This is a genomic window from Novosphingobium olei, from assembly GCF_037076535.1.
Lineage (GTDB): Bacteria > Pseudomonadota > Alphaproteobacteria > Sphingomonadales > Sphingomonadaceae > Novosphingobium > Novosphingobium olei.
The window spans coordinates 2,661,490-2,773,175 of sequence record NZ_AP029021.1; the positions used below are offsets into that span (position 1 = coordinate 2,661,490).

Sequence of the window (111,686 nt, forward strand, 5' to 3'; positions counted from 1 at the left end):
GTGCTGCGCAACAATCAGCGCAGCGAACCGACGCTCTTGAGCACGCGCTGCATCAATTCGAATCCTTCGTGGGTAAGCCTGACGTAGCGTCGCCGCGCGTCGCCACGATCGGTCGCGCGATAGACCAGACCTTCGCGTTCCAGCCGCGCGATCCAGCGCAGGATGGTGGTGGAAGGAACCCCCGCCTCGATGCAGACGCTGGAAACCTGCAGTTCCTCGTTGCGATGGCGGGCGAGATACAAATCGAGCAGTATGTCCCAGCCGGGTTCACCGAACAGGCCCTTAATCGGATTGGCTGCATCACGACGGCGGCGAAGCTCGTAGAGTGCCTTGGCCAGTCGATAGCTTTCGGCATCGATTTCGACTTTGGCGTCCAAAAAATCCGACCTTCCCAGCGGGCGCATAAATTGCGCGATGTTGGACTTCCGTCGCTTCGCAATGACCTTTCCGGCTTAGACCGAAACCTTTTTTCTTGTGCGACCCGACCGTTACGTAATTACCGAAGGAACACTCTCCCAAGTGGAATACATGCGCTTCGATTAACGAGAGCGTAATCATATTATTCGAATGAAGTTTCAATCATTCCTATCCGGATCGGACTAAAAGCTCCGGGAACCGGATTCTCTCGCGACATGTTGTTACCTGTTCGCGAGCAAGTCGCATTTGCAACAACGATTGAATTGGGGCGAAGGCTTGCTCCCGCAACGTGCCTGCGCCATGGTGCGGGAACCACCATGTCAGCACCCCGCCGCGCGCCCGATCGCGATCCCGACACGCCCGTTCTCAAGCGCATCGGCGAACGCGTGCGCGCGCGCCTCGAAGCCGATCCTGCGGCGCATCGGCTCCCGGTTAACGGATTGGAAATATTCGGACTTTCCGAGTTTTTCAGCGCTGCCGAATGCACGCGCCTGATGGGCATCGTCGATGATGTGGCGCAGCCTTCGGCAACTTACGGCAACGACGAATTCGCCGGTCGCACCAGCTATTCGGGCGATGTCGATCCGAACGATCCGTTCATCCTCATGCTCCAGCGGCGGATCGACGATCTCATCGGTCTGGAACCGTCCTACGGCGAAACCATTCAGGGCCAACGCTACAGCGTCGGTCAGGAGTTCCGCGCTCATTTCGACTACTTTTCGCCCGAACAGGCCTTCTGGGAATCGGAACAGCAGCATGGCGGCCAGCGCAGCTGGACGGCAATGGCCTATCTCAACGCCGTCGAGGAAGGTGGATCGACCGACTTTCCCCGCCTGTCGCTGTCGATCCCGCCGCAGCCGGGCGCGCTGATCGTGTGGAACAACATGAAGCCCGATGGCACGCCCAATCCCCTCACGCTGCACGCCGGCACCCCGGTGCTCAAGGGTACCAAGTACGTCCTGACCAAGTGGTATCGGGCCCGCCCGTGGTGGTGATCGCACGGGCTGCGGCCCCGCGCCGGCGACGGCTCGTCATCGCCAGCCTGCCGCTGCTCGCGCTTGCGGGGTGCGCCACCGTGCCATCGCAAGCCGCCGCTCCGCAGACGCCGCGCGCGGTGGTCGATGCGCCCGTCGACGAAGGAGCCGCGCTCGACCGGCTGTTTGCCGACGATGCGCGCAACGAACAGGCGCTCGATCCGCTGGCCGGGCTGGAGCGCGGTGAACGCGTTTCGGCGGACCGCTTCCGCCTCCTGTTCACGCCAGCGCTCATCGACCAGCAGCGCGCGTCCAACGCTTCGGCGCTCGAACGTCTCGGCCGGATCGATCGCAAGGCGCTCGACGAAGCGCACCGGATCTCGTTCGACGTGTTCCGCGACAGTAAGCTTGAAGAAAAAATCGGGCTCTCGCCCCAGATCGTCGCGCTGACCGCGCCGCGGCCCTTCAATCACTTTGGCGGCTTCCATGTCGAATTTCCGGGGCTGGTCGCGGGCGAAAGCGCCATGCCGCTCGAAACCGTGGCAGATTTCGAAGCGCGCCTCGCGCTCGACCGCGCGCTGCCCGCCGTATTCGACACCGCGATCGCCCGCTTCCGCGAAGGCGAGGCAAGCGGCGTCACCGAACCGCGGCTTACCGTGCGCAACATGATCGCACAGATCGACAGCATCCTGGCAACGCCGCCCGCGCAATCCACTTTTACCTCTCCGATCAGGCAGTTCCCGCGCAGCATCAGCACGCGCGAGCGCCGGCGGCTCGCGCGCGAATTCCTCGATGTGACCACCAACTCGGTCTATCCCGCTTACCGTTCGCTGCGCAGCTTCCTCGCCGATGAATATCTTGCCAAGGCGCGCGAGGACGTCGGGCTTTCCGCCATGCCGGGGGGCGACAGGCTCTATCGCCTGCTGGTCCGCCTGCACACCACGCTCGATCTCGATCCGGCCGCCGTGCACCAGCTCGGCCTTGGCGAAGTGGCGCGCATCCAGACCGAGATGGAGCAGGTGAAGCGCGAGCTCGGCTTTGCGGGACCCTTGCGCGATTTCTTCGACAGCATTCGCGTCGATCCGCGCTTCCATCCGCGCAGCGCCGAAGAACTGGCGCGCGGGTTCGAAGCCGTGGGGCGCAAGGTCGATGCGCTTGCCCCGCGCTACTTCGTGCACCTACCCCGCACGCCGCTGCTGATCCAGGCCTACCCCGCCTACCGCGCGCAGTACGAAGCCGGCGGCAGCTACAGCCAGGGGGCGGCCGATGGCAGCCGCCCGGGGGTGTTCTATTTCAACACCTACGATCTCAAGAGCCGGTTCCTGTCGGGCATCACAACGCTCTACCTTCACGAAGGGGCGCCGGGGCACCACTTCCAGATCAGCCTGGCGCAGGAAAACACCGCCCTTCCCGACTTCCAGCGGTTCGGCGGGAATACCGCCTACGTCGAAGGCTGGGCGCTCTATGCCGAGACGCTTGGCTACGAGATGGGGTTCTACAAGGACCCGATGCAGCACTGGGGCACGCTCGACGACGAGATGCTGCGTGCGATGCGGCTGGTGGTCGATACCGGGCTGCACACGCAGGGGTGGAGCCGCGAGCAGGCGATCGACTACATGCTCGCCAATTCGGGCATGGGCCGGTCAGACGCCACCGCCGAAGTCGAACGCTATGTCGCCAATCCGGGGCAGGCGCTGGCCTACAAGATCGGCGCGCTGACCATCCAGCGGCTGCGGCGCAAGGCGGAAGGCGAACTTGGCCAACGCTTCGATATCCGCCGCTTCCACGACCAGGTGCTGATGAGCGGAGCGCTGCCGCTGCCGGTGCTCGAGGCCAAGATCGACCGCTGGATCGCGCAGGAAAAGGCTGCGCCGTCAGACTGATCGAGCGTCAGGCGGCAACCTGTTCGCGGACGGCCTCGGTCGTTTCGCCGACTTTGCCTTCCAGCTGGCCCAGCTTGTTGAACAGCTTATCCATCTTGCGGTGGAGCCGCACGATTTCGAGCTGGGTGCGCAAGTTCACCTCGTAATCGTGGTGGGCGGTCAGGCGGTCTTTCTGCGATTGGCGGTTCTGGCTCATCATGATTACCGGTGCCTGCAGCGCGGCCAAGGTGGAGAGCATCAGGTTGAGGAAGACGTAAGGGTATTCATCCCATTCGGGCACGAGGCCGTGGGCCAGCGGGCTGTTGACGAACATCCACGCGAACAGGACCAGCGAGAACAGGATAATGAAGCCCCACGATCCGCCGACGGCGGCGACGCGGTCGGCGAGGCGCTGGCCGAAGGTCATGTGGACGGCGGCGACTTCGTCGGCGTCGCAGTCCTCGATCTCTCCCGAGGCGACGCGTTCGAGGACGCGCTGTTCTTCGGCGCCCAGGTCCTCGAACTTGCGACCGAGGAGTTCCTCGGCAAGGCTTTCGGCGGAAGGCGACGCGGTCTGCATGATTGCCCCAACGGGCAATGGAACGATTGTTTCCTAACGTTTCCGCAAAGGAACCGCGACGGTGGCCGGATGACCGAGCGTTTCGGCCGCGATCTGCTGCAGCCGCACGACCGTGGCGGGGTTCAGGCCGAGATCGTCGGCAGCGCGTTCGCGGGGGCCCAGCGTGCGCGGGTCGATACCGGTGATCGCGCCGAATTCTACCAGCGCTTCGAGGTAATAGCCTTCTGTGCTGGCGTGGTAGTGGTCCCAGGTCCACAGGTCGATCTGGCCATAGGCGATGCCGTCATAGGGGTTGGGATCGGCAACGCCGTTCTCGAACGCGCGCAGCCAGGCGGCGCCGACCGGGATCGAGGGACCGAACCGGACCGGACCTTCGGCGGCGAGGCGGTTGGCCGAGGCGACGGTTTCGGCGAGCGCGGCGATGGGCTTGCCCGACCACGGACTGCCCGGCCGCCACGCGAGATCGGCGCGCGGCCAAGTCGAGACCAGCCGCACGGTGACTGCCGGATTGCGCTGCTGCATCATCTTGGCGAGCGCCTGCGCGGCTGAAACGTGGCGCGCGGGATCGCCGGGAAGCGCGGCGTTGAGCGTCGAAAAGCCCTGCAGCACGACCACGTCCCACGGCCGGTCGATGCGGGTTGCGCGCTTTTCGAGGTGGAAGGCGAGGTCCTGCCCGCCCGCGGTTTCAAGGCTGACGTGCCATTCCTGCCCCGCCTGTTCGGCAAAGGTCTTGAACAGCGCGGGCACGCCGCCGACGCCTTCGCCGTTGAGATCGGTCACGCGTTCGGGGTGATAGCGGCGCACCGGCGAGCCGTGGCCGAAGGTGAACGAGTTGCCGACGAACAGGATGGTCTTGGCAAAGGCCGCGCTGGCCCCCGCGCCTGCGCCGGTCAGCGCAAGCGTGGCGGCGATGAACGTGGCGGCAAGGCGGCGCTTCACCCTTCGAGCGCCTCTGCGATCAGGGCGCGGGTATTGGCGATGCCGTAGAGCGCGATGAAGCTGCCCATGCGCGGCCCCGCCGAGGAGCCGAGCAGCGTTTCGTAAAGCGCCTTGAACCAATCGCGCAGGGATTCGAAGCCGTAATGCGGATCCTTGCCGATTTCGTAGACGATGTTCTGGATGAGCTCGGCCGTCGCGTCGTCGCTCGTTGCCGCAAGTTCCTCGTCCAGGGCCGCGAGCGCGCGGGCCTCGTTCTCTTCGGGCTTGCGGCGCTGGAGCGTGGGGGCGACGAAATCGCGGTTGTAGGCGAGCGCGTTGGTGACGAGCCCGTCGAGCGCGGGATGCGCGGCGGGATCGGCGTTTTCGACATAGTTGGCGAGATAGGACCAGACCTGTTCGCGCGTCGCATTGGCGCCGAGCACGCCGACGAGGTTGAGCAGCAGGCCGTAGGTAACGGGCAGCGCTTCCCCTTCCCCACCAGCTTCGCCATTGGCGCGCAGCAGGTGCCAGACCGGGTTGCCGAGCTGTTGTTCGACCGGCTGGGCGGGAATCTTTTCGCGGAACTGCCAGTATTCGTCCACCGCGCGGGCGATTACGCCGGGGTGCAGGCTCTTGGCGCTCTTGGGTTCGCGGAACAGGTAGAAGCCGAGGCTTTCCTCGCTGCCATAGGTCAGCCACTGTTCGATGGTCAGGCCATTGCCCTTGGACTTCGAGATCTTCTCGCCGTTTTCATCGAGGAACAGCTCGTAGATCAGGCCTTCGGGTGGGCGGCCACCCAATGCGCGGGCGATCTTGCCGCTTTCGCGCACGCTGTCGGTCAGATCCTTGCCGCACATTTCGTAATCGACGCCCAGCGCCACCCAGCGCATGGCCCAGTCGACCTTCCACTGCAGCTTGGAATTGCCGCCAAGGATCGACTGTTCGACGATGGTGCCGTCGGCATCAGTGAAGCGGACGAGGCCGGCTTCGGCGTCGATCACCTCGATCGGCACCTGCAGCACTTCGCCGGTGCTGGGCGAAACCGGCAGGACGGGCGAATAGGTCCTGCGCCGTTCTTCGCGCAGGGTGGGCAGCATGATGCCCATGATGTCATCGAAATGGCGCAGGACATTGCGCAGCGCATCGTCGAATGCGCCCGAATTGTAGCGGTCCGACGCCGAGACGAATTCGTAATCGAAGCCGAAGCGGTCGAGGAAGTCGCGCAGCATCGCGTTGTTGTGGTGCGCGAAGCTTTCGTGCGTGCCGAACGGATCGGGGATGCGGCTCAATGGCTTGCCCAGATTGGCCGAGAGCACGTCCTTGTTGGGGACGTTGTCGGGCACCTTGCGCAAGCCGTCCATGTCGTCGGAGAAGGCGACGAGCCGGGTGGGATGGCCCTGCCCGGTTTCATCGGCGGTCAGCGCTTCGTAGGCGCGGCGCACGAGCGTGGTGCGCAGCACTTCCTGGAAAGTGCCGATGTGCGGCTGGCCCGACGGGCCGTAACCGGTTTCGAACAGCACGGGCACGAGATTGCCTTCGGCGTCTTTCTTGCCGCCCGGGAAGCGCTTGACGAGCTTGCGGGCTTCTTCGAACGGCCATGCCTTCGAAGTCTGGGCGGCGGTGAAAACGGCGTTGGTCATAGTGCCCGCCCTTTCCCCTTTTGCGGCTGCGAAGGCAAGTCCGAAGGCATGGTGTGCGACCGCCGCGCCGACACCCTGCCAGCCCCCAAGTTGACAAAGTTGACAGACCTAAAAGAGAAAGTGTCAACTTTCCCGTTCGCGCGCCATCCAGCGGCGGCAAGTCCGCGGGAATCAAGAGGAAACGAAGCTGACATGGGCGTCAGATATCACCGGCGCGCGCAGTAGGAAAATAGCCCCTTCCCGATAATCAACCAAATCGGTAGACAAATACCGATCCCGCTTCACGAAGAGGAATGCCTGCGATGACCGATCTTTCCAAGGCCCGTGCCGAAACGCTGGCGCTGCATGCCGGGTGGCGCGCCGATCCGACCACGGGTTCCGTGGCGGTGCCGATCCACCAGACGACGAGCTACCAGTTCCAGTCGACCGAGCACGCCGCCAACCTGTTTTCGCTGTCCGAGCTGGGCAACATCTACACCCGGCTGATGAACCCGACCACGGACGTGCTGGAACAGCGGCTGGCCGCACTGGAAGGCGGCGCGGCGGCGGTGGCGACGGCATCGGGCCAGGCGGCATCGACCTTTGCCGTGCTGAACCTTGCCCGCGCCGGCGACAACATCGTCAGCTCCACCAACCTGTATGGCGGCACGTGGAACCTGTTCGCCAACACGCTGAAGGATCTGGGCATCGAAGTGCGATTCGTCGATCCGGCCGATCCCGAAGGCTTTGCCCACGCCACCGACGATCGCACCCGCGCCTATTACGCCGAAAGCCTGCCCAATCCCAAGCTGGAGGTATTCCCGATTGCCGAAGTGGCCGCGATCGGCCGCGAATACGGCATTCCGCTGATCGTCGACAACACGGCGGCGCCGCTGCTGATCCGCCCGTTCGACCATGGCGCGGCCGTGGTCGTCTATTCCACGACCAAGTACATCGGCGGGCACGGCACCTCGATCGGCGGGGCGATCATCGATGGCGGCAATTTCGAATGGGATGCCATTCCCGAACGCCAGCCGCTGCTGAACACGCCCGACCCCAGCTATCACGGGGCGGTGTGGGCGCGCGACATCAAGCCACTGGGCCCCATCGCCTATGCCATCCGCGCCCGCGTGATCCTGCTGCGCGACATCGGCGCAGCGCTTTCGCCGTTCAACGCCTTCCAGCTGATCCAGGGACTGGAGACGCTGCCCCTGCGCATCGAGCGCCACAGCGAGAACGCGGCGAAGGTCGCAAGCTTCCTCGCCGCCCATCCCAAGGTGACCAAGGTGATCCACCCTTCGCAGGCCGAAGGCCGCGCGAAGCAGCTGGCGGACAAGTACCTGACGCGCGGAGCAGGCGGCCTGGTCGGGTTCGAGCTGGCAGGCGGGGCCGAAGCGGGCAAGCGGTTCATCAACGCGCTGGCGCTGTTCTACCACGTGGCCAACATCGGCGATGCGCGCAGCCTGGCAATCCATCCCGCATCGACCACGCATTCACAGCTTTCCGAACAGGAACAGGCGGCAACAGGGGTGAGCCCGGGCTATGTGCGCCTGTCGATCGGGATCGAGCACATCGACGATATCCTGGCCGACCTGGGCCAGGCGCTCGACGCGGCCTGAGCGCGCGGACGGACGCGCCCGCGGGCTGAATACCGAAAAGGCGGTCGCGCCCGAGCACGACCGCCTTCCCGTGGAGACGCTTTCCGAAGCAATGGAAGAAGGGGGGTATTACTTCAGAAGCGAAAGCACGTTCTGCTGGGCCTGGTTCGCCTGCGCGATCATCGCGGTCGAGGCCTGGCTCAGGATCTGCGACTTGGCCATCGCGGTGGTTTCCGCCGAATAGTCGGTATCGAGGATGCGGCTGCGGGCATCCGACAGGTTGGTGACGTTGTCGGTCAGGTTGCTGATCACCGATTCCAGCCGGTTCTGGCCGGCGCCGAACGAGGCGCGCGCCGCGCTGACTTCGGCAAGCGAGGTATCGACATCGCCCAGCGTGGTCGTGGCCGCCGTGGCGAGCGAGACGTCGAAGGTGACGGTGGCGATGCCCTTGCTGGTGATGTCGACCGTGTCGGTCGATTCACCGCCCACCTGGATGGTGAAGGTGCTGTCGGCGGTGCCGAACACGTTGTTGCCGTTGAACTTGGTGTTGGCGAGCACGTCGTTGATCTGGGTCGCCAGTTCCTGAACTTCGGCGTCCATGTAGCCGCGGTCGGTATCCTGGTAGGTGCCCGAGGCCGACTGCACGGCCAGTTCGCGGACGCGCTGGAGCATGTTGGTGACTTCGTTCAGCGCGCCGTCTGCGGTCTGGGCAAGCGAGATGCCGTCGTTGGCGTTGCGGATGCCCTGGCTCATGCCCTTGATCTGCGAGGTCATGGTGGTGGTGATCGCAAGGCCCGCGGCATCGTCCTTGGCGCCGTTGATGCGCTTGCCGGTCGACAGGCGTTCCATCGCGATGCCGGCCATCTTGCCAGCGGCGTTCGAAGCATTGGCCGCCTTGAGCGCGGCGATATTGGTGTTGATGACTGCCATTTCCCATTCTCCACTATGGGGCCGGAGTGACGCTCCGTTCCGTGTTCCGAAGCCAAGAACGGCGGGGGGCGCGAGGTGTTAAGGGGGGATATTCGACGGCGCGGGACTTGCCCGCTGTTCCGTTTCCGTTCACTGGAGAGCTGCCAACCGGAGCGATGATGAAACCGCTGCAGATCCCCGCCATTCACGCCTCCCACGGGGGATGCTGGCTGCGGCGCCCAGACCTTGTGGGCGACATGCTGGGCGCCACCACGCGCGGCGTGGGCAAGGGCGAGGCGATCATGGCGGTGTCGGACACGCCGCTGCTGATGCTCAATGCGCCGCTGGTGGCAAGCCGGCTGGGCTATCCCGATCTTTCAGGCCTCGACCTGCTCGAACTGTTCGCTTTCGTCCATCCGGCGCGGTTCGTGGTGCCGACGCCCAAGGGCATGGCCCACGCGCTGGGGCTCGAACCCCCGGCAGGCGATGCCGACGTGCCCGAACTGCTGCAGCGCGCGGCCGGTGCGCTGCTGGCGACGTGCGAGGCCGAGGACTGGCCCGAGCGCGAGGGCGCGTGGACCGCGCTGCAATCGCTGGTGCGGCTGCGCTGGCCCTGGGCGGGGCTGGTCACGCCGCATCTGCGCAAGCCGGAAAAGGCCGAGCGCTGGCTGTTCGCGCGGCTGCCGGAATGGGAGGAAGCGCCCGAACGCCCGCAGCCCGCGCAAGTGGTGCTCGGCGCGGCGGAGATCGGCCTGCGGCTGTCGGCCCTCACCGGCGAAGGCGCGGAGGAGCGGGCCAGCCAGCTCGCCTTTGCCGAAGCGGTGGGCGCGGCCTTTGCGCCAAGGCGGGGCACACGCGAACCGCACGTGGTGCTGGCGCAGGCGGGCACGGGCACGGGCAAGACGCTGGGCTATCTGGCGCCCGCCTCGCTATGGTCGGCCAAGAGCGGCGGGACGGTGTGGGTTTCGACCTACACGAAGGCGCTGCAACGCCAGCTGCGGCGCGAAAGCCGGCGCGCCTATGGCGAAGGTGCGGCGGGCGGCCAGCAGCCCGTGGTGGTGCGCAAGGGGCGCGAGAACTACCTCTGCCTGCTCAATCTGGAGGATGCGCTGCAGGGCGGCTTCCAGGGCCGCGCGGCGATCCTGGCGCAGCTGGTGGCGCGCTGGGCGGCTTATAGCCAGGACGGCGACATGATCGGCGGCGATCTGCCGGGCTGGCTCGGCACGCTGTTCCGCAAGCGCGGGGTGACGGCGCTGACCGACCAGCGCGGCGAATGCGTCTATGCCGGGTGCCCGCATTACCGGAAGTGCTTCATCGAACGCTCGGCACGGGCTTCGGCGGGGGCGGAACTGGTGATCGCCAACCACGCGCTGGTGATGGTCAACGCGGCGCGCGGGCGCGATATCGCCAACCGGCCGACGCGGGTGGTGTTCGACGAAGGCCATCACGTGTTCGAAGCGGCGGATTCGACCTTCTCCGCCGCGCTGACCGGGGCCGAGACGATCGAGCTGCGGCGCTGGGTGATCGGCCCCGAAGGCAAGTCGCGCGGGCGACGGCGGGGACTTTCGGCGCGGCTGGCCGATGTGGCGAGCTATGACGAACAGGGCGCGCTGGCGATTACCGAGGCGGTCGAGGCGGCGCAGGCCTTGCCCTCCGACGGCTGGCTGGGACGGATCGTGGAAGGCGCGCCGTTCGGCCCGGTCGAGGATCTGCTCGGCGCGGTGCGCGCGCTCGTCTACGCGCGCGACGAGAATGGCGGTAGCGAAGCGGGGTACGGCCTCGAAACCGAAGTCGCGCAGCTCGACGGGCCGTTTGTGGAAATCGCCGGCCGCGCGCAGGAGGCGCTGGAAGCGCTGCGCCAGCCGCTGGTCCGCCTGGGATTGCGGCTGGAGGCGCTGATCGAGGACGGGCCCGACTGGCTCGACGGCCCGGCGCGCGCGCGGATCGAAGGCGCGCGCGGGGCGATCGGCTGGCGCAGCGACCTGATCGGCGGGTGGATCGCGCTGCTGGCAAGGCTGGGCGGTCCCGCCGACCGCGATTTCGTCGACTGGCTGGCGGTCGACCGTTCGGACGGGCGCGAATGGGACATCGGCCTGCACCGCCACTACCTCGATCCGATGAAGCCGTTCGCCGAAACGGTGCTCGCCCCCGCGCACGGCGTGGTGCTGACCAGCGCGACGCTGTGCGACCGCAGCGGAGCGAGCGGGGGCGAGACCGGCGGCGACGACTGGGACAGCGCGGTCACCCGCAGCGGCGCGCAGCATCTGGAGGTGGCGCCCAAGCTGTTCAGCGCGGAAAGCCCGTTCGACTATGCCGCCCAGGCCGAAGTGCTGATCGTGACCGACGTTGCCAAGGGCGACATTGCCGCGCTCGCCGGCGCCTATGGCCGGCTGATCGAATCGGCTGGCGGCGGCGTGCTGGGCCTGTTCACCGCGATCCGGCGGCTGCGCGCGGTCTATGGCCGCATCGCCGACCGCCTCGCCCGCGCCGGGCTGCCGCTCTATGCCCAGCATGTCGATCCGATCGACACCGGCACGCTGGTCGACATCTTCCGCGACGATCCGCGCGCCAGCCTGCTCGGCACCGATGCCCTGCGCGATGGCGTGGATGTGCCGGGCGATTCGCTGCGGCTGGTGGTGATGGAACAGGTGCCCTGGCCCAAGCCATCGATCCTGCACCGCGCGCGGCGGCTGGCGGCCAAGGACAGCGGCGGTGGGCAGCGGCACGATGATCGCATCATCCGCGCGCGGCTGGCGCAGGCGTTCGGGCGGCTGATCCGTTCGGGCACCGACCGGGGGCATTTCGTGGTGCTGTCGGCGGCGTTCCCTTCGCGCCTGCTCAGCGCCTTCCCGCCGGGCACGCCGGTGCGCCGGGTCACGCTCGATGCGGCTTTACAATTGATCGCTGCCGGTGTTTCAGGGAGCGAACCGGCGGCTTCGCCCGCAGCCATCGACGGAAGGACCGCGTGAAGACCCTGGCCCTGTTCCGCCACGCCAAGTCCGACTGGAGCGATGCCCGCGCCCGCGACTTCGACCGCCCGCTGAACCTGCGCGGCCAGCGCGGCGCGCTGGCGATGGGGCAGCACATCCGTTCGACCGGGCGCCGCTTCGACCGCATGATCGCATCGCCCGCGGTGCGCGTGGCCGAAACCATCGAGACATCGAGCAAGGCCTGGGGCCGCAGCTTCCCGGTCGAATGGGACCGGCGCATCTACCTTGCCAGCAGCGCGGTGCTGATGGACCTGCTGCGCGAAATCGCGGGCGATCCGAAGAGCGTGCTGATGGTGGGCCACAATCCCGGCTTGGAAGACCTGATCTTCGACCTGGTGCCCGACGATGGCAGCAGCCCTTTGCGCGACGTGGTGGTCCAGAAATTCCCGACCGCGACCTATGCGGTGATGGAACTTGCGATCGACCGCTGGGCGGACCTTGAGGAAGGCTGCGCCAGGCTGGTCGAGCTGAAACGCCCGCGCGATCTCGACCCGGAGCTGGGGCCCGAATTGCCCGATTGAGCGATGGCTGGCGCGCCTGCCATCGCCACCAGCCGGTCAGTCGCGCCGGGTCGCCATGATGATGACGTGCTGTTCGCCTGGCTTGGCGGGGCACGAATCCGCGCCGCGGCCTGTCTCGATCACGGTGACCGAAAAACCGCTGCGGGCGAGCGTTCCGGCAAACCGGTCATCGTGCGTGGCGGACCAGATGCCGAGTATGCCGCCATCCTTCAGCGCAGAGCGCGCGGCGGCGAGGCCTGCGGCGGAATAGAGCCAGTCGTTCGCGCGGCGGGTCAGCCCTTCGGGTCCGTTGTCGACATCGAGCAGGATGCAATCATAGCCCTGCCGCGCGGATTCGATCAGCAGGGCGACGTCTTCCTGAACCAGCTGCACGCGCGGATCGTCGAGGCAGCCGAAGGTGATCGCCGCCATCGGACCTTTCGCCCATTCGACGATCTTGGGCACGATTTCGGCAACCGTCACTTCGGCATCGGGGCCGAGCGCACGCAGCGCGGCGCGCAGCGTGAAGCCCATGCCATACCCGCCGATCAGCATGTGGACGGGCGCGCGGTCAGCCAATTCTGCGCAGACCGCGCTCGCCAGCACGCCTTCCGAAGCCGAAAAGTCCGTGCTCATCAGTTCGTTGTCGTCGAGCAGGATCGCGAAATCGGTGCCGCTCTGGACAAGGCGGAGCCTGCTCCCGTCGGGCACGAAGGCCGTGTCGACAAGATGTTCGCCGGCATTGAGCGCGGACATGCCGCTGGCGGGGGCAGGATCGGGCAAGCGTTACTTCTTGCGCGCCTTGCGGGCCGCATACTTGGCGTCCCGGGCTGCCTTGCGCTCCGCTTCGGTCAGTGCAGGCGCCACCTTGGCGGCGCTTTCCGCCTTGGCGGCGCGCTCGGCCTTGTCGGCCAGTTCCTGCGCCTTCTTCGCCTTGAGCAAGGCGCGCTTTTCGGCCTGCGCCTTCTCGCGCGCTTCGGCCGCAGCGATGCGTTCGGCCTGCGCTATGGGATCGAGCGGCGCCCGTGCCTTGAGCTTTGCGAGAGCCGCTTCGCGCGCAGAGGCTGCTGCTGCGCGCCGGGCTTCGAGCCCGGGTTCCTTGTAACCTGCCATAAAACGGGGTCGTCTCCGAAGGAAGGCGCTTGCCGATCCGCGCGATGGGATAGCAGTCTGCCAGAATATGCCTGGTGGCGAGCAATGCCCGTTCTTTCGAGCTGAGCCTGCGTGGCGGCACCGACATCGGCAGCCCTACGCCCTATCGCACGCGATGTCACGGACTGTTGTCCTTTCCGGGGCGGCGGCGCCCTATGCTTTGGCCGCCCCCAGCCGTTCGGCCCAGGCGCTGACGCCGTCGCGCAGCTTGCGATTGCGGCTGGCAGGGGTCTCGTCGTCGCAATCGAAGCTCTCGACGATCTCCAGCGAGAAGGCGTCTTCGCCATGCTGGCGCCACGCCTCCTGCAGGGTGCGGTGCGGATTGGCGCCTTGGCGCAGCGTGAACCAGACGCGGTTGCGGATGGTGGTCACGTCCGGCGCAGCGCCGGTCCACACGCCATCCGACGCGCTGCAGCGGATGACATAGATCCCCGCCTCCACCTTGCGCTGGCGATAGGTGGCAACGGCCGCCTTGCGATCGGGACGCTCCATCGTGGCTCCATTTTCATACGGGTTAATTGACATTATTTAATCCGGGTATATTTATGCCGACATGAACGATGTGCTGTCAATCCCCTGCTCGGCCTTTGCCGGGTTCTCGCTCGTCGCCCAAGGCAGCGTGGTCGACGTGGCGCTGGCGCTGCGCGATCTGGTGATGCCAGTCGATGCGCCGCCGGTGCTGATCTTCGACGACCTGTCCGGCGGGCAGATCGACCTCAACCTGCGCGGATCGACCGCCGACGTGGTGCGGCGGCTGGGCGAGCATCCGGCGCTGCTGCGGCTTGTCGCCAGTACCGATGCTGCAGCGGTGGCGGATGGGGAGAGCGATGCGCCGCGCGGCCGGGGTCGGCCCAAGCTCGGCGTGGTGGCGCGCGAGGTGACGCTGCTGCCGCGGCACTGGGACTGGCTCGCCAGCCAGCCGGGCGGCGCTTCGCAAGCCCTGCGGCGGCTGGTGGACCAGGCGCGCAAGCGCGATGCCGGACGCACAGACGAGCGCGCGGCGCGCGAGCGGGCCTATCGCTTCATCTCCGCGCTGGCGGGTGATCTGCCCGATTTCGAGACGGCCTCGCGCGCGCTGTTTGCCGGCGACGCGACCGCGTTCGCAGCCAGCATCGCGGCGTGGCCGCCAGACGTGCGCCGACATGCGCTGCGGCTGGCGGAGATCAACGCCGCCTAGTCGGCGATGGCGAGGGCGAGCCGTTCGCGGATGGCGGAGAGGTGCCCGGCAAGGACGCGCAGCGCCTCGACCACCTCGTCCTCACCACCGTCGAGCGGTAGGGTGGGTTGTGGCGCGGCCGCTTGCGATGGGGCCGGGTGCGGCGGCGCGGCGGGTTCGACCCGCGCGGCCGCCGGCTTGCCTGCCGACAGCAGGGTCTGGCGCGCGCCCTTGATCGTGTAGCCTTCGCCGTGGAGCAACTGGTTGATCTGCTGCACCAGCGCCACGTCCTCGGGCCGGTAATAGCGCCGGCCACCGGCCCGCGTCAGCGGGCGCAGCATCGGGAACTGTTCTTCCCAATAGCGCAGGACGTGCTGCTTGAGCCCGAGCGCCTTGGCCACTTCGCCGATGGTGCGCAGCGCATCGGGCGCCTTGCCATCGTCGAATACGGGAGCCGAGGAAGCTGCGGGTGGCTTTGCGGTCATCTAGTTTCCGGTCAGGACCCGGTGCAGATGCGATCCTTGAGCATCTGGCTGGCGCGGAAGGTGAGCACGCGGCGCGGCGTGATCGGCACTTCGATCCCGGTCTTGGGATTGCGGCCGACGCGCTCTGCCTTGTCGCGCAGGAGGAAGGTGCCGAAGCCGGAGATCTTCACATTCTCGCCCTCGCCCAGCGCACCGCACATGTGGCCAAGGATCGCTTCGACCATTTCGAGCGAGTCCGCACGCGACAGACCGACGCGGCGATTGATGCTTTCCGCGAGATCGGCGCGGGTCAAGGTACCTACAGAACGCATTCTAGCTCATCCCCCCAGATGACAGAACAATCCGGGCCGTGATCATAACGCGAATTCTCGCCAGCGCAATCCAATGCCCTGTGATAAAAGGAAATGCGTACCGTAATGAAACCTTGTTGAACAAGGTGACAATTGAAACTTCCGCCGGTCAGAAGCGGGCGAGGCTGGCGCCCCAGGTGAAGCCGCCGCCCATCGCTTCGAACATCACCAGGTCCCCCTTGCCGATGCGCCCATCGCGCACGGCGGTGTCGAACGCGAGCGGGACCGAAGCCGCGCTGGTGTTGGCGTGCCTGTCGACGGTGACGATGACCTTCTCGATCGGCAGCGACAGCTTGCGCGCGGTGGCATCGAGAATGCGGAAATTGGCCTGATGCGGCACGACCCAGTCGATATCGGACGGGGCGTGGCCGGACGCTCCAAGCACTTCGGACAGCACGTTGGCGAGATTGGTCACCGCGTGGCGGAAGACTTCGCGGCCCTTCATGCGCAGCTTGCCGACGGTGCCGGTGGTCGAAGGCCCGCCATCGACGAATAGCAGTTCGTTGTGCGCGCCATCGGCGTGGAGCCGGCTGGCGATGATGCCCGGTGCGTTGGGGTCGTTCTCGTCGACCTCCTGCGCTTCGAGCACCAGTGCGCCCGCGCCATCGCCGAAGAGCACGCAGGTGGTGCGGTCTTCCCAATCGAGGATGCGGCTGAAGGTTTCCGCGCCGATCACCAGCGCGCGCCTGGCCATGCCGGTGCGCAGCAGCGAATCGGCGGTGGCGAGCGCGTAGAGGAAGCCCGAGCAGACCGCGGCCACGTCGAAGGCGATGCCGCCGTTGCAGCCTAGCCGGTCCTGCACGATGGTGGCGGTGGCGGGAAAGGTCTGGTCGGGCGTGGCCGTGGCAAGCACGATCAGGTCGATAGACCTCGCTTCGACGCCTGCAGCGTCGAGCGCGCGGCGCGCCGCTTCGGTGGCGAGCGAGGCGGTGGTTTCGCCCTCGCCCGCGATGTAGCGCTGGCGAATGCCGGTCCGCTCGACGATCCATTCGTCGGTGGTATCGACCATCTGCGCCATTTCGGCGTTGGTCACGAGACGCGCCGGCAGCGCGGAACCGCTGCCCAGGATAACCGAACGCACGCTCATGCCCCTTCCCCGGAAACCTCTTGTTCGGCGCCGGCGGCTTGCGGCTGCGCCTTGGTGTTGCGGCCCGAGGACCGGAAGGCTTCGGCCCCGACGCGCGTCAGGTCGGCCGCGATCCGTTCGGTGAGGTTTTCCTCAAGCAGGCGCGCGGCGACGGCAACGGCGTGGGCAACGCCCAGCGCGGACGCACCGCCGTGGCTTTTGACCACGAGCCCGTTCAGGCCGAGGAAGACCGCGCCGTTGTGATTGTTCGGATCGAGATGGTGCTTGAGCAGCTCGGTCGCGGGCTTCGAGATGAGGAAGCCGAACTTCGAGCGCAGCGACGAGGAGAAGCTGCGGCGCAGCAGGTCGGCCACGAAGCGAGCCGCGCCTTCCATCGCCTTCAGCGCGATGTTGCCGGAAAAGCCATCGGTGACCACGACATCGACGTTGCCGCGCGAGATCTTGTCCGCTTCGATGAAGCCGTCGAACGAGAAGGCGAGCTGTTCAGCCGCGGCCTTGAGCGCCGAGGCGGCATCGCGCAGGTTGTCGGTGCCCTTGGTCTCTTCGCTGCCGATGTTGAGCAGGCGCACGCTGGGCGCATCGAGTCCATGGACGATCCGCGCATAGGCCGCGCCCATGATCGCGAACTGGATCAGGTTGCGCGTGTCGCACTCGGTATTGGCACCGAGATCGAGCATGACGAGATCGTGTTCGCCGAGCGTTGGCAGCAGGGCGGCGAGCGCGGGGCGATCGATGCCGGGCATCGTGCGCAGCGCAAGCTTGGCCATGGCCATCAGTGCGCCGGTGTTGCCGGCGCTGACCGCGACTCCGGCCTGCCCGCGCTTCACCGCGTCGATGGCAAGACCCATCGACGTGGTCTTGGCACGGCGCAGGGCCTGCGTCGGCTTCTCGTCACCCGACACGACGTCGGGCGCGTGGAGAATTTCCGACGCGGCCTTGAGATTGGGGTGATTCTCGAGCGCCTGGGCGATGCGCGTTTCGTCCCCGACGAGCAGGAACTTGAAACGATCGTGGCGGCGACGGGCAAGCGCCGCGCCTTCGATCATCACGCGCACGCCTTCATCGCCGCCCATCGCATCGACAGCGATACGCGGCAGGCTCATTTTCTAGCGATCCCCCCGGAAACCGGTCAGCTTAGACGCCGACGGCGAGGACTTCGCGACCGTTGTAGTGACCGCAGGCCGTGCACAGGTTGTGCGGGCGCTTCAGTTCACCGCAGTTCGAGCATTCGTGGAAGGCTTCGACCTTCAGCGCATCATGGCTGCGACGCATGCCGCGACGGCTGGGGGAAGTCTTTCGCTTGGGGACGGCCATCTCGGCACCTGTTCCTGATCAAAGTATCGTTGTGTCACGGGCGCGATAGGGAAATCGTTCCCGTCGCACAACCCCTGCGCGACACGCGGCACGAGACGGGAAACGGGGATTCGCCAATCGCGGGCGAAGGCGCGCCTATACGGATTTTGGGATGCTTTGCAAGCACAGCCGCGCTAGCGTCGGCACCGGGACGAAAACAACAGGGGGAGTACGAGAGGCATGTTCCTGCCCATTACCCTGGCTTCGGCGGCTGCCGCGGCCTTCATCAACATCTGGCTGTCGGTGCGCATCGGCATGATCCGCACCGCCAAGAAGATTTCCGTCGGCGACGGCGGCGACGAGGACCTGGTGCGGCGGATGCGCGCGCAGGCGAACTTCATTGAGAACACGCCCATAGTATTGGTACTGATCGGGGTGATCGAGGCTGCGCGCGCCGGCAACCCGTGGCTGATGGGCGTGGCAGCAGTCTACGCCCTGGGGCGCGTGGCGCACGGCGTGGGGATGGACGGCGGACCGCTGGGCTTTGGCCGCACGGTCGGTACGCTGATCACCATGCTGACGCAGATCGGCCTTGCCGTCTGGGCCATCACCATCGCCCTGGACATGTAAGGTGCAAGCGGGGGCGCCCGTCCGGGTGCCCTCGCAAGCCTTCCGCCTTCAGCTCAGCATGTAGTCGCTGACGAAGGCATTCATCTTGCGCTCCTGGCCGAACGTGCTGGTGGGGCCATGCCCCGGCACGAAGCGCACTTCGCTGCCGAGCGGCCAGAGCTTCTGCGTGATCGAATCGATCAGTTGCTGGTGATTGCCGAGCGGGAAGTCGGTCCGCCCGATCGAGCCCTGGAAGATCACGTCGCCCACGATGGCGAAATTCGACGGGCCGTGATGGAACACCACGTGGCCCGGCGTGTGGCCGGGGCAATGGATCACATCGAGCACCAGATCGCCGATGGTGACGGTATCGCCATCGTGCAGCCAGCGGTCGGGTTCGAACGCTTCGCCATCGATGCCATACTTGGCGCCATCTTCGCCGAGCTTCGCAATCCAGTAGCGGTCCGCCTCTTCCGGTCCTTCGATCGGCACGCCCAATTCGCGGGCGAAGATCCCGGTCGATCCGCAGTGATCGATGTGGCCGTGGGTGACGAGCAGCTTTTCGATGGTGACGCCGGTCTTTTCGATCGCCATGCGCAGGCGGGCAAGATCGCCACCGGCATCGATGAAGGCCCCGCGCATCGTCTTGGTGCACCACACCAGCGTGCAGTTCTGCTGCAGCGGGGTGACGGGAATGATCGCCACCTTCATCGGCGGTTCGGCGGCGGGTGTCTGGGTCGCTTCGGTCATGGGCGGAAGATGGCGGCTCCGCCTCTCGCACGCAAGCCTTAGAGCCGCCCGCCCTTCCACACGACGCGGCCAACGATCTCCACCTCGGCCACGGGGCGTTCCATGCGCGGGTAGGCGGGGTTGTCGCTGATCACGCGGATCGTGCCGGCAGGCCCTGTCTCCAGCCGCTTGACGAGCAGCACATCGTCGAGGCGGATCACGTGAACCCCGGCGCGCATCGGGCGCGGGCTGCGATCAACGAGGATCTCGTCGCCATCGCGCAAGGTCGGCTCCATCGAATCGCCCTCGACCTCGATCACCGAGAGATTGGCGGGTTCGAGCCCCTGCCCCTTGAGCCAGCGGTTGTTGAAGCGCAGGCGGCCCGAGGGAATTTCTTCGCCCGCCATCGCGCCGGGCCCGGCCGAGGCGCCCAGCGGCAGGCGCGGAATGTCGGCCCATTCGGCCAGCGCTGCCGGAACCGTGCGCTCCGCAGTCCTGGCCACCTGACGTGCCGGCTGGAGCGGGGCAACGCCGGGCAGATCGACCACCACGACACCGCCGCGCGCCGGGGCGCCGAGCTCGCTTTCATCCACGCCGAAGAATTCGGCAAGCGTGCGCCGGTCGTTCTCCTCCAGCTTCCGCGGCGATCCCTTGCGCACGAACTGCTGCAGGTACGTGGTGTTGCGACCGATCAGCGCGGAAAGCGCAGAGAGGCTGACGCTGCGGGCATTGGCCAGCTCGAGCAGGCGGCCCCGCGGCCCGTCGATGGAATTTTCCGCAGCCAGATCAGGACTTTCGCCAAACCTTGCCATTTCCTCACTCCGATTTCGAAGGACTTTTCCTAGAAGAGTTGGATTTCACCGTCAACATAGGATTTATACAACGCCGAGTCTCAGTGAGGAAAAGGAATTCGCCGATGCTCCTGCAGAAGATCGAGAAGTTCATCGCGGTGACCGGGATGCCCGTCACCAAGTTCGGCCGCCTTGCCGCGCATGATCCGCGCCTGATCGGCGATCTGCGCAATGGCCGTGATCCGCGTCCCGCGATGGTGGAACGCGTGGAACATTTCATGAACGAATACGTGGGGACTGTCCATGCTGCTTGATCTGAACCTGCTCGAAAACGTCGAGCCCAAGGCGCCGCGAGTCCGCCCGACGATGGGCGAGCGCCTGGTCACCGCAGTCCGTCGTCTTGCTGGAGAGCGCGCCTGCATCGCCAGCCATGGCGAGACGCCCTGGGCCAGCGTGACCTTCTCCGGCTCTCGCCACAGCGTGGTGCTGCGCTTCGAGGGATGGGAAGCCTGCGACGACGGCGAAACCTTCATCGCGGAACTGCCCGAGCATGAATTCACCTTGCCGGGCGTGCTGGTGGCCGACGCAAGCGTTGTCCGCAACGAGCAGGTCCTGCTGCCCGAGCCGGTGCTGGAAGTCGAGGTGGAGCTGCTGCTGCTCAACACCAAGGAGTGAGGGCCTTGGCGAGGGCGAATGTGCCCTCGCCCGTCGCGGACCCACCCCTGCACGGCGCAGCCCCGCACCGCCGGGGCAGACGCGCCCTGCTCAGTCGATCCGCGCCTTGGCCATCAGTTGCGGTGCGGTCTTCGCCCCCACCCAGAGCTTCATGTCGACGCTGTTCGACACCTTGAACGGCTCGCCCCGGCTGTTGAGGAACAGCTCCTCCATTTCCTTGCGATTGAACGGCCGCGATCCGAGGCGGCCGAACACCGCGATCTGGCCGCCGGTCTCGTCCACCCCGCGATCGCGGTCGAGCCCCTTCGACATTGCCAGCGCCGGACTTGGCGTGCGGGCCCAGGCGATCAGCTCGGGCTTGGGCTCGGGCGCGAAGCCATAGAAGTTGGGTTGGCTCGCCGGGCTGGTCAGCTGCACCACCTTCATCCCGTTCCGCCCGTCCGCCACGTAGGCGAAGAGCGAGGCGTTGGTCGAGCCGACGATCACGTCCTCGGCATCGTTCAGCTGCCCGTCGGCGGTGAACTGCTGGTAGATGGCGGGCCTGGTCGGCGCGGTGACATCGACGATGACCAGACCCTGCGCCTTCGCCGCGACATAGGCGTAGGTGCGCGCCACATAGACGCGGCGCGCATCGGCCAGCGGCACGGTCGCCTGCGGCACCGGCTTCGGCTCGGCCAGGTTGGTCACGTCCATCAACTCGAGCCCGTTGGCCGTCGTCACCCACAGGTAGCGGAACTGCACCGCCGTGGCGCGCGGATCCTTGAGCGGCACGACCGAGGTGATGCTGGGGTTGAGGCAGGTGGTCTTGCCCGAAACCTCGCATGGGCGGTCGGGCGACCATGCAGCCGGCAGGTGCACGGTCACCAGCGCCTTGTCGGTGACGATGTAGGCGTAATCGCCCGCCAGCGTGATATGGCGCGCCCCCGTCAGCACGCCGCCCGGATTGAAGGTGAGCGCGCGGTCGAAGAAGTTGTTGCGGAATTCGCCGTCGGCCAGCGTGTCCACATTCACCGCGATCAGCCCTTCCACCGCATCGGTGACGAAGGCGTAGTGGTAGATCGGGCTGAACGGCTGTTCCTGGTTGACCGTGCGCAGCTCGACCGTGTTGCGGGTGGGCGCAATCGACTGGTTGGTCGGCAGCGCCATGCAGGTGGCGTTGCTGGTCTTCACATGGGTATCGTGCCCCAGCGGGGAGAACGGCGCGGTGGTGATCCTTTCGGAGAAGCCCTTGTTGGCGACCGAGGCGATGTCATAGGCGCGGAAACCGCCTGTCCCTTCGGCAACGTACATGTATTCGCCGCGCATCTGCAGGCAGCGCACGGCATCGACTGTGCCCTTGGTGACGTTGGTGAATTCCTCGCGCCCGGTGGTTTCGCCCGACAGCTTGCCATTCATGATGGCGCCGCGCGTCCAGTCCTTCAGCTCGCGGCCGTTCTTCTCGACATGCTGGCGGTAGAAGTCGGGATAGGCATAGCGGTGCAGGTAGGAACCGATCACCGCCTGCGGTTCGTCCCACTCGGTCACGCGCACCGCCTCGAACCCGCCGGACAGGCCGGTCCAGGCGTTCATCCCGACGAAGTTGACATAGTTGGTGCCGAGCAGCAGCAGCTGCGCCATGATGGCGTTGTTGTCGTCCTGGTCCGACAGGTGGCAGTCGGTGCACTGCTTGGTTTCCTGCCGGCGGACGGTGTGCGGGAAGTGCGGCGCGAAGGCCTGTGACGAATAGCCGATCGCCGAGATCGGCGGCTGCTGTACGTAGATGCGTTCGCGGTTGATGTTGGTCGACGACAGGATCAGCGCCGAGCTGGAGCGGATCGGTGCGGTGATCGCCTTGCCCGAAACCGGGTTGCCTTCGGCATCGAACTGCACCGGATCGCTGCCCGACGACTTGTTGCGTTGGTGCTTGCCGAGCTGGAACATGTCGTCGCGCGCCACCTGCGGGTTATAGGTCGCGTAGTTCCGGGTGTAGTCTTCCTCGTACTTGTGGACCGCGCTCTTCCAGTTGGCCTCGATCGGCAGGTGGCAGCCGGCGCAGCTGGTGGTCCAGCTGAGGTGGCAGGTGAAGCAGGCCATGTCGTCGTCGCGGTGGGCGCGCGCTTCCTTGGGGATGCCGAGGCCGAAGCGGTACATCCCGTCCTCCGCCGCCGACTTGCCCATCAGCTTGGCGCGCGCCGCCTTGGGGTTGAACACGGGGCGCCCGTCGGGCTCGACCACGTTCTGGTATTGCGGATCGACCGATTCCTTCACCAGGCTGACCCGCCAGGTGAGCTTGGGATCGATGATCGAGCGCTGCAGCAGCACGCGCCGCCCGTTCTCCTCGGTCCATTCGAAGCGGCGCTGGCCATCGGCATTGCGCAGCAGCGAAAGGTTGGTGCCGCCCTTGGGCGCGGCGAGGTTCGAGGTCAGCAGCGTGGGGAAGGCATCGGGCGTGCCGTGGCAATCCTTGCAGCCGATCTCCACCGCGTTGGCGACTTCGCCATAGATCATGCCGTTGCCGTGGCTGTCCTGCGCGAAGTGGCAATCGGCGCACTGCATCCCGACCTGCGCGTGGATGTCCATCATGTGGACCGACTTGCCGGGGTTGTCGTACGAAGGATCGACGAACTTGCCCTCGCTGCCTTTCCGCCACTTTTCGGGATCGTCGGGGCTGACGATGTGCGCCTTGTCGGTGCCGTAGCTCGCCATGTCGCCATCGGCATCAAGCAGGTTGCCGCGCCGGTCGCGCTTGAGGATGGCGCGGAAATTCCAGCCGTGGCCATGGTAATCGGCGAACTGGGTGTCCTTATTGCCGGCGTTCAGGTCATAGACGTTGCGCAGGAATTCGACGTCGCGCCACAGACCGTGGGTGCTGGCTGCTTCGGGATTGCGATCGAGCACTTCGCGCTGTTCGACCATGTTCGGGTGAAACTGCGTCCTGAATGCCTTCTGCCACTGCGCGTCGGTCAACCCTTCGGGCCGCGGCGCAGTGTTTTCAGGGCCGGGCCACATGCGGGGCGCATCGGATTCGTAGTCCCACATGATGTAGCCGAGGTAGGTGTTCAGGAAGATGTTCGGCTGGTGCATGTGGCAGTTCATGCACTGCGCCGTGGGAATGGCGCGGGTGAAGGCATGGACCAGCGGGTGGCCGCGCTCGCGCTCCTGCATCGGCACATAGCCGCCGGCGGCGGGGCCATGCATGCCGCCTGCCCCATTGGTCCCATCCTTTGCATGACCTTGGGCATCGAGACCGGCGACGGCGTGCGCCTCGGCCTGGCTCATGCGGTGATCGTCCATCGAGCCGTGTGGAGCGACGCCTTGCGCGGGCGAGAAAGTCAGCTGTTCGGCCGAGGCAATGGCGCGTGCACAATCGCCCGCCATGTCGGCGCTCTGTTCGGGGTCGGTGGCATCGCCGCCAAGGTACTTGCCCCTGCCGCCGAGCACGGTGCCGCGCACGCGCTCTTCATGATGCTCCTTCGCGGCATCGAAGCTGCCATAGGCACCGACGCGGTGTCCGCCTTCGCGCAAGGTGTTGATCGTGGGATCGACGGTGATCGACTGCCCGTCGCGGCCGCACTTGCCATAGAGCGAGGAATGGCGCGGTTCGCGATCGTTGGCGTAGATCACGTGGCACGCGGCGCAGCCCGAGGAGCGATAGTCGCCCGGCTGGTCGTTGGTGCCCATCTGGAACAGGAACGGGTCGTTGAGGCGCGTCTTGTGGATGTTGAGCACCGGGATCGCGACGCGCAGGCCCGTGGCGGGACCACGGTTGGACTGCTTGAGATCGGGACGGCCCGGCTCATCGAGCTTCTGGATCGAGCCGGTCGAATTGGGCAGGCCGATTTCGGGGAACTGCGGGTTGATCGTGCGCCCGCCATCCTCGAACACGCGGAACACGTCGCCGGGAGGGATCGAGTTCCAGCGCGGCATCGGATAAAGCACGGGCAGCGCGCCGCGCGCCTTCTCCGCCGGGGTGACCGTGCCCCACATCGGCTTGCCATCGGGCCCGATGCGGGTGGAGGCAGACTTGAGCAGCGCCGGTTCGCCCTTGCGGGTAAAGCTTTCACCGAAGATGTAGTTTTTGAACGGGACGATGCCGTTGTTGTAGGCCGCCCCGCCCCACAGCATCGCGCCCGTGCTCATCAGCGAGCGTTCCGACGCTTCGATCATCTGCATGTGGCAGGCGCCGCAGGCTTCACGCGCAACGCGATAGTCCGACGGGTTGACGAAGCGGATGAATTCGGGCGCTTCCTTGGCAAGCAGCGCGTAGGATCGCTTGGGGTTCGCCGAACTCGGCCAGCCCCAGCCGCCGGGGAAGCGCGGCAGGACGTGCGCGTCCTTCATCGCCGCGAGATAGTCGATCGAGCCGCGGTTCCAGGACCGGTCCGCCACGATCTTCGTATTGCCGCCATGGCAATCGGCGCAGGACAGCACGACCGCAGGGCTGGCGTGCATGGTCTTGTGATCGCTCGCGGTGTGGCACGAAACGCACCCCGCGTTGGCGCGATCGACGTTGGCCCACTGTTCCTCGACCGTGTCGCCCGGCTGGATGCGGGGTGCGGGCGGCGCGCGGGTATAGGTGATCTTCTGTGCGACTTCTTCGCCGGAAGCCCACAGCGCGCTGGGCGCGAGAGCCATGGCGAGCAGCAGCGTGAGCGCGGCGGCAAGGCGGCGGAACGGGGCGGAAGACATCGTCGCGCGCTCCATCAGAAAGCCAGCGTCGCGTTGGCGAGCACCGAGTAGAACTGGCGCCCGTGGTTCCTCTGGTCGAACAGGTCACGGAAGCCCGCGCCCGCCGCAAGAATCGCGCCCGACAGGCGGAACACGACGTTCTGCGCCGCCTTGGGCCGCCAGATCGAGGAGACCGAAAGGTCCCAGCCGATGGACTTGGGGATCGAGCCTTCGTTGCGCAGGACCTGCATGACCTTCGTGTTCTGGAACCAGAGATGATTGGCGTTGGCCGAGACGCGCAAGTTGGGCGTCAGGTCGAAATCTCCGCCGACCCCGGCCAGCACCGTGCCGGGATTGGTGAAGTTCGATTGCCCTTCATCCTTGGCCGAGCGCAGCGAATTGAGGATGCCGTTGCGGCCATTAACCGAGATCGCGCGGCCACCGCCGGCGAACGGGATCGACTGGCGGATCCAGTAGGACGTATCGGCCCCGGCGAACTGCGGATTTTCAAGGATGGCGTCGAACCCGCCTTCAACCTTGTCATAGGGATCGCTGTCACCGCTGGCCCACAGGCCGGAAGCGCGGAACCGCATCCAGTCCTTGTCGTAGCTGATCTCGGCTGCGGCCATGAACGCCTTGATCGTGGCGGGGCGGCTGGTGAGGAAGTTGTTCCTGTCCTCTCCCAGCGCGCCATAGACCTGGCCGGTCAGGTTGATGCGGCCAACGTGACCATCCAGCGCGTAGCCTAGGTAGACCACATCGTACTGGCGCGGGCGCAGATCGCCGAGCAGCGCGGGACGGACGGGGAAGCCGTTTTCGTCGCTGTAATAGCGATCTTCGCGGTTCATGTCGTACGTCACCGAAACCTGGCTGGTGAGGCCGACCACCGGGAAATCCTGGCGGTAGAGGTTGCCGGTGAAGATCCAGTTGCGCCGCAGCGGCTTGGTGAAGTCGTTGAGACCCGAATTGGTGTCCTTTTCGATCCGCCAGAAGGCGGCGAGGTTGAACTGCCAGCGATTGTTGTCGCGATTGCCGAACAGGCGCACGCCCAGCTGGTTGTCCTGAAACAGGAAGCCACGGAAATCGGACTGGAACGGCTGGACGCCGGCGCGCAGGCTGACGAAGTCGAAGCGCTTCGTGTCGAAACGACCGATGTGGTAATCGACGAAGGCTTCCTGAACGCCGATGAAGCCGTCGGTGCGCTTGGTGCCCTTGGAAGGTTCGACGAACAGAACGCGGCGCGCCGGCACTTCGACGTGGTTGATGTTGCCGGCCAGCACGATGCGATATTCGACCACCGGCGGCTTGAACGCGGTCAGGCCCTTGAGCAGCGAGGCGCCGACGATGAACGTCTGCGACAGCACGAGGCTGTTGGAACGGCCGAAGGTGTCGATCTCGTTCGGATTGGAGGTCGTCTGATTACCGACGGGGATCGGGAAGCTGCGCGGCTCGACCACCGTGTCGGAAATGCCGTTGAGGACGAGGAACCAGTCATCGCCCTTGAGGAAGCCCGGCCGCTTGCCGCGCGCCAGCGGCTGGTCGCCCTTGAGCAGGTTGTGGTGGAACGGATCGAGCTGCGAATGGCAGGCGGCGGCAAGGTTCGGGTAGAGCGTGAAGATCGCGCGATCGGTGACCCCGGTCTTGGCGTCCTTCTTGGGGCAGAGCGAGGAGACGATGCGCCAGCGATCGGGCACGGCGACGTCGAGGCTCAAGGAATCGAGCGGGCCTTCGCCGTCGTACTTGTCGTAGAAGGCCTCGGGCTCGGGCGCGTTGACGGCGCCGGGATTGTCCTGTTCGACCTTGTCGGGAAGCTTCTTCTCGAAGCCCGGACGGCGCCGTCCGTCGAGCAGCACGTCATCGGCGGTGGCATTGCCGGGGGCAGCGCTCGCCCCTTCCGGGGCTGGCGCCGGATCGGCCTGCGCCACCGGTGCCGACAGCACCAGCGCCGGAGCGAGAAGGAGCGAAGCCGCGATCACAGGCCCTCGCAGACGTTCTGGTCGCTGGTATCGAGGAACGGCGCGAACGGGCAATTGACGTAGCGCAGCCGCACGCCATTGCCCACGTTCACCACGATCGTATCGGCGCGTATGTCCTTGGGCGCGTTGCCGATGCTGCCCACCTTGACCCCGCCGTTGTTGGTGCCGAGGAAGGCGATCATGTCGTCCTGGTCGATGCCGTCGCCCGAAATGCCGATCGCGCCCACGAGTTGCGTGCCGCGATAGATCGGCACAGAGCCGGGGAAGATCTGGATGCCGTTGGCCAGCCGCTTCTTGCCGTTGGGCGCATCGGGCACGTTCGAACACTGCTGCTTGACGTCGCGCGCGTTGAGCGAGCCTTCGACGAAAACCGCGTGCTGCACGACGTCGGCCTTGATCAGCGCCGTCTGCAGGCCGGTTGCGAACGGGCTCCACTGGTCGATGGGCAGCGACAGGGGACCGTTCGGCCGGCCCACCTCGCCATCGGGGAAATAGGGCCGCGACAGGTTACCGCCCGAACGGTCGGCAAAGGCCTTGGTCCCGGTCAGCGCCTGCGGATCGCCAAGGAAGGTGCGCACCGCATCGACGAAGGCAGGCACGCCCGCATCGAGATCGCCCTGCAATTGCGCGGCGGCGACCTTGTTCGAGAAGAACGCCGCGGTGCGCGCCTTCTGCAGCGAAACGTCGGTGCCGAAGATCGGCGCATCTGGCCCGCGGACCACCCCGAGCGGGGTGCCATAGGTATCGACCACCGAGAGCGAGACTTCGGCGCGGCTGTCGAGCGGGCGGCGGATCTGGGCGCGGGCGCGGCTCATCACCTTGAACGCCTCTTCCAGCACCGCGCGCACTTCGGCGGCGGTCAGCGGCTGGGCGACGTCGGCGGCATCGGTCCCGCCCCGGATGGGGTAGCGATTGTTGCCAGATCCGTCGGTCAGCACGAAGGCATCCGGGTTCGAGAATTCGCTGCTGGTGGCGTAGCGGAATCCGCTTGCCTCGGTGCCGTAGGCCGTGCCCGGCAGGATCGCCTTGCCATCGAAGTAGCCGTTTACGGGGACGAGCGTGCCCGCCGTACCGGCGATCGCGGCATAGTCGCTCTTGAGCGTGTGCAGCCCTTCGACGCGGGCATCGGAGAAACGCAGCGTGGTGCCATCGACCGGGATCTTGTCGGCGCGGATCGCATCGTCGGGCGCAAAGCCTTGGATCCCGGCCAGCGCTTCGTATTCCTCGACATCGCCGTCGACGTTGCTGACGTCGCGATCGAAGGCATAGTCGCCGTCGGCCATCACCCCGATGCCGCCGACCACCACGCCGTTCTTGTAGAGCGGCAAGCCGCCGGGGTCCGCCGAAAGGCCGATGGGCGAGCGTTTGGGCCCGATGAATGCGCCCGATCCTGCGTTGCCGGCGGCATAGCGGGTGTTGAGGTCGGAACAGGGCAGCTGGCTGAACTGCACCCCGAACAGCGGTCCGCTTTCGAGCCCCGGCGTGTTGGGCGCGGGCGGAAAGTGCTGCTGCACGATCATGCTGGCGGTGCGGGTGGAAAAGGCGTTGCCGCTCGACGAGAGATAGGCCGCGGTGACGGCCTTGGCGATCGCGCCCATCGAGGCTTCGACGTTGACACCCTGGAAACCGGTCGGCGTGGCGTTCTCGGTGCCGGCGCCGGTGATCTTGCTGAAGATCATCCGCGTCGGCGCGCCGTTCATGCGATAGACCGCGAGCACGTTGCCGACCCGGTCCACCACCGCGATCACGGCGGGGTAGTTCAGCGCCTGCGCTTCGCCCACCGCCTGCGCGATGACCTTCTGCACGTCACCAACGGTGAGCGCTTCGGAGGCAAGTGTCGGGTAGACCCGCGCGCTCCCCGGGGGGGACGTGGGCGTGGGCGTGGGCGTGGGGGCGACGGATCCGGAAGAATCCCCGCCGCCGCAGCCGGCAAGCGCAAGCGACAGGGCCGCAACGATCCCGGTCACGGGCTGGCGGAACGCGGCAAGGCCCATCAGCGAAGGCTCCGGATCGAACGGATGGCGCCGCCCAGCGCCTGTCGGAAGGCGATCGGGCGGTAGCTGTTGGGCTCCTTCACCGCGGCATAGGCCTGGTTGATCTGCACCCTGAGGCCAGAGGCCGCGCCGGTGCTGACCATGCCGGAGTTGACCATGCCGTTGAGCAGGGTGTCGATCGCCATGACCGACTGGACCGAGCCTTCGTAGTCGGTGAAGCGGTCCGAGATTGCGTCGCTGGCGATGGCATCCATGATCGCGAACGTGCGCTCGCGGCCGAATTCGGCGCCGGCCATGCGGGTCGACAGGGCCTGCGCGCTCTGGCGCAGGGCCTGCGCGGCGCTGACCGTTTCGGCACGGCCCACGCCCATCGCGCGATGGAAGGCCTTGGCCCGCGCGTCGAATTCGCCCGCCAGATCGGGCGCGACGACCCGCGCGGCGGCGAGCAGCATGATCATGTTCTCGTCGTTGAACGGCGGCATGCCCTGCGCGATCGGCCGGCCCGGGTTGGGAACGGCGGTCACGTGCGCGTCCTCGCCATCGATGATCCGGCGGTGGCACGAATGGCAATCGTAGAAGGTGAATTCGGGGAAGATCCCGTTGCTGGCCTTGGCCGGCTGGCTGAACAGTTCGAGGCTACGGGTCACGGCCTGGGCCTGGCCCACGGCCCACATCCGCATCGAATTGGTGCGGCCACCCTTGCGCTGGACGTAGTCGGCATCTTCGTCGTGGTGCATCTGCAGCGTCGAGAACAGGTCGAGCTCGAACGAGATGCGCGGGTGGCCGGCGGCCATGATGCGGTGCGCGATGAACTGGCCCCGCCCGTCGCCCGAAAGGTGGCAATCGAGGCAGACGCTGGCGCGCGTTGCCGGATTGACCAGATCGGTCATCCCTTGCGCCACGTTGCGGCGATGGCTCGCCCCGACGGCGTAGTGCGTCGAGAGCCAGCCGCCCGCGGGGCCGTGGCAGGCTTCGCAGTCGACCCCGTCGGACAGGCGCCCACGCCCCGTGGCAGCGGCGGGCGATGCGTGGCAGCCGGCGCATTCGCGCTGCACGCCCGCGGCATCGAGGCCGAGGTGGCGGGCAATCTCGCGCCCGCGCGGACCTTCGACCACGCGCCAGGCGCGGCTGTGCGCGCCGGCGGGCGAACTGTCTTCCTGCCAGCGGGCGATCTCGTCCTGACGCACGGGCGTGCCGCTCGGCACCGAGCGGCCGTGGCAGGTCGACCCGGCACAGGATGCGACACCCATGTGCGCGCGCAGCGATGCGGCCGTGCTCTCTGCCTTCAGCGGGGCGGGTGCGAACAGCGCGGCGCAAAGGGCAGCGACAGCCATGGCAAGGCACAGCAGGCCGGCCGCGAAAGCGGACCGCGGCGTGTCCCGCCAGGCAGCGCTAAGCTGCCGCAACAACGTGGAAATGCCCTGCATTGCCCCTCGTTCCCACCGCGATCACGGGCCCGCCGACGCTGTTGCGCCTGGCGACCGGTTTTCACGGAAGTTTTAGCAATGCGACCCCTTTCGCCCAGCCTAGGCTGGACACACCGCCGGTTCAAGAGCCGAATTGGCCCGTTGTCCCCGGTGAAATCGGCATTCCGAACAAGCCCTTGCCCCGCCCCGCCGTGCACCAGACCGCCACGGCGCGGGCGAAGGCCGATTCAGGCGCGACGGATCACGAGGTTGCGGATCTCGGTCATGTCTTCCATCGCGAAGCGCACGCCTTCGCGGCCAAGGCCCGAATCCTTGACCCCGCCATAGGGCATGTTGTCGACGCGGTAGGACGAAACGTCGTTGACCACCACGCCGCCGACCTCGAGTTCGTCCCACGCGTCGAGCACCTTGTGCAGATCGCGCGTGAACAGGCCGGCCTGCAGGCCGAACTTCGAATCGTTCACCTCGGCCAGCGCTTCTTCCCAGGTGCGGAACTTCGACAGCGTGACGACCGGACCGAATGCCTCCTCGACATAGAGATCCGACGTGCGATCGACGTTCTCGAGCAGGGCGGCCTCCAGCATGGCGCCTTCGCAACCGCCGCCTGCCAGAAGGCGAGCGCCGCCCGCAACCGCGGTATCGATCCAGCCCTTCAGCCGGCTGGCCTCCTTCTGCGAGATCATCGGGCCGATGAACGTATCGCGGTTCTTGGGGTCGCCGGCGACGAGCGTCCGGACCTTGGCCGTGAGCATGTCGCGGAAAGTGTCGTAGATGTCCTCGTGGATGATCACCCGCTGGACGTGGATGCAGCTCTGGCCCGACTGGTAGTATCCGCCGAAGATGATCCGGGCGAGCGCGTGATCAAGATCAGCATCCTTGTCGACGACGACGGCCGCATTGCCGCCCAGTTCGAGGACGACCTTCTTCTTGCCCGCCTTTGCCTTCAGGTCCCAGCCGACGCCCGGTGAACCGGTGAAGGACAGAAGCTTGAGCCGCTCGTCGGTGGTGAACAGGTCGGCACCGTCGCGGCTGGCGGGCAGGATCGAGAACGCGCCTTCGGGCAGCACGTCGCATTCGGCCAGCACTTCGCCCATGATGATCGCGCCGAGCGGGGTGAGGCTGGCAGGCTTCATCACGAAGGGGCAGCCGACCGCGATGGCGGGCGCGATCTTGTGCGCGGCAAGGTTCAGCGGAAAGTTGAACGGGCTGATGAAGCTGCACGGGCCGATCGGCACGCGCTTCCACATGCCCATGTAGCCCTTGGCGCGCGGGGATATGTCGAGTGGCTGGACTTCGCCGTAGTTGCGCGTGGCTTCTTCCGCCGCGATGCGGAAGGTATCGATCAGGCGCCCGACCTCGCCTTCGGAATCGGCGATGGGCTTGCCCGCCTCGACGCACAGGGCATAGGCCAGCTCGTCCTTGCGCTCGGTAAAGCGGCTGACGCAGTGATCGAGCACGTCGCGCTTTTCGTAGGAAGCGAGCCTGGCCATGGCAGGCGCGGCGCGCACGGCTCCGGCGATCGCTTCATCGATCACATCGGGCGTCGCAAGCGCGGTGCGAAACGCGACCTCCCCGGTGAACTTGTCGGTCACCGCAAGATCGGTGTTCGGCTGCACCGCCTTGTTGTTGAGATAGAGCGGGTAGACGTCCTTGAGCTTCATGAGGGCCTTCCAATCTCCGTCATCCCGGGCCTGACCCGGGATCCCGCTTTCTTCCTTCCCGCCGCGAGAACAAGCGGGACCCCGGCTCAAGGCCGGGGTGACGACATTGTTCCCGCCGCGATCCCTACAGCGCCTTCGAAAGTTCCTTGATGTCCTTGTTCAGGATCTGGTCGTTCTGCGAATAATCGACCGGACAGTCGATCAGGTGCACGCCCGGCGTATCGCGGCAATGCGCCAGCAACTCCTTGAGGTGGGTGGCACTTTCGACACGGTAGCCCTTGGCCCCGTAGCTTTCGGCATACTTCACGAAGTCGGGGTTGTTGTAGGTCAGGCCGAAGTCCTCGAAACCCATGTTGGCCTGCTTCCAGCGGATCATGCCATAGGCGCTGTCGTTGAGGATCAGCACGGTGAGGTTGAGCCCCAGGCGCACTGCGGTCTCCATCTCCTGGCTGTTCATCATGAACCCGCCGTCGCCGCAGATCGCCATCACCTTGCGATCCGGATAGAGCATCGCGCTCATCATCGCCGAGGGCAGCCCCGCCCCCATCGTCGCCAGCGCGTTGTCGAGCAGCACGGTGTTGGGCTGGTAGGCGGTGTAGCCGCGCGCGAACCAGATCTTGTAGACCCCGTTGTCGAGGCAGATGATCCCGTCTTCCGGCATCGTATCGCGCACCGATTGCACCAGGTGCGGCGGAAACACCGGGAAGCGGGCATCGGCGGCAAGTGGCGCGGTGTGGGCAACTTCCGCCGCGCGATAGGACAGCATCTTGTCGAAATTCCACGCAGGATTCGGCGTGATCGCTTCCTTCATCTGCCAGATGGCGTTGGCGATATCACCGATCACCTCGATGCTGGGGAAATAGACCGGATCGACTTCGGCCGTCTTGGTCGACACGTGGATGACGGGCGTTCCCCCTTCGCGCATGAAGAACGGCGGCTTTTCGATCACGTCGTGGCCGACGTTGATGATCAGGTCCGCATCCTCCACCGCGCGGTGCACGAAATCGCCCGCCGACAGCGCCGCGCAGCCGAGGAAGCGCGGGTGACGTTCGTCGATCACGCCCTTGCCCAGCTGCGTGGTGAGGAAGGGGATGCCGGTCTTCTCGACGAATTCGCGCAGCATCTTGCCGGTCATCTTGCGGTTCGCGCCCGCGCCGATCACCAGCACCGGCGCATTGGCACCTTCCAATGCGGCGACGGCCTGCTGGATCGATTTCACGTCGGCGGTCGGCCGGCGCACCTGGCTGCGCTTCAGCGGCACCGAGGTGGTGTGCTCGTCGGCGATGTCCTCGGGCAGTTCGATGTGGGTCGCGCCGGGCTTTTCCTCTTCCGCAAGGCGATAGGCTTCGCGCACGCGGCTGGGGATGTTGTCCGAGCTTGCCATCTGGTGGGTGAACTTGGTGATCGGCTGCATCATCGAGACGACGTCGAGGATCTGGAAGCGGCCCTGCTTGGACTTCTTGATCGGCTTCTGCCCGGTGATCATCAGCATCGGCATGCCGCCGAGCGTGGCATAGGCCGCAGCGGTGACGAAGTTGGTCGCCCCCGGCCCCAGCGTCGCGATGCACACCCCGGTCTTGCCGGTGTGCCGCCCATACGTTGCCGCCATGAAGCCCGCACCCTGTTCGTGGCGGGTAAGGATCAGCTTGATCTGCTTCGAGCGCGAAAGCGAATCGAGAAAGTCGAGGTTCTCCTCGCCCGGAACGCCGAAGATGTATTCGCAGCCCTCTTCTTCCAGGCACTGCACGAAGAGGTCGGACGCCTTGGTCCCTGCACCGTTTTCCGCCATTCGGATCGCTCCCGCACTTCAGGAAAACGCGCGGGGCCACCGGCGCTCCTTCTCCCCAACGTCGCGACCCACGGGGCGGTCCGGTCGTTCAAAGGCCCATGCCTGGCCTGCCCCCTGAGGCAAGGCGTATCAAAGCCGGGCCCCCGCGTCACCCCATCCGATCGACGACAGGAAAAGAGTCAGTAGCCAAGCGCGAGGTCGACCTGCGGTGACAGCGGCTCACCCCGACGATAGCGTTCGAGGTTTTCGAGGAAACGCGCCGCCGAGCGCTGGAACATCTTGTCCTGCGCCCGGCCCGAAAGGTGCATCGTGACGTGCGCATTGGGCAGCGCCCACAGCGGATGATCGGCGGGCAGCGGCTCGGGCGTGGTCACGTCGAGGAACGCCGCGCCGATGCGCATCGCCTCAAGCGCTTCGACCAGCGCCGCCTGATCGACCACGGTGCCGCGCGCGACGTTGACCAGCACCGCGCCGGACTTCATCGCGGCAAGCTCGGCCGCGCCGATCATGCCGTCGGTTTCGGCCGTTGCGGGCACGGCAAGGATAACCCAGTCAAACGTGCCAAGCTGCGCGCGCCATGCGTCGGGGCCGAGCGCGCCCTCCCCGCCCGAACGGCGCACCTTCACCACCTCGACATCCATCGCCGAAAGGATGCGGTCGACCCGCTGCCCGATCGCGCCATAGCCCAGCAGCAGCGCGCGGCTGCCGGCAAGTTCGACCTTGCCGGGCGAATCCATGAGCCACTCATGCCGATCCTGCGCGCGCACCACCTCGCGATAGCCCTTGGCCACGGTCAGCATGCCCATCACCACATATTCGGCGATGGTCACCGCGTTGATGCCGACGCCGTTGGTGTAGATCACGCCACGCTCCGCCATGACATCGAGCGGCATGCCATCGACCCCGGCGTAGATCGAGTTCAGCCAGCGCAGCTTCGTCGCGCGCCGCACCGCCTCGGCCATCGGGGCCTTCTTGTCGAGATCGAACCAGCCGATCTCCGCTTCGGGCGCGAGGTCGAACAGTTCCTCGGTATGGCGAAACGTCCGCAGATCGACCCAGTCGGGCAAGCGCGACGCAATCAGCGGCGCAACCATGGCATTGGCGACGAGGATGGTTCGACCGGCTGTCATTGACTTCGCTCTCCTGCTCGCGTTCTTTTGCAACTACGCTAGCGGGGAGAGCACAGAGGTGAAGGCAGTTTTTTCGTTGGCACTGACTGCCACCATGCTTTTGTCGACAACCACCGCTCTCGCCCAAGCAGAAATGAGCGAGATCATAGTGACCGCGCAACGGCGCGAAGCCGATGATTTCGATATAAACCGCCCCGCCGTCGGCCTTCGCCGCACTGCCGATTTCGCCGTCCAGGAAGTGACCATCACCGGAGATACCCGCGATCCGGAAAAGCGGGCCAGTGAGATCTATGCCATGCTCGCTTCCGCCATCGAGGCTGCACCCAAGGCTGGCGTCGCGTTGGCGTTCGGCGAAACCACGATCCAGGCGGTCACTCTCAAGAACTACCGCGACTTGTCGCTCGCTCGGGACAATCGTCCGGATTCCCAGAAGATCGTCTTCCTGGTGAAAGCGCCTTTGCAGTCTGGCGGCGATGCAAGGGGCGCACAAGGCAGGATCAATACCTTCGTGAAATCAGTCCAGCCTGCCGGGCGTGCGCTGATGGAAACGACTGGCGACCTCAGCCTCTCGATTGTCGGGCCCGACCAGTACCGTCCGGCCATTGCCGATATCGTTGCCGCCGACGCCAAGACAATGGCTGCCAAGTTGGGACCAGATTATGGAGTAGAGATCGAAGGTCTGAATCGTCCAGTAGAATGGGCGCGCGCGGGGCTGTCGGAGGTTCTGCTGTACATACCGTACAAGCTGACGATCGTCCCGAAGCGGTAGCCTCAGCCCACCTTCCATTCCCAGCCGAGCGGATCGCCGTCCATCACCTCGACGCCCTTGGCGGCAAGTTCATCGCGCAGAGCATCGGAGCGGGCGAAATCCTTTTCGGCGCGCGCCGCCTTGCGTTCCGCAAGCACCGCCTCGATCTCGGCTTCGTCGATCTCGACACCCTTGGGGCGCAGGCGCAGCGCAGCGCGATCGAGATCGAGCAGGTCCAGCCCGAGCACCGCATCGACCGCCGCGATTGCCGCGAGCTTTTCTGCCGGATCGACCTTCTTCACCGCCACGATCTCGTCGAGCACGGTCAGCGCCACCGACGTATTGAGATCGTCTGAAATCGCGGCGTCGAACTTGTCGAGCAGGGGCGCGAACTTCGGCCCCGGCGCGGTTTGGGCGGCATCACCTGCCCGCTCTTTCAGTTGCGCCACGGCCAGCACTAGCCGCTTGAGCCGGGTCAGCGCGGCGCCCAGCCCATCCCAGCTGAATTCCAGCTCGCTGCGATAGTGCGCCTGCAGGCACAGCATTCGGTAGGCGAGCGGGTGGTAGCCCTTGTCGATCAGCAGTTGCAGCCGCAGGAATTCCCCCGACGACTTGCTCATCTTGCCGCTGCGTTCGACCAGGAAGTTGTTGTGCATCCACACTTTCGCGCCGCTGTTGCTCGGCACCGAAAGCCCGTTGGTGCAGCAGAACGCCTGGTTCTGCGCGATCTCGTTGGGGTGGTGGATTTCGCGGTGGTCGATGCCGCCGGTGTGGATATCGAAGGGGAAGCCGAGAACTTCGCCCGACATGACCGAGCATTCGAGATGCCAGCCCGGCGCGCCGCGACCCCAGGGGCTGTCCCATTCCATCTGCCGCGTCTCGCCCGCCGGAGTCTTGCGCCAGATCGCGAAGTCGGCGGCGTTGCGCTTGCCTTCTACCGCCTCGATGCGCCCCTCCCCTTCCTCGGTCTGCGCGCGCGCCAGCCGGCCATAGTCGGCCACGGTCGAAACGTCGAAGTAGAGCCCGCTGTCCAGCTCGTAGCAGTGCTGCGGTGCGATCTTCTTCGCAAAGTCGATCATCGCAGGCACATAGTCGGTGGCGATCGTCCAGCGCGCCGGCTGGCGGATGTTGAGCGCGCGCACATCGGCCCAGTAGGCCTGCTTGTAATGCTCGGCGATGTCCCAGATCGACTGCTTCTGAGCCGCCGCCATCCGCTCCATCTTGTCCTCGCCATCGTCCGCATCGTCGATCAGGTGGCCGACGTCGGTGATGTTGATGACGTGGGCGAGCTTGTAGCCCTTGAAGCTCAGCGTCCGCCCCAGAACGTCGGCAAAGACATAGGCGCGCATGTTGCCGATGTGGGGATAGTTGTAGACCGTCGGCCCGCACGAATAGACGCGCGCCTCCCCCTCGTGCACCGGCACGAAGGGTTCAAGGGCGCGGGTCAGGCTGTTGAACAGCGTCAGCGGGCGGGCAGCGTTTTCCATGGCCAAGCGCCTTGCCCGCTCCGGGCGCTTTCGGTCAAGCGCGGCGGTTCAGCCGCCGACGGCGCTGTTGGCCATCACATCGAGCTGCGCGGTGCAGCCGCTGTCGGCCAGCAGGCTCGCCATGCCGAGCCCGTCAGTCGGCACTTGCGCCAGCAGCTTGATCTTGATCGCCACGGTGCGGCCAACCGGGTTGCGGAAGCCATAGGACTGCCCATCGATGATCGGCAGCGTGTCGCTGGGCCACAGCTTGAGCGGATTGCCCGCATTCCACGTGACATCGGCGCTGGTGCCATCAGCGCCCGTCAGCTTGCCCATGCCGGTTTCGACTGCATCGGGGCGCCACAGCACCACCTGGCGCGGATCGGCGACGCAGAAGGTGCCGCCCTTGGTCACGTCCAGGTACCAGATCGAATCCGGCCCGCTCGCCGGCTCGGCGGCAGGAACGGGCGCGCCGCGTACCGCCCCGGTGCGCACGCGGGCGCCGCCCGGAACCGTCGCCATCTGCGCCACGGCCAGCGCGCCAGCCTGATCGCGGCTGACCGCAGCAGTCACCGGGAACGCGCCAGGGCCGTTGAGCACGCGGGTGCCCGACTTGTCGATCACGGTGACATGGTCGCCCGCCTTGAGCGCCAGCGTCCCGCTGGCCGGCAGCTTCTTGCCCATCGGGTACTGCGCGGCCGAAGGTCCGGTCGAGCGCACCACGACGGCCTGCGCCATCGCCGCATGGCCCGCCACGAGCGCGAGCGCGCCGGCGGCGAGGGCAAGGGGCTTGCGGAGCTTGGCGGCATCAACCCAGGGCATGACTTTCTCCTTCGTGCGCTTGTGCAAGGCGGGCGGCAAGATTCGCCAGCGCCCGATCATCCTTAGCGGCTTGCGTGATTCGTTCTGTGACGTTGCGCACCGCCACGCCATCGCCGTTACGGTGAGCCGCGACCAGCTCTTCGGCCAGCACAGCTTCGCGCGCATCACCGGGCGGCAGCGGCTCGAACACCTCGACCGGGGTGGAGCGGCCGCGCAGCGTGACCGTGCCCATCGGGCGGAAACGCGGCTGGCCGGCACGATCGCTCGCCTGGCCCACGTGCTCCAGCGCCTCGCGGCTGACCAGCACGGTGGTGTCGAGCGTCTTGTTCGCGCCTTCCAGCCGCGCGGCGGTGTTCATCGCATCGCCCAGCGCGGTATACTGGATCCGCCCCTCGCCGCCGAAATTGCCGACGATCGCCTCGCCATAATGAACGCCCACGCGGGTGCGACCAATCGGCGGCACGCCTTCGGGCACGGCACGGCGGAACTCCTCGCCCGCCTGGTACATCGCGATGGCGGCGGCGATCGCGCGCTCGCCATCGTCGGGCTTGGCGAGCGGCGCGCCCCAGAACGCAACAACGGCATCGCCCACGAACTTGTCGAGCGTGCCGCCGTACTGCAGCACCACCGCCGAAAGCCGGTCGAGATAATCGTTGAGCAGGCGCGCGATCATCTCCGGCTCGACCGCATGGGTCAGCTTGGTGAACCCTTCGAGATCGGAGAACAGGCAGAAGATCGCGCGCTTTTCACCATGCAACTGCAACCGTTCGGGGTTGCGCATGATCTCGTTGGCGATCGAGGCGGGCAGGTACTTGCCCAGCGCCCCCTGTGCGAATTCGCGCTGCGCGGCGTTGAGTGCGCGCAAGGCCGAACTGACCGCCAGGTAGCCGAGCAGCCAGCCCACGAACCAGCCGAACGCCGGCAGGTTCAACGTGTCGAACCCGGCGCGCTGCATCACGAAGGGCAGCAGCAGCACGACGCCAAGCTGCACCACCACGAACAGCGAAAGCAGCCATGTGCGCGCCCGGGCGAGCGCGGTCAGCGCGCCCAGCCCCACGGCCAGCAACGCAAAGCCGAGCTTGGCGACCATCGGCACATCGCGCGGCCGCGCATGGTCGAGCACTTGCGCCAGCATCGCGGCATGGATGGCAACGCCGATCGTCTGGGTTTCGCCCATGATGCGCGTGTTGGTGCGGGTGAACGGCGTGTCGAACTTGTCGAAATCGGAAAAGTGCGCGCCGATCAGCACATAGCGGCCCTTGATCTGCTCCTGCGCGAAGGCGGCCGTTTCGGGATCGGCGACGAAGTCGATCGGCAGCTCGTCAAACACCGGGCGGTCGCTCGAAGCGGGGCGTCGGAAGCGGATCGGGCCGGTATAGCCGGTAAAGCGGGAATCGCTCTCTCCGGTCGCCTCGGTCATCGCCATCGACAGCAGCAGCGGCATCCCCGGCTTGCGCGCCGGCCAGCGCCGCGAGACGTTGTCGTAATCGTTGTCGAGCAGGATGGACGCCGGGCGTACGGTAGGCCCGCGCACTGCTGCGATGGTGCGGCGCAGGTCCTGTTCCTGCTCCCAGGTGATGTTCTCGGGGCTCGCCTTGTTGGTGGTGAAGGCGAGGAATACCGGCACCTTCACTTGCGCCAGCGCGGCATGGAGCACAGGATCGTCGGCCTGCGGACTGTCGAGCAGCACGTCGACGCCCACCGCCTTGGCGCCCAGCTTGTCGATATTGGCGATCGCCTGCGCCATCATCGTGCGGTCCACGGGCGAGATCTTGCCCGTCTTGCGGTTGGTATCGGGGGTATAGACCACCAGCGTGATGCGCTTGTCGGTATCGACCGCCCGCGCCAGCGTCGCCACGCGCAAGTCGTAGAGCGCGGATTCGGCGTCGCGCAGCAGCGGCAGCCGCCAGCTGACCAGCGCCACCAGCACACCGATCGCCAGCAGCAGCAGCAGGACCGCCACGCGCTGCAGGCCGAGCTGGCGCGTGCCACCGGCAAGGCGCTGGCCGATCGGCTGGTCCTGGCTGTCCGGCATCGTCGGCTTCCCCCTTCCCCAACGCGCGCTTCCCCGGCACGCGTCCCCGCAGCCGGTTATGGACGCGTGCGCGCCCCACGCAAGCGCCATTGGCGCAATGGCGGAGCTAGCGCATTGGCGTCCAAGCGAATTGTACGAACCCGACGTCCGCGGGCGCAGCGTCCCGGCGGCGCCGGGGCCGCCTGCGGGTCAGAAGCCTTCGAACCGCACCGCTTCGGACAGCGGCGCGCGCGGCACCGGGAAGGCGTTGATCGGATCGCTTTCGTCGCGCTTGCCGATCGACAGGCCACAGAAGAACACGTGGTCTTCGGGAATATCGACGCAGGCGCGGATCTGCTTCTGGTAGATCGCCCAGGCTTCCTGAGCGCAGGAATCGAGCCCCTCCTCGCGCAGCAACAGCATGACCGTCTGCAACCACATGCCGATGTCCGACCATTGCGGCGGGCCCATGTAGCGCGGCGTGTGGACCAGCATCAGGACCGGCGCGTCAAAGGCGCGGAAGTTGGCCATGAAGCGCGACAGGCGGCCCTTCTTGTCCTCGCGCGGGATGTTCAGCGCAGCATACATCGCCTCGCCCACGCCAAACCGGCGCTCGGCATAGGCGCCGTCCAGCTCGGGCGGATAGATGTTGTATTCGGGCGCGTGCGCCTTGGTGCCTTCCGGGATCACCTTGGCCGTCTCTTCCACCAAACGCTTCAGCGGCTCGCCCGCGATCACCACCGCATGCCACGGCTGGGTGTTGCCGCCCGACGGCGAACGCTGCGCCTTTTCGAGCACGCGCTCGATCACGGTGCGATCGATCGCATCGGGCAGGAAGGCGCGGATCGAGCGCCGCGTCTCGACAGCTTGGGAAACGTCCATGGTGTTGTTCCGGTGATTGAAGGTCAGAAGCCCAGGAAGCGGACGTTGCCGTCGACCGGCTCGCGCTCGCGGGGGAAATTGTTCACCGCCTCGTCCTCTTCGCGATAGCCGATGGCGATGCCGCAGAACAGGATGTGGCTCTCGTCCGATACGCCGATGTGCTCCTTGATGAGCCGGGCGTAGAGCGACAGGAACTCCTGCGGGCACGTGTCGAGCCCTTCCTCGCGTGCCAGCAGCATGATCGTCTGCAGCCACATGCCGGTGTCCGACCACTGCGGCGCGCTGTTGCGGCGATCCATGTAGCACACCAGCAGCGCCGGCGCGCCGAACGAGGTGGCATTCTTCTGCATGAACTCCAGGCGGGCGTCCTTGTCGCCGCGGCCGATGTTCATCGCCGTGTACATCGCCGCGCCGACGGCCTGCAAACGGGCCTTGCATTCGGGGATCACTTCGGGATCGGAAAAGCTGTATTCGATCGGGTCCTGCGGCGGGCTCTGCAGGATCTTGGCCTGCAGCGCCTTCAGCGGCTCCCCGGTCAGAATCGTCGCTTCCCACGGCTGGAAATTGCAGCCCGACGGCGCCCAGCGCGCCTTGTCCATGATCCGGCGCAGCACCTCCAGCGGCACCGGCGTATCCTTGAACGCACGGATCGAACGGCGCGAAAGGACCGCATCGGAAACGGACATCTGCGTGGCCGCGGCGGCAGGCGCCGCTTCGAGCGTGGCGGTGGACATGACAGGACTCTCCCCCGAAAGGTTGCTTGCGATTTAATTGATCGGTTAAGCGCTTTCGGTCAAGCTCATTCGTCCTCGAACAACCCGGCGAGTTGTTCGACCATCGTGCCGCCCAATTGCTCGACATCCATGATCGTCACGGCGCGGCGGTAGTAGCGCGTCACGTCGTGGCCGATGCCGATGGCGACCAGCTGGACCGGGCTCTGCTTCTCGATCCAGTCGATCACGCGGCGCAGGTGCAGTTCGAGATAGCCCGCGCTGTTCACGCTGAGCGTCGAATCGTCGACCGGCGCGCCGTCGGAAATGACCATCAGGATGCGGCGGTCTTCCTGGCGGGCGAGCAGGCGGTTGTGCGCCCACAGCAGCGCCTCGCCGTCGATGTTTTCCTTGAGCAGGCCCTCGCGCATCATCAGGCCAAGGTTCTTGCGCGCCCGGCGCCAGGGCTCGTCCGCCTTCTTGTAGACAATGTGACGCAAGTCGTTGAGGCGGCCCGGCTGCGCGGGCTTGCCGCCTGCGAGCCACTGTTCGCGGCTCTGCCCGCCCTTCCACGCGCGGGTGGTGAAGCCGAGGATCTCGGTCTTCACCCCGCAGCGCTCCAGCGTGCGCGCCATGATGTCGGCGCTGATCGCCGCGATCGAGATCGGCCGTCCGCGCATCGAGCCCGAATTGTCGATCAGCAGCGTGACGACGGTATCCTTGAACTCGACGTCGCGCTCGATCTTGTACGACAGCGAATGGCCGGGCGAGATCACCACGCGGGCCAGCCGCGCGGCATCGAGCATGCCTTCTTCCTGGTCGAAGTCCCACGACCGGTTCTGCTGCGCCATCAGCCGGCGCTGCAACCGGTTGGCAAGCTTGGAGACGATGCTCTGCAGCCCCTTGAGCTGCGCGTCGAGATAGGCGCGCAGCCGCGTCAGCTCTTCCTCGTCGCACAGGTCGGTGGCGGCGATGACTTCGTCGAACTGCTCGGTATAGGCCTTGTAGTCGAAGGTATCGGGGATGTCGGTCCACTGCCGGTTCGGGCGGGTGGGAAGCATGCCCTCCTCGCCATCGTCGGCCATGTCGGCCTCGGCATCGTCCTCGGCATCCTCGAGCTGCTGCTCGGTCTCGCTGTCCTCGTCGCCTTCCGAGGTATCGCCGGCGACTTCGCTCGGCTGCTGCTCCTGGTTGTCCTCGCCGCCCTCGGGCTCTTCCTCGCCCTCCTGCTCCTCGTCCTCGCCTTCGTCCTCGTCGGCCTCGGGCTGGTCGATTTCGTCCGAGCGCGTCATCTCGAGATGGCCGAGCATGTCGAGCGCCAGCTTCTGGAACGCCTTCTGGTCTTGCAAGGAATCCGCCAGTGCCGCGAAATCGTCGCCCGCGCGCGCCTCGATCCAGCTGCGCACCATTGCGGTGCCGAGCTGCGCGGCTTCCGGCACCGGTTCGCCCGTCAGCTTTTCGCGCAGCAGCAGCGCCAGCGCGGTCGGCAGGGGCACGTCCTCGGGCTTGCCCGCTCGGGCAATCGGATCCGAAGCGACGCGAACGTCGGTTGCCGCGCCGATGTTGCCGCGAATCCCGGCATAGCCCTCCGAGCCGAGCGCTTCGTAGCGGACCTGTTCGATCGCGTCATAGGCGGCGCGCGCCACCGGTTCGGCCGGTGCCCCGGCGCGGTGCACGGCTTCGTTGTGCAGGCGCAGGCGCAACGCCATCGAATCGGCAAAACCGCGCGCTTCGGCCACCTGTTCCGCAGGCAGCGAGCGGCCGGGCATCGGAACGCGCATGTTTCCGCCGGACTGGCTGGCGCCATCGGCGGTCCAGGCAACCTCGATTTCCGGCTCGTCGGCAAGCGCCCGCGCCGTTCCGGCAAGAACGGAGCGGAACTGGTCGAGAGGAGTTTCGTCGCGCATCGCTTTACCCTGTGGGTCCGTGCAAGGACGCCAACCCACAGCGGTAACGCGCCTCGCCGAACGAGGCCCCCGCCTGCGCGGGGACGCCCTTCAAGTCAATCAACCAATTGATTGCCCGGTCTTGGCCCAGTCCGCAAGGAAGCCTTCGATGCCCTTTTCGGTCAGGACATGCTTGAACAGCCCCTTGATCACGGCGGGCGGCGCGGTGATCACGTCGGCACCGATCTTGGCGCTTTCCAGCACGTGGACGCCGTGGCGGATCGAGGCGACCAGGATTTCGGTCTCGAAGGCGTAGTTGTCATAGATCAGGCGGATGTCGCGGATCAGGTCCATGCCGTCGAAGCCGTTGTCGTCGTGACGGCCAACGAAGGGCGAAACGAACGTCGCGCCGGCCTTGGCGGCGAGCAGCGCCTGGTTGGCCGAGAAGCACAGCGTGACGTTGACCATGGTGCCATCGCCGGTCAGCTTCTTGCAGGTCTTGAGCCCGTCGATCGTCAGCGGCACCTTGATGCACACGTTGTCGGCGATCTTGCGCAGCACTTCGGCCTCACGCATCATCCCGGCGTGGTCCAGAGCGACCACTTCGGCCGAGACCGGACCGTGGGTGATCTTGCAGATCTCCTTGGTCACTTCGATGAAGTCCTTGCCCGACTTGGCGATCAGCGAAGGGTTGGTGGTCACCCCGTCGAGCAGGCCGGTGGCGGCGAGGTCTGCGATTTCGGCGGTATCGGCGGTGTCGACGAAGAACTTCATGGAAACTGGTCCTGCTGGGATGGTGCGATTCCCTGCCCCATAGACGCCTTGCGGTGAATTGGGAACGCAAGGCAGCTAAGCAATGCCCGCCAACCTTGCCCTTGCGGCGACTTGGAGGCATAGGGCCGCGCGAGTCCTCCGCACTTGCAGTCCGAAAGGCCCGTTGCCCATGAAAGTCCGCGTTCACGTCAGCCTCAAGAACGGCGTGCTCGATCCCCAGGGCCGCGCCATCCACCATGCGCTGGAAGGGCTGGGCTTCGATGGCGTCAACGATGTGCGCGCCGGCCGCCTGATCGAGCTGGACGTGGCCGACACCATCGCCGACGAGGCGCTTGACGAAATGTGCCGCAAGCTGCTCGCCAACATGGTCATCGAAAACTACCGCATCGAAAAGGTTGCCGCCTGATGCCCTTTACCGCGGCCGTCATCACCTTCCCCGGATCGAATTGCGACCGCGACATGGCGGTGGCGATCGAGGAGATCAGCGGCGGCACCGTGCACCGCGTGTGGCACGGCGATGCCGCCCTGCCCGATGGGCTTGACCTGATCGCTCTGCCCGGCGGCTTCTCCTATGGGGATTACCTGCGCTCGGGCGCGATGGCCGCGCGTTCGCCGGTGATGCAGGCGGTGGTCGAACAGGCCGGCCGCGGCGTGCCGGTGCTCGGCGTGTGCAACGGCTTCCAGGTGTTGACCGAAGCCGGGCTGCTGCCCGGCGCGCTGATGCGCAATGCCGGCATCCGCTTCGTCTGCCGCGACGTGAAGCTGAAGGTCGAAAACGCCAGCTCGCTGTTCACCTCGGCCTACCTGCCGGGGCAGACGATCACGATTCCCGTGGCGCACCATGACGGCAACTACTACGCCGATGCCGAAACGCTGGACCGGCTCGAAGGCGAAGGCCGCGTCGCGTTCCGCTATCTCGAAGCCTGCAACGGCTCGCAGCGCGACATCGCCGGCGTGCTCAACGAAAAGGGTAACGTGCTCGGCATGATGCCGCATCCCGAGCGGATGATCGAGCCTGCGCACGGCGGCAGCGACGGTCGCAAGCTGTTCGAAAGCGTGCTGCACGGCCTCAACACGCTGGCCTGAACCCGGCGCGCCCGCTTTTGCGGGCGCCCCACCGCAACGCTCAGGCCGCGCCGCGTTCGCGGATCGCTACCTGGTTGAACAGGGCCAGTGCGTCCTTCGCGGCCATCGGGCGGCCGAAGAAGAAGCCCTGCACCTTCTTGCAGCCGAGACGGCGGATCGTCTCCAGCTCCTTCTCGGTCTCGACGCCTTCGGCCGTCGTCGACATTTCCAGGCTATCGGCCATCGCGACGACCGCGCGCACGATGGCCAGGCTTTCGGCATTGTTCACCGCCGCGCCCTGCACGAAGCTGCGATCGACCTTGATCGTCGAGAAGCGCATCTTGCGCAGGTAGCCGAGCGAGGAATAGCCCGTCCCGAAATCGTCGAGTGCCACCCCGCAGCCAAGCGACATGATCCGCTCGAGCGTGGACTGCGCCGCGGTGCCATCGCGCACGAAAACGCTCTCGGTCACCTCGATCTCCAACCGATGGGGCGCGAGCCCGCTCTGCGCCAGCGCGCTCACCACCACTTCGGCGAAATACGGATCGAGCAATTGTTCGCCCGACACGTTGACGGCAACCTTCACGTGGGACGGCCAGTTGCACGCCTCGATGCAGGCCGTGCGCAAGACCCATTCGCCGATCGGCACGATCAGGCGGGTATCCTCGGCAAGCGGGATGAACTTGGCCGGGCTGACGAATCCGTGTTCGGCGCTGTTCCAGCGCAGCAGGGCCTCGAAGCTCACCACCTGCTCGCTCGCGGCATCGACCACCGGCTGGTAGTGCAGCGCGAATTCGCCGCGTTCGAGCGCGCGCCGCATCGAGAATTCGAGCTGGCGCCTTTCCTCGGCGTGGGCGTGGAGCGAAGGCTCGTAGGTGCAGTGTTGCCCGCCGCCTTCGTCCTTGGCGCGATAGAGCGCCAGGTCGGCGTTGCGCATCAGCGTCTCGACCGTGGCGCCGTCGCGCGGGCCGATCGCCGATCCGACGCTGGCGCCGACATAAAGCGTGTGGTGATCGATCTCATAGGGTTGCGACAGGGTGTAGATCACTGCCTGCGCCACCGCATGCAGGCGCTCTGTATCCGATGCATCGCGGATCACGATGGCGAACTCGTCGCCGCCAAGCCGCCCGCAAAGCTCGTTCTCGGTCATCAGCGCCTTCAGCCGCTCAGAAACGCGCGCCAGCAGCTGGTCACCCACGAGGTGGCCCAGCGTATCGTTGACGGCCTTGAACCGGTCGAGGTCGATCATCAGGAAGGCGCAGCGCGTGCGCCACTGAGCCGCCGCCGTCATGGCTGCGCCCAGCGTCTCGGTGAGCATCATGCGATTGGGCAAGGCGGTCAGCGTATCGTAGCGCGCCAGGTAGGCGATCTTCTCGCTGCTTTCGCGTTGCTCGGTCACGTCCGAGCCCACGCCCCGGAAACCGGCGAAAGTGCCGTTGTCGTCCACCTTGGGCGATGCGGACAGCTCCCACCAGCGGTGCTGGCCATGCAGCGTCACCCGCACCAGCAGGTTGGAAAAGCTTTCCCGCCGCTTGAGCTTTTCGGCCAGGTCGTGGAGCGAGGAATCGAAGTGGCCGCTTTCCCACGATGGCCCGGCGACGAGCTGGATCAGCGGCTTGCCTTCCAGGTCCTCGGGATCCTGTCCCAGCGCGAAGGCGAAGCGCGGCGATACCGATCGCACCCGGCGCGCACCATCCACCTGCCACAGCCAGTCGGCCTCGCCTTCCTCGAACTCGCGCAGCAGCAGCGAAACGACCTCGCTCTTCTCGGCGATGTTCGCCTCGGCCACCTTGCCCCCCAGGAACGTGCGCGCCGCTTCCAAGCTGCCGACCGCAACGATGATCGAGAAGGTCAGCGCGACGAACGCGGCGACGAGGTTGCCGCTCAGGGCAAACGTGGCAAGCCCGGCAATTCCCAAGATTGCACAGAACAGGACCGCTCCCAGCGGCGCGGCGGCAAAGGCGACCGAGGTGCCGGCCATCAGCAGCGCCATGATCGCCCACATCGTCATGCGCTGCGTTTCGCTGCAGAACGGTCCGAACCCGGCCATCGGCACGATCCACACCAGCGCCAGCGCCACCGTGCTGACCGTCTGCTGGTGCACTTCGCGCCGGGCCATGCGGCGGCGGTCGGCATCTTCCAGGCTGCGGTCGAAGCGCACGCCATAGATCAGCGTCGCGATCACCAGCGCAACCCAGCCGATCAGCAGCGCGAGATGGATCGTCCCGGCGAGCGCCTGCACGGTCAGCAGCGCGGCAAGGACATGGGCAACGAGCCGCGCCGGAGTCAGCCGCGCCAGGCTGGAATACTGCAGCCCGCGCAGCCTTCCCCAGTCGCCGTCGCCGGGTTCGGTAACGCCAAGGACGGCCAGCGCCGGCAGCTTTTGCGGCAGCGCCGCGGGGCTCGTGTCGAGAATCCTGCTCACTCTGCCCGACTAGGCGAAAACCCTTTCGCAATCGTTGCAGTTGCAGCACCGCTCGGACCGGCATCGTAACCGATCCGGCGGAAAACAAACGGCTTTCCAGCCGCTTGCCGTTCCTTGCTGGCTCGCCGGCTCAGGCGTTGGCGACGGCAGCCGCCTTGGCGGCACACGCAGCCACGATCGGCGCGGGATCGTAATAGTAGGGCTTGATCTCGCAGACCTTGCCGTCGCGGAAGCGGAACAGTTCGCACAGTTCGGCCGGAGCGAGCGACGGGTCGGCAAACTGGAACGACAGGATCGTCACCGCATGGTCCTTGCCCGCGCAGGTTTCGACGATTTCCAGCCCGGCAACGTCCATCATGCCCATCACCGTGGTGAACAGCTCGCGCAGCGCGTTCTTGCCGCGATAGACGCCCTTCATCGGCAGCGTGTCGGCTTCGCTGACGAAGAAATCGTCGGTCAGCATCGTCGCCACCTTGTCCCAGTCGCCCGCTCCGCTGGCGGCATAGAGATCGACGACGAACTGCTTGATGTCTTCCGGGGTCATGGCCCTCACCTCTCCTGCGCGCCGCCGGTGCGGCTCCCGTCTTGCACCATCGCCGATTTGCGCGCGTGCCCGAACCTAGCCCAATGGCTAGCGCCCCCCACGTGCGCCATGCTCTATGCCGCATGCCCATGGGAGATATACGCCAGATCGTGCTGACCCGCCGCCCCACCGGCGTGCCGGTCCCCGAAGACTTTGCGCTTGCCAGCGCACCGATGCCGCAGCCCGGTCCCGGCGAGATTCTCGTGCGGATGCGCGTGTGCTCGTGCGATCCGGCCATTCGCGGCTTCCTCGATGACCGGCCAAGCTACCTGCCGCCGGTTGCGCTGGGTGCGCCGATCAACGGCATGTCGTTGGGCGAAGTCGTCGAATCGAACGATCCGGCATGGCCCGTCGGCACCCTGCTGCGCACGATGGCCACGTGGTCGGAATACTATGTCATCCGCGGCGATGCGCTCGGGCTGGAAAAGGTCGACGCAGCGCCAGGCGTTCCGCTGCAGCACTACATGGGCGCGCTTGGCCCGGTGGGCCTTACCGCCTGGGTCGGCCTGTTCGAAATCGGCAAGGCAAAGCTCGGCGAAACCGTTCTGGTCAGCGCCGCTGCGGGCGCTACCGGCAGCACCGTGGTCCAGCTGGCGAAGGCCGCCGGTTGCCGCGTCATCGGTCTTGCCGGCGGCCCGGCCAAGGCGCAGGTCGTGCGCGATCTCGGCGCCGATGTCGCCATCGATTACCGCGCGGTCGATGATCTCGCCGCCGCGATCGGCGAAGCCGCGCCCGATGGCATCGATGTCTATTTCGACAACGTGGGCGGTGAAACGCTCGACGCCGTGCTGCCGCTGATGCGCCTGCACGGCCGCATCGCGGTGTGCGGCATGGTGTCGCAGTACAACGACGCCGATCATCCCCACGGCAACCGCAATCTGTGGCAGCTGGTGGTCAATCGCCTGACCATGCGCGGCTTCATCACCTACGACCATCCCGAAGTGCTGGGCGAAGCGCAGGCCACGCTCGACAGCCTGTTTGCCAGCGGAAAACTGACACCGCTTGAAAATTTGCGCTCGGGCATCGAAAAGCTTCCCGAAGCCTTCATCGATCTGATGAGCGGCCGGACGACGGGCAAGACGCTGGTCCTGATCTGAACGTCCCGATCTTGAGCAGGAGAGCACGATGGCGCGGCTTGCAGGCAAACTAGCGTTCGTAACCGGCGCCGCTTCGGGCCTTGGCGCGGCCATTGCGCGCGCCTATGCGGCAGAGGGCGCGCAGGTTGTCGTGGCAGACATCGACGAGCCGGCCGGAACCGCGCTCGCGACCGAGCTCGGCAATGCCCAGTTCGTGCGGCTGGACGTCACCTCGGAAGAGTCGTGGGCCGAAGCGGTCGCGCCGTTTGCGCGGATCGATGTGCTGGTCAACAACGCCGGCATCACCACGCTCGGCTCGATCGAGGAATGCACCGTGGCGCAGTTCCGCCACGAACTGGACATCGACGTGATCGGCGTGTTCATGGGCATCCAGGCCGCCCTGCCGAAAATGAAGCAGCACGGCGGCTCGATCATCAACATGTCCTCGCTCGCGGGGGTGAGCGCTTCGGCCAATCTCGTGGTCTACAACGCGGCGAAGGCGGCGGTCACGCTGATGACCAAGTCGTGCGCCCTGCACTTTGCGCAAAGCGGTTATCCGATCCGCTGCAACTCGATCCACCCGGGCGCGATCCACACCCCGATCATCGACAAGGTGCTGGCCCAGTCCGACGATCCCGACGCGTTGTACGCAAGCTTCGTTGCCACCCACCCGATCGGCCGCCTGGGCAAGCCGGAGGAAATCGCCGCGATCGCGGTCTATCTCGCCAGCGATGAAAGCGCCTTTGCCACCGGCGCCGAATTCCGCATCGATGGCGGCGCCTCGATCTGATGAAGGTCGGCTGATGCAGCAGGCGCACAGGCGGCCGATCCGGCAGGTCGCGTACTTCTGCGAAGACGTGCGCGCAGCGGCGCGTGCGCACCATGCGGCGTTCGGATCGGGTCCGTTCTTCGTCGCCGACAACATCCCGCTGGCCCGCGCCGTCCATCGCGGCACCGAACGGCTGCTCGATCATTCGAGCGCCTATGGCCAGTGGGGCGATGTCATGGTCGAATTCGTCCAGCAGAACAATTCCGGTCCCTCACCCTTCCATGACCTGTTCCCGGAAGGGTCTGGCCGCCATGGCCTGCACCACGTGGCGCTGTGGGTCGACGATGTCGATGCCGAAATCGCCCGCTTCGCTGCGGCGGGCGCGCCTTGCGCGTTGCGCGCCGAAATGAACGACGGCTTCGTCTTCGCCTTTGCCGACACCACCGCCATGCTCGGCCACATGACCGAGCTTTACGCCCCCGTCCCCAGCCTGACCGGCTTCTACGCCATGGTCGCGGAGGCTGCGGCAAGCTATGACGGCGGCGAACTCATCACCACCATCGCCTTTTCCTAGTCAAGGACCGCAGACCCGTGAGCGAAAGCTGGCATCCCGTCATTGCCGAGACCGAATTCCCCGCCGAAGGCAAGCTCGCCACCAGGATTGCCGGCTGGTACGTCCTCATCGGCAAGACCGACGATGGCCTTCATGCCGTCAACGATCGCTGCACCCACCAGGCGGCGCTGCTGTCGACCGGGCGCATCCGGCGTGGCGCGATCATGTGCCCGCTGCACGGCGCGCGCTTCGAAATGGCCACGGGCAAGTGCATCGGCAGCGCCTATCGCGATCTTCGGCCCTTCCCCTTGCGCATCACCGACGGCACGATCGAGGTCTGCCTGCCCGATGAAGCGCCGACGATGGACGAACTGCCGGTCGTCACCGGCTGACCGTTGCTTCGCGCACCTGATCTAACCCACAGTAGGCCGTGGCTGCGGGCACGCTAGTCTCCTGCGCAAACCATCTGCGGGAGAGTACCTGATGCCCTTTACCGGCCCTGCCGAAGACCGCCTCGCCATCCGCGAGCTGCTCGAAACCTACGCCGACGCGGTCACCCGCTGCGATGCCGATGCCTGGTCGGCCACGTGGGCGGAAGACGCCGAATGGTCGCTGCCGGATTATCCCGAGCTTGGCACCACACGGGGCCGTGCCGCGATCCGGGCGATGTGGGTCGAAGCGATGAAGGGCTACCCCGGGATCATGTTCGAAGCCTGGCCGGGCTCGATCGAGGTCGATGGCGATAAGGCCACGATGCGCAGCTACACCAGCGAAGTCTACGACCAGGACGGCGTGACCAAGCGCGATCGCGGCGTTTACGAAGATACGTGCGTCAAGATTGACGGGACGTGGCTGTTCAAGTCGCGCTCGTTCCGCAACATCCACCGCCAGCACGCGCCGAAAGGCTGTTAACGCTTTCGGCCGATTTACTCAGGGGAAGTCCAGGGTTGCAGGTAGGCGGGTTCTAAGTCCCGACCGTTATTGGATCATCGTCGAACCAGAACGCAGGTTGCAGCGCGCCGCGCTTGCTGCCGGGAGGGCGACAGATCCATGCACAAATCCGGACTTCTTCTTTTCGCCGCGCAGTTGGCGCTCGTATCGCCCGCGTTTGCCGAAGCGAACGATGACCAGTCCGATGCGGCGAGCACGCGGCCCCAGGCAAAGCCGCCGGTCGAAGTGTTCTCGACCGGCGTCGCCAAGGGTCGCGATCGCCTCGACAGTGCAACTTCGACCAGCGCCCTGCGCGGTGAGGACATCCAGAAATTCGGCCCCCGTCCCTTGGGCGATGTGCTGCGCACAATGGCGGGCCTGCGGGTTGAATCGGGTATCGGCGAAGGCAACAACAACTACACCGTGCGCGGCCTTCCGCTGGCTGCCGGTGGCTCCAAGTACATGCAGTTTCAGGAAGACGGGCTTCCCGTTCTCGAGTTCGGCGATCTCTTCAACATCGGCACCGATGTCTACCTCCGCAACGACCTGTCGATCGCGCAGATCGAAACGATCCGTGGCGGTTCGGCCTCTACCTTTGCCTCCAATTCGCCCGGCGGCCTGATCAACATCATCAGCCGCACCGGCGACGTCGAAGGCGGATCGCTGCAGCTTTCGAGCGGGCTCGATTTCGACCAGAAGCGCGCCGACTTCAGCTATGGGGCAAAGCTGGGTGAAAACACCCGCTTCCACCTTGGCGGCTTCTATCGGCAAGGCGAAGGGCCCCGCCCCATCGGGTTCGACGGCTGGCGCGGCGGCCAGATCAAGTTCAACGTCACGCGCAATCTGGCTGGCGGCGGGTATATCCGGCTCTATCTGAAGCTGCTGGACGATCGCTCGCCGACCTACGCACCTTACTTCGTCAACATAACCGGCACGAATTCCAATCCGGTCTTCCGCAGCTACCCCGGCTTCAAGCTGAACCGCGATTCGGTGCTCTCGCCCTATCTCGGTCCGGTCGTGACGCTCGATGAAAACAACCGCCTGGCGGCCTTTCCGATCTCGACCGGACAGCATGCCGTGTCGAAGTCGATCGGGCTGGAAACGCAGTTCGATGTCGCCGATTGGACGATCACCGAACGCATGCGCTATTCCGCCAACAGCGGGGATTTCAACCGGGCTTTCCCATCGAGCGCCAACACCGTGTCCGCCTTTGCAGCATCGCAGGGGGGCGCCGGGGCCAGCGCCGTCTACGCAAGCGGACCGCTTGCCGGCCAGGCGATCCCCAACGGCAGCATGGTCAACGGCAATGGCCTGCTCGCATTGTATTACGTGTCCTACGTTCGCGCGCACGCGCTCGACGATTTTACCAACGATCTGCGCGCGACGCGGGTCTGGAAGGTGTCCGGCGGCAACCTCACGACGACCTTGGGGGCCTATTACGCATCCCAGAAGCTCAAGACGACCTGGCTGCACACCGCGATGGATATCGACGTCAACGGCGGGAAGACCGCAATGGTCGACATCATCAGCGCCAACGGGACTGCGCAAACGCAGGACGGCTATTATGCCTTTGCGCGTGGCACCAGCCTGTTTCGGCGCGCCTTCGATGTCGATTACCGGGTCTTCGCGCCCTATGGCTCGATCAACTACCACTTCGGCAAGATCGCGATCGGCGGCAGCTTGCGCTATGATATCGGGCGGGTCCGGGGATCGCTGATCGGTGCCGATCTGGGAGGCGGTCGCAAGGGTCTGACGTCCTACGACATCAACGGTGATGGTGTGATCAGCGCCGCCGAAAAACGGGTTGCCTACCTGCCGCTGACCGAGCCGGCCCCCGTGAACTACAACTACGGCTATCTCAGCTATTCGGCGGGCGTGAATTACCGCGTGGCCGAACCCTTCTCCCTGTTCGCGCGCTACAGCCTCGGGGCCCGCGCAAATGCCGACAAGATCCTGTTCACGCCAGTCGTCAGCACGACCGACGGCAGTGTGGCCAGCTCGCGTGACAAGGCGGACAAGGTGCGCCAGCTCGAAGGCGGCTTCAAGTTCCGCAAGAACGGGATCACGCTCAACGCAACGGCCTTCCGCGTAACCGCGGACGACCACAACGTCCTGAACGGATCGGCCAACCGCACCGACCGCTCGTACCGGGCCACCGGTGTCGAGCTCGAAGGCGGCGTGCAGCGCGGCCGCTTCAGCCTGATGCTGGGCGCAACCTACACCAAGGCCAAGATCACGGCGGACCGGCTCGACCCCACCCTGGCCGGAAAGGAACCACGCCACCAGCCCGACTGGACGTTCACGGCAACGCCGCAAGTGGATTTCGGCCGTGCGGCGATCGGTGCCAGCATCGTCACGATCACCAAGAGCTATGCGCAGGATTCGAACCTGCTGGTGATGCCGGGCTTCACCACCGTTGGCGCCTTTGCCACGGTGTCGCCGATGGATCGGATACACCTGTCGGTCACCGCGCAGAACCTGTTCGATACAGTCGGGATCTTCGAGGTCAATCAATCCACCGTCCCGGCCAATGGCATTGGCTTCGCGCGTTCGGTCAACGGGCGCACCGTGCAGGCATCGTTGCGCTTCGATTTCTGATAGCGCCATCACGCGTACCATCGTGAAGGAGGGCGGGCCCCGACTGTGCCGCCCTCCTTCAATGGGTTTACGCGGCCCTCCGGCCCAAGTTGACACCGGGCTTGCATACGCAAGATCAACTTGGCGAACGGCAACCATGTCCTACATGGGAAAATGCCGGTAAAAGACGCCCTGCCCGCTCCTTGAAAACGTCTAAGATCATAGGCTTGCGCGTGTTCGGCGCATAACCTGGCAACGAGTGTCCCGTGGCTTCGGCAAAGTTCCCTGAACACTGTCAACTTTGTCAACTTGGGCTTGCCCGGCGTCGCGCAAAGGCTCTCTTTCGGCTGGCGACGAGGGCGCTCGAATCGGCGCGACTGACCCAGTTTGAACTGGGTCGTGCACTGCACCTTTGAAACCGCAAAACCGCAACCCGTTTGTCCGTCTGAGCGCTCCCCGGATCGGAAATCCATCCAGCTGGCCTTTTTTACAGGCAGAGCCTTGGTGATGTTTCTGTAGGATTGTCGGCGGGAGAAGAGCCGAAAACACGCTGTGCCGCGATCAAGCCGAATGGGGCGGGATCGCACGGAAGGATCAGACCTGCATCGCGCTGGGCGACGCGGGCCATCCGACCCCATGGCGCTTTCCATCCGATCCCATCCGACTGTCACGCCCCGGCGCTGCGCATTTCGCACCGCCCGGCAGATGACCAGCTTTGGGGGGAATATGAGCAACGACCGAGCAGTACCTGCCACCTGCGCGCGCAGCGCCTTCAAGGCCGCCGCGCTCGCCGCGACTATCCTGGCCGCAGCACCCGCTTTCGCCGCAGAGGACCAGGCCGCGGCCCAGGCCACAGCCGCCACCGACAACGGCGGCATCGAACAGATCACCGTGACCGCGCGCAAGCGCGTCGAGGACGTGCAGAGCGTTCCCCTCGCCGTTTCGGCCATCGGCGGCAAGACGCTCGAAGCCCGCTTCGTGCCCGACGTCCGCGCCGTTGCCCGCTATATCCCGAACGTCCAGCTGGGCCAGGTGCAGTACTCGGGCGCAACGCTGTCCGCCTCGATCCGCGGCATCAGCTTCGCCGACATCGAACGCTCGTTCGAACCTGCCGTCGCCACCTCGATCGACGGCATCTTCCTTGCCTCGAACACCGGCGCGCTGGTCGACATGTTCGACGTGGAATCGATCGAAGTGCTGCGCGGTCCGCAAGGCACGCTGTTCGGCCGCAACACCGTTGGCGGCATCATCAACATCAAGCGCACCCGCCCTACCGGGGAGCTGGGCGTGAAGCTTCAGGCGACCGTCGGCTCCTACGGCCGCAACGATTACAAGGCGATCTTCAACGCGCCGCTCATCAAGGACGTGCTGGCGGTCAAGCTCGGCCTGTTCTCGATCAGCAGCAACAGCTTCACCTACGATGCCACCACCCGCAAGGCCGAGCCCGGCCTCGACCGGTTCGACGTCACCGGCAGCCTGCTGTTCACGCCCAGCGCCGAATTCGAGGCGCTGCTGACCTACGAGCACCTCAAGGACCGCTCGCACTATCCCAACCCGGTCAACCAGTCGGTCGGCGCGCAGAGCAACGGGTATGGCGGCGAGCTTGCCTGCACCGTCTTCGGCCTGTGCGGCCACGCCGCCGAGTACGAAAAGAGCGGTTACCGCGCGTCCTACGGCGGCCTGCCGTTCTACGCGCCGCTCGATGCGGACAACGTCACGCTCAACATGAAGTACAAGGCGGACAACTTCTCCATCGTGTCGGTCACCGGCTACATGAAGAACAAGGATTCGCTCGACATCGACAACATCGGCGATGCCTTCGCTCCCGGCACGCCGCTGTTCCACCCGGTTCGCAAGCTCCATGGCGATCAGTTCAGCCAGGAACTGCGCGTCGACACCGACTTCGACGGCCTGTTCAACATGGTTGCCGGCGTCTATTACTTCCAGTCGACCTACTCGCTCGACAACCAGAGCGTGTACATCCTCGACGGTACGGCAAACCCCGCCAACCGCGTCGACACGTTCAGCGCTGGCCAGACGGTCAAGTCCTATGCCGCCTTTGCCGAAACCTACTGGAAGGTGACGCCGACCACCCGGATCACCATCGGTGGCCGCTTCACGCACGAAACCAAGGACTTCCACGTCGAAAAGCCCGCCGTCACCGCGGCCGAGGGCGGCCCGTACAAGTGCCCCGACGTGAATTCGACTTACGCGCCCTGCCGCAATCCGTCGCTGAAGTTCAGCCGCTTCACCCCGCGCGTGTCGATCGACCAGGAACTGGCCGACGGCATCATGACCTACGCTTCGTGGGCGCGCGGGTTCCGGTCGGGCGGCTGGAACGGTCGCCCCGGTTCGACGCCGGATTCGATCGGGCCGTACCAGCCCGAAATCGTCGACAGCTACGAGCTGGGCCTGCGCACCAAGTTCTGGGACAACAAGGCGATCTTCAACGTCACGCTGTTCCAGACCGAGTACAAGAACAAGCAGGAGGACCAGATCCGGTCCAACCCGGTGCTGCCGACCTCGACCGTCACCTTCGTCGAAAATGCCGGCAAGGCTCGGTTCCAGGGTGTCGAGCTGGAAGGGCAGCTGCGCCCGATCCCCGAACTGCACCTGTTCGGCTCGGCCGGCTACCTCAAGGCCAAGTACCTCAAGTTCCTCGACGGCACCGGCGCCGATGTCAGCGCGACCAAGCAGCTGCGCTATGCGCCCAAGTGGAACGCCAGCATCGGCGGCGACTACACCTTCGACGTTGGTGGCAGCGACACGGTCGTGTTCGCCTCCAACCTCAAGTACGTCGACAAGTACGTGACCGAATCGAGCGTCGATCCGGCCGGCCTTGGCCGCGAGATCATCCCGTCGCACACCGCGGTGGACTTCTCGCTGACCTACACCGGGCATCTCGCCTCGCTGAAGGAATTCAAGCTTTCGGCCTTCGTCAACGATGCCTTCCACAGCGGCGGCCGCATCGTGCGGTCGAGCTACGCCGGGCCATTCTGGTTCAGCGACCGCATCCCGAACCGCACTTGGGGCCTCGAAGCGATGGTCGAATTCTGACCGGCGCCATCGTCGCTGACCGCAAAGCGCCCGTCCTTCCTTCGGGAAGGCGGGCGTTTTCGCGTCTGACCCTAGGGGATGAGCCAGTTGCCTGCGATGCAAGGCGTTGCGATCCCGGCATGATAACAAGAGGATGACGATGACCGGCAACCGCTTCTGGCAGCTCGACCACCACCCCAAGGGCAACGATTTCGCCGCCGCCCTGTCTCTGCGCGAGGAGAACCTTGCACCGCTTGCCGAGGGCGAAGTGCGGGTGCGCGCCGGATGGCTGTCTATGGACGCCGGCACCCGCATGTGGATGAGCCCGCGCACCGATGGCTACCAGCCGCCGCTGCCGCTCGGTTCGAAGATGGTGGGCCTTGTCCTCGGCCGCGTGAGCGAGAGCCGCGACCCCACCTTCCCGGTCGGCACGCTGGTGCGCGGCTTTGGCCAGTGGGCCGACTATTCGACGATGGTGCCCGCGCTTTCGGGGCTTGTCGCGCTGGACGATAGCGTGGCGGACGTTCGCCAGCACTTCGGCGCGCTCGGCATGAACGCCTGGACGGCTTACGTCGGCGTCAAGGAAGTGGCTGCGGTCAAACCCGGCGAATGGCTGGTGGTGAGCGCGGCGGCCGGCGCAACCGGGATCATGGCCTGCCAGGTGGGCAAGGCGCTGGGCGCGCGGGTGGTGGGCATTGCTGGCGGCCCTGCCAAGTGCCGCTTCCTGACCGAAACCCTGGGCGCCGATCTGGCGATCGATTACAAGGGCGAGGACGTGGCCGCGCGGCTGGCGCAGATCGAGGGCGGCGTCCATGCCTATTTCGACAATGTCGGCGGCCCGCTGCTCGATGCGGTGCTGCCCAACATGGCGCACTATGGCCGCGTCGCCGTCTGCGGCATGGTGGCGGCGTACGACAACGACGCGCCCCTGCCCGGCCCGGCACGCTTCGACCAGGTGCTGATGCGCCGCCTGCGCATCGAAGGCTTCTTCATTCCCGACTTCCTGGAGCGCGGCGCCGAATTCCTGCCGCTGCTGCGCCAATGGTACGAAGAAGGCCGCCTTGGCGTACCGTTCGACGAAAGCGTGGGACTGGAGAATACGCTCGTCGCCTATGACCGCATGCTCAGCGGCAAGGCGATCGGCAAGGCCATCGTGAGGGTCGCCGGCGACGCCTGAGCATACCCCGAACGCAAGGCAAAGGGCCGGTCCGATCTGTTCGGGCCGGCCCTTTGTGTTTGTGCGGCAAGGTTAGCGGGCCGGATCGTCGCCAGCGCCCCACTCCACTCGTTTGATCTGCCGGAGCGCGGGGATGCCCGTTCTGCGGCACAAAAAAAGGGAGGCGAAGCCGCAAGGCCCCGCCCCCCATAGGGTGGATTTGAATGCGTTATCGAACCGGCGTCAGAACTTCACGCCGATGGTGCCGCCATAAGTGCGCGGTTCGAGCGCCATGCCGAACGACCAGAGGCCCGCGACGGTGAACGCGTGGGTGGTGGTCTTTTCGTTCAGCAGGTTGCGACCGAAGACGCGGAAGTAGGCTTCCTTGTCACCCAGATCGAAGTTGAAGGTCATGCTCGCGTCGAGCAGATCCTGTGTGGTGGTGCGCACGCGCGGATCGTTGCCGCCGATGTTGTTCACGCCAGTGGTCGAAGTCGGAAGAATCCGCTGCGAGATCTGCTCGTCGTACGGGCTGATATGGCGCAGGCCGACCGAGGTCATGATCTTGCCGAAGCTGGTCGGCAAGGTGTGCTCGACATTGAGCGAGCCGGTGAACTTCGGCGCGTAGATCAGGTTGTTGTTCGAATAGTCGCAGGTCCCGATCACGGCACCAACCACGCAGCCCACGACGAAGTTGCGGAAGTGGGACTCCATGTACGCTGCGGAACCGGTAAGGCGCAGGTTGTCGGTCACGCGCAGGGTGAAATCGCCCTCGATGCCCTTGATCAGCGCGCCACCCGGCACGTTGCCCGTGATGGTCTGGTTGCCGGTCGGCCCACCAGGCACCGTGAGGTTCTGCTGCATGTTCTTGTAGTCGGAAACGTAACCGGCGACGTTCAGTTCAAGCTTGCGATTGAACAGGGCCAGCTTGGCGCCCAGTTCGTAGGCGTCGACCGTTTCCGGCTGGAACGGGGTGCTGGCGGTTGCGGCCGTCGCTGCGCGCGGGCTGAAGCCGCCCGAACGATACCCGCGCGACCACGAGGCATAGAGCATCACGTCGCTGTTGGGGCGGTAGTCGAGACCGATCTTGGGCGTGAACTTGTTGAAGCTTGCATTGCCCGAGCCGACCGCGGCGAACTGGGTGGTCGACACGTTGTCCGGATCGACGAGCACGCCAGGTGCGAAGCCGTTGTAGAGCTTCTTGTTGTCGTGGCTGAAGCGGCCGCCGAACGAGAGGCGGAACTTGTCGGCAAAGGCCCAGTTGAAGTCACCGAAAGCGGCAAAGCTCTCGGTCTTGCCTTCGACGTGCTGCGCGTTCTTGTCGAACAGGGTCGGCGGGGTGTTGGGCGAGAAACCGAACACGCGCGACCACTGGGTCAGATCATACTTGGATCCGAAGAAGTAGCCACCGATAACATAGTCGAACCCGTCGAACAGCTTGCCCGAAGCGCGCAGTTCCTGGCTCCACTGGGTGTAGTGCTGGCGACGATCGACGTAGTACAGGTCGGTCGACGAGCCGTCGAAGTCCTGCGTCTGTTCTTCGCGGCTGTGGCGCCAGCCGGTGATCGCGGTCAGCTTCACGGCGCCCAGGTCGTAATTCATTTCCAGCGTCGCGTCGGGCGCGTGGTAGTGGCTGTCTGCTGCCTGGCCGAACGTCGTGTACAGATCGGTGGTGGTGTTGCGATTGCATTCCTGCGCCGGAATGAACGCGCAGAACACTTCGCTGCTGTTGGTGATGTTGCTCACCACCGGGTTGAAGCTCTGCACCACGTTTTCGACGGTCAGCTGGGCTTCAAGCCCCGAGTCGCGCGGCTTGAACAGCAGGCTTGCGCCGTAGCTGTCGCCCTTGCTCCAGCCATCCGAAGTGTTGCGCGTGACGTTGTGGTAGAAACCGTCGGTCTGGTTGTGGAAGTAGAACGCCTTCACGCCCCAGGTTTCGCCGTCGCCGTAGTTGACGATCGCCTTGCCCGACCAAGTGTTCCAGCGCCCATAGGTGAATTCGGCCTTGCCGCCGGGCTCCATGGTCGGCTTGGACCGGGTGATGTTGATGACGCCGCCGATCGTGTTGGCGCCGAACAGCGTGCCCTGAGGTCCGCGCAGCACTTCGATCTGCGCAACGTCGAACGCATCCTGCAACTGGCCGGTGTTGGTGCCGATGGTGACGCCATCGACGACGACGCCCACGGTGGGGGTCTGCGACTTTTCGATGTCGGCATAGGTCAGGCCGCGGATCGAGATGTTCGCCGCCTGTGCGCCCGAGTTCTGCTGCGTGATAAGCAGGCCGGGAGCTGCGCCCTGCAGGTCACCGATGTTCACGGCAGCCTTGGCTTCGAGCATGGCGGTGTTGACCGCGCTGATGGCGACCGGCGTCGATTGCAGCGTTTCATCGCGACGACGGGCGGTCACGATGATGGCGCCGGTGTCTTCGGCAGCGGCGGCATCGGCCTGCGCAGCCTGCGGCTGTTCATCCGCGGCAAAGGCGGGCGCAGAAATTCCGATGAGCGAGGTACCAGTAAGAGCGGCCAGAACGGCCGTCCGTGCGAACGCGTTACGCATGTTTTCCTCCCAAGGCGGGTACGGGGCGTCTGAAGCGCCGTTCCGAAGCGCTTAATCCTGCAGGACCCCCTCCCGAACCAACTGCAACTTGTTACAGGTGTGTCCGGAGCGCCTCAGGGCATGCTGCAAACAACATATGGGAGAATGCCTAGTCATGTCCGCGAATCGCCGATTCCTGCTCGTTCGCCGCCCCCACGGCGAGCCTGTCCCCGAAGATTTCAGCCTGGTCACGGAACCGGTCCCGCAAGCGCCCGAAGGCGGTTTCGTGGTGCGCAACTGCTATGCCTCGCTCGATCCGGCCCAGCGCGGCTGGATGGATGATGCGCCCAGCTACATGCCGCCGATCCCGCTTGGCGACCCGGTGCGCGCGACCACCGTCGGTATCGTTTCATCCTCGAACACCGACGAGTTCCAGGTTGGCGACTGGGTGATGGGCCTGAACGGGCTGGAAGACTATTCGGTCAACCAGGCGGGCGGGTTCACTATGAAGGTCGATCCGTCACTGGTCGATTCCCCGTCGAAGTTCCTCTCCGCCATGGGCGCCGTGGGGCTGACCGCCTATTTCGGCCTCATCGACGTTGCCAAGCCCCAGCCGGGCGAAACGCTGCTGGTATCGGGCGCTGCCGGCGCGGTCGGCTCGGCCGTGGGGCAGATCGGCAAGATCCTGGGCGCGCGGGTGATCGGGATTGCCGGCGGTGCCGCCAAGTGCCGTCGCCTGATCGATGACTACGGCTTCGACGTGGCGATCGACTACAAGGGCAAGTCGGTCGACGCCCTTGCCGCGGAGATCCGCGCAGCGGCCCCCGAAGGTGCCAATGTGGTTTTCGAGAATGTCGGCGGCGATGTCATGGACGCCGAACTGATGAACCTTGCGAAGCACGCGCGCATCGTGCTGTGCGGGCTGATCAGCGAATACAATTCCCCCGAGAAGGTGGGCGTGCGCAACCTGTGGCAAGTGCTGGCGCAGCAGGCGACGCTCTATGGCTACCTGATCATGGACTATGCGCCCCGGTTTGCGGAAGGCGGCGCGGCAATGGCCGAATGGATGGCGCAAGGGCGCCTGCGCATCGACGAGGATGTGCAGGAAGGGCTCGAGAACGCGCATGCGGCGTTCATGCGGCTGTTCACCGGCGCCAACACCGGCAAGCTGGTGCTGAAGATCGCCGATGGCCTCTGACCGTCTCGCAGGCCGCAAGGCCATCGTCACCGGCGCAGGATCGGGCATCGGCGCGGCCGTTGCCGCGCAGCTGCGAGCCGATGGCGCGCACGTGTTCACCAGCGACCTGAAGGGCGACGTCGACCTCGTCGGCGACGTTACCGCTGAAGGCGCAAGTGCCGAGCTGGTGGCCCGCGCCGTCGCGGCGATGGGCGGGCTCGACACGGTGGTGCCGTGCGCCGGGATCAGCGCGTTCGCGCCGCTGGAAGGGCACGAGGACGCTTATTTCGAGCGCGTCTTTGCGGTGAACGTCTTCGCGGTGTTCCGGCTGGTGCGCGATGCCGTGCCGCACCTCAAGGCCAGCGGCAATGGGCGCGTGGTTACGATCGGATCGACAACGTCGAGCTTCGGCGACGAGGGCCTTGCCGCCTATGCCTCATCCAAGCATGCGGTACTCGGCTTCACCAAATCGGTTGCAGCAGAGTTGGGACCGTTCGGCGTGACGGCCAATTGCGTGCAGCCGGGCGCGATCGAGACGCCGATGACCGCACCGGCCTTCACGCAGATGCCCGAATACAAGACGTTCTGGGAAAACAAGGCCTCGCTGCGCCGGCTCGGCCAGCCGCAGGACATTGCCGACGTCGTCGCGTTCCTGTGCAGCGACGACGCGCGGTTCATGACGGGTCACGGCCTGTGGGTCGACGGCGGCGCAATGGCGCGGCACTGACCGATGCCGATCCTCCCCGCGCCGGGAGGATCGGCGACAGTCCGCTACTCCTTCATGACCGGCCGGGGCGTGTTCCCGCTCTCGTCGAGGTAGTAGGCGACCCACTTGTGGAAGAACTGGTTGCCCGGTTCGTTGCGGCCGAACGTCTGGTGGGTCATCGCGCCTGATTCCAGCCCGTTCTGCACCTTGAGTCCCAGGAAATAGTCCTCCTCTTCCACCACGTCGAAGAAGAAGTCGCACATCTTGTCCAAGGCTTCGAGCCCCTCGGGCGTCTCGGGCCGGGTGGGGAAGATGTAGTTCATCACGGTGCTGTTCTGGTTCGCCTTCGGCCCGGGGAAAAGCTGCGCCAGCTGCCCCATTTCGGGTGCAAGGAAGAAGCTCATGTTCGGAAACAGCATGCGGATGAAATCGTAGCCGTTGTTCTCCTGCCGGCCCCATTCCTCGCGCGGGAGGTCACGCAGCCGGGTGATCGAATTCTGCGGAAAGCCCAGCCTGATGTGCGGTCCGAAGCCTTCGTAGGTCGCCCGGTTCGATGGGCTGCGCGTCGCGACCGTGTTGGTGTGCGCCGCCTGGAAATGGTAGCCTTCGAGATAGCCGTCGTAGGCGACTTTCCAGTTGGCGCCCTTCATGACGCGGCTCTTGTGGAAGTACCAGGTTTCCAGTTTCAGCGCCGCAAAGTCCTCGTACATGCCATCCATCCATTCGATGGCGTTGATCGGCAACCCGGGCGTCAGGATCACGAAGATCAGCCCCGCCGCCTCGTCGCACGGCAGTTCGGTCATGTTGAGCGTGGAGCGTTCGACCTCGCCGAACGTGCTCGCCTCGGCAATGCCGATCAGCTTGCCGTCGTTGGCATAGGTCCAGCCGTGGTACTGGCAGGCAAAGGCCTTGCAGTTGCCCCTGCCCTGCGGCGCCAAGTGCATCGCGCGGTGCTTGCACACGTTGAGGAAAGCGCGCGCCTTGCCATCCTTGCCGCGGGCGATCAGGACCGGCAGGCCCATCACCTCCATCGCCTTGTAGTCGTTGATCTGCGGCAGCTCGATCGTGAGCGCCAGCATCAGCGGAAGGCGCTTGAAGATGCGCGCGATTTCCGCGTTCCAGCGATCCTCGTCGAGGTAGTCGGCAACGGGCACGCGCATCGTGCCGCTCGCCTGGTCGGTGGTGCGGCTTTCGACGAAGTGCAGCATCCGTTCGGCCGCATCGCCGTACTTTTCGTAGAGCTCGGTCATTGCGCAGCCTTTCCGGCGTTCAGGTAGTGGTCGAGCGTCTGGTGGATGTGGCGGATGCGTACTTCCTGATAGTCGGCCAGTTCGACGGCCTGGTTCTTCGACACCTTCAGCCCTTCGTGGCACAGCGCCATGTTCTCGCTGTCCTGATCGAGCACGCCGCCCAGCACGCCGAGTTCGGGCGCATCGGCCCAGAGCTGATCGTCGCCAAGAAGATGCATCGGCACACCGGCCGGACGCGGTTGGCCCAGCGGAACGCGCGCGATCACGCGCACTTCCATGAGGCACTTGTCCTGATCGGGCCAGGGCCGCCAGCGATAGACGATGTTGGGCATGAAGCCCCCCCACGGCGCGAAGTTGGGGAACACGTTGTAGACCAGCGCATCGAGCAGTTCGCTTTCCGAAACGCCGCTGTAATCGCCGCCGAACTGCTTTTCCGAAACCTCGCGCATCTTTGCGCCGAGTGCGGTTCGGGCGGTTTCGCCGGCAGGAACCTCGATCGCGTAGCTGTCCTTTTCGGCGTCATAGTTGTCGGCGCTGCGCCCGTTGTACTTGCGGAATTCGTCGATGATGCGCTGCTGCGGCCAGTGCTCGGCTTCGGCCTGCGCCTCAATATGCGGGCTGATCACGCCGAAGGGCGTGTAGTTCACGTTCACATGGCGACCCAGCACGTGATACGCCGCGTTCGCATCGCCCGTGAACGGCATGAGCTGCGGATGCGTGACATAGGCGTGGTAGCTTTCCATGAAGGCTTCCATCGTGATCTTCCAGTTTGCCGGGATCACCTTGGCCACCCAGGCTACCGTCACGCAGTCCTCATGCCGCCAGCGCTGGAAGAATTCGGGCAAGGGATCGAGGAATTCCTCGATCGTGGGCCCCTCCGGGTTTTCGCGCACGAAGATGTAGCCGCCCCATTGCGCCACGCTTGCTTCCGGCAGCTTCATCCTGGCATCGGTCAGGTGGCCGAAATCCCAGCGGCAGGGAATGTTGCGCAAGCTGCCGTCGGGGTTCCACGAAAAGCCATGGAACGGGCAGAGGAACTGTTCGGCGCTGCCACTGTCGGTCTTGAGCTTGCGCCCGCGGTGCAGGCAGACGTTGTGAAAGGCCTTCACGCTGCCATCGTCCTGCCGCACGATCAGGAAAGACCTGCCAGCGTTGTCGTAGGTCACGTAGTCGCCGGGCTCGGGCATGTCCTCTTCGCGGGCAGCGAACTGCCAGACGTTGGGCCACAACTTCTCGCATTCGGCGCGGAAAAATTCCGGGCTGTAGTACCGAGCCGCATCGATCGGTTCGGAGCCGAGATAGGCCGAACGGTCCTCTTCCATGAAGGCAGGCGGCTTGACCCTGTCTGCGGCCAGAATGTCTTCCCAGCTGGTGCCGGGACAGCGTGCACGCCCGAAGGCGCCGGGATCGCGATCAGCCATTGTACCTCTCCATCTTGCGATGGCAGGCAATGTCCCACGCGCCGGCAGGTCATGGCTTGATTCAGGTCAACAACCTGGGCCGCAAGCCCCTCTGATTTTGGCTAGGAAGCACCGTCTGCAAGTAGCAGAATCCGCGAAAGCCGCAGCGTCGAAGCAAGATAAAAGGCCGACTGGCCGGTTTTGCGAATCGCGCGTTCAGCTGGCCGCGATAACGCCCTCGCCCGCGCGCCAGACCGGGCGGATCTGTTCGTCGGAATAGATTTCCATGATCTCGAACACATTGCCGAAGAAGTCCCGGCAATAGGTCGCCGCATATCCCCGCTTGCGGCCCTGCGCATCGACCGTGATCCCATCCATCGACGGCGGCGTGTGGACGCGGATCCCGGCGTCCAGCAGGCGCTGGTAACAGCTCTGGATATCCTCCACCTGCACCGCGAAATGGGTATAACCGTAGCGGTTGACGCCCTGGTCCGGGTCTTGTGGAGCCGAACGCGGGGCAAGGTATTCGAACACCTCGATATAGGCATTGCCCAGGCGACACATGAACTGCCGCGCGGCGCTGTCCTTCAAGCCGACAACCGCATCGATGAACGGATTGGCGCTCCATTCCAGCGGCGGGCCGACCTCCTCTGCGCCAAGGAGGTCGAGATAGAATTCCCGCGCCTTGTCGAGATCGGGCACGGACACCCCGATGTGCTGGATGCCGCGTGCCCCGATGCTCATGGCGCCGCGCTCCTCAGAACTGGACGCGCTTGGTGAAGCCGCCGTCGATCACCACATTGGTGCCGGTGGTGTAGGACGAGGCCGGGCTGGCCAGGAACACGACCGTCTTGGCCACTTCCTCGGGCCCGCCCCAGCGACCGAGCGCGAACTGCGCCTGCGTCGCGTTGTGCAGATCGGGCACGGCGGTTTCGATCACTTCCCAGTTGCCGCCCTTGAACTTGATCGGGCCGGGCGAGACGGTGTTGACGCGGATGCCCTTGGGGCCGAGCGCCTGGCTCAGCTGGCCGGCGAACACGATCAGCGCGCCCTTCAGCGCGTTGTAGCCCTGCGGCACGATGAAGGTTTCGAGGCCCGCGGTCGATGCCGTGATGACGATCGAGCCTTCACCGCTCTTGCTCAGCGCTTCGTCGAGCACTTCGGCGCCGATCACCGCACCCATGATGTCGAAATCGAGCGTCTTGTGCCAATCGCCGGTGGCGCCAGCGCCCGAGGTGGAGATCATCGGCACGAAGATGTCGCAGCCGCCGATCGCAGCCTCGGCCTGCTTCAGCCATTCGCGATATGCGTCGTGCCCGGCTTCCATGTCGAAGGCCGAACCGTGGACCTTCACGCCGAATTTTTCGAGCGCGGCCACGGTTTCGGCGACCTGCTCGGGATTGCGCGAGCAGAACGCAACGTCCGCGCCTTCGGCCGCGAACAGTTCGACGGTGGCGCGACCGATGCCGCGGCTGCCGCCGGTGAGAATGACTTTCTTGCCCTTGAGGCCCAGATCCATGACGTGCTCCCTCGATCCCGTAAGGTTCGTGTTGATAGGCTTGGCCGGACGATGCCCCGCGCAAGCGCAAGGGGGCACTACCCTTTTTGTCAGGACGCGCCTTCTTTCGGAGCGCGTGTTGCGCAGCATGTGCGGCCTGCGCATAACGCGTAGGCATGACCGGATTGCTCATTCTCGACGGCGGCACGGGCCGCGAACTCGCCCGCAGCGGCGCCCCCTTCCGCCAGCCCGAATGGTCGGCGCTCGCGCTGATCGAGGCGCCCGGATACGTGACCAAAGTGCACGAGGCCTACATTGCCGCGGGCGCCGACGTGATCACCACCAATTCCTACGCCGTAGTTCCCTTCCACATCTCGGACGAACGCTTCGCCAGCGACGGCGCGCGCTTGGCAGCGCTTTCTGGCAAGCTCGCGCGCGATGCGGCAGACGCTGCCGGCCGCCCGGTCCGCGTGGCGGGGTCGCTGCCCCCGGTCTGCGGCTCGTACCGCCCGGACCTCGTCGATCTCGATCGCGCGCGCCCGGTGCTGAAAGTTCTGGTCGGCGCGCTCGCTCCTTATGTCGATCATTGGCAGGCGGAGACGCTGTCGGCGCTGGCCGAGGCCGAACTGGTGGCCGAACTGGTTGCGGAAACCGGCAAGCCGCTTTGGCTGAGCTTCACGCTGCAGGATGAAGATCCGGCAGCGCCGCCGGCGTTGCGCTCGGGCGAAAGCGTGGCCGAGGCGGCCCTGCTTGCCGGCCGCGTGGGTGCACACGCGCTTCTGTTCAATTGTTCGCAGCCCGAGATGATGCAGGCGGCGGTGGAGCAGGCGCGGTCGGTCGTGGGCGATGCCGCATCACCGCTGATCGGCGTCTACGCCAACGCCTTTCCGCCCATGAACGCGGACTCCGAGGCCAATTCCGGGCTCGATCCGATCCGCGCCGACCTGACGCCCGAAGGCTACGCTGCCTTCGCGATCGCCTGGGCGCAGGCAGGCGCCCGCATCATCGGCGGCTGTTGCGGCATCGGGCCCGAACACATCGCCGAACTGGCCCGCCTGCGCGCCACCAGCTGAACGGTCAGGCTGGTGTCGAAAGCTTGGCCTTGATCTGGGCCCGGAGCATGTCCTTGCGCACTTTCCCGCTGGCCGTGCGGGGGAAGTCTTCGACAAATTCGAAGCGTTCGGGGATCTTCTGCTTGGCAAGGCCGCTGGACCCGACGTGCGCAGCCAGAGCGGCTGCATCGGCCTCGCCGGACAGGATGACATAGGCGCACACGCCCTCGCCCAGCCGAGCGTGCGGCATGGCGACGACGCTCGCCTCCTTCACCGCCGGGTGGGTGTGGAGCACGTCCTCGATCTCCTTGGCGGAGATGTTCTCGCCCCCGCGGATGATCAGGTCCTTCTTGCGCCCGGTGATCGTGATGGCGCCGTCGGCCGACAGCACGCCGAGATCGCCGGTGCGGAAATAGCCATCGCTGGTGATCGCCTCGGCCGTCTGCTGCGCATCGGCATAGCCGAGCATCATCGCGGGTCCGCGCGCCAGGATCTCACCCTCATGCCCTGCCGGAACATCGCGGTCGTCGCCGTCGACGATGCGGACGACGTAGTCGACCACTTCGCCATCGGTCGTGGCGGCGCGGTGCTGGTCATGCGGCCAGCCAAAGCTCACCAGCGGCACTTCTGAAGCGCCGAACACGCGGAAGGCGTGCGCGTTGTCGAACGCGGCGTCGGCAGCCGGGATCAGGTCGTTGGGCACCGCCGCCCCGCCGCAGGCGAAGAAGCGGAAGCTTGGCAAGCCGGTACCGGCAGCGCGTGCTGCGGCGGCCAGCTCAACCAGGAAGGGCGTCGCCGCGACCGTGCCGACAAGATCGTGCTGCGCGATCAGCGCCAGTGCCTCGGCCGCGTCCCACGCCTCCATCAGCACCGAACGGATACCGCAGACGAGCGGCGCTTCGAGCCCGTTGGCATAGCCCGAAACGTGGGTGACGGGGGATGGCATCAGCGTCGCCTCTCCCGCCTGCAAGCCCCAGTGCTCGCCGCTCCTGGCGACGATGCGCTGCAACGTCACGTGGCTGTGCAACACGCCCTTCGGACGTCCCGTCGTGCCGGAGGTGTAGAGCACCATCTTGACGCCGAAGGGATCGACGGCTGGCGTCTCGAACGAAAGGGTGCGACCTTGCGCAACCAGAGTGGCGAAATCGTCCGCTCCTTGCCCGCGCACCGTGAACACATGCGCCAGATCAGGAAGTGACTCCTGGCAGCGCTTGGCCATTGCGGCGTAATCGACCTTGCGGAAGACCTCGGGCACGAAGATCGCGCGGGCCCGGCAATCGGCCAGCATCATCGTCACTTCGGCATCGCGATAGATCGGCACGATCGGGTTGATGACCCAGCCCCCCAGCGCGGCGGCCAGGTTGATCGCCGCCGCCTCGCGCCAGTTGGGCACCTGGAAGGCGATGACTTCGCCCGGCCGCAGCCCGCGCGCCTGCAGCGCGGCGGCCAGCGCCTTCGCGTCGGTCAGCAGCGTCGCATAAGTATAGGCGCCCTGCCCGTCGATCACGCAGACGAAATCCGGATCGCGCGCCGCCCGTGCCGTCGCAAGATCGGCGATCGTCGTCGGTTCATAGGCTCCGGCGGCGACGAACGCCGCGTGATGGGCCGGAGGAATTGCAAGCCACTCCCAGGGCGGCGTCGTTGTCTCGCGCATGGGCATGCCATCGCGTGCACGACAGGTGCACTCAATTGATCAAAGGGACAGGCCCCACCTGCCAAGTGTCACAGCTTGGCCGCTCTTCGCGGAATGGGCAGAGTCATGTTTGCGAGGCCGAACGACATGGGCCTCCCCGGGAGAAAGAACAGCCATGGACCGCATCGAACGCATTGGCGAAGTGGCCGCCATCATGCGCGACTACGTCGAGAACAAGCAGACCTTCCTGACCGAGAAGACGATGCGCGTTCCAACCGAGAGCTACACCGATCCCGACCAGTGGAAGGCGGAGATGGAGCTCGTGTTCAAGCGCGTGCCGCTGATGCTCGCCTTCACCGCCGAAATGCCGAACCCCGGCGATTACAAGGCGATGGAAGCCGTCGGTCTGCCGGTGCTGATCAATCGCGACAAGCAGGGCCAGGTTCGCGCGTTCCTCAACGTCTGCTCGCATCGCGGCGCGCCGGTGGCCAGCGAAGGCCACGGCAACTGCCCACGCTTCATCTGCAAGTACCACGGCTGGACGTTCGGACAGGACGGCCGCCTGATCGGCGTTTCCGAAGCCAGCAAGTTCGGCGAAGTCGACAAGCCGGGCATGGGCCTGCGCGAACTGCCGTGCCAGGAAAAGGCGGGCATGATCTTCGTCGTGCTCACGCCCAATGCACCGATCGACGTCGACAAGTTCTATCGCGGCTTCCTCGATGATTTCGAGGCGCTGGACTTCGGTTCGTGGACCTACATGGGCAGCCGCGTGATCGAGGGTGCCAACTGGAAGATCGCCTACGACGGCTATCTCGAAGGCTATCACTTCGCCTCGCTCCACCCCGAGACGATCTTCCCGCGCACGCCGTCGAACTGCATGCACTACGAAGGCTTCGGCCCGCACCAGCGCATCGGCTTCCCCCATCACAAGATCGCCGATGCGCTCAAGGACGTGCCGCGCGAAGAATGGGGGCACCAGGAAAACAACGGCTTCGACTTCGTGCGGATCATGTTCCCGAACGTGTCCGCCTTCATCGCGCCGGAAATCACGCAGGTGGCCCAGCTCTTCCCCGGACCGACGCCGGGCGAGAACCGCACCGTGCTCAACTACCTGCGCCGCGAGCCGCTCCGCGACGAGGAAGACCGCGCGAACGTCGAAGCCGCGATGAACTTCTTCCGCGACGTGACTTATACCGAGGACTACCTGATCGGGCTCGAGATCCAGAAGGGCCTGGAATCCGGCGCGCACGATGAGCTGACGTTCGGCCGCAACGAACGCGGCAACCAGTACTTCCACGAATGGCTGAACTGGTACCTTCAGGACGATCCCGACCTGCCCGAACCGGAAATGTAAGGCGCCGCGCGGGAGGATTGGCGAAGCGGTCGCTACCGACTTTGACAGTCCCCCGGCGCGCACCAACAAGGCAGGATCGCGTGATGAACCCGCTCAGCTTCGCCTCAGGCATCGTTCCCGAATTCGGGCCCGTCGACACGATAGAAGCCGCCGCCGCCGGTGGCTTCGACATGGTCGGCCTGTGGGTCGAACCGGCGGACTGGACGGCGCAAACCACGCGCGAGGCGCGCGTAGCACTGGCAGCGAGCGGCCTTCCGCTGCTCGATGTCGAAGTGGTCTGGCTCAAGCCCGACAGCCTCGACGACGATCATCGCAAGGTCATCGACGTTGGCGCCGAACTCGGCGCGCGCAATGTCCTGTGCGTCTCGTCCGATCCTGACCACAGCCGCACGGCCGCGCGGCTCGCCATGCTGTGCGAGCACGCGGCGCCGGCCGGCATCCGCGTCGCGCTGGAGTTCGGCGTCTTCACGCAGGTGAAGTCGCTGGCGCGGGCGCTCTCGATCCTCGACGCCGTAGCTCACCCTGCCCGCGCCTTGCTGCTCGATCCGATTCACCTCGACCGCTCCGGCACCACGCTGGCGCAAGTCGCGGCGATCGATCCGGCGCTGTTGCCCTATGCGCAGTTCTGCGACGCTCCGGCCGAACGGCCCGACCCGGACGACTTTGCCGCCGTGATCGAAGACGCGATCGACTTGCGCGAACAATGCGGCGAAGGCGCCTTGCCGCTCGCCGCATTGTACCATGCGCTGCCGCCCGGCATCCCGCTGTCGATCGAGCTGCGCAGCAAGGCCTTGCGCGAAGCTTTCCCTCATCCCGCGCTGCGCGCCGCGCAGGTCGCCGCCGCCACCCGCGCCTGGCTGGAGCAGCTTGCATGACCATCACCGTGCTCACCCTGCTCAAGCGCCGCGAAGGCATGAGCAAGGCCGACTTCATCGCCTACTACGAAACGAAGCACCGGCTGATCGGCGAAAAGGTTCTGGCCGGCTGGGCCAGCCGCTACGAGCGGCTCCACCTCCACCCGCTCGATGGCCAGACGCTCGACCACGATTTCGACGTCGTGCTCGAGATCGACTTTCCGGATCAGGCAACCTGCGATGCCTGCTTCGCCGCGATGGCCGATCCTGCAACGATGGACGAAATCGTCGAGGACGAACTGCAGCTGTTCGACCGCAGCCGGATGCGCACCTACGCGGTGGAGCGCCACCGCTCGTCGCTCTGACCGATCAGGCGACCAAATTCGCTTCCATCGCGCGCACCGCGTCCGGCCCCGCGCCGAGCAGCTGCTCGGCATAGGCTTCGACCGAACCGTACTGCTGGCGGATCGCGGCGAACGCCGTTTCGAGGAACTCGGGCCGCACGCCCATCAGCACGCGCACCGCGCCGTCTTCCATCCTTGCGCCGAAGCCCGACCGGACGGCCGTGGCACCCGCCGCGATCCGCGCCTCGGCATCGCCCGCCGTGTTGGTCAGGACATAGTCTGCGACGATGTCGTCGTGATGCACGCCCAGCAGCGTGTGCACGAGCGCCGCGGCCACCCCGGTGCGGTCCTTCCCGGCAAGGCAGTGCAACAGCGTGGGATGATCGTTCTCGGCCAGCGTGCGCAGATAGAGCCGATAGGTGCCGGCAAGCACTGGGCGAAACGGCAGGCGTTCGTAAAGCGCGGTCATCGCGTTGACCGCATCGCGTTCGCTGACCACTTCCCGCGCCATTTCCTCGTGCACCGCCGCGCCCTTCAGGCTGGCCGTCTCGCCCGGTTCGAACACCACGGCCGCGCCGAATTCGGGATGGCGCAGGCAGGGATAGGCCGCGCGTTCGCTGTCGCCGCGCAGATCGATCACCGTGCCGATACCAAGGCCCTGCACCGTCTCGAGATCGGCCTCGGTCGCTCCGACATGCTGGCCCGAACGCCACAGCACGCCCTTGCGCAGCGTGCCGCCGCGCGCCTGATAACCACCGTAATCGCGGAAATTGTGGATTCCTTCGAGGGGAAGCACCCTATCCTGCATCGTCTCGAATCCCCGTGCCGGTTTCTGTTCGCAACTGATCGCATTGCCCTTGGCTCGACAAGCGACCCTCGTGCAAGCACAAAGCGACAGGACAAGAACAAGCCGAGGTTGGAGAGGAAATATGACAGAACAGCGCGATACCATCCATCTCGTCGATCCCGAGACGCTGCCGCTGCTCGATGCGCTCGGCCGCGCCGTGCCGTTCACGCGTGAACTGCTGCCGGCCATGCGGGAGGCTGCAGCAGCGAGCTACGCCGCGCTCGGCACGCCGCAGGTCGAACCCGAGATCAAGCGCATTGAAGGTCCCGGTGGCGATCTGGACATCTACTGGTACGATCCCGATCCGGGCGCGCGCGATCGCCCTGCGCTGCTTCACATCCACGGCGGCGGAATGATCATGGGCTCTGCCAAGGCGATGATGGCTGGCCCGTCGGGCATGGCGAAGGCGCTCGGCATTCCGGTGGCCTCGGTCGAATACCGGCTGGCGCCCGAAACGCCGTTTCCGGGGCCGCAGGAGGATTGCTTTGCCGCGCTCAAGTGGCTCGCGGCGGAAGCCGACGCGTTGGGTGTCGATGCCAGCCGTCTCGGCGTGGTGGGTGAAAGCGCGGGCGGCGGGCTCGCCGCGAGTGTCGCGCAGATGACGCGGGACCTGGGCGGGCCGGCGCTGGCCGCGCAGATCCTTGTCTATCCGATGATCGACCACCGCACCGGCAGTGACGATTGCCGCTGGAGCAACCGTACCACGGGCGAATTCATCTGGACCCGGCAGTCCAACCGCTTCGGCTGGGAAGCGCTGCGCGGCGACTACGCGGTCGATGACGATCGCAAGGGCTGGTTCTCGCCGAGCCTGGGCGAGGACCTGTCGGGCCTTGCGCCAACCTGGATCGGCACCGGCAGTCTCGACCTGTTCTTCGACGAAAACCTCGATTACGCGCGGCGGCTGGTCGATGCGGGCGTGCCGGTCGAACTGCACAGCTACCCGGGCGCGATCCATGCCTTCAACGTCATCGCCGAAGCACGGATCGCCAAGGCCTTTTCACGCGATATGCTGGGCGCAATCGCGGCGATGCTGAAGCTGCCTGCTCGCCCCTAACCGGCGCGGCGCTGTTGCGCGATCAGACCCTGCAGCGCGCGTGACACCACGACCGCTGCAGGCGTCGGCTTGGGCACAAGCACGCCGCCCAGTTCGCGCACGGCCTCGTCCATCCGGTCGAGGTCGCCGGTGTGCAGGACATATGGGATGCCCATCGCGGCCAGCGCCCGGGCAACAGGCTCGCAGGTACGTCCCTGGCCAAGCGAGACGTCAAGGATCGCGGCGGAAATCTCCTCGGCCGCGACGATCTCCAGCGCCTCGTCCGCTTCGAGTGCTGTCAGCGGCACGCACCCTGCATCTTCAACCGCGAATTCGAGATCGAGAAGGATCAACGGCTCGTCGTCCAGCACCAGAACCTGACACGGCAAGTCGCTCATCCCACCTCCTCGCGCAGCGGCAATCGCAGCGTCGCGCGCAGCCCCTGCGGCCGCCACTCACGCTCGATGTTGCCGCGTGCCATGCCCAGCATGCGATCGACGATGCTCCCGGCCTTCGGGCTCATCGTCACGCCCGCGATGTCCACGTTGGGCCCGCCCTCCTCGATCCAGTCGATCACGATCGTGGGGTGCTCCGCGCCGCCATTGCGGGTCCAGCGCACGGTGACGTTGCCGGCAGGAACACTCAGCGCGCCATGCTTCACCGCATTGGCGGCAAGCTCGTGAAGCGACAGCCCCAGCACCGATACCGCGGAAAAATCGCTGCGAAGCCCGTTGCCTTCGAAGCGGATGCGCTGGCCTTCGGGATCATAGGGTCCCAGTACCGAACGGATCGCCTGGCCCACCTCGATCGACCCGGACGAAGCTTCGTCCAGCGTCGTCTCGTAGGCGCGGCCCAGCGCCTGGATGCGGTCGTTGATCTCGCGCGCTTCGGTCTCGATTCCGCGCGCGCGGCCAGTGAAATTGACGATGCCGCCGATGACCGCGAACATGTTCTTCATCCGGTGCGACAGTTCGCGCGCCAGTTCACGGGCATGGCGCTCGTCCGCACGGGCGGCGCGCACGTCCGATACGTCCCACTGGCTGCCGAAAAAGTAGAGCAGCCGCCCTTGGTGATCGTAGATCGGCCCAAGATGCAGCGCGTTCCAGAACGCCTCGCCGTTCTTGCGGTAATTCAGGATCTCGACGACGACGACGTCCTCCTGCGCCAGAGCCGCACGGATGCGCGCTACGGCCGCGGGGTCGGTGCCGGGTCCTTGCAGGAAGCGGCAGTTACGCCCGACCGTTTCGCTTTCGTCGTAGCCAGTCAGATCGCGGAAGGCACGGTTGGCGAAAACGATCGGCTGATCCTCGGTGTAAGGATCGCAAAGGCAGATGGCCATGCGGGTCTGCGCCATGGCCTGTTCGAACAGCACACCAGACGCGCCGGAGAAGGAATCTCCGGGATGACTGGCGCGAAAGCGGTCGGGGCTGTCGTCATACGCCCGATGCGCCTGATCTTCCCGATGTGTTGGCAATGAAGGTTCCTGGTCTTTCGTCTAAGATGCACGCGGCAAGCCCCTTGCGCGTCAATGTCCATGGCGCGCGTCAGGTTCCCTCATCCTGATTAAAAACATCGAAATTCGCACCGGGTGCCCCGAAGGGCAGAGATTTCATCACTTTCGATCGATCGGGATCACCGCAACCGTCAACCGCGAGACGCAGACCAACCGCTCTGCTTCATCGGTGATGCGGATGGACCAGACGTGCGTGGTTCGGCCGATCGCCTCCGCGCTGGCCCTTGCATAGACGAACCCGTCACGCACCGGACGGATGTGGTTGGCGTTGATCTCCATGCCGACGCAGGCGAATTGCGACGGATCGACACAGAACGCCGCAGCAACCGAGCCGGCCGTCTCGGCCAGCACCACCGAAGCACCGCCATGCAGCCTTCCGAACGGCTGGTGGACCTTCTCGTTGACCGGCATGCGGATCGTCAGCGCGCCTTCGTCGACGGAGACGAACTCCACATCCAGAAAGCCGGGCATGCCCCGGCCAAAGCTGTCACGAAGATACGCCTCATCGGGCAACTGCCCACCAAACCAGATCATGAAAACCCCTTTTCCAGAAAGCGGACCGCGCAACCTGCCAGCAGCGCGGTACCCAGCGGCATGACGCTCTCATCCACCATCATCCGGGTCGAATGAATGCCGCAGCATTGGCGCCAGTCGTCGCCTTCGTGGCTGACGCCCAGGAAGAACATCGCCCCCGGCGCCTTTTCCAGCACGTAGGAGAAGTCCTCGGCCCCCATGATCGGATGCGCGAGGCGGACGAACCGGCCCTCCCCGACAAGATCTTGCGTCACCGCTTCGCCCAGCGCCACCGCGCGCTCGTCGCAGACCGTCACGGGGAAGCCGCGCTCGATCCGCACGCTTGCCGTCATGTCGTGGGCTGCGGCGATGTGCGTGGCCAGCCGCTCGAGTTCGGCTGGCAGGCGGTCGCGGTTGCCGGGTGACAGGGTGCGCATCGTGCCGGTCAGCACCGCGCGGTTGGCGATGACGTTGTGTGCCGTGCCCGCCTCGATCCTGGCGACGGTCACCACCACCGGGTCGGAGACGGCGAACTTGCGCGTGACCATCGCCTGGATCGCGCCGACGATCTCGCAGGCGACCGGCACGGGATCGCGCGTCTGGTGCGGCATCGAGGCGTGGCCGCCGCGTCCTTCGACCGTGATGGCGAACTGATCGGCCGAGGCGAGCAGGGCTCCGGTCCGCCCGGCGACGAGCCCGTGCGGGCTGTCGGGCATGATGTGCAGGGCAAAGGCGGCATCCGGCAGCGGATCGATCAGCCCGTCGTCGAGCATGAAGCGCGCGCCATGATGGCCTTCCTCGCCCGGCTGGAACATGAACTGCACCCGCCCGGCGATCTTTTCGCGCATCGCGCAGAGCACCTCGGCGGCGCCCGCCAGCATGGCGGTGTGCGTGTCGTGCCCGCAGGCGTGCATCCGCCCGGCGATGGTGGAGGCAAACGGCAGCCCCGTCTCCTCGGGCATCGGCAGCGCGTCCATGTCGCCGCGCAGCAACACCGTGCGGCCCGGCCCCGCCCCACCTTCCAGCGTTGCCACAAGCCCGGTGGTCGAAGGCCCTTCCCGCCAAGTCAGCGGCAGGTGCGCCAGCGCCGCCCGCACCTTGTCGCGCGTCAGCGGTGTGTGCAGCCCCAGTTCCGGCTCGGCATGGATCGCGCGGCGCAGCGCCACGATCTTGTCGGACAGGGCATGGGCCTTATCGAGCAGGGCTGCATCGGACATCGCGCAATTCCTTCGTATGGCGGCCGGTTTTCATAAGGGCAGCAAAGGCCTGCTGTCGAGTGCGCCGGGCGTGCAGCTTTACCCTTGCGTAAGGCGGGTCCACCCTTTAATCGCTCGTTTAAACAACCGGGACTCAGAGCCGGACCCCAGAGGGGGGTCTCGCCGGACTGTTGAGGAGAGAACCATGGCCGAAGCCTATATCATCGACGCCGTGCGCACCCCGCGCGGCATCGGCAAGCCCGGCAAGGGCGCGCTGTCGCACCTTCACCCGCAGCATCTTGCCGCGACCTGCCTCAAGGCGATCAAGGACCGCAACAACCTCGACACCTCGACCGTCGACGACATCATCTGGTCGACTTCGTCGCAGGTCGGCAAGCAGGGTGGCGACCTCGGCCGCATGTCCGCGCTGGCCGCCGGTTACGACATCACCGCCTCGGGCACCACGCTCGACCGCTTTTGCGGCGGCGGCATCACCTCGGTGAACCTGGCCGCGGCGGCCGTCATGTCGGGCATGGAAGACTGCGTCATCGCCGGCGGCACCGAAATGATGAGCTTCACTGCCGCCTACGGCGCGGAGCAGGCCAACGCCGGCATCCGTCCGCTCGGCATGGGCTCGGGCAACCCCGAGCTCGACGCGATCCACCCGCAGTCGCACCAGGGCGTCTGCGGCGACGCGATCGCTGCGCTCGAAGGCATCACCCGTGAAGAACTCGACGCGCTCGCCCTCGTCAGCCAGGAACGCGCCGATCGCGCCATCCGCGAAGGCCGCTTCGACAAGTCGCTGGTCACCGTCTACAATCCCGACGGCACCGTGGCACTCGACAAGGAAGAGTTCCCCCGCCCCGAAACCACCGCCGAAGGCCTCGCCTCGCTCAAGGCCAGCTTCGACGGTATCGCCGATTTCGATCAGGGCAACGGCTTCACCTTCCGCAAGCAGATCCAGCGTCGCTACCCCGACCTCAACTGGAAGGGCGTGCACCACGCCGGCAACAGCTCGGGCGTCGTCGATGGCGCCGCCGCGCTGCTGATCACGTCGCCGGAATACGCCGAAAAGCACGGTCTCAAGGCGCGCGGCCGCATCGTTGCCTACGCCAACCAGGGCGATGATCCGACGCTGATGCTCAACGCGCCGGTCCCTGCTGCCAAGAAGGTGCTCGAAAAGGCCGGTCTCAAGGTCGAGGACATCGACCACTGGGAAATCAACGAGGCTTTCGCCGTCGTAGCCGAAAAGTTCATTCGCGACCTCAAGCTCGACCGCACCAAGGTCAACCCGAACGGCGGCGCGATGGCGTTGGGCCACCCGATCGGCGCGACCGGCTCGATGCTGATCGGCACGGCGCTCGACGAACTGGAGCGGACCGGCGGCCGTTACGGCCTGATCACGATGTGCGCGGCGGGCGGCATGGCGCCGGCGCTGATCATCGAACGGATCTGATCGTAGCGCACCACGCGATTGCGCAAAACGACAAGGCCCGGACGGCGGAAGCGCGCGCTACCGCCGGACCGGGCCTTGCCGCAGTTGCAAAGGCAACAATTCACGGGCAGGTTGCCAAGCAACATGTCCATTCTGCCGCGCCAGTTGTTCCAGCCCATTCGCGGCACGGTTCCCCGATATGCTGCCGGGATCGCGCTTTTCATCGCCGGCTCTGCCGTGCGCTTTGCAGCCGACCATCTGCTTCCGCCGGGATTTCCGTTCCTGACGTTCTTCCCCGCGGTGATCCTTGCCACGTTCCTTGCCGGACGTGGTCCGGGCATCGTCTGCGGAGTGCTCAGCGGCCTCGCTGCTTGGTACTTCTTCGTCCCCCCGCTCTACAGCTTCGGGGTCAATTCGGGCGTGGCCACGGCCATGCTGTTCTACGCCTTTGTCGTTGCCGTCGACATCATGCTGATCGACGGCCTGGTCCACCGTCAGCGCCAGCTTGAAGACAACGAGATCCGCCTGACGCTGGCTGCCGAGCGCGAACGTCTACTGTTCAAGGAACTGCAGCACCGCGTGGCCAACAATCTGGCCACCGTGGCGGCCATGCTGCGGTTGCAACGCCGCCAGATCGCCGCCGATCCGCACACCGCGCTCGATGCGATCGACCGGGCCAATGCCCGGATCGAACTGATGGGCGAGATCCACCGCCAACTGTACGATCCGGTCTCGCTCAACCTGCCGCTGTCCCAACAGATCCGCCGCGCTGCCGAACATGCCCGCGTCGTCGGCTCGGCCGATCACGTGCAGCTCTATATCGATGTTGCCGATGCACGGCTGGAAGTCGGCCGGCTTATGACGCTGGTCCTGCTCATCACCGAACTGCTCGGCAACAGCTTCAAGCATGCGTTCGATGGCCATTCCGCCCCGGCGGTTCGCGTCACGATCGAGCGCGCCGGCGAAGGCCGCCTGCGCCTGATCGTTGCCGACAATGGCGTTGGCCTGCCCGAAGCGACGCAGCCGCCGCAGCCGCGCCGCGGGCTCGGCACCGCGATCATCCAGGGCTTCGTCACCCAGCTGGGCGGCAAGATGCAGGTGGAAAACCTCGGCGGGGTCACCACCGTGGTGGAATTCGCCGAGGCCTGATCGGTCCGTCCTGCGTGCCCTTGTAAAGGTCCCGGCTATTCGGGCGGGTTGGCACTGGCGATCGCCGGCGCATTGGCCACGATCCCCAGCACTTGCGTCCATGCAGCGACGTTCTGCTCCAGCGCGGCAGGATCGATCTTGTCGAGCGTATCGTCGGGCGTGTGGTGCAGATCGAAGTAGTGGGTGCCATCCTGGCCCATGTCGACCACCGCCAGCTTCTGCGCCGCGATCACCGGCTCCACGTCCGTCCCGCCGCCCGCCGTGCCGCGCCCTGCGACGATGCCCATCGTGCCGAGCGCGGCGACGATGCTGTCGGCCAGCGGCTTGTCAGCGGGTGCGAAGCGCGTCTGCACGCGCCAGACCCGGTCGGCACCGAAGTCGCTCTCCATCGCCAGTGCGTGCGGCTCGGCATGCGCCTTGGCATAGGCTTCCCCGCCAAAGCCGCCCAGCTCCTCGCTGCCCGCCCACAGCACGCGGATCGTGCGCAATGTCTGCCCCGCCGCTTGTGCGCGCAGGGCCGCGGCGGTGACGATGGCGCAGCCTGATGCGTCGTCGATCGCCCCGGTGCCAAGATCCCAGCTGTCGAGATGGCAGCCCACCAGCACCGGCGGCAGCGAAGGATCGCGGCCCGGCAAGTCGGCCACCACATTGCCCGAAGGCAGCCCCTCGACCGTCTTGCCGGTCAGGGTCAGCGCGATGGTCACCGGCTTGCCCAGCTTCGCCAGCCTGCCGATCAGGTCGGCGTCGGGGTTGGACACCGCGCCCGCCGGGATCGGCTTCACGCCTGCGCCCCAGCTCGTCACGCCGGTATGGGGATTGCGATGGCTGTCGGTGCCGACCGAACGGATGACCACTGCCAACGCTCCCTTCTGCGCAGCGACGGTCGGCCCTTCGCGACGAACCTGGCCGTAGGGCCCGTAGCCCGATCCGTCCTGTGCCGCGCGCATGGCATGGTCGATGAACGCGATCTTGCCGGCGAGCGATCCCGCCGGAGCCGCCTTCAGCGCGGCAAGCGTCGGAAAATAGACCAGCTCGCCCTCGATCCCCTTGTCGGGTGTCGCGCCGCTGTACCCCAACGCCGTCACCGCCAGCATCTGCGGCACGGGGCTGGTGATCCGCGCCTTGTCCACCCCGCGCTGATAGCCGCGGATGGTGAACGGCTCGACCTTCACGTTGCGAAAGCCCAGTGCCTGCAGCTTCTGCGATCCCCACGCCCGTGCGCGGGCTTCGGCCTCGCTACCGGCCAGCCGCTGGCCGATCTCGGTGGTCAGCCCCGAAACGATGTCCCAGGCGACCGTATCGGCGGGTGCTGCGGGCGCCACGGGCATGGCCGGCGCGGCCATCGCGGAAGCGGACAGGACAGCGGGCGCTGCGGCGAAAACGGCGAGAGCCGGACGAACAATGTTACGCATGCAACCGGGTTTAGGCACAAGGTGCTGAATTGCAAACCTCTTGTGTGGAGCAATCCCTCGATTGCCAGACAGGTGCGAACGCGTCACAGTCGCGGCCGGATGCGGGGGGGAAGATCATGCAGAATCCCGAGGCTTTCGCAGGCTACGACGCCTTTGATTTCACCGATGGTCCATGGACCCGCCGCGTCTGGCGCAAGGGCACCGGCCCCGCCGTCATCGTCATGCACGAAATGCCCAACCTGCACCCGCAGGTGCTGCGTTTCGCCAATCGCGTGGCGGATCAGGGCATGACCGTCTATTGCCCAAGCCTGTTCGGCGAAGATGGCCGCACCCCTTCGCGGCGCTACACGATGGGCCAGATGCTATGGTCGATCTGCGTGCGGCGCGAATTCAACGTCTGGGCCAACGGCAGGTCCAGCCCGATCGTCGACTGGCTGCGCGCGCTGGCCCGCAAGGCGCACGGCGAATGCGGCGGACGCGGCGTCGGCGCGGTCGGCATGTGCTTCACCGGTGGATTTGCGCTTGCCATGATGACCGAGCCGTCGGTCGTCGCCCCCGTGCTGTCGCAGCCCTCGCTGCCGCTGGGCCGCAAGGGCGCCGCGCGGATCGACGCCAGCGCCGAAGAGATCGCCTGCGCCAAGCGGCGACTCAAGGAAGAAGACCTCACCATGATGGCACTGCGCTTTCCGAGCGACGGCTATGTCCCCGATGCACGCTTTGCGATGCTCAAGGAAACCTTCGGCGATCGCTGCGTCACCGTTGAATTGCCCGACACCGACGCCAACCCGAATGCGCCCATTGCACCGCACTCGGTGCTGACCTGGCATCTGGTCGATGAACCGGGCAGCGCCACGCGCCAGGTGGAGCAGGACGTAATCGCCTTCTTCAAGCGACGCACCGCCGCCTGACACTTGGGGGCTGGCCTTTGGGTAACGGCGCACGCGCCCGCTGCCCGTCAGGTCGCGCTGTCGCTGCTCCTACGCTGGACCTCGGCGCGCGCGCGCGCCCAGCGACGCTTGCGAATGCGCCGGACCGGAATTTCGCAATGACGGCAATGGCTGACAAAGTCCCGGCCGTCCCATTCGACGGCATTGCGCTGCGGCGCATGACGGTTAAGCAGGCATTGCAGCCTTGCAAACATGTTTCAGCCCCCCGAACCGGAGCCGATGGCTCCATAATCGGGCGGCTTACTCAACCAAAATGGAGAGAAATGGAACCGCCTTGTTGGCGCGAACACATTTCGGTCATCGAGCCTCAAGCAAGGCCGCAGCCGTCACGATAAGGTCGTCCAGCGCCTTGTCCGAACGCCAGCGCCGCCGTTCTGCGAGGCCTTCGGCAAGAACCGCCTCGCGCTCTGCCAGCAACGCAGAAATGTAGCTGCCGAAGAAGCCGAAGCGCCGGCTCTGCGTTTCGCGCGGCAGGTGCGCCAGCAGGCGACGCAAGTGCGTCAGGCAGCGCTGGTATCCGGCGTTGTAGCGCCCAGCCAGCGTGCGGTCGATCAGCCCCGGATCATAGAGCGCCAGCCGCATCAGGAAGCGGTTGAAGTACGATCCGTGCTCCTCGTCCTCGTCGGCGAAGGCTACCGATGGCACGATCACCGCCGCAACCGCCTCGCGCACCGTGCGCGGGCCACCGGCCGCTTCCAGCTCCGTCAGGAACGCATGGCGTCGCGCTTCGATTCGCTGCGCCCCGTCCACGAGGATACGTTCGACCAGCGCGTCCTTGGTGCCGAAGTGATAGGCGACCGCGCCCTGGTTGCGTTGCCCCGCCTCGCGCGCGATCTCGCGCACCGTCACCGCCCGGATTCCGCGCTCTGCGAACAACTTGCGCGCCGTCCTGAGCAGCAGGCGCGAAGTATCGCTCTCGCCTTCGTCGACCGCCTGAACCGAATTGACTTGCACTGCGCCGGCCTGTAGTTAATCGTGCAATTAAGTCACATGACTTAGAGGATGGGACGACCGCTAGACCAAAACGCGGCGCCGGGAAAGGATGACCATGAGCAAGCTGTTCGAACCCTTCGAGGCGAAGGGTCTGACGTTCAAGAACCGCCTGATCCACGTTCCGACCACGCTCAACATGTCCGATCCGCAAGGCTACGCCACGCGCCGCCTCGCCGCGGCCTATGGCTCGCTGGCCAAGGGCGGCTATGCCGCGACGATCGTCGGAGCGACCTGCGTGCGGCGCGATGGCCTCATCAACGAACGCATGCTCGGCCTCTATGACGAAGACTATGTCATCGAATTCCGCGACACCGTCGCGGAGATCAAGAACAACGGCTCGCTCGCCGGCATCCAGCTGTTCTACGGCGGGCTCATCCCCGGCCTTGGCACCACCGTGCCGCTCGAAGCGGGCAAGGGCTGGATCCCGGGCACCGTCGCCTGGGGCCCCAGCAACAAGTACGTGATCGGCAACCCGGAAAGCGGCGTCGTGCCGACCGAAGTCTACGACGATATCGTGGAAAGCTTCGCACAGGCAGGCCGTCGCGCCAAGGAAGCCGGGTTCGACTTCCTGTCGTTCCACTTCTGCCACGGCTCGCTGCCGCACACCAACCTGTCGCTGCTCGCCAATCAGGGCCGCACCGACAAGTATGCCGACCGCTTCTACATGTGCGAGGCGATCATCGAGCGCACGCAGGAGCTGTGCGGCAAGGACTTCCCGCTGATCCCGCGCCTGTGCTGCGACGAAAACCTCGAAGGCGGATACGACATCGAATACTTCGCCGAACATTATGCCCCGCGCCTCCATGCGCTCGGGATTTCAGTGCTCGACTGCACCTTCGGCTCGATGCTCGGCGCGCCCAGCCGGCGGGCGGACATCCATTCGACCGAGTTCATCGGCCCGTCGTTCTACACGCCCAAGGTCGTCAACAAGGACAACATCCAGAAGCTGCGAGCCGAACTGCAGAAGCGCGGCATCGACATGCCGCTGATCGGCTCGGCCAACCTCATCACGCCGGATCACCTGCGCACGATGGTCGACGAAGCCGGGGCCGATTTCGCCGGCGTCTGCCGCCTCTCGCTCGACGATCCCGATTTCCCCAACAAGATGATGCAGGGCCGTGAGGACGAGATCCGGCTGTCCACCCACACCGGCGCTTCGCTGCTCCAGGGCAACATCTTCGGCAAGGGTTGGGCGGGTTCCGCGCAGAACCCCGTGTTCGGGCGCGAGGACGAATACCGCATCGTGCCCACCAACCGGCCGAAGAAGGTCGTGGTCGTCGGTGGCGGCTCGGGCGGCATGGAATATGCGCTCACCGCCGACGAGATCGGCCATGACGTCGTGCTGTTCGAAAAGGCAGCAACGCTCGGCGGCGCGATGGACTGGGCGGGCAACTACCCCGGTCTGCCCAACATGGAGATGCTGCGCTATCAGCCTTCCTACCACCGCAAGATGATCGCCAAGTCGAAGGTCGACGTGCGCTGCGGCGTCGATGCCGACGTCGCGACGATCCTTGCCGAGAACCCCGATGTGGTCGTGGTCGCCACGGGCGCCAGGCCGATCGCCATCGACGTACCGGGCCTTGCCGAAGCGCGTTCCAGCGGCCTTGCCCTGCGCATCGACGAAGCCATGCGCCGCGACGATCCGCCCGCGATCGGCAAGCGCGTGGTCGTCGTCGGCGCGGCCGAAGGCGCCGAACTCGCCATCGATTACAAGCTGCGTGGCCACGACGTCCGCCTGGTCGAGGCCGGCCCCGCCCATGCGCCCGCCAACTACATCGGCTCGCGCGTCTGGGCGATCATGGGCATGATGGCCTATGCCGGGCTCGCCGCCGAACCGGGCCTTGCGCTCAAGGCGATCGAGGGCAACGAAGCCGTCTTCGCAGGCGCCGATGGCGAGGTCCGGATCGAAGCCGACACCATCGTGATCTGTTCGGGCCGCGAAGCCGACAACAGCCTGGAGCGCGCGTTCATGGGCAAGCCGGTCGCGGTCCATGTCGTGGGCGATGCCCGCACGCCGCGCTCGTATGCCAACGCGATCCACGAAGCTGCCTACCTTTCGAGGACCGTCGCATGACGGCCGCAGGCAACGACCGCCCCATCGGCCGCCTTTCCGGCAAGGTCGCGCTTGTCACCGGCGGCTGCTCGGGCATTGGCCTGGGCATCGTCGAACGCTTCGTGGCAGAGGGCGCGCAGGTGCTCGCCGCCGATCTTCAGGACGAAAAAGGCGCCAATCTTCAGGCCCGCTTCCCTGGTAAGGTCGCCTATCGCCACTGCGATGTCACGCAGGAGGCGGATATCGCCGCCGCCTGCGCCGCCGCCGCGTCGGAATTCGGCGGACTCGACATTCTCGTCAATAACGCTGGCGCGGGCGGAACCCCGGCGGGCTCGATCGACATGACCATCGAAGGCTGGGACCAGACCCACGCCCTGCTGCTGCGCGCGCCCATGCTCGGCACCAAGCACGCAGCGCCGCTGATGATCGCGCGCGGTGGCGGCGCGGTGGTCAACATCGCTTCCATCGCCGGGCTCGAAGCCGGCTGGGGCCTCGCCTACGGCGTTGCCAAGGCCGGCGTCATCCACCTCTCGAAGCTCTCGGCAGCAGACCTTGCCGTGCACAACATCCGCGTCAACGCGATCTGCCCCGGCGTGATCGTGACGCCGATCTTCGGCATGACCTTGGGGCTCGACCGGGCTGCGGCGGATCAGATGACCGCTGCGCTGGTCGAAGGCGCGACGCAGATGCAGCCCCTGCGTCGCGCCGGTTCCCCGACCGACATCGCCGGCGCCGCGCTTTACCTCGCCAGCGAGGATGCAGCCTTCGTCACCGGCACGCACCTCGTCGTCGATGGCGGCATCACCGTGGGCCAGCGCATCTCGTGGAACCCGGAAGCCGTCTTGCCGATCCACCTCGCCATGGCGGCGCACGCGCCCACGCCGGAGGATGCGGCATGACCACGACCGAAGCTGTCAGCCCCCTGCTGCCGGTGATCGAGCCGAACGACGGGCACCCCTATGTCGCCGGCAGCCGCTGCAAGGCGTGCGGCCACACCTACCTCGGCACCCGCGACGTCTGCGCCAAGTGCACCGCGCGCGATGCCATGGAGCACGTCCACCTCGCGGAAACGGGTAAGGTCTGGGCCTGGACCGTGGTCCACCGCAGCTTTCCCGGCGTCGCCACCCCGTTCGTCGACGTGATCGTCGATCTCGACGATGGCGCGCACATCAAGGGCACGCTGGTCGATGTCGAACCGGACGCGGTCACGCCCGACATGCCGGTGCGCATGGTCTTCCGCGAGGTGATCCCGGCGGGCGCGGACAAGCCCTACCTCACCTATCTGTTCGTCCCCGCGCAAGGAGCAGCGGCATGAGCGACGTCTACGTTGTCGGCATCGACATGATCCGGTTCGGCCGCTTCCCCGATCGCACCGTCCCCGGCCTTGCCGCCGAAGCCGCGCTGATGGCGCTGGATGACGCGGGTCTTTCTATCCGCGATATGCAAGCGCTCTATTGCGGCAACCTCGGTCAGGCCAACGGCATGGTCGGCCAGCGCATGCTGGCCGAGATCGGCCAGACCGGCATTCCCGTGGTCAACGTCGCGAACGCCTGCGCCACCGGCGCCACGGCGTTCCGCGATGCCTGGATCGCGATCAAGGCCGGGCTCTACGACACCGTCCTTGCCGTCGGCGTCGAGCAGATGGGCAAGGGCCTGCTCGGCGGCACTGGCGGCGGGCCTTCACCCGAAGGCCTCGTCGGCTCCTACACCATGCCCGCGATGTTCGCGCAGATCGGCATCGAGCACGCCCGCAAGTACGGCACGACGTTCGAGCAATTCGCCAAGGTGTCGGTCAAGAATCACCACCACTCCACGCTCAACCCCAAGTCGATGTACCGCAAGGAAACGCCGCTTGAGGAAGTGATGGGCGCGGAGATGATCGCGTACCCAAACACAAAGCTGATGTGCTCGGTAAACGTCGATGGCTCGGCCGCGGCGGTGCTGATGGCCGAAGACAAGGTGCGCCGGCTCGGCCTGATGGACCGCGCCGTGCGCATCCGCGCCTCGGAAATGAGCTCGAACCCCTTTGCCGAACGGCAGATGGCGATGCCCGACTTCAGCGCCGCCACCCGCCTTGCCGCCAAGTCCGCTTACGAACGCGCCGGCATCGGTCCGGACGAGGTCAACCTCGTCGAACTGCACGATTGCTTCGCCACCGCCGAACTCGTCCACTACGAAAACCTCGGCCTCTGCGCCGATGGCGAAGCGGGCCGGCTGATCGACGAAGGCGTCACCGCTTTGGGCGGCAGGGTGCCGGTCAATGTGTCGGGCGGCCTGCTGTCCAAGGGCCACCCGCTCGGCGCCACCGGCATCGCCAACATCTACGAAGTCGCCACCCACCTGCGCGGCAAGGCCGGTGCACGGCAGGTCGAAGGGGCTCGGATCGGCCTCACCCACGTCGTCGGCGGAGGACCCGGCATGGGCACCGCCTGCGCCATCCACGTGCTGGAGAAGGCATGATGAAGGACTTTTCGGGCAAGGTCGTCGTCGTCACCGGCGGCGCATCGGGCATCGGCTATGCGCTGGCCGAAGGCGCGCTCGATCGCGGCGCGACAGTGGTGATCTCGGACATCCGCGAAGACACTCTCGCCGAAGCCGTCGCGACGCTCTCTGCCAAAGGCGAAGTGCTCGGCGTGAAGGGCGACGTTGCGAAGTACGAAGACGTCGAAGCGCTGGCGCAAGCCGCCGTCGACCGCTTCGGCAAGGTCAACGTGCTGTTCAACAACGCCGGCGTGTTTGCCGCGGGCGTCACCTGGGACGTCAGCCTTGAACAGTACGACTGGGTGATCGGCGTCAACCAGCGTTCGGTGATCCACGGCATCAAGGCCTTCGTGCCACGCATGATCGCGCAAGGCGATGAATGCCACGTCGTTACCGTCTCGTCGGGCGCGGGCATCACGGTCAATCCGGGCTTCTGCTCCTATTCGATGACCAAGCACGCCGTTCTCGCGCTCAACGAAGCGCTGTGGCTCGATTTGCAGACGCAAGGCGTGCCCAATGTCGGCGTCACCGTGGTGATGCCGGGCGTGGTGCAGTCGAAGATCATGTTCCCGGAAAAGACCTCGGGCGCGCTCGAAGGCGAAGTCGCCCAGCGCCTGTCGAACCCGGTTCTGGCGGCCGTCGAAGCATCGATGCGCGACGCCGTCGACAACGGCCTGCCCCGCGCCGAACTGGTCCGCATGGTCTATGACGCGATCGGGAACGGCGATCTCTACGTCCTGCCCAACTTCACCGACGAAGGCTCTCAGGCCATCGCGCAGGGCATCGCATTGGGCCGCGCCACCGCGCAGAACTGGTATCCCAACCTCATCGCCCCGCTGCTCGAAAGCATGAAGGAGGCCGCACAGTGACCGAATTTCTCCACCCTTCGCTCTACCCGGTCAACGCCGTCCTCAATGCGCTGGAACGCGATCGCAACAAGCCGATCGTCGAACTGGCGGGCGAACCGGCCTGGACCGGCGGCCAGATCCTCGACACCACCAGCCAGCTGACCCAGGCGCTGATCGCCGCCGGCATCGGCAACGGTACGCGCATCGCGCTGCTCGCCGGCAACTCGGTCGAGGTGCTGCTGCTGCACAATGCCATCGGCTATGCCGGCGGCTGCCTCGTCGCGATGCACCCGATGGGCTCGGCCGACGACCACCTCTTCGCCATCGAGGACGCGAACGTAGAAGTCCTGCTCTATGACCCGAAAAAGTTCGAGCGCCGCGCTGCAGAACTCGCCGCGCGGACCGATCGGCTCAAGGTCGTGCTCAGCCTCGGCCACGGCGAAAGCGGCCAGGACCTGCTCGCGCTCGCCCGCCAGTATTCGCCGGGCCCGCTCGTGCCTCCGGTCATGGACCCCGGCACGATCACCCGCCTGTCCTATTCGGGCGGCACCACCGGCAAGCCCAAGGCGATCCCCGGCAACCCGCGCACTGGCGGCACTGCGCTGTCGATCATGATGAGCGAGTGGGAATGGCCCATCGAACCGCGCGTCCTCGCCGTCGTGCCGCTGAGCCACGCCGGCGGCTCGCTGTTCGGCCCCACGCTGCTCAAGCACGGCACGATGGTCGTGCTCCCCGCGTTCGAGCCGGGCGCGGTCCTCGCCGCCATCGAGAAGTACAAGATCACCTGCACCATGCTGGTGCCGACGATGATCTACGCGCTGCTCGATCATCCCGATTTCGACAAGTACGATCTCTCCAGCCTCGAGACGATCTTCTACGGCGCCTCGCTGATGAGCCCCGCGCGCCTCAAGGAAGGCATCGAGCGGCTGGGCAAGGTGTTCTTCCAGTTCTACGGCCAGGCCGAAGCGCCGATGACCGTCTCAATCCTGCGCCGCAGCGAACACGATCCCGACAACCCGCTGCGCCTCGCCTCGTGCGGCCGCCCCGTGCCCTACGTCGATGTCGCGCTATTGGGCGACGACAACCAGCCGGTGCCCGATGGCGAACCGGGCGAGATCTGCGTGCGCGGCCCGCTGGTCATGGACGGCTACCTCGACCGCGAGGAGCAGAACCGCGAAACGCTGGCCGGCGGCTGGCTCCACACCGGCGACGTTGCGGTGAAGGACCCCGACGGCTTCCTGCGCATCGTCGATCGCAAGAAGGACATGATCGTCACCGGCGGCTTCAACGTGTTCCCCAGCGAAGTGGAAAACGTGATCGCCCAGCACCCTGCCGTGGCGCAGGTCTCGGTCTTCGGCATTGCGGACGAAAAGTGGGGCGAAGCGGTCTGGGCCGCGTGCGTGCTGCGCCCGGGCCAAACGGTCGAGGACGGCGAGCTGATCGCGCTGGTGCGCGAACACAAGGGCCCGGTCCAGGCACCCAAGCGCGTCGTCTTCGTCGATGCCATCCCCCAGACCGCGGTGGGCAAGCCCGACAAGAAAGCCCTGCGCGCCACTTATGCCGCGGCGGTGGCGGCATGAGCCGGCACGACCTTATTATCGTGGGCGGCGGCCTTGCTGGCTCCGCCCTCGCCTCGGTCATGGCCCGCGCCGGCAAGGACGTGTTGCTGCTCGAAAAGTCGACGGTCTACGAAGACCGCGTCCGCGGTGAATGGATCGCGCCCTGGGGCGTGACCGAAGTCCGCCGCGTCGGCCTTTACGACACGCTGATGGCGGCAGGCGGCCACCACCTGACCAGCCACGTCACCTACGATGAAACCGTCGCTCCGGGCGAAGCCGAAGCCAAGGCCATCGACCTCGGCATCTTCGCGCCCGATGTCGCCGGCCCCTTGTGCCTGCGCCACCCGGTCCACTGCCAGACCTTGTTCGACAAGGCCGGCAACGATGGCGCAACCACGCTGCGCGGGGTCGAGGTCAGGCAAGTGCAGCTCGGCGCCGATCCGTCCGTCACCTATGTGCATGAGGGCGTCGAGCATGTCGCCCATGCCCCGCTCGTTGTCGGCGCCGAAGGCCGCCAGTCGATGGTGCGCAAGGCCTGTGGCCGCGCGCTGGTGCAGGACAAGCCGCACCACTGGTTCGCCGGGCTCCTCGTCGACGGCGTGCAGGGCTGGAACGATACCCGCCAGGCGATCGGCACCGAGGACGATTTCGCCTTCCTCGCCTTCCCCCAGGGCGGCACCCGGATGCGCGTCTACGGCGGCTGGGCGCTCGATCAGGCCAAGCGCTTTGCCGGGGCAGACGGCGCGGACAAGTTCCTCGCCGCGTTCCGCATGAAGAGCGCGCCGCACAACGACGCCATCGCCGACGGCACCCCGGCCGGCCCGCTCTATGCCTATTACAACAACAGCTCGGTCGTCGATGCGCCGCATGCGCAGGGCGGCGTGCTGGTAGGCGACGCGGCCGGCTGGAACGACCCGATCCTCGGCCTCGGCCAGTCGATCACCTATCGCGACGTGCGCATGGTGAGCGACATCCTCAAAGACACGGCATCCGGCGCCGCGCCCGATTTCCGCCCCTACGAGGAAGAGCGCCGCGAACGCATGCGCCGCCTGCGCTTCACCGCCTACATCCAGGCGACGCTCGACATGGAGTTCGACGAAAAGGCCCGCGCGCGCCGCCACCGCTACCACGAAATGGGCGCGGTCGATCCGACCATCGGGATGCACGCCGCCGCGGTCCTCGCAGGCCCCGAAGCTTTGCCGCCCGAAGCCTTCACGCCCGAACACGCGACCCGCGTCCTGGGAGAGGAGCCTGCCTTCGCCTGACGGGCAGTCATTGCATAACGGAGGGCCGGCCGCGCGGGTTGAGGGACGCGCGTGCGCCTGGCTATCCGGCCCGTCGCTTGGGAGACGGGTACGGGGCGCCTGCTGGAGAGAGAGCAGGCGCCCCGTTTAACCTCAGCCCCGCCGGTACCGGTGATCTACCGCCAGGGCTGAACCATGATCTTCACGTCCGCGCCCGGCGCACCGAGCCGCTCGAACGCACCCGGCGTATCGTCGAGCGAAACTTCGCCGGTCAGGAACGGCGCGCCGTCTATCTCCCCCTCGCCCAGCGCGTGAAGCACTTCGGCGAATTCATCGGGGGTGTAGGCGAACACGAAGCTGAAGCGCAGCTGCTTGTTGATCGCGATCACCGGCAGGATGCGGTCGTCTTCCTGGCACGCGCCCACCACCACGACATGCGCCGTCGGCGGGGCCTGCTCGATCAGCGATTGCAGCATGCCGGGCACGCCCACGCATTCGAAGATCACCGCATCGCGGATCGTGCGGCCCGAAAGCGCCGCCTGCCCCATCGAGGCGAGCGTCTGCGGCACGTCGAACGCTTCCCATTGCCCGTGCGGAGAAGCCGCGCCCGGATCGAGCACCACGTCCGCGCCCAGCTTTTCGGCCAGCGCGCGTCGCGCCGGGCTGAAGTCCGCCGCGATCACCGGCCCCACGCCGCGCCGCTTCAACGCAACGATCACGGCCAAACCGATCGGACCGCAGCCCACCACCAGCGCCACCGATATGTCGGTAAGGTGCGCGGCATTCACCGCGTGCAGCCCCACCGCCAGCGGTTCGGTCAGCGCGGCGGTTTCGCTGGCGATGCCGTTGGGTACTTCAAGGCACATCGCTTCGGTCAGCACCATCCGCTCGGCATAGGCGCCACGGAACCGCGTCGAAAAGCCGATCAGCTCGCCGCCCTGCGGCCCGAACGCGAACGGCGTCGAAACCACACGCGTCCCGGCCTTGAACCTGCCTTCGGTACCCGGGCCGCTTTCCAGCACCTCGGCGCAGAATTCGTGGCCCATGACCAGATCCTGCGCCGGATCGATCGTGTCCGAAGCGCCCGAGCGGCGCCCCATCTCGACCGTGTGCTCCAGGCTGTGCACGGCGTGCAGGTCCGACCCGCAGATGCCGCAGCACAGCACCTTGGTCAGGATCTGGCCTTCGCCGGCCACCGCCTCGGGAATGTCGTCGACCAGAAGACGCGGGCCGCGGCGAACCACGGCCCGCATGGAACCCGTCGCCCTCATTCGGCGGGAACCATCTGTCCTGCGACTTCGCTGGGCTTGCGTTCGCCCACCCACGCGTCCTGCTTGTCCGCCAGCGCCTGCGCGGTCTTGTTCCAGTAGCTTTCGGTCTTGCCCATGAAGCGGATGTCGAACTTGTTCGCGGTGCGGAATTCCAGCACTTCCACCCCGTTCGGGCCCGGCTTGTAGGTATAGGGCACGTTGCTGCCCACGAAGAAGCCATCGCCCGCCCCCAGCTCCTCGGTGCCGAGCTTCAGCGAACCCGCCACGATGTAGTACAGGCAATCGGCATTGTGGGTGTGCAGCGGCAGAGGGAAGCCGCTCTTGAACCAGGCGTAGGTCAGGCTCATTCCCGGCATCGAGAACAGTTCCTTGACGACGTTGCCGGCATCCTTGTTGGTCACCTCGCCCGCCTTTGCCAGGCCCGCCTCGATGATCGGGGTGAGCCCTGCGTATTCCATGTGGTCAAGCTCGTTGAAATCCGCCGCCTGCGCCGCGCGATAGATCTTGAACGGCGCGACGTCGGCCATCGCCTTTTCGGTTTCGTCGGTCATGGCACTCTCCTTGGCAATCACGCGCCCATCAGCGGGCGAAGGTCGGGTTGTCCGGTGTGGGCGGTCAGGCCGCCGTCGACCGGGATCGAAGCACCGGTCAGATAACTGGCATCGTCGCTGGCCAGGAACGCGGCGACGGCGGCGATCTCGGCCGGATCGGCAAAGCGGTTCATCGGCACGCGGCGTTCCCAGTCGGCGCGCAAGCCCTGGATCGCATCGACGCCGGTCACCAGCAGCGGCGTGTCGACCGGCCCCGGGCAGATCGCATTGGCGCGGATGCCGTCCCTGGCGTGGTCGATGGCGAGGCAGCGGGTATAGTTGATCACGCCGGCCTTGGCCGCGTTATAGGCGGTGAAGGCATAGTCGGCCGCCATGCCCGAAGCGCTGGCGGTGTTGACGATCGCCCCGCCGCCGCGCTGGCGCATGAACGGGACCACCGCCTTGGAGCCATAGAACACGGCGTCGAGGTTGATCGCGATCACCCGCTTCCACTGCTCGATGTCGAGATCCGGCGTTTCGCCGAAGCAGCCGATGCCGGCGTTGTTGAACAGCACGTCGATCCCGCCGAACGTGTCTGCCGTCGCCTGCGCCAGTGCGGCCATCGCGGCGGGGTCAGACACGTCGACCTGTCGGAAGGCCGCGCGCTCGCCCAGTTCGACCGCCAATGCGCCGCCCTTCTCTGCATCGAGGTCGGCGATCATCACGCTGGCACCTTCGCCGTGCAGCCGGCGCACGAACGCCGCGCCGATGCCCGATGCACCGCCCGTCGCGATCGCAACCTTGTCCTTGAAACGCATTCCTTGCTCCCGGGGCACGCGCGATCCGCGTTGCCATTTGCACGGGCCAAGCTGGCACCGCGCGGGGAGTCGGTCAACCCAAACTAATCAAGCATGACCAGTTTGTCGCGCTGGGCCTCGCAATAGCGGCGATGGCTCGCCTTCATTTCCTCGAGCGCGGCGTCGATCATCGGGCGCGGCTGCAGCAGGCGGTGTTCGATCACCAGGCCGCGCACGCTCGCCACCAGCCACCAGCCGCGCGCCACGAAGGCGTCAGGATCGGGCAGCCCCGCCTCGCGCGCCATCTCCACGAACTGGACGCGGATGTCCGCTTCCACTTCCTCGATGATCGGGCGGATGCCTTCGGCCAGCTCACGGTCCCAGCCGGCAGCGGTGACGATCTCGTTGAGCGCGAGGCCTTCGGGGCTCGAATGCGCCTGCCACATCACTTCGGCGTGGCTCGCCAGCCGTTCGAACGGATCGGGCTTGGCCGCGGCGGCATCGGCCGCCAGCGCGATCACCACCTGCAGCGTGCGCTCGGCCGTGGCGATGGCCAGCGCCAGGCGATTGGGGAACTGGTGCAGCACCGATCCCCGGCTGATCCCGCTTTCGGCCATGACGCGCTCGATCGTCATCGCGGCGAAGCCCGACGAAACGATGACGCGGACCGTCGCCTCCAGGATCCGCGCACGCGTATCGGCGCCGCGCTTGGTCAGCTTGCGCGGCCGGGTGGCGTTCGGTTCAGGGGCGGCAAGCTGGCTGGCCATGCCTTTCCTTGTCACCAAGCGCCCCACCCGGTCAACCGCGTGGCCTGCCGCGCGCCTCAATAGATCGTGTATCCCCCGTCGATCACGATGTCGTCGCCGGTGTGGAAGCGCGAGGCATCGCTGGCGAGGTAGACCGCGATGGCCGAGAAATCGTCGCCCTCGCCCCAGCGCCCGACCGGCGCGCGCATCACGACCTGGCGTTCGAACTTCTCGTTTTCCTGGAGGCCCCCGGTCAGGTCGGAGCGGATCCACCCCGGCAACAGCGTGTTGACGCGGATGCCCTTGCGGCCAAGCTCCACCGCCATCGCCCGCGTCATCGTCAGCACCGCGCCCTTGGTCGCGGCATAGTGTTCATTGCGCGCCGCGCCGTGGATCGCGCTGGTCGAGGAGATCGAGATGATCGAGCCGCCCCGGTCGTCCGGGTTGGCCTCACCGCGCGCCAACATGTGCCTCGCCGCCTCGCGCATCGTCCAGAACGCGCCGTGGATGTTGATCCCCTCGATCCGATGCCAGTCCTCGGCGCTGATATCGAACATGCTCGCCCGGCCGATCGATATGCCGGCATTGGCAACCGCGGTGTCGATCCGGCCGAACTCGTCGACGATCTTCTGCACGCCGGCAATCACCGCCGCCTCGTCGGCCACGTCGATCTGTTCGCACCGCACCTCGCCGCCGAACGCGCGCAGCGTTTCCACCGCGCGGGCGTTCTTGTCGGGCTTGTTGCCCCAGATCACGACCGTCGCCCCGTGCATGGCCAAGCCCTTGGCCATGCCAAGCCCGATGCCGCCGTTGCCGCCGGTGACCAGCGCCACCTTCCCGGTCAGGTCGAACAAGCCCTTCATCACGCGCAACTCCTCTCATGTTAGGGGCGCTGCGCGTTGTCTTTTGTTGCCCGTTACTGAGCGGCAGCGCCTCCTGCGCCCTTGTCAGTACGATACTTGTCGAACCAGGCAAGTATTGCCGCAGCCTTCGCCGCCGATTGTGACGGACGCTCGGCAAGGCCATGGTGGCTCGCCCCCGGCACCTTGACCAGTGCGGTCGGCACGCCCCGGATCTGCAGCGCGGCGTAGTATTGCTCGGATTCCGAAACCGGCGTGCGGTAATCCTCGCTGCCCACCACCACCAGCGTCGGCGTCTTGACGTTGCCTACAAGGCTCAGCGGCGAACGGTTCCAGTACGACATCGGGTCTTCCCACGGCCGCTTGTCGAACCAGTAGCGCGATGTGAACGTCGTACCGTCCATGGTCAGCGCCTCGGACAGCCAGTTGATCACCGGCTTCTGGCTTGCCGCGGCCTTGAAGCGGTCGGTCTTGCCGACGATCCACGCGGTCAGCACGCCGCCGCCCGATCCGCCGGTCACGAACAGGTTGTTGGGGTCCGCCACCCCCGCCGCGATCGCAGCGTCCACCGCCGCCATCAGATCGTCATAGTCCTTCCCCGGATAGGCCCGGTCGATCAGGTTGGCAAACTCCGCCCCATACGACGTGCTGCCCCGCGGATTGGTGTAGAGCACCGCGTAGCCGTGCGCGGCGTAAAGCTGCACGTCGGTCGAAAACGCCGGGCCATAGGCGGCGTTCGGCCCGCCGTGGATCTCCAGGATCAGCGGCACGCGCTGCCCCGGCTGCAGCCCCGGTGGCACCGCCAGCCACGCATCGATCGCGCGGCCATCGGGCGCGGTCACCGGCAGCTTGCGCACCGGCGCCATCGCCTTGTCGGCCAGCCACGTGGCGTTGAGGCTGGTCAGCTTGCGCGGGGTGCCCCCGCTCGTCACCCACAGGTCCGCCGGGCGGTCGGTGCCGCTCGCGGTATAGGCGACCGTCCCGCCCTTCGACACGGAGAAATCGCCCCCGGTATAGGGCCGATCATAGCCTGCACCCGCCGAGAGCCCGCTCGCCAGCACCTTGATCGATCCGTCGAGGCCAACGCGGGCAACCTTCTTCTCGCCCTTGTCGTCATAGGACACGACGATCGAATTGCCGCTCCAGGCAAGGCCATCGATGCTGCGGTCGAGCTTGCCCGTCAGCGAGCGCGCGCCGCTGCCGTCGCGGTTCATCACATAGAGCTGCGCGTTCTCGTAGGACCGGTACTTGTCGTCGAAGCCGACGTAGGCGATCATCCGCCCGTCGGGCGAAACCTGCGGGGCGGCATCGGGTCCATAGCGCTTGGTCAGCTGGGTCAGCGCGCCGGAGCCGACATCCAGCGACCAGATGTCGCTGTCGTTGCCCTCGCGCTCCCAGTCGGCGCGGCGGTTGGCCGAAAACACGATGCTGCGCCCGTCCGGCGCCCACGACAGCGGCGCCCCGTCGTCGAACTTGCCGAACGTCAGCTGGCGCGGCGCGCCGCCCTCGGCCGAGATCAAGAACACATGGTCGAAGCCCGGCTTGATGTAGCCCGCATCGTCAAAGCGATACGTCACGCGATCGATGATCTCCAGACCGTCGGCCCACTTCGCGCCCTCGGGCTTGGCGGGCGCCTGGCCAAGCTTCAGCCCGTCGTCGGGCACGCGCATGGTAAAGGCGATCGACTTGCCGTCGGGCGCCCACGAAATGCCGCCCGGCGCTTCGACCAGCGTGGTCAGCTTGCTGTCGGCCCCGGTGTCGAGCCAGCGCACGTGCAGTTCCGGCCCCGCGCCTTCCCCGCTGCCCCGCCCGACATAAGCGATGCGCTTGCCATCGGGCGACCAGCGCGGCGATCCACCGGCCACCAGCGGCGTGTGCCGCCCGCTGGCAAGGTCGACCAGCCAGATGGTGCGCGCATCGCGGTCCGCCATCACGTCGGCCGAACTGCGCACATAGGCAACCTTGGTCCCATCGGGGCTCACCTGCGGATCGTTCGCGCCTTCCAGCTTGAACAGGTCCTCGCCGGTAAAGCTGCGCTGCGGCGCTTCGCTGGCGGCCAGCGCAGGCGTCGGCACGGCGGCAAGCGGCGCTGCCGACAACAACAAAAGCGCGAAGATACGGGACTTTGCGGCCATGATCAGGTTTCTCTCGCAACGGGTTGGTCGCGCAGCGGTATGCGGCGCACTCGCCCGCCGCGCAAGAGCCCGTCCCACAACGACAACGTCACCGTCACACCGCCCGCCCTGAGCCTGTCGAAGGACCGGCCTTTCTTCCAGCCCGCTCCCACCAAAAGGCTTGGCGCGCGGCACCCCCATCGCCTAACCCTCGCCCCACGATGACTTCTCCTGCCGACCGTCTCTCGCCCGTCTATACCGGCCTGCCGCTCACCGTGTTCGAACACATGTCGGGCCTTGCCCGCCAGCTGGGCGCGATCAACCTGGGCCAGGGCTTCCCCGACGATCCACCGCCGCAAACCCTGTCTGACGCGGCGATCCGCGCCTTTTCCACCCGCTCGCAGCAGTACCCGCCGATGGCCGGCCTGCCCGAACTGCGCGATGCCGTCGCCGCCTTCTATCAGCGCGAACAGGGTCTCGCCCTAACCCGCGACAACGTCATCGTCACCTCGGGCGCGACCGAGGCCGTTGCCTGCGCCATCCTCGCCGTGGTCAGCCCGGGCGACGAAGTGCTGCTCTTCGCCCCGGCCTACGATGCCTATGCCCCGATGGTCCGCCGCGCGGGCGGCACGCCGGTGTTCGTGCCGCTGCAACCGCCGCTGTGGCAGTACGACGAAACGCGCATCCGCGCCGCGATCAGCCCCCGCACGCGCGCCATGATCGTCAACGATCCGCTCAACCCGGCGGGCACCGTCGCCAGCGCCGATGACCTCGCCATGCTGGCAAGGCTCGCCTGCGAACACGATCTGGTCGCGATCTGCGACGAGGTGTGGGAGATGGTCCGCTTCGACGAACAGGGCCACCGCTCGCTGCTCGCCGAACCCGGCATGGAAGCGCGCACGATCAAGATCGGCTCGGCCGGCAAGATCTTCGGCGCCACCGGGTGGAAGGTCGGCTGGCTGATCGGCGCGCCCGAAATGGCCGCCGTGCTTGCCAAGGCGCACCAATTCCTCACCTTCACCACCCCGCCGATGCTGCAATGGGCCGTGGCCGAGGGCCTTGCCGATCCCGCCATCCCGCGCGCCCTGATCGAGCGCTGGAGCGCCTCGCGCCTCGCGCTGCTCAACGGCCTGTTCGAAGCGGATTTCGCCGTCACCGCCAGCGCCGCCACGTGGTTCGCCTGCATCGACCTTGCCGCCACCGGCATCGCCATGGACGATGCAACCTTCGCCGATCGCCTCGTCCGCGAAGCCGGCGTCGCCACGATCCCCGTATCGGCGCTTTGGGAAGGCGCCGAGCGGCCCACCCACGTCGTCCGCCTGTGCCACTGCAAGCCGATCGCGACGATCGAGGACGCCCTCGCCCGCCTAACCCGCTGGCGCCGCACGCTCTAAGGCAGCGCAGTACTCGCCGCACCAAGAAATCCCCGTGCCAATCACGGGGCGACGGCGGACAATGGGCGGTTAGCGGGTCAAATATATGGAGAACCCTTTTCCGTCGCCCCGTGCTTGACACGGGGATTGGCTTTCCTTGCGGCCTTGCGTTTGCCAAGCAGCCCCGACCGGCTCGACCTTTTCGTTTAGCTGTGCCCCACAGAGGCCGCGCACGGCCCGAACAGGAAACAGCCAAGCCCCGTGTCAAGACGGGGCGACGGCTGATGTTGGGCGCTGAGCTTCCTTTAAATCGGTTCGCGCCACCGCTCGCGGTCGCGTGGAGTGTCGACGGGCTGCTCGCTGTACCGTCCATCAGCACGGTAACCGAACACGTTTTGCGGCCCATAGATAAACCACTGCTCTTCGGTCAGATCATCACCCGTAGGCCATGTGTCCAGCTCTCCGCCGAGATCAAACGTGAATCGAGATTTGCCCGCTTTCGGATCGAGTCCAATGTCAGTCAGGTTCTGACCGTCGAGCATTCCCATGGCGCGGGCGATGTCATCTCGGCTGTCCTCGCTCGCCGCGATCTGCTTCCCATGCGCGGTAAACCGCCATTGGCAGCAATATATCCAGACATGCCATCTACCCTGAACGTATGCCTGCCGCCGCAACCCTCGGTCGTTTGAGTGCCACTCTTTGACAACGAGTTCGGGTGCGCAAAATTCGAAACTGAGGAAGCTGCCATAACCCTGTCTGGCGCCCCACACTGGCTTGCCGAGAAATGGAGCTGAAAAGTCATGTAAAGCGACTTGCGGGCGTTTTGGCGTATCCATTCCGCCACTATCCCCACCGCAGCTGGTGACCGCAACTGGGATGAGCCGCCAAATCTCGCAGTCTTCTGGTCTGCTGCCCCGGAACGTCTGGTAGTGGTGGGGAGCTCCCTCAAACCCCCAACCACTCCAGTCCGCTCGGAAGTTCTTCCGCTGCGAAGTCGACTTGTAAGACGCGGCGGCGAAGCGGGGTGACGGCAGCTTCGGATGCGTGCAAAATCGGGGTCGAATAAGCCCACACGTCGCCGGCCTCTGCAAGGCAGGTGTACGTACCGCACTGGGTCACAATCGCCTCAATCGCTTCGACAGGCACACGACCATGCTTATGCGAACCGGGCGCGATCAGCAGCGGGGCATTACCTTCAGGGACGTCGTCCAAGTGCACGCGCAACGTCACCATATGAGATAGCAGCTCAAAGGGCGGAGCGACGTGCTGCATCCCTTGCTTTGTAGTCCAAGGGCCAAAACCAACGACCTCGTGACGCCTCTTCACGCAAATAGTACGATCTTGATGCCAAGCGAGCGACCAGTTTGTCTCGACTGTCTTGTCAAATAGAATAGCCCGGACCGGACGACTTCTTTGTCCGAGGGAGCTGGCGGCGATTGAACCAATGGGGCCATCCGGCTCTAGGAACGGAGCCAATGCTGCGATCCCTCTAATGCGGATGCCTGCATGGTTTGCCGGAAGGTGAGCCAACGATTTGCACAGGGTGGCGAGATCTCCAGCTACAACACCCCGCCAGCGCTCAGCACCGTGCTCTAGGAGATTTAGCGAGGCAGCGGTCGTTGACATAGACCAGCAGCGATATGCTACGCCCCCGCTCCGGACAATGTCCGAATTTGGGCGCAACCCGGCCTCCCGCCGTTACAACCACCCCCGCGCCCGCAATTCCGGAACGCTCGAACGCGACACGGGAACCTCGCGGCCGTCGACCAGTCGCAGTGACACGCGGCGTTCGGTGCGCACCACCTCGCTGACGGCGGAGCGGGCCACCCACCAGCTGCGGTGGACTTGCGCGCCATCGAGCGGGGCGAGCTGCGCCACCGCATCGCGCAGCCGCATCAGGATCAGCGCGTTGCCCGCGCTGGTGTGGACGCGAATGTAGTGGTCCTCGTTTTCGATGCAGAGCAGGTCCTGCCCAAGGTGCGCGGGCAGCTGATCGAACAGCGCGATCCGCCCCGACTGCGGCACAGGTGCCTGTTCCTGCGCCAAGGCGGGCGGTTCCTCTAAGGGCGGCTGCGCAACACCCGACTGTTCGACGGGCAACTCGGCGCGCACCTCGGCGACAGGCTCCGCCGCCTCCACCGGCGCCGCCCGTTGCCGGTTCGCCAGCAGCTGCACCACGGTGACCATGCCGCCCACGATCAGCACCTGCGGATAGAGCGCGATCAGGTCCCGCGCGGTGATCCCCTGCCAGTCCAGCCCCGACAGCGTCCCCGCCACGATCAGCGTCGTCGGCATCGCCGCCAGCGCGCAGGCGAGCGTGATGGCGATCCAGCGCGACAGGCCCGTCTGCTCGGCCAGCGCGTCGCCGGCCAGCAGCACCGGGCGGAAGCAGGCATAGCCGCCGATGGCGAAGATCGCCCAGGCCAGCAGCCGCGCCGGCAGGCTCATCGCGAACATGCCGAACGGGCCCAACAAGGCCAGCACCAGCGCGGCCGCCATCATGATCGCCAATTCGCCAGCAAGCCTGGAGGCCAGCCCGGGAGCCAGCTTCGTGGCCGGTTTGCGAGAGTCCTTGGCGGGATACGTACCGTTCATGCTTCGCGAACGGTACAGCAGGGTAAGGCGCGGTGCATCCGCGAAATTGCCCGTGCCAGTCATGCAGGCTCGCTTGTCCGCAAACGGGCGAGCGGCACCTTGGGCGCAACCCGAGGAGATCCCCATGCCAGACACGCTCACTGCCACGCTCACCGAGACCCGCCCCGCCGAACGCACCAGCCCGTTCGCCCCCGCCCGCCGCGAACGCGCCGCGCTGGTCGCCGGGGCCGCTGTCGGCGCCGCCGTGCTGCTCGCCGCCGCCCGTGCCACGCAGGCGGGCTTCCTGCTTCCCGCCATGTCGCGCGATGCCTGGCTGGCGGTGCACCTGTGCTCGGTCATTCCCGCGCTGCCGCTCGGCGCCGTGGTGCTGCTGGGGCGAAAGGGCGATGCCCGCCACCGCCTGCTCGGCCGGATCTGGGCCGTGCTGATGATCGTTGCCGCGCTGTCGAGCTTCGGGCTCAAGGGGCTGACCGGCAGCTTCAGCCCGATCCACCTGCTCTCGATCCTGGTTCTCGTCTCGGTGCCGCGCGGCGTGGTCCAGGCGGTGCGCGGCAACATCGCCGCCCACCGCCGCACGATGACGTTTGTCTACTTCGGGCTGGTCGGTGCCGGGGCCTTCACCATGCTGCCCGGCCGCCTGCTCGGCCTTGCCCTGTTCCATTGACGGCGGCGCGCTGTCCTACAGCCCGCCACAACCGTAGAACATGCGCCATGACCGGCGTCCAACCCACAGATTTCCTGAACTTTTGCCGCGCACGTCGCGCGTCAGAAAGCCGCGTCACGGGGTTTCGGAAAAAGGCCCATGTAGTCTGTCAACTTTGTCAACTTGGCACCTCGAGACGCCCGCTCCGCCCCCTCGAATCCGGCGTCCACGACACGACCACGGGGCAAGCGTCGCGCAAGCTGGAGGGCCTGCGCAAAGCGTCCATTGTAGTCTGTCAACTTCGTCAACTTGGCGCCATCAGGCACCCCGTCAGCCCAACCGGATCAGGCGGCGAGGCCCTCGAGCCATTCGCCGATCATCGCCCGTCCAGCCGCCACCGCGCGGGGCCCGTGGGCATCGTGCGCGGCGCGCAGGCGGTCGGGGCACAGGCCGGCCGCCGCGACATCGTCGGGGCCCTGCTCGATCCAGGCGTCGAAGCGCGGGTCCTCGCCCATCTCGGCATGGAACTGCAGCGCCAGCAGGTTGCGCCCACGGGCAAAGGCCTGGTGCGGATAGAGCGCGCTCGATGCCAGCAGGTCGACGTTTTCGGGCAGCGTGAAGGTATCGCCGTGCCAGTGCAGCACCGGCACGTCCTCGACATGGCGCAGCGGCCCGGTCTTGTCGTGCACCGTCACCGGCGCGAAGCCGACTTCCTTGGCCGGGCCCGGATAGACCTTCGCGCCCAGCGCCGCCGCCACCATCTGCGCGCCGAAGCACACGCCCAGCGTCGGCCGGTCGGCCTCCAGCCGCAGCGCCAGCCGGCGCAGCTGGCAGCGGATCCACGGGTGCGCGTCGGTCTCGTATACCCCCATCGGCCCGCCCATCATGATCAGCAGGTCCGGTTCGCGCAGGTCGAGCGTGGAGAACGCGGGATCGCTCACGTCGATGCGATCGACATGGTATCCGGCATCCTCGATCGGCTGGCGATAGCCGGCGACACCTTCGTGCGGCACGTGGCGGATGATCAGCGCGGTCTTCATGGGGCAGAATGGCTCAGGCTGGGACTCGATACCCAACCATCCTGCCGCATTCTCTACTCTTATGGTAGTGTATTAAAGTTGCCCTGCGGCAAGCTGTGGTTTGGTTACGGCTCTCGGGATGTCGGCATGCGAAAAGGCCCGCCGCACCGGTGGTGCGACGGGCCCGCTTTCCTCCCCAGGAAAGTTTCGTGAAACCCGAAGGTTCAGCGCCCGAGGGCGCTGCCCAGACGGTGGTAGAGGTTCGAGAACTTCACCGATTCCGGCTGGTCCTCGATCGCCTTCAGGTAATGCAGTACGGCCTCGCGGATCAGCTTGAAGTCCTCGGTCGAGAGGACCGCGCGGGCGCGTTGCGGTTCAGACATTGTCGTCCTCCTTGGATCTTCGTGGCGTGATTGCCGCGAATTATGCCGCCTCAGGCAGCGAACTGATTCATGGTGTTGTGGGCGCCACCGGCCTTGAGCGCGGCTTCACCGGCGAAGTATTCCTTGTGATCGTCGCCGATGTCCGAACCGGCCATGTTCTGATGCTTCACGCAAGCGATGCCCTGGCGGATTTCCTCGCGCTGGACCTGCTTGACGTAGCCCAGCATGCCCTCTTCGCCGAAGTAGCGCTTGGCGAGGTTGTCGGTGCTGAGCGCCGCGGTGTGGTAGGTCGGCAGCGTGATCAGGTGGTGGAAGATGCCGGCCTGCGCCGCCGCATCGCGCTGGAAGGTGCGGATGCGTTCGTCCGCCTCGATACCCAGCTCGGTGCCGTCATAGTCCACGCTCATCAGCTTGGCGCGATCGTAGGCCGAGACGTCCTTGCCCGCTTCGACCATCGCGTCATAGACCTGCTGGCGGAAGTTCAGCGTCCAGTTGAACGACGGGCTGTTGTTGTAGACCAGCTTGGCGTTCGGGATCACTTCGCGGATGCGGTCGACCATGCCGCCGATCTGGCCGATGTGCGGCTTTTCGGTTTCGATCCACAGCAGATCCGCCCCGTTCTGCAGCGAGGTGATGCAGTCGAGCACGCAGCGATCCTCGCCCGTTCCGGCGCGGAACTGGTACAGGTTCGAAGGCAGGCGCTTGGGGCGCATCAGCTTGCCGTCGCGGCTGATCAGCACGTCGCCGTGGCCGAGGTTACCGGCATCGACTTCCTCGCAATCGAGGAAGCTGTTGTACTGGTCACCGATGTCGCCCGGCTCCTTCACGAAGGCGATCTGCTTGGTGAGGCCAGCGCCCAGCGAGTCGGTGCGGGCAACGATCACGCCGTCATCGACGCCCAGTTCCATGAAGGCATAACGGACCGCGCGGATCTTCGCGAGGAAGTCCTCGTGCGGAACGGTGACCTTGCCGTCCTGGTGGCCGCACTGCTTTTCATCCGAAACCTGGTTTTCGATCTGGATGCAGCAGGCGCCCGCTTCGATGAACTTCTTGGCAAGCAGGTAGGTAGCCTCGGCATTGCCGAACCCTGCGTCGATGTCGGCGATGATCGGAACCACGTGGGTTTCGAATTCGTCGATCTTGTGCAGCAGGCGGTGGGTGTTGACCGCATCGCCCGCCTTCTTGGCGGCGTCGAGATCGCGGAACAGCATGCCCAGTTCACGGGCATCGGCCTGCTTCAGGAACGTGTAGAGTTCCTCGATCAGCGCAGGAACGCTGGTCTTTTCGTGCATCGACTGATCGGGCAGCGGGCCGAATTCGCTGCGCAGCGCGGCGACCATCCAGCCCGACAGGTAGAGGTAGCGGCCCTTGGTGGTGCCGAAGTGCTTCTTGATCGAGATCATCTTCTGCTGGCCGATGAAGCCGTGCCAGCAGCCGAGCGACTGCGTGTAGTTCGCCGGGTCCGCGTCATAGGCGGCCATGTCGCGGCGCATGATCTTCGCGGTGTAGCGCGCGATGTCGAGCCCGGTGTGGAAGCGGTTCTGCAGGCGCATGCGTGCAACGCTTTCCGGCTCGATCCCGTCCCAGGTGGTCTGGAAGGGCGCGATGGCCTTGGCGGCCTCGTTGATCTGGCTGTGATAGGTCATGGCAGCAATTCCTTGGAGCGCAGGAGTTCGTTTGCGTGGCACCCGGATAACGGCGGCGAAGGGGATTCGGACAGCCCCTGCGAAGTCCTGTTGTCAAACTTTACAGGAAATGCTTGTACAGCTGTACAGCCCTTACAGACGGGCCTTGCAGGAGTTTGCGTCATGGCCATGGGCCCCGCTGCCAGCCGCCCGCTCTACCTCGGCCCGCGCATCAAGCGGCTGCGGCGCGAACTGGGATTGACCCAGGCCGCGATGGCCGACGAACTGGGCATTTCGGCAAGCTATATCGCACTGCTGGAACGCAACCAGCGCCCGCTCACCGCCGACCTGCTGCTGCGCCTGGCGCGTGCCTACAAGCTCGACATGGCGGACCTTGCCGCGGACGAGCGCGACGATTACGCGCGCCGCCTGGCCGATGTGCTGCGCGATCCGATCTTTGCCGAAATCGACTTGCCCGCGCTGGAAGTGGCCGACGTCGCCACCAGCTTTCCCGGCGTGACCGAGGCGATGCTTCGGCTCCACGGCGCCTATGTGCGCGAACAGCAGGCGCTTGCCGGATTGCGGGCCGACGGCGGAGCCACACGCGGCGTCGATCCGGTGGCAGAAGCGCGGCGCTTCGTCGCCGATCGGCGCAACTACTTCCCCACGCTCGATTCGCGCGCCGAGCAGCTGGCGGGCGAGATCGACAAGGCCGGATCGATCCGCGAAGCGTTGCGCCAGCAGGGCCTGCGCGTGCGCCTGCTGCCCTCGGACGTGATGATGGGCTCGATCCGGCGCTACGACCGGCACAACGAACAGCTGCTGCTCGACGATACGCTCACCCCCACCCAGCGCACTTGGCAGATGGCGATGCACATGGCCTACACCGCGCTGCGGCCGGAGATTTCGGCCCTGCTGCGCGGCGAAAGCTTTGCCAGCCCGACAGCGGCGACGCTCGTCCGCCGCGCGCTCGCCGCCTATGGCGCGGCGGCGCTGGTCATGCCCTACGACAAGTTCGCCCGCGCGGTCGATGCACGCGCCTATGATATCGAGGCGCTGGCCGGGCAGTTCGGCACCAGCTTCGAACAGGTTGCGCACCGACTGACCACGCTCGGCCGGCCGGGGCAGGAACGCGTGCCGTTCTTCTTCATCCGCGTGGACGAAGCGGGCAACGTGTCGAAGCGCCTCGACGGCGCGGGCTTCCCCTTTGCCGCGCACGGCGGCGGTTGCACCTTGTGGAACCTCCATTCGGCCTTCCGCCGCCCCGACGAAGTGCTGACGCAGTGGCTCGAACTGCCCGACGGCCAGCGCTTCTTCTCGATCGCGCGCACGGTGTCATCGGGCGGCGGCGCGCATGGCCGCCCCCGCACGCTGCGCGCGATCGCGCTCGCCTGCGCCGCCGAACACGCCGGCAAGCTGGTCTATGCGGCGGGACAAGAAGCCAGGCCCACGCCCATCGGCGTCACCTGCCGCCTGTGCAACCGCGCCGACTGCGCCGCCCGCGCCGAACCGCCACTGGGCCGCGAAATCCTGCCCGACGATTACCGGCGCGGTGCCGAACCGTTCGCCTTTGCGGAGAGTTGAGCTGGCTCCGAACTGTCCGAACTGGACGTCCGCCTCGTGTCGTCATCCCGGGCCTGACCCGGGACCCCGCTGTTCTTTGTCACGTCGCGCCCGAAGAAGCGGGACCCCGGGTCAGGCCCGGGGTGACGGCGGATTATGGTGGGAAGCGGACATTGCTTTTCACTCGCTATCGTCAGAGCCTAGCTTGCCCGACAGCGAACGAAAAAAGGGAACTGGCTTCGTAGCTTGAGGGCTTTCCGCCAAGGGCAGGATGGTCAGGCGTAGCGATCGCTCAGTGCCAGGCCGATCGAATTGGTCGATCTGGAGCATTTCAATCAGCTTTCCCTGCACGTCCCAAGACAGTTCCTCCACCCATCTCCGGGGAAAGGCGAGCCTATCAGATGCAAATCCTTCGCACCGAAGAATACCTTGCGGCAAGGCCGATACAGTCTCGTGAGGAGTGTGGTGAAGTAGATACTGACAAAGCGAATTCGCAGGAGCATCTGAGCCTTGGCATTTGAGCGTTGCGCCAATTCGAATTTCATCTGGCGCGAGGTTTTCAGGACCGCCCCAAGCAAAGTCTATCCATCGCCTTTGAAGTCCGCCATCTGCTAACTCTGTGAGCGGTGCCCGAGCGAACGATTTCAGTTGATGGCATAATTCGCTCGCCGCCATGCAATGGCCGGCCGAAAGAGCAAAGGCGCAGACTGCTGCAATGTGAAACGCCAGTCTCATGCGCCTCTTATGGCCGCCGTAATACGTGCTGTCGATGATTGAGAGATGCGGAGTGGGTGTCAGTCCTAACGTCCGCAATTGGGCGAAACCCGCCGCCCGCATCTTGCCCGCCCCCTACCCCTTCAACCACATCCGCAGCACGCCGGCGACCACGCCCAGCGCCAGAACGCTGCCCAGCCAGATCGCCGCCATCCAGCCGAGCCGCTTCCACAGCGGTACGCCGTCCGCGCCGTGCGGGTCGAGTTGCGGGTCAATGATAGCCATGTTCGCCGACCTTGCCGCGAAACACCCAGTAGGCCCAGCCGGTGTAGGCGAGGATCAGCGGCATTACGAGGCCCACGCCGATGAGCATGAACACCTGTGATCGCTCGGGCGCGGCGGCCTGCCAGATCGTGACCGACTGCGGCACGACATAGGGCCACATCGACACGCCGAGGCCGATCGCGCCGAGGCCGAACAGCGCCAGCGCATAGAGGAACGGCGGCCATTCCTCGCGCCGGCCCAGCGCGCGCCACAGCAGCACGGCGACGCTGACCGTCGCGACCGGCACCGGGGCCAGCGCGATCAGCAGCGGCATATGGAACCAGCGCGCGAAGTATTGCTGGCCGAGGAACGGCGTGGCGAGGCTCACCGCCGCCATGGCGAGCAGCGTCGCCAGCGCGGCGGCGCGGGCATGGCGGAAGGCGCGTGTTTGCGCATCGCCTTCGACCTTGATCGCCAGCCAGCACGCGCCGAGCAGCGCGTAGCCGACAACGACGCCCGCCCCGGTCAGCAGCGAATACGGCGAAAGCCAGTCGAGCCAGCCACCGGCATAGGCGCGCCCTTCCACATGCACGCCCTGCAGCAGCGCGCCCAGCGTCATCCCCTGCGCCATCGCGGCGACCAGCGAGCCGGCGAAGAACGCCCTGTCCCAGAACCGCTGGTGCCGCGGATCGCGCCAGCGGAATTCGAAGGCGACACCCCGGAACACCAGGCCCAGCAGCATCGCGATCATCAGCGGATAGGTCGCCGGCAGCACGATCGCGTAGGCCAGCGGAAAGGCCGCGAACAGCCCGCCGCCGCCCAGCACCAGCCAGGTCTCGTTGCCGTCCCACACCGGGGCGATGGCGTTCATCGCCTGATCACGTTCGGTGCCGGGCCGGTAGAACGGGAAGAGGATGCCGATGCCAAGGTCGAAGCCGTCCATCACCACGTACATCAGCACGGCAAAGGCGATGATGAACGCCCACACGGTGGCGAGATCGAAGTTGACCATCATGTCACCGCTCCTGCGCCGGAATCTTCGCCCATCTCTTCTATGGCGGCGTGCTGGTGCGGCCCCGGCGTGATCCCGGCGCTGCGGATCGGGGCGCGCTCGTCCTGTTCAGGCCCGGTTTCGTGCGGATGCGCGCCCTGGTTCATCAGCTTGAGGATGTACCACACGCCGATGCCGAACACCGCGCAGTAGACGAGGATGAAGGCGAGCAGCGACGCCGCGACGGCGGGCGCCGCGATCGGGCTGCGGCTTTGCGCCGTGGTGAGCAGGCCGTAGACGGTATAGGGCTGGCGGCCGACTTCGGTGGTGACCCACCCCGCGATCACCGCGACGAAGCCCGATGGCCCCATCACCAGCGCCGCGCGATGCAGCCAGGGCCAGTCATAGAGCTTCTTGCGAACGCGGGCCAAAAGGCTCCACAGCCCCAGCCCGAGCATGGCGAAGCCCAGCCCCACCATCACCCGGAACGACCAGAACACGATCCACACCGGCGGCCGCTTGTCGGGCGCGATGGTGTCCAGCCCGGCGAGCGGCGCGTCGGGATCGTGCTTGAGGATCAGGCTCGACGCCTTGGGAATGGCGATGGCGTAGCGCAGCGTCTGTGTCCTGTCGTCGGGAATGCCGAACAGATAGAGCGGCGCGCCGTGCGGGTGGCTCTGGTAGTGGCCTTCCATCGCCATCACCTTGGCCGGCTGATGCTCCAGCGTGTTGAGCCCGTGTGCGTCGCCCGCGAAGATCTGCACCGGCGCGACGAGCGCGGCCATCCACATCGCCATCGAGAACATTTTCCGCGCATGCGCATTCTGGCGGTCGCGCAGCAGGTGCCATGCGCCGACCGCGCCGACGGCGAGCGCGGTGGTCAGGTACGCCGCGATCACCGTGTGGACCAGGCGGTAGGGAAAGCTCGGGTTGAAGATGATCGCCGCCCAGCTCGGGCCCGGCAGGAACTGGCCGTCGGGTCCGATCTCGTAACCGGTCGGCGTCTGCATCCACGAATTGACCGACAGGATCCAGAAGGCCGAAATGAAGGTGCCCAGCGCCACCATCAGCGTGGCGGCAAAGTGCAGCCCCTTGCCCACCCGGCCCATGCCGAACAGCATCACGCCCAGAAACCCGGCTTCGAGGAAGAAGGCGGTCAGCACTTCATAGGCCATCAGCGGCCCGATCACCCCGCCCGCCTTGTCGGAGAACACCGACCAGTTGGTCCCGAACTGGTAGGACATGACCAGCCCCGAAACGACGCCCATGGCAAAGGCCACGGCGAAGATCTTCAGCCAGTAGCGGAACAGGTCGAGATAGAGCTCGCGCCCCGTTTTCAGCCATAGTCCCTCGAGCACGGCGAGGTAGCTGGCAAGGCCGATCGAGAATGCCGGAAATATGAAGTGGAAGCTCACCGTGAAGGCGAACTGCATGCGTGCCAGTACAGTCGCGTCAAAGCCCGAAAACACCTGGCTTCTCCCCTAATGACTGTCCGCTCTTTCGGCGGGCAGGGCGCGGGCTAGGCCTCTGCTCCCCCGCCGTAAAGTGCAATGATTGCGCGGCGATTGCGCAAACCTCAACGCGCGAGAGGCCGATACGGCCCCACCAGCCTTGCGCCCCCCTGCCCCCGCCGCTATCCGCGCCACGTGTCCACGATCATCCCCCTTGCCGATGTCGACCCCGCGCTGGTCGAGGAGCTGCTCGATTCCGCGTTCGAGCCAGAGCGCCACACCCGCACGGCGTACAAGGTGCGCGAAGGGATGGAGTGGCTACCGGGCCTGTCATTCGCCGCGCTCGATGAAGACGAGATGCTCGCCGGCACGATCCAGTGCTGGCCGGTGGCGCTGACCGATGCAGCTGGACGTGCGCATCCCATGATCATGGTCGGCCCGGTCGCCGTGCTGCCGGGACTTCAGGGCAAGGGCTATGGCAAGGCGCTGATGACCGCCGCGCTCACCGCGATCGATCCGCGCGCGCCGCTGCCGCAGGTGCTGATCGGCGATCCCGAATACTACGAACGCTTCTTCGGCTTCTCCAACGCGCACACCGGCAGTTGGGCGCTGCCCGGGCCGTTCGAACAGCACCGCCTGCTGTGCCGCACCGCCAACCCGGCCGTCCTGCCGCAAGAAGGCACCTTGGGCCCTTGGCGGCGCTGATCGCTTCTGGCATCGGCTGAGGCACCATGCCGTACACGCCACCGCCAGAACTCGCCTCGCTCTCCCTCGCCCAGCTCGCGGCCGAGGTAGAAGCACGGCGCATTCCGCCGGTCGACCAGTGGACCCCGGCAGAAACCGGCGACAGCGAGATGCGCATCGCCGCCGATGGCCGCTGGTTCCATCAGGGGGGTGAGATCAAGCGCCCGGCGATGGTCCGCGCGTTCTC

General features: G+C 66.1%; 103 protein-coding genes (1 of these 103 running past the window's edge). 42 read left to right on the forward strand and 61 right to left on the reverse strand.

The annotated features are described in order from the left end of the window. Window positions 1–14: 14 nt before the first annotated feature. Complete coding sequence (locus AACH40_RS12520; RefSeq protein WP_169491967.1) at window positions 15–377, reverse strand: winged helix DNA-binding protein; 363 nt, start codon at window positions 375–377, stop codon at window positions 15–17. Window positions 378–734: 357 nt separating this feature from the next. On the opposite strand from AACH40_RS12520, the gene AACH40_RS12525 reads away from it, so the two are divergent. Together AACH40_RS12525 and AACH40_RS12530 are read left to right on the forward strand one after the other, a co-directional pair. After that, window positions 735–1,412 carry a prolyl hydroxylase family protein gene (locus tag AACH40_RS12525; RefSeq protein WP_206069331.1) on the forward strand — a complete coding sequence of 226 codons (678 nt, stop codon included), beginning with the start codon at window positions 735–737 and terminating at the stop codon, window positions 1,410–1,412. Further along, a complete protein-coding gene (locus AACH40_RS12530; RefSeq protein WP_338642694.1) occupies window positions 1,385–3,274 on the forward strand; it encodes a DUF885 domain-containing protein in 1,890 nt (629 codons plus the stop codon). The genes AACH40_RS12525 and AACH40_RS12530 overlap by 28 nt, the downstream gene beginning before the upstream one ends. 7 nt (window positions 3,275–3,281) lie before the next feature. On the opposite strand, the gene AACH40_RS12535 is transcribed toward AACH40_RS12530, so the two are convergent. The 3 genes from AACH40_RS12535 to AACH40_RS12545 are packed head-to-tail and all read right to left on the reverse strand — an operon-like array spanning window position 3,282 to window position 6,391. Next, complete coding sequence (locus AACH40_RS12535) at window positions 3,282–3,833, reverse strand: DUF1003 domain-containing protein (RefSeq protein WP_169491966.1); 552 nt, start codon at window positions 3,831–3,833, stop codon at window positions 3,282–3,284. Window positions 3,834–3,866: 33 nt separating this feature from the next. Further along, window positions 3,867–4,772 (reverse strand): SGNH/GDSL hydrolase family protein, encoded by a 906-nt coding sequence (locus AACH40_RS12540; RefSeq protein ID WP_338642695.1) that lies wholly within the window; start codon window positions 4,770–4,772, stop codon window positions 3,867–3,869. Next, a complete protein-coding gene (locus tag AACH40_RS12545; protein WP_338642696.1) occupies window positions 4,769–6,391 on the reverse strand; it encodes a lysine--tRNA ligase in 1,623 nt (540 codons plus the stop codon). Before AACH40_RS12545 ends, AACH40_RS12540 begins: the two co-directional genes overlap by 4 nt. A 302-nt stretch (window positions 6,392–6,693) precedes the next feature. Between AACH40_RS12545 and AACH40_RS12550 the strand changes: the two genes are divergently transcribed. Next, the gene (locus tag AACH40_RS12550) at window positions 6,694–7,989 is read left to right on the forward strand and encodes an O-acetylhomoserine aminocarboxypropyltransferase/cysteine synthase family protein (RefSeq protein WP_338642697.1); all 1,296 of its coding nucleotides are present in this window, start codon (window positions 6,694–6,696) and stop codon (window positions 7,987–7,989) included. A 108-nt stretch (window positions 7,990–8,097) separates the two neighbouring features. Here the strand turns inward: AACH40_RS12550 and AACH40_RS12555 are convergent, their stop codons facing one another. Further along, a complete protein-coding gene (locus tag AACH40_RS12555; protein ID WP_169491963.1) occupies window positions 8,098–8,898 on the reverse strand; it encodes a flagellin in 801 nt (266 codons plus the stop codon). 158 nt (window positions 8,899–9,056) lie between these two features. Between AACH40_RS12555 and AACH40_RS12560 the strand changes: the two genes are divergently transcribed. Continuing rightward, the gene (locus AACH40_RS12560; protein ID WP_338646076.1) at window positions 9,057–11,846 is read left to right on the forward strand and encodes an ATP-dependent DNA helicase; all 2,790 of its coding nucleotides are present in this window, start codon (window positions 9,057–9,059) and stop codon (window positions 11,844–11,846) included. Further along, window positions 11,843–12,388, forward strand: a complete 546-nt coding sequence (locus tag AACH40_RS12565; RefSeq protein ID WP_169491961.1) for a histidine phosphatase family protein — start codon at window positions 11,843–11,845, stop codon at window positions 12,386–12,388. Before AACH40_RS12560 ends, AACH40_RS12565 begins: the two co-directional genes overlap by 4 nt. A gap of 36 nt (window positions 12,389–12,424) precedes the next feature. On the opposite strand, the gene AACH40_RS12570 is transcribed toward AACH40_RS12565, so the two are convergent. From AACH40_RS12570 to AACH40_RS12580, 3 genes are all read right to left on the reverse strand, one after another. Further along, window positions 12,425–13,123, reverse strand: coding sequence for a spermidine synthase (locus tag AACH40_RS12570; protein WP_338646078.1), 699 nt, complete (start codon window positions 13,121–13,123; stop codon window positions 12,425–12,427). Window positions 13,124–13,153: 30 nt separating this feature from the next. Continuing rightward, window positions 13,154–13,480, reverse strand: coding sequence for a DUF6481 family protein (locus AACH40_RS12575; protein ID WP_338642698.1), 327 nt, complete (start codon window positions 13,478–13,480; stop codon window positions 13,154–13,156). A 192-nt stretch (window positions 13,481–13,672) separates the two neighbouring features. Then, complete coding sequence (locus AACH40_RS12580) at window positions 13,673–14,011, reverse strand: GIY-YIG nuclease family protein (RefSeq protein ID WP_338642699.1); 339 nt, start codon at window positions 14,009–14,011, stop codon at window positions 13,673–13,675. Between the two features lie 61 nt (window positions 14,012–14,072). On the opposite strand from AACH40_RS12580, the gene AACH40_RS12585 reads away from it, so the two are divergent. Next, window positions 14,073–14,696, forward strand: coding sequence for a DUF2239 family protein (locus tag AACH40_RS12585; RefSeq protein WP_338642700.1), 624 nt, complete (start codon window positions 14,073–14,075; stop codon window positions 14,694–14,696). Here the strand turns inward: AACH40_RS12585 and AACH40_RS12590 are convergent. The 5 genes from AACH40_RS12590 to rpmF all read right to left on the reverse strand — a co-directional run bounded on the left by AACH40_RS12590 (window position 14,693) and on the right by rpmF (window position 17,911). Further along, a complete protein-coding gene (locus tag AACH40_RS12590; RefSeq protein WP_338642701.1) occupies window positions 14,693–15,160 on the reverse strand; it encodes a MerR family transcriptional regulator in 468 nt (155 codons plus the stop codon). The two genes, AACH40_RS12585 and AACH40_RS12590, sit on opposite strands and share 4 nt — an antisense overlap. Before the next feature lie 11 nt (window positions 15,161–15,171). Continuing rightward, window positions 15,172–15,471, reverse strand: a complete 300-nt coding sequence (locus tag AACH40_RS12595) for an integration host factor subunit alpha (RefSeq protein ID WP_169491956.1) — start codon at window positions 15,469–15,471, stop codon at window positions 15,172–15,174. 148 nt (window positions 15,472–15,619) lie between these two features. After that, entirely contained in the window at window positions 15,620–16,597 is a 978-nt protein-coding gene (locus AACH40_RS12600; protein ID WP_338642702.1) for a beta-ketoacyl-ACP synthase III, read from the reverse strand. Then, window positions 16,594–17,700, reverse strand: coding sequence for a phosphate acyltransferase PlsX (gene plsX / locus AACH40_RS12605; protein WP_338642703.1), 1,107 nt, complete (start codon window positions 17,698–17,700; stop codon window positions 16,594–16,596). Before plsX ends, AACH40_RS12600 begins: the two co-directional genes overlap by 4 nt. Before the next feature lie 31 nt (window positions 17,701–17,731). After that, window positions 17,732–17,911: a 50S ribosomal protein L32 gene (gene rpmF / locus AACH40_RS12610; protein ID WP_169491953.1), complete on the reverse strand. Its 180-nt coding sequence runs from the start codon at window positions 17,909–17,911 to the stop codon at window positions 17,732–17,734. Window positions 17,912–18,130: 219 nt separating this feature from the next. Between rpmF and AACH40_RS12615 the strand changes: the two genes are divergently transcribed. After that, complete coding sequence (locus AACH40_RS12615; protein WP_169491952.1) at window positions 18,131–18,520, forward strand: MAPEG family protein; 390 nt, start codon at window positions 18,131–18,133, stop codon at window positions 18,518–18,520. A 48-nt stretch (window positions 18,521–18,568) separates the two neighbouring features. On the opposite strand, the gene AACH40_RS12620 is transcribed toward AACH40_RS12615, so the two are convergent. Further along, complete coding sequence (locus tag AACH40_RS12620; RefSeq protein ID WP_338642704.1) at window positions 18,569–19,249, reverse strand: MBL fold metallo-hydrolase; 681 nt, start codon at window positions 19,247–19,249, stop codon at window positions 18,569–18,571. Window positions 19,250–19,287: 38 nt separating this feature from the next. Beyond that, window positions 19,288–20,040, reverse strand: a complete 753-nt coding sequence (locus tag AACH40_RS12625) for a S24 family peptidase (protein WP_338642705.1) — start codon at window positions 20,038–20,040, stop codon at window positions 19,288–19,290. A 104-nt stretch (window positions 20,041–20,144) separates the two neighbouring features. Between AACH40_RS12625 and AACH40_RS12630 the strand changes: the two genes are divergently transcribed. Together AACH40_RS12630 and AACH40_RS12635 are read left to right on the forward strand one after the other, a co-directional pair. After that, on the forward strand, window positions 20,145–20,333 hold the full coding sequence (locus AACH40_RS12630) for a hypothetical protein (RefSeq protein ID WP_169491950.1): 189 nt from the start codon (window positions 20,145–20,147) through the stop codon (window positions 20,331–20,333). Next, the gene (locus AACH40_RS12635; protein ID WP_338642706.1) at window positions 20,323–20,694 is read left to right on the forward strand and encodes a hypothetical protein; all 372 of its coding nucleotides are present in this window, start codon (window positions 20,323–20,325) and stop codon (window positions 20,692–20,694) included. The genes AACH40_RS12630 and AACH40_RS12635 overlap by 11 nt, the downstream gene beginning before the upstream one ends. A gap of 90 nt (window positions 20,695–20,784) precedes the next feature. Here AACH40_RS12635 and AACH40_RS12640 read toward each other — a convergent pair whose 3' ends face one another. The 7 genes from AACH40_RS12640 to AACH40_RS12670 form a co-directional block, all read right to left on the reverse strand. Continuing rightward, window positions 20,785–25,362, reverse strand: coding sequence for a multiheme c-type cytochrome (locus tag AACH40_RS12640; RefSeq protein ID WP_338642707.1), 4,578 nt, complete (start codon window positions 25,360–25,362; stop codon window positions 20,785–20,787). 14 nt (window positions 25,363–25,376) lie between these two features. Next, a complete protein-coding gene (locus AACH40_RS12645; RefSeq protein ID WP_338642708.1) occupies window positions 25,377–27,317 on the reverse strand; it encodes a hypothetical protein in 1,941 nt (646 codons plus the stop codon). Next, window positions 27,314–29,311: a heme-binding protein gene (locus AACH40_RS12650; protein ID WP_338642709.1), complete on the reverse strand. Its 1,998-nt coding sequence runs from the start codon at window positions 29,309–29,311 to the stop codon at window positions 27,314–27,316. Before AACH40_RS12650 ends, AACH40_RS12645 begins: the two co-directional genes overlap by 4 nt. Beyond that, window positions 29,311–30,738, reverse strand: a complete 1,428-nt coding sequence (locus AACH40_RS12655; RefSeq protein ID WP_338642710.1) for a multiheme c-type cytochrome — start codon at window positions 30,736–30,738, stop codon at window positions 29,311–29,313. Before AACH40_RS12655 ends, AACH40_RS12650 begins: the two co-directional genes overlap by 1 nt. A gap of 227 nt (window positions 30,739–30,965) precedes the next feature. Next, window positions 30,966–32,399: an aldehyde dehydrogenase family protein gene (locus tag AACH40_RS12660; protein WP_338642711.1), complete on the reverse strand. Its 1,434-nt coding sequence runs from the start codon at window positions 32,397–32,399 to the stop codon at window positions 30,966–30,968. A gap of 124 nt (window positions 32,400–32,523) precedes the next feature. Next, window positions 32,524–34,188 carry an acetolactate synthase large subunit gene (locus tag AACH40_RS12665; protein ID WP_338642712.1) on the reverse strand — a complete coding sequence of 555 codons (1,665 nt, stop codon included), beginning with the start codon at window positions 34,186–34,188 and terminating at the stop codon, window positions 32,524–32,526. Between the two features lie 179 nt (window positions 34,189–34,367). After that, window positions 34,368–35,318 carry a D-2-hydroxyacid dehydrogenase gene (locus AACH40_RS12670; RefSeq protein ID WP_338642714.1) on the reverse strand — a complete coding sequence of 317 codons (951 nt, stop codon included), beginning with the start codon at window positions 35,316–35,318 and terminating at the stop codon, window positions 34,368–34,370. Between the two features lie 58 nt (window positions 35,319–35,376). Here AACH40_RS12670 and AACH40_RS12675 point away from each other — a divergent pair, with 58 nt between their 5' ends. After that, complete coding sequence (locus AACH40_RS12675) at window positions 35,377–36,087, forward strand: TonB-dependent receptor (RefSeq protein WP_338642715.1); 711 nt, start codon at window positions 35,377–35,379, stop codon at window positions 36,085–36,087. Window positions 36,088–36,089: 2 nt separating this feature from the next. Here AACH40_RS12675 and cysS read toward each other — a convergent pair whose 3' ends face one another. From cysS to fsa, 7 genes are all read right to left on the reverse strand, one after another. Beyond that, entirely contained in the window at window positions 36,090–37,553 is a 1,464-nt protein-coding gene (gene cysS, locus AACH40_RS12680; protein WP_338642717.1) for a cysteine--tRNA ligase, read from the reverse strand. Window positions 37,554–37,601: 48 nt separating this feature from the next. After that, the gene (locus AACH40_RS12685; protein ID WP_169491941.1) at window positions 37,602–38,354 is read right to left on the reverse strand and encodes a hypothetical protein; all 753 of its coding nucleotides are present in this window, start codon (window positions 38,352–38,354) and stop codon (window positions 37,602–37,604) included. Beyond that, on the reverse strand, window positions 38,341–40,389 hold the full coding sequence (locus tag AACH40_RS12690; RefSeq protein ID WP_338642719.1) for an adenylate/guanylate cyclase domain-containing protein: 2,049 nt from the start codon (window positions 40,387–40,389) through the stop codon (window positions 38,341–38,343). Before AACH40_RS12690 ends, AACH40_RS12685 begins: the two co-directional genes overlap by 14 nt. Before the next feature lie 189 nt (window positions 40,390–40,578). Beyond that, a complete protein-coding gene (locus tag AACH40_RS12695) occupies window positions 40,579–41,250 on the reverse strand; it encodes a nitroreductase (RefSeq protein WP_338642720.1) in 672 nt (223 codons plus the stop codon). Window positions 41,251–41,273: 23 nt separating this feature from the next. Beyond that, complete coding sequence (locus tag AACH40_RS12700; protein WP_338642721.1) at window positions 41,274–41,984, reverse strand: nitroreductase; 711 nt, start codon at window positions 41,982–41,984, stop codon at window positions 41,274–41,276. 65 nt (window positions 41,985–42,049) lie between these two features. Next, window positions 42,050–43,867 (reverse strand): cobaltochelatase subunit CobT, encoded by a 1,818-nt coding sequence (gene cobT, locus AACH40_RS12705; RefSeq protein WP_338642723.1) that lies wholly within the window; start codon window positions 43,865–43,867, stop codon window positions 42,050–42,052. Window positions 43,868–43,966: 99 nt separating this feature from the next. Next, on the reverse strand, window positions 43,967–44,620 hold the full coding sequence (gene fsa, locus AACH40_RS12710) for a fructose-6-phosphate aldolase (protein WP_169491937.1): 654 nt from the start codon (window positions 44,618–44,620) through the stop codon (window positions 43,967–43,969). A 169-nt stretch (window positions 44,621–44,789) separates the two neighbouring features. Between fsa and purS the strand changes: the two genes are divergently transcribed. Then, a complete protein-coding gene (gene purS / locus AACH40_RS12715) occupies window positions 44,790–45,026 on the forward strand; it encodes a phosphoribosylformylglycinamidine synthase subunit PurS (protein ID WP_169491936.1) in 237 nt (78 codons plus the stop codon). After that, on the forward strand, window positions 45,026–45,706 hold the full coding sequence (gene purQ / locus AACH40_RS12720) for a phosphoribosylformylglycinamidine synthase subunit PurQ (protein ID WP_338642725.1): 681 nt from the start codon (window positions 45,026–45,028) through the stop codon (window positions 45,704–45,706). Before purS ends, purQ begins: the two co-directional genes overlap by 1 nt. A gap of 40 nt (window positions 45,707–45,746) precedes the next feature. Here purQ and AACH40_RS12725 read toward each other — a convergent pair whose 3' ends face one another. Further along, window positions 45,747–48,110 (reverse strand): putative bifunctional diguanylate cyclase/phosphodiesterase, encoded by a 2,364-nt coding sequence (locus tag AACH40_RS12725; RefSeq protein WP_338642726.1) that lies wholly within the window; start codon window positions 48,108–48,110, stop codon window positions 45,747–45,749. Between the two features lie 130 nt (window positions 48,111–48,240). After that, complete coding sequence (locus tag AACH40_RS12730) at window positions 48,241–48,654, reverse strand: nuclear transport factor 2 family protein (protein WP_169491934.1); 414 nt, start codon at window positions 48,652–48,654, stop codon at window positions 48,241–48,243. A gap of 128 nt (window positions 48,655–48,782) precedes the next feature. On the opposite strand from AACH40_RS12730, the gene AACH40_RS12735 reads away from it, so the two are divergent. The 8 genes from AACH40_RS12735 to AACH40_RS12770 all read left to right on the forward strand — a co-directional run bounded on the left by AACH40_RS12735 (window position 48,783) and on the right by AACH40_RS12770 (window position 58,811). Continuing rightward, complete coding sequence (locus tag AACH40_RS12735) at window positions 48,783–49,790, forward strand: NADP-dependent oxidoreductase (protein ID WP_338642729.1); 1,008 nt, start codon at window positions 48,783–48,785, stop codon at window positions 49,788–49,790. Window positions 49,791–49,818: 28 nt separating this feature from the next. Beyond that, window positions 49,819–50,559, forward strand: a complete 741-nt coding sequence (locus AACH40_RS12740) for a glucose 1-dehydrogenase (RefSeq protein ID WP_338642731.1) — start codon at window positions 49,819–49,821, stop codon at window positions 50,557–50,559. A gap of 13 nt (window positions 50,560–50,572) precedes the next feature. Then, window positions 50,573–51,112, forward strand: coding sequence for a VOC family protein (locus AACH40_RS12745; RefSeq protein WP_338642733.1), 540 nt, complete (start codon window positions 50,573–50,575; stop codon window positions 51,110–51,112). A gap of 17 nt (window positions 51,113–51,129) precedes the next feature. After that, window positions 51,130–51,483 carry a Rieske 2Fe-2S domain-containing protein gene (locus AACH40_RS12750; protein ID WP_169491930.1) on the forward strand — a complete coding sequence of 118 codons (354 nt, stop codon included), beginning with the start codon at window positions 51,130–51,132 and terminating at the stop codon, window positions 51,481–51,483. A 91-nt stretch (window positions 51,484–51,574) separates the two neighbouring features. Continuing rightward, the gene (locus AACH40_RS12755) at window positions 51,575–52,003 is read left to right on the forward strand and encodes a nuclear transport factor 2 family protein (RefSeq protein WP_169491929.1); all 429 of its coding nucleotides are present in this window, start codon (window positions 51,575–51,577) and stop codon (window positions 52,001–52,003) included. Window positions 52,004–52,141: 138 nt separating this feature from the next. Then, window positions 52,142–54,619, forward strand: coding sequence for a TonB-dependent receptor domain-containing protein (locus tag AACH40_RS12760; protein ID WP_338642735.1), 2,478 nt, complete (start codon window positions 52,142–52,144; stop codon window positions 54,617–54,619). A 705-nt stretch (window positions 54,620–55,324) separates the two neighbouring features. After that, window positions 55,325–57,655 carry a TonB-dependent receptor gene (locus tag AACH40_RS12765; RefSeq protein ID WP_169491927.1) on the forward strand — a complete coding sequence of 777 codons (2,331 nt, stop codon included), beginning with the start codon at window positions 55,325–55,327 and terminating at the stop codon, window positions 57,653–57,655. A 139-nt stretch (window positions 57,656–57,794) separates the two neighbouring features. After that, window positions 57,795–58,811, forward strand: coding sequence for an NADP-dependent oxidoreductase (locus AACH40_RS12770; RefSeq protein WP_338642736.1), 1,017 nt, complete (start codon window positions 57,795–57,797; stop codon window positions 58,809–58,811). Between the two features lie 222 nt (window positions 58,812–59,033). On the opposite strand, the gene AACH40_RS12775 is transcribed toward AACH40_RS12770, so the two are convergent. Then, entirely contained in the window at window positions 59,034–61,346 is a 2,313-nt protein-coding gene (locus tag AACH40_RS12775; RefSeq protein ID WP_338642737.1) for a TonB-dependent receptor, read from the reverse strand. Window positions 61,347–61,500: 154 nt separating this feature from the next. Here AACH40_RS12775 and AACH40_RS12780 point away from each other — a divergent pair, with 154 nt between their 5' ends. Beyond that, window positions 61,501–62,523 carry an NADP-dependent oxidoreductase gene (locus AACH40_RS12780; protein WP_338642739.1) on the forward strand — a complete coding sequence of 341 codons (1,023 nt, stop codon included), beginning with the start codon at window positions 61,501–61,503 and terminating at the stop codon, window positions 62,521–62,523. Beyond that, window positions 62,513–63,229, forward strand: coding sequence for an SDR family NAD(P)-dependent oxidoreductase (locus AACH40_RS12785; RefSeq protein ID WP_338642741.1), 717 nt, complete (start codon window positions 62,513–62,515; stop codon window positions 63,227–63,229). Before AACH40_RS12780 ends, AACH40_RS12785 begins: the two co-directional genes overlap by 11 nt. A gap of 44 nt (window positions 63,230–63,273) precedes the next feature. Here the strand turns inward: AACH40_RS12785 and AACH40_RS12790 are convergent, their stop codons facing one another. The 4 genes from AACH40_RS12790 to AACH40_RS12805 all read right to left on the reverse strand — a co-directional run bounded on the left by AACH40_RS12790 (window position 63,274) and on the right by AACH40_RS12805 (window position 67,377). Then, complete coding sequence (locus AACH40_RS12790) at window positions 63,274–64,458, reverse strand: aromatic ring-hydroxylating oxygenase subunit alpha (protein ID WP_338642743.1); 1,185 nt, start codon at window positions 64,456–64,458, stop codon at window positions 63,274–63,276. Then, window positions 64,455–65,879 (reverse strand): aromatic ring-hydroxylating dioxygenase subunit alpha, encoded by a 1,425-nt coding sequence (locus AACH40_RS12795; protein WP_338642744.1) that lies wholly within the window; start codon window positions 65,877–65,879, stop codon window positions 64,455–64,457. The genes AACH40_RS12790 and AACH40_RS12795 overlap by 4 nt, the downstream gene beginning before the upstream one ends. A gap of 195 nt (window positions 65,880–66,074) precedes the next feature. Then, window positions 66,075–66,602, reverse strand: coding sequence for a VOC family protein (locus AACH40_RS12800; RefSeq protein ID WP_338642745.1), 528 nt, complete (start codon window positions 66,600–66,602; stop codon window positions 66,075–66,077). Between the two features lie 13 nt (window positions 66,603–66,615). Next, the gene (locus AACH40_RS12805; protein ID WP_169491920.1) at window positions 66,616–67,377 is read right to left on the reverse strand and encodes an SDR family NAD(P)-dependent oxidoreductase; all 762 of its coding nucleotides are present in this window, start codon (window positions 67,375–67,377) and stop codon (window positions 66,616–66,618) included. A 155-nt stretch (window positions 67,378–67,532) separates the two neighbouring features. Between AACH40_RS12805 and AACH40_RS12810 the strand changes: the two genes are divergently transcribed. Then, window positions 67,533–68,429, forward strand: coding sequence for a homocysteine S-methyltransferase family protein (locus AACH40_RS12810; RefSeq protein WP_338642748.1), 897 nt, complete (start codon window positions 67,533–67,535; stop codon window positions 68,427–68,429). A gap of 4 nt (window positions 68,430–68,433) precedes the next feature. Here AACH40_RS12810 and AACH40_RS12815 read toward each other — a convergent pair whose 3' ends face one another. Next, window positions 68,434–70,062: an AMP-binding protein gene (locus tag AACH40_RS12815; protein WP_338642750.1), complete on the reverse strand. Its 1,629-nt coding sequence runs from the start codon at window positions 70,060–70,062 to the stop codon at window positions 68,434–68,436. 154 nt (window positions 70,063–70,216) lie between these two features. On the opposite strand from AACH40_RS12815, the gene AACH40_RS12820 reads away from it, so the two are divergent. The 3 genes from AACH40_RS12820 to AACH40_RS12830 all read left to right on the forward strand — a co-directional run bounded on the left by AACH40_RS12820 (window position 70,217) and on the right by AACH40_RS12830 (window position 72,614). Continuing rightward, the gene (locus AACH40_RS12820) at window positions 70,217–71,395 is read left to right on the forward strand and encodes an aromatic ring-hydroxylating oxygenase subunit alpha (RefSeq protein ID WP_338642752.1); all 1,179 of its coding nucleotides are present in this window, start codon (window positions 70,217–70,219) and stop codon (window positions 71,393–71,395) included. Window positions 71,396–71,478: 83 nt separating this feature from the next. Then, window positions 71,479–72,270, forward strand: a complete 792-nt coding sequence (locus AACH40_RS12825) for a sugar phosphate isomerase/epimerase (protein ID WP_338642754.1) — start codon at window positions 71,479–71,481, stop codon at window positions 72,268–72,270. Next, on the forward strand, window positions 72,267–72,614 hold the full coding sequence (locus tag AACH40_RS12830; RefSeq protein WP_338642756.1) for an EthD domain-containing protein: 348 nt from the start codon (window positions 72,267–72,269) through the stop codon (window positions 72,612–72,614). The genes AACH40_RS12825 and AACH40_RS12830 overlap by 4 nt, the downstream gene beginning before the upstream one ends. A 4-nt stretch (window positions 72,615–72,618) precedes the next feature. Here the strand turns inward: AACH40_RS12830 and AACH40_RS12835 are convergent, their stop codons facing one another. Continuing rightward, on the reverse strand, window positions 72,619–73,401 hold the full coding sequence (locus tag AACH40_RS12835) for a tyrosine-protein phosphatase (protein WP_169491914.1): 783 nt from the start codon (window positions 73,399–73,401) through the stop codon (window positions 72,619–72,621). 121 nt (window positions 73,402–73,522) lie between these two features. Here AACH40_RS12835 and AACH40_RS12840 point away from each other — a divergent pair, with 121 nt between their 5' ends. Further along, on the forward strand, window positions 73,523–74,494 hold the full coding sequence (locus AACH40_RS12840) for an alpha/beta hydrolase (protein WP_338642758.1): 972 nt from the start codon (window positions 73,523–73,525) through the stop codon (window positions 74,492–74,494). Here AACH40_RS12840 and AACH40_RS12845 read toward each other — a convergent pair. The 4 genes from AACH40_RS12845 to AACH40_RS12860 all read right to left on the reverse strand — a co-directional run bounded on the left by AACH40_RS12845 (window position 74,491) and on the right by AACH40_RS12860 (window position 77,716). Then, entirely contained in the window at window positions 74,491–74,871 is a 381-nt protein-coding gene (locus AACH40_RS12845; protein ID WP_169491912.1) for a response regulator, read from the reverse strand. The genes AACH40_RS12840 and AACH40_RS12845 overlap by 4 nt on opposite strands. Beyond that, window positions 74,868–75,947, reverse strand: a complete 1,080-nt coding sequence (locus AACH40_RS12850) for a PAS domain-containing protein (protein WP_169491911.1) — start codon at window positions 75,945–75,947, stop codon at window positions 74,868–74,870. The genes AACH40_RS12845 and AACH40_RS12850 overlap by 4 nt, the downstream gene beginning before the upstream one ends. Before the next feature lie 138 nt (window positions 75,948–76,085). Beyond that, complete coding sequence (locus AACH40_RS12855) at window positions 76,086–76,520, reverse strand: hotdog fold thioesterase (RefSeq protein WP_338642759.1); 435 nt, start codon at window positions 76,518–76,520, stop codon at window positions 76,086–76,088. Next, window positions 76,517–77,716 carry a M20 family metallopeptidase gene (locus AACH40_RS12860; protein ID WP_338642760.1) on the reverse strand — a complete coding sequence of 400 codons (1,200 nt, stop codon included), beginning with the start codon at window positions 77,714–77,716 and terminating at the stop codon, window positions 76,517–76,519. Before AACH40_RS12860 ends, AACH40_RS12855 begins: the two co-directional genes overlap by 4 nt. A gap of 184 nt (window positions 77,717–77,900) precedes the next feature. Between AACH40_RS12860 and AACH40_RS12865 the strand changes: the two genes are divergently transcribed. Beyond that, window positions 77,901–79,151 (forward strand): acetyl-CoA C-acetyltransferase, encoded by a 1,251-nt coding sequence (locus AACH40_RS12865; RefSeq protein ID WP_169491908.1) that lies wholly within the window; start codon window positions 77,901–77,903, stop codon window positions 79,149–79,151. Window positions 79,152–79,274: 123 nt separating this feature from the next. Continuing rightward, on the forward strand, window positions 79,275–80,279 hold the full coding sequence (locus AACH40_RS12870; protein WP_338642761.1) for a sensor histidine kinase: 1,005 nt from the start codon (window positions 79,275–79,277) through the stop codon (window positions 80,277–80,279). 35 nt (window positions 80,280–80,314) lie between these two features. Here AACH40_RS12870 and AACH40_RS12875 read toward each other — a convergent pair whose 3' ends face one another. Then, a complete protein-coding gene (locus AACH40_RS12875) occupies window positions 80,315–81,691 on the reverse strand; it encodes a M28 family peptidase (protein WP_422394857.1) in 1,377 nt (458 codons plus the stop codon). Between the two features lie 116 nt (window positions 81,692–81,807). On the opposite strand from AACH40_RS12875, the gene AACH40_RS12880 reads away from it, so the two are divergent. Further along, window positions 81,808–82,599 (forward strand): dienelactone hydrolase family protein, encoded by a 792-nt coding sequence (locus AACH40_RS12880; RefSeq protein ID WP_338642762.1) that lies wholly within the window; start codon window positions 81,808–81,810, stop codon window positions 82,597–82,599. Between the two features lie 47 nt (window positions 82,600–82,646). Here AACH40_RS12880 and AACH40_RS12885 read toward each other — a convergent pair whose 3' ends face one another. Further along, window positions 82,647–82,832: a hypothetical protein gene (locus tag AACH40_RS12885; protein ID WP_169491905.1), complete on the reverse strand. Its 186-nt coding sequence runs from the start codon at window positions 82,830–82,832 to the stop codon at window positions 82,647–82,649. A 103-nt stretch (window positions 82,833–82,935) separates the two neighbouring features. Next, window positions 82,936–83,592: a TetR family transcriptional regulator gene (locus AACH40_RS12890; protein ID WP_338642763.1), complete on the reverse strand. Its 657-nt coding sequence runs from the start codon at window positions 83,590–83,592 to the stop codon at window positions 82,936–82,938. A 94-nt stretch (window positions 83,593–83,686) separates the two neighbouring features. Here AACH40_RS12890 and AACH40_RS12895 point away from each other — a divergent pair, with 94 nt between their 5' ends. The 7 genes from AACH40_RS12895 to AACH40_RS12925 are packed head-to-tail and all read left to right on the forward strand — an operon-like array spanning window position 83,687 to window position 91,837. Then, window positions 83,687–85,705, forward strand: coding sequence for an FAD-dependent oxidoreductase (locus AACH40_RS12895; protein ID WP_338642764.1), 2,019 nt, complete (start codon window positions 83,687–83,689; stop codon window positions 85,703–85,705). Beyond that, window positions 85,702–86,583, forward strand: a complete 882-nt coding sequence (locus AACH40_RS12900; RefSeq protein WP_338642765.1) for a glucose 1-dehydrogenase — start codon at window positions 85,702–85,704, stop codon at window positions 86,581–86,583. The genes AACH40_RS12895 and AACH40_RS12900 overlap by 4 nt, the downstream gene beginning before the upstream one ends. After that, entirely contained in the window at window positions 86,580–86,999 is a 420-nt protein-coding gene (locus AACH40_RS12905) for a Zn-ribbon domain-containing OB-fold protein (protein WP_338642766.1), read from the forward strand. Before AACH40_RS12900 ends, AACH40_RS12905 begins: the two co-directional genes overlap by 4 nt. Continuing rightward, window positions 86,996–88,144, forward strand: coding sequence for a thiolase family protein (locus AACH40_RS12910; RefSeq protein ID WP_338642767.1), 1,149 nt, complete (start codon window positions 86,996–86,998; stop codon window positions 88,142–88,144). The genes AACH40_RS12905 and AACH40_RS12910 overlap by 4 nt, the downstream gene beginning before the upstream one ends. Next, window positions 88,141–89,034 (forward strand): SDR family NAD(P)-dependent oxidoreductase, encoded by an 894-nt coding sequence (locus AACH40_RS12915; RefSeq protein WP_338642768.1) that lies wholly within the window; start codon window positions 88,141–88,143, stop codon window positions 89,032–89,034. The genes AACH40_RS12910 and AACH40_RS12915 overlap by 4 nt, the downstream gene beginning before the upstream one ends. Beyond that, on the forward strand, window positions 89,031–90,593 hold the full coding sequence (locus tag AACH40_RS12920) for an AMP-binding protein (RefSeq protein WP_338642769.1): 1,563 nt from the start codon (window positions 89,031–89,033) through the stop codon (window positions 90,591–90,593). Before AACH40_RS12915 ends, AACH40_RS12920 begins: the two co-directional genes overlap by 4 nt. Next, a complete protein-coding gene (locus AACH40_RS12925) occupies window positions 90,590–91,837 on the forward strand; it encodes an NAD(P)/FAD-dependent oxidoreductase (protein WP_338642770.1) in 1,248 nt (415 codons plus the stop codon). Before AACH40_RS12920 ends, AACH40_RS12925 begins: the two co-directional genes overlap by 4 nt. A gap of 155 nt (window positions 91,838–91,992) precedes the next feature. On the opposite strand, the gene AACH40_RS12930 is transcribed toward AACH40_RS12925, so the two are convergent. The 6 genes from AACH40_RS12930 to AACH40_RS12955 all read right to left on the reverse strand — a co-directional run bounded on the left by AACH40_RS12930 (window position 91,993) and on the right by AACH40_RS12955 (window position 98,155). Beyond that, window positions 91,993–93,069, reverse strand: a complete 1,077-nt coding sequence (locus AACH40_RS12930; RefSeq protein ID WP_338642771.1) for a zinc-binding dehydrogenase — start codon at window positions 93,067–93,069, stop codon at window positions 91,993–91,995. Window positions 93,070–93,083: 14 nt separating this feature from the next. After that, a complete protein-coding gene (locus AACH40_RS12935; RefSeq protein ID WP_240959277.1) occupies window positions 93,084–93,638 on the reverse strand; it encodes a cupin domain-containing protein in 555 nt (184 codons plus the stop codon). A gap of 17 nt (window positions 93,639–93,655) precedes the next feature. After that, entirely contained in the window at window positions 93,656–94,435 is a 780-nt protein-coding gene (locus AACH40_RS12940) for an SDR family NAD(P)-dependent oxidoreductase (RefSeq protein ID WP_338642772.1), read from the reverse strand. Between the two features lie 83 nt (window positions 94,436–94,518). Beyond that, window positions 94,519–95,181 (reverse strand): TetR/AcrR family transcriptional regulator, encoded by a 663-nt coding sequence (locus AACH40_RS12945; RefSeq protein WP_169491894.1) that lies wholly within the window; start codon window positions 95,179–95,181, stop codon window positions 94,519–94,521. Between the two features lie 56 nt (window positions 95,182–95,237). Further along, on the reverse strand, window positions 95,238–96,023 hold the full coding sequence (locus AACH40_RS12950) for an SDR family NAD(P)-dependent oxidoreductase (RefSeq protein WP_338642773.1): 786 nt from the start codon (window positions 96,021–96,023) through the stop codon (window positions 95,238–95,240). Window positions 96,024–96,076: 53 nt separating this feature from the next. Beyond that, window positions 96,077–98,155, reverse strand: a complete 2,079-nt coding sequence (locus AACH40_RS12955; RefSeq protein WP_338642774.1) for a S9 family peptidase — start codon at window positions 98,153–98,155, stop codon at window positions 96,077–96,079. A gap of 200 nt (window positions 98,156–98,355) precedes the next feature. Between AACH40_RS12955 and AACH40_RS12960 the strand changes: the two genes are divergently transcribed. Further along, on the forward strand, window positions 98,356–99,528 hold the full coding sequence (locus AACH40_RS12960) for an aminotransferase (protein ID WP_338642775.1): 1,173 nt from the start codon (window positions 98,356–98,358) through the stop codon (window positions 99,526–99,528). 284 nt (window positions 99,529–99,812) lie between these two features. Here AACH40_RS12960 and AACH40_RS12965 read toward each other — a convergent pair whose 3' ends face one another. The 3 genes from AACH40_RS12965 to AACH40_RS12975 all read right to left on the reverse strand — a co-directional run bounded on the left by AACH40_RS12965 (window position 99,813) and on the right by AACH40_RS12975 (window position 102,165). Then, a complete protein-coding gene (locus AACH40_RS12965) occupies window positions 99,813–100,343 on the reverse strand; it encodes a hypothetical protein (protein ID WP_338642776.1) in 531 nt (176 codons plus the stop codon). 109 nt (window positions 100,344–100,452) lie between these two features. Next, entirely contained in the window at window positions 100,453–101,133 is a 681-nt protein-coding gene (locus AACH40_RS12970) for a phytanoyl-CoA dioxygenase family protein (RefSeq protein WP_338642777.1), read from the reverse strand. 72 nt (window positions 101,134–101,205) lie between these two features. After that, window positions 101,206–102,165, reverse strand: coding sequence for a LytTR family DNA-binding domain-containing protein (locus AACH40_RS12975; protein WP_338642779.1), 960 nt, complete (start codon window positions 102,163–102,165; stop codon window positions 101,206–101,208). Window positions 102,166–102,226: 61 nt separating this feature from the next. On the opposite strand from AACH40_RS12975, the gene AACH40_RS12980 reads away from it, so the two are divergent. Further along, a complete protein-coding gene (locus AACH40_RS12980; protein ID WP_338642780.1) occupies window positions 102,227–102,766 on the forward strand; it encodes a DUF2306 domain-containing protein in 540 nt (179 codons plus the stop codon). 323 nt (window positions 102,767–103,089) lie between these two features. On the opposite strand, the gene AACH40_RS12985 is transcribed toward AACH40_RS12980, so the two are convergent. From AACH40_RS12985 to AACH40_RS12995, 3 genes are all read right to left on the reverse strand, one after another. Next, window positions 103,090–103,785: a glutamine amidotransferase gene (locus AACH40_RS12985; protein ID WP_169491886.1), complete on the reverse strand. Its 696-nt coding sequence runs from the start codon at window positions 103,783–103,785 to the stop codon at window positions 103,090–103,092. A gap of 203 nt (window positions 103,786–103,988) precedes the next feature. Continuing rightward, entirely contained in the window at window positions 103,989–104,147 is a 159-nt protein-coding gene (locus AACH40_RS12990) for a hypothetical protein (RefSeq protein ID WP_169491885.1), read from the reverse strand. 50 nt (window positions 104,148–104,197) lie between these two features. Then, a complete protein-coding gene (locus AACH40_RS12995; RefSeq protein ID WP_338642781.1) occupies window positions 104,198–105,793 on the reverse strand; it encodes an isocitrate lyase in 1,596 nt (531 codons plus the stop codon). A gap of 162 nt (window positions 105,794–105,955) precedes the next feature. Here AACH40_RS12995 and AACH40_RS13000 point away from each other — a divergent pair, with 162 nt between their 5' ends. Beyond that, complete coding sequence (locus AACH40_RS13000) at window positions 105,956–107,356, forward strand: helix-turn-helix domain-containing protein (protein ID WP_338642782.1); 1,401 nt, start codon at window positions 105,956–105,958, stop codon at window positions 107,354–107,356. A 159-nt stretch (window positions 107,357–107,515) separates the two neighbouring features. Here AACH40_RS13000 and AACH40_RS13005 read toward each other — a convergent pair whose 3' ends face one another. The 4 genes from AACH40_RS13005 to AACH40_RS13020 all read right to left on the reverse strand — a co-directional run bounded on the left by AACH40_RS13005 (window position 107,516) and on the right by AACH40_RS13020 (window position 110,737). After that, entirely contained in the window at window positions 107,516–108,070 is a 555-nt protein-coding gene (locus AACH40_RS13005; RefSeq protein WP_338642783.1) for a hypothetical protein, read from the reverse strand. Window positions 108,071–108,184: 114 nt separating this feature from the next. After that, complete coding sequence (locus AACH40_RS13010) at window positions 108,185–108,334, reverse strand: DUF2474 domain-containing protein (protein ID WP_338642784.1); 150 nt, start codon at window positions 108,332–108,334, stop codon at window positions 108,185–108,187. Beyond that, entirely contained in the window at window positions 108,321–109,328 is a 1,008-nt protein-coding gene (gene cydB, locus AACH40_RS13015) for a cytochrome d ubiquinol oxidase subunit II (protein ID WP_169491881.1), read from the reverse strand. Before cydB ends, AACH40_RS13010 begins: the two co-directional genes overlap by 14 nt. Continuing rightward, a complete protein-coding gene (locus AACH40_RS13020) occupies window positions 109,325–110,737 on the reverse strand; it encodes a cytochrome ubiquinol oxidase subunit I (RefSeq protein ID WP_422394908.1) in 1,413 nt (470 codons plus the stop codon). The genes cydB and AACH40_RS13020 overlap by 4 nt, the downstream gene beginning before the upstream one ends. Window positions 110,738–110,950: 213 nt before the next feature. On the opposite strand from AACH40_RS13020, the gene AACH40_RS13025 reads away from it, so the two are divergent. Both AACH40_RS13025 and AACH40_RS13030 read left to right on the forward strand, forming a co-directional pair. Next, window positions 110,951–111,460 carry a GNAT family N-acetyltransferase gene (locus AACH40_RS13025; protein ID WP_169491880.1) on the forward strand — a complete coding sequence of 170 codons (510 nt, stop codon included), beginning with the start codon at window positions 110,951–110,953 and terminating at the stop codon, window positions 111,458–111,460. A gap of 26 nt (window positions 111,461–111,486) precedes the next feature. Continuing rightward, window positions 111,487–111,686, forward strand: the 5' portion of a protein-coding gene (locus AACH40_RS13030; protein WP_338642786.1) for a DUF1285 domain-containing protein. It continues 373 nt past the right edge of the window; the window shows 200 of its 573 coding nt (coding positions 1–200); it begins with the start codon at window positions 111,487–111,489; the stop codon falls past the right edge of the window.

Excerpts from the sequence above, each read along its gene's own strand:
- AACH40_RS12525 (WP_206069331.1), top strand. The coding sequence starts at position 735 with ATGTCAGCACCCCGCCGCGCGCCCGATCGCGATCCCGACACGCCCGTT.
- AACH40_RS12535 (WP_169491966.1), bottom strand. The coding sequence starts at position 3,833 with ATGCAGACCGCGTCGCCTTCCGCCGAAAGCCTTGCCGAGGAACTCCTC.
- AACH40_RS12545 (WP_338642696.1), bottom strand. The coding sequence starts at position 6,391 with ATGACCAACGCCGTTTTCACCGCCGCCCAGACTTCGAAGGCATGGCCG.
- AACH40_RS12550 (WP_338642697.1), top strand. The coding sequence starts at position 6,694 with ATGACCGATCTTTCCAAGGCCCGTGCCGAAACGCTGGCGCTGCATGCC.
- AACH40_RS12555 (WP_169491963.1), bottom strand. The coding sequence starts at position 8,898 with ATGGCAGTCATCAACACCAATATCGCCGCGCTCAAGGCGGCCAATGCT.
- AACH40_RS12560 (WP_338646076.1), top strand. The coding sequence starts at position 9,057 with ATGAAACCGCTGCAGATCCCCGCCATTCACGCCTCCCACGGGGGATGC.
- AACH40_RS12570 (WP_338646078.1), bottom strand. The coding sequence starts at position 13,123 with ATGTCCGCGCTCAATGCCGGCGAACATCTTGTCGACACGGCCTTCGTG.
- AACH40_RS12575 (WP_338642698.1), bottom strand. The coding sequence starts at position 13,480 with ATGGCAGGTTACAAGGAACCCGGGCTCGAAGCCCGGCGCGCAGCAGCA.
- AACH40_RS12580 (WP_338642699.1), bottom strand. The coding sequence starts at position 14,011 with ATGGAGCGTCCCGATCGCAAGGCGGCCGTTGCCACCTATCGCCAGCGC.
- AACH40_RS12585 (WP_338642700.1), top strand. The coding sequence starts at position 14,073 with ATGAACGATGTGCTGTCAATCCCCTGCTCGGCCTTTGCCGGGTTCTCG.
- AACH40_RS12590 (WP_338642701.1), bottom strand. The coding sequence starts at position 15,160 with ATGACCGCAAAGCCACCCGCAGCTTCCTCGGCTCCCGTATTCGACGAT.
- AACH40_RS12595 (WP_169491956.1), bottom strand. The coding sequence starts at position 15,471 with ATGCGTTCTGTAGGTACCTTGACCCGCGCCGATCTCGCGGAAAGCATC.
- AACH40_RS12600 (WP_338642702.1), bottom strand. The coding sequence starts at position 16,597 with ATGAGCGTGCGTTCGGTTATCCTGGGCAGCGGTTCCGCGCTGCCGGCG.
- plsX (WP_338642703.1), bottom strand. The coding sequence starts at position 17,700 with ATGAGCCTGCCGCGTATCGCTGTCGATGCGATGGGCGGCGATGAAGGC.
- rpmF (WP_169491953.1), bottom strand. The coding sequence starts at position 17,911 with ATGGCCGTCCCCAAGCGAAAGACTTCCCCCAGCCGTCGCGGCATGCGT.
- AACH40_RS12615 (WP_169491952.1), top strand. The coding sequence starts at position 18,131 with ATGTTCCTGCCCATTACCCTGGCTTCGGCGGCTGCCGCGGCCTTCATC.
- AACH40_RS12620 (WP_338642704.1), bottom strand. The coding sequence starts at position 19,249 with ATGACCGAAGCGACCCAGACACCCGCCGCCGAACCGCCGATGAAGGTG.
- AACH40_RS12625 (WP_338642705.1), bottom strand. The coding sequence starts at position 20,040 with ATGGCAAGGTTTGGCGAAAGTCCTGATCTGGCTGCGGAAAATTCCATC.
- AACH40_RS12630 (WP_169491950.1), top strand. The coding sequence starts at position 20,145 with ATGCTCCTGCAGAAGATCGAGAAGTTCATCGCGGTGACCGGGATGCCC.
- AACH40_RS12635 (WP_338642706.1), top strand. The coding sequence starts at position 20,323 with ATGCTGCTTGATCTGAACCTGCTCGAAAACGTCGAGCCCAAGGCGCCG.
- AACH40_RS12640 (WP_338642707.1), bottom strand. The coding sequence starts at position 25,362 with ATGTCTTCCGCCCCGTTCCGCCGCCTTGCCGCCGCGCTCACGCTGCTG.
- AACH40_RS12650 (WP_338642709.1), bottom strand. The coding sequence starts at position 29,311 with ATGGGCCTTGCCGCGTTCCGCCAGCCCGTGACCGGGATCGTTGCGGCC.
- AACH40_RS12655 (WP_338642710.1), bottom strand. The coding sequence starts at position 30,738 with ATGCAGGGCATTTCCACGTTGTTGCGGCAGCTTAGCGCTGCCTGGCGG.
- AACH40_RS12660 (WP_338642711.1), bottom strand. The coding sequence starts at position 32,399 with ATGAAGCTCAAGGACGTCTACCCGCTCTATCTCAACAACAAGGCGGTG.
- AACH40_RS12665 (WP_338642712.1), bottom strand. The coding sequence starts at position 34,188 with ATGGCGGAAAACGGTGCAGGGACCAAGGCGTCCGACCTCTTCGTGCAG.
- AACH40_RS12670 (WP_338642714.1), bottom strand. The coding sequence starts at position 35,318 with ATGACAGCCGGTCGAACCATCCTCGTCGCCAATGCCATGGTTGCGCCG.
- cysS (WP_338642717.1), bottom strand. The coding sequence starts at position 37,553 with ATGGAAAACGCTGCCCGCCCGCTGACGCTGTTCAACAGCCTGACCCGC.
- AACH40_RS12685 (WP_169491941.1), bottom strand. The coding sequence starts at position 38,354 with ATGCCCTGGGTTGATGCCGCCAAGCTCCGCAAGCCCCTTGCCCTCGCC.
- AACH40_RS12690 (WP_338642719.1), bottom strand. The coding sequence starts at position 40,389 with ATGCCGGACAGCCAGGACCAGCCGATCGGCCAGCGCCTTGCCGGTGGC.
- AACH40_RS12695 (WP_338642720.1), bottom strand. The coding sequence starts at position 41,250 with ATGGACGTTTCCCAAGCTGTCGAGACGCGGCGCTCGATCCGCGCCTTC.
- AACH40_RS12700 (WP_338642721.1), bottom strand. The coding sequence starts at position 41,984 with ATGTCCACCGCCACGCTCGAAGCGGCGCCTGCCGCCGCGGCCACGCAG.
- cobT (WP_338642723.1), bottom strand. The coding sequence starts at position 43,867 with ATGCGCGACGAAACTCCTCTCGACCAGTTCCGCTCCGTTCTTGCCGGA.
- fsa (WP_169491937.1), bottom strand. The coding sequence starts at position 44,620 with ATGAAGTTCTTCGTCGACACCGCCGATACCGCCGAAATCGCAGACCTC.
- purS (WP_169491936.1), top strand. The coding sequence starts at position 44,790 with ATGAAAGTCCGCGTTCACGTCAGCCTCAAGAACGGCGTGCTCGATCCC.
- purQ (WP_338642725.1), top strand. The coding sequence starts at position 45,026 with ATGCCCTTTACCGCGGCCGTCATCACCTTCCCCGGATCGAATTGCGAC.
- AACH40_RS12730 (WP_169491934.1), bottom strand. The coding sequence starts at position 48,654 with ATGACCCCGGAAGACATCAAGCAGTTCGTCGTCGATCTCTATGCCGCC.
- AACH40_RS12735 (WP_338642729.1), top strand. The coding sequence starts at position 48,783 with ATGGGAGATATACGCCAGATCGTGCTGACCCGCCGCCCCACCGGCGTG.
- AACH40_RS12740 (WP_338642731.1), top strand. The coding sequence starts at position 49,819 with ATGGCGCGGCTTGCAGGCAAACTAGCGTTCGTAACCGGCGCCGCTTCG.
- AACH40_RS12745 (WP_338642733.1), top strand. The coding sequence starts at position 50,573 with ATGCAGCAGGCGCACAGGCGGCCGATCCGGCAGGTCGCGTACTTCTGC.
- AACH40_RS12755 (WP_169491929.1), top strand. The coding sequence starts at position 51,575 with ATGCCCTTTACCGGCCCTGCCGAAGACCGCCTCGCCATCCGCGAGCTG.
- AACH40_RS12760 (WP_338642735.1), top strand. The coding sequence starts at position 52,142 with ATGCACAAATCCGGACTTCTTCTTTTCGCCGCGCAGTTGGCGCTCGTA.
- AACH40_RS12765 (WP_169491927.1), top strand. The coding sequence starts at position 55,325 with ATGAGCAACGACCGAGCAGTACCTGCCACCTGCGCGCGCAGCGCCTTC.
- AACH40_RS12770 (WP_338642736.1), top strand. The coding sequence starts at position 57,795 with ATGACCGGCAACCGCTTCTGGCAGCTCGACCACCACCCCAAGGGCAAC.
- AACH40_RS12775 (WP_338642737.1), bottom strand. The coding sequence starts at position 61,346 with ATGCGTAACGCGTTCGCACGGACGGCCGTTCTGGCCGCTCTTACTGGT.
- AACH40_RS12780 (WP_338642739.1), top strand. The coding sequence starts at position 61,501 with ATGTCCGCGAATCGCCGATTCCTGCTCGTTCGCCGCCCCCACGGCGAG.
- AACH40_RS12785 (WP_338642741.1), top strand. The coding sequence starts at position 62,513 with ATGGCCTCTGACCGTCTCGCAGGCCGCAAGGCCATCGTCACCGGCGCA.
- AACH40_RS12790 (WP_338642743.1), bottom strand. The coding sequence starts at position 64,458 with ATGACCGAGCTCTACGAAAAGTACGGCGATGCGGCCGAACGGATGCTG.
- AACH40_RS12795 (WP_338642744.1), bottom strand. The coding sequence starts at position 65,879 with ATGGCTGATCGCGATCCCGGCGCCTTCGGGCGTGCACGCTGTCCCGGC.
- AACH40_RS12800 (WP_338642745.1), bottom strand. The coding sequence starts at position 66,602 with ATGAGCATCGGGGCACGCGGCATCCAGCACATCGGGGTGTCCGTGCCC.
- AACH40_RS12805 (WP_169491920.1), bottom strand. The coding sequence starts at position 67,377 with ATGGATCTGGGCCTCAAGGGCAAGAAAGTCATTCTCACCGGCGGCAGC.
- AACH40_RS12810 (WP_338642748.1), top strand. The coding sequence starts at position 67,533 with ATGACCGGATTGCTCATTCTCGACGGCGGCACGGGCCGCGAACTCGCC.
- AACH40_RS12815 (WP_338642750.1), bottom strand. The coding sequence starts at position 70,062 with ATGCGCGAGACAACGACGCCGCCCTGGGAGTGGCTTGCAATTCCTCCG.
- AACH40_RS12820 (WP_338642752.1), top strand. The coding sequence starts at position 70,217 with ATGGACCGCATCGAACGCATTGGCGAAGTGGCCGCCATCATGCGCGAC.
- AACH40_RS12825 (WP_338642754.1), top strand. The coding sequence starts at position 71,479 with ATGAACCCGCTCAGCTTCGCCTCAGGCATCGTTCCCGAATTCGGGCCC.
- AACH40_RS12830 (WP_338642756.1), top strand. The coding sequence starts at position 72,267 with ATGACCATCACCGTGCTCACCCTGCTCAAGCGCCGCGAAGGCATGAGC.
- AACH40_RS12835 (WP_169491914.1), bottom strand. The coding sequence starts at position 73,401 with ATGCAGGATAGGGTGCTTCCCCTCGAAGGAATCCACAATTTCCGCGAT.
- AACH40_RS12840 (WP_338642758.1), top strand. The coding sequence starts at position 73,523 with ATGACAGAACAGCGCGATACCATCCATCTCGTCGATCCCGAGACGCTG.
- AACH40_RS12845 (WP_169491912.1), bottom strand. The coding sequence starts at position 74,871 with ATGAGCGACTTGCCGTGTCAGGTTCTGGTGCTGGACGACGAGCCGTTG.
- AACH40_RS12855 (WP_338642759.1), bottom strand. The coding sequence starts at position 76,520 with ATGATCTGGTTTGGTGGGCAGTTGCCCGATGAGGCGTATCTTCGTGAC.
- AACH40_RS12860 (WP_338642760.1), bottom strand. The coding sequence starts at position 77,716 with ATGTCCGATGCAGCCCTGCTCGATAAGGCCCATGCCCTGTCCGACAAG.
- AACH40_RS12865 (WP_169491908.1), top strand. The coding sequence starts at position 77,901 with ATGGCCGAAGCCTATATCATCGACGCCGTGCGCACCCCGCGCGGCATC.
- AACH40_RS12870 (WP_338642761.1), top strand. The coding sequence starts at position 79,275 with ATGTCCATTCTGCCGCGCCAGTTGTTCCAGCCCATTCGCGGCACGGTT.
- AACH40_RS12875 (WP_422394857.1), bottom strand. The coding sequence starts at position 81,691 with ATGCGTAACATTGTTCGTCCGGCTCTCGCCGTTTTCGCCGCAGCGCCC.
- AACH40_RS12880 (WP_338642762.1), top strand. The coding sequence starts at position 81,808 with ATGCAGAATCCCGAGGCTTTCGCAGGCTACGACGCCTTTGATTTCACC.
- AACH40_RS12885 (WP_169491905.1), bottom strand. The coding sequence starts at position 82,832 with ATGTTTGCAAGGCTGCAATGCCTGCTTAACCGTCATGCGCCGCAGCGC.
- AACH40_RS12895 (WP_338642764.1), top strand. The coding sequence starts at position 83,687 with ATGAGCAAGCTGTTCGAACCCTTCGAGGCGAAGGGTCTGACGTTCAAG.
- AACH40_RS12900 (WP_338642765.1), top strand. The coding sequence starts at position 85,702 with ATGACGGCCGCAGGCAACGACCGCCCCATCGGCCGCCTTTCCGGCAAG.
- AACH40_RS12905 (WP_338642766.1), top strand. The coding sequence starts at position 86,580 with ATGACCACGACCGAAGCTGTCAGCCCCCTGCTGCCGGTGATCGAGCCG.
- AACH40_RS12910 (WP_338642767.1), top strand. The coding sequence starts at position 86,996 with ATGAGCGACGTCTACGTTGTCGGCATCGACATGATCCGGTTCGGCCGC.
- AACH40_RS12915 (WP_338642768.1), top strand. The coding sequence starts at position 88,141 with ATGATGAAGGACTTTTCGGGCAAGGTCGTCGTCGTCACCGGCGGCGCA.
- AACH40_RS12925 (WP_338642770.1), top strand. The coding sequence starts at position 90,590 with ATGAGCCGGCACGACCTTATTATCGTGGGCGGCGGCCTTGCTGGCTCC.
- AACH40_RS12930 (WP_338642771.1), bottom strand. The coding sequence starts at position 93,069 with ATGCGGGCCGTGGTTCGCCGCGGCCCGCGTCTTCTGGTCGACGACATT.
- AACH40_RS12935 (WP_240959277.1), bottom strand. The coding sequence starts at position 93,638 with ATGACCGACGAAACCGAAAAGGCGATGGCCGACGTCGCGCCGTTCAAG.
- AACH40_RS12940 (WP_338642772.1), bottom strand. The coding sequence starts at position 94,435 with ATGCGTTTCAAGGACAAGGTTGCGATCGCGACGGGCGGTGCATCGGGC.
- AACH40_RS12945 (WP_169491894.1), bottom strand. The coding sequence starts at position 95,181 with ATGGCCAGCCAGCTTGCCGCCCCTGAACCGAACGCCACCCGGCCGCGC.
- AACH40_RS12950 (WP_338642773.1), bottom strand. The coding sequence starts at position 96,023 with ATGAAGGGCTTGTTCGACCTGACCGGGAAGGTGGCGCTGGTCACCGGC.
- AACH40_RS12955 (WP_338642774.1), bottom strand. The coding sequence starts at position 98,155 with ATGGCCGCAAAGTCCCGTATCTTCGCGCTTTTGTTGTTGTCGGCAGCG.
- AACH40_RS12960 (WP_338642775.1), top strand. The coding sequence starts at position 98,356 with ATGACTTCTCCTGCCGACCGTCTCTCGCCCGTCTATACCGGCCTGCCG.
- AACH40_RS12965 (WP_338642776.1), bottom strand. The coding sequence starts at position 100,343 with ATGGATACGCCAAAACGCCCGCAAGTCGCTTTACATGACTTTTCAGCT.
- AACH40_RS12970 (WP_338642777.1), bottom strand. The coding sequence starts at position 101,133 with ATGTCAACGACCGCTGCCTCGCTAAATCTCCTAGAGCACGGTGCTGAG.
- AACH40_RS12975 (WP_338642779.1), bottom strand. The coding sequence starts at position 102,165 with ATGACTGGCACGGGCAATTTCGCGGATGCACCGCGCCTTACCCTGCTG.
- AACH40_RS12980 (WP_338642780.1), top strand. The coding sequence starts at position 102,227 with ATGCCAGACACGCTCACTGCCACGCTCACCGAGACCCGCCCCGCCGAA.
- AACH40_RS12985 (WP_169491886.1), bottom strand. The coding sequence starts at position 103,785 with ATGAAGACCGCGCTGATCATCCGCCACGTGCCGCACGAAGGTGTCGCC.
- AACH40_RS12990 (WP_169491885.1), bottom strand. The coding sequence starts at position 104,147 with ATGTCTGAACCGCAACGCGCCCGCGCGGTCCTCTCGACCGAGGACTTC.
- AACH40_RS12995 (WP_338642781.1), bottom strand. The coding sequence starts at position 105,793 with ATGACCTATCACAGCCAGATCAACGAGGCCGCCAAGGCCATCGCGCCC.
- AACH40_RS13000 (WP_338642782.1), top strand. The coding sequence starts at position 105,956 with ATGGCCATGGGCCCCGCTGCCAGCCGCCCGCTCTACCTCGGCCCGCGC.
- AACH40_RS13005 (WP_338642783.1), bottom strand. The coding sequence starts at position 108,070 with ATGAGACTGGCGTTTCACATTGCAGCAGTCTGCGCCTTTGCTCTTTCG.
- AACH40_RS13010 (WP_338642784.1), bottom strand. The coding sequence starts at position 108,334 with ATGGCTATCATTGACCCGCAACTCGACCCGCACGGCGCGGACGGCGTA.
- cydB (WP_169491881.1), bottom strand. The coding sequence starts at position 109,328 with ATGATGGTCAACTTCGATCTCGCCACCGTGTGGGCGTTCATCATCGCC.
- AACH40_RS13020 (WP_422394908.1), bottom strand. The coding sequence starts at position 110,737 with ATGCAGTTCGCCTTCACGGTGAGCTTCCACTTCATATTTCCGGCATTC.